Raw genomic sequence first — 115,343 nt, 5'->3', positions numbered from 1 at the left:
GATTTTTGCCGCGCAAACAAAAAAGAAATTGTGGCTGTAAAAGCAATAAAATTCTTTAATCATAATGAAATTGTATTGCATCGTACGGATGAAAACAATAAAAATATAACTGTAATTTTAAGTGAAACCTATCGTTCTGATTTTTTGAAAAAAGTAAAACTATAGCCATTTGTAACAAATTATTTTCTAATAGGCTGAGCGTAGTCGAAGCCCGATGAAGACTGTTAAGCCTTCGACTTCGCTCAGGATGACAATCATTTTTATAACTTATTACAAAGTTTTTCCCACTTGTTACATACATTGAAAATTAGCTGTAATTTTCCTTTTTCGCTTAAAACTCAGTTCTGATATTTGCTGCAATAAATCAAAAGAACGAGTTATGAATAATATTAAAAACTCTTTATTTTACGTTACAATTATCGGAGGTTTTACAGCGCTGATATATTGGGTAATTTCAAAAGGCGCAGCGCTGGAAGTGGGGCGTAATATCGTTAAGAAAAAGATCGAAAGTAATCATTGGAATGATTTCTTGCATTCAATGGTCGAAAACCTGCAGCATCCATTAGCTATATTATTAGCACAGATCGTTACTATTATTTTAGCAGCACGTTTGTTTGGATGGGTTTTTAGAAAAATAGGACAGCCATCTGTAATTGGCGAAATGATTGCGGGTATTGTTTTAGGGCCGTCATTGGTAGGAATGTATTTTCCAGAGTTTTCGGCAGCTTTATTTCCAAAAGAATCTTTAGGTAATTTACAATTTTTAAGTCAGATTGGTTTAATCCTTTTCATGTTTGTTATTGGTATGGAACTTGATTTGAAGGTTCTAAAAAACAAAGCTCATGACGCCGTTGTTATCAGCCACGCAAGTATTGTAATTCCGTTTGCCTTAGGACTAAGTTTAGCGTATTACATTTACCATACGTTTGCACCAGTTGGTGTTGAGTTCGCTTCTTTTGGACTTTTTATGGGAATTGCCATGAGTATTACTGCGTTTCCGGTTCTAGCTAGAATTGTGCAAGAACGCGGAATGCAGAAAACAAAACTAGGAACCATTGCCATAACTTGTGCTGCGGCAGATGATATTACGGCTTGGTGTATTTTGGCAGTTGTAATTGCGATTGTAAAAGCAGGTTCTTTTACTAGTGCTTTATATGTTATTGGACTGGCTATTTTGTATGTAGTTATAATGTTGAAAATTGTTCGCCCGTTCCTAAAACGTGTTGGAGATTTAAATTCAACAAGAGAAAGTTTAAATAAACCCGTAGTTGCTATTTTCTTTATTACCCTTCTTATTTCTGCGTATGCATCGGAGTTAATTGGTATTCATGCTTTATTTGGTGCTTTTTTAGCAGGAGCTATTATGCCGGAAAATAATAAGTTCAGAAATATATTTATTGAGAAAGTTGAAGACGTTTCTATAATTGTATTATTGCCGCTATTTTTTGTGTTTACAGGCTTGCGTACTCAAATTGGGTTGTTGAACGATCCTGCTTTATGGAAAATTACAGGGTTGATTATTGCGGTTGCAGTTGTTGGAAAATTCTTTGGAAGTGCATTGGCTGCAAAGTTCGTAGGTCAAAACTGGAAAGATAGTTTGGCTATTGGAGCTTTAATGAATACTCGTGGCTTAATGGAATTGGTCGTGTTAAACATTGGTTACGATCTTGGCGTTTTATCTACAGAGATTTTTACCATGATGGTAATTATGGCTCTAGTAACAACTTTTATGACTGGTCCGGCTTTAGATTTTATCGGATTTATATTTAAAGATAAAGAAACAATCGTACCGCAGGAAATTGGAAATAAAAGCAAATACAAGATTTTATTGTCGTTCGCAACTCCTGAAAGAGGGAAAAAACTGTTGAAGATCGCAAATAGTTTGGTTAAAAAACAAGGCGACAATTCGATTGTAACAGCAATGCATTTATCGTTGAGTACAGAAATACATTCGTTTGATATAAAAGATCATGAACGTAAAATGTTAGTGCCGGTAGTTGAAGAATCTCAGCGTTTGAATCAGAATATGGTAAGTGTATTTAAAGTTACCAATGATATTGATGCCGAGATTATTGATTCGGCAAACCAAGGTGAATATGATTTGTTGTTAGTTGGTTTAGGACAGTCTATTTTTGAAGGTACATTGCTGGGGAAAATACTTGGTTTTACCACTCGAATAGTAAATCCAGACCGCTTAATAGATAAATTTACAGGAAAAGAAGGATTGTTTGAAAATTCTCCTTTTGATGAAAGAACGCGTCATATTATTGCCAAAACTAAAATGCCGGTTGGTATACTTATCGATAAAGATTTAGAAGAGGTAAACCAGATTTTTATGCCTGTTTTTAGTAAAGAAGATGCTTTTTTAATTGAATATGCTAAGAAATTAATCAATAATAATGGTTCACAGATTACAGTTTTGGATGCCAGCGGTGATGTAAAAAATACTCGCGAGATTCAAGAAACAATTCGATCTATTGAACAAATTGCCCCAAATCATATTATGATTATGCATGACAGAACAATTAAAAAAGAGTTTATTGAAAGCCAGAATTTAATGATTATTAGTTTAGACAGCTGGAAAAAACTAATAGAATCTCAAAGTACTTGGCTTAATAACACGCCTTCAGTTTTGATTTTGAAGCCATAATTTTTTTAGAAATTACAATTTAGAAATCCCAAACTCCAATTTTACGATTGGAGTTTGGGATTTTTTTCTGTTTTGTCATTTCGACTGAAAGGAGAAATCACACTCGTAACTCAATAAAGATTGGCGATTTTCTTTGCGGAATTTCTAGTGTGATTTCTCCCTTCGGTCGAAATGATAAATAATAGGTGAAATTGAAATCTTATAATCCCAAATCAATCACATAAGAAATCTTAACGGCAATATTATCTTCAAACTTCATAAGTTGATTTGGACCGTAACGATAGAATCCGCCTAAACCAAAACCTTTGAAAATTTTATTTAACTCAATTCCCGATTCAAAAAAGCCTTTGTCTAATGTTTTGTAAGTTGGTCCTACGTGCTGTTCAGGATTTTCCATATTTCCCCAAGCCATTCGCGTCACTAAAACCAAAGAAGGGCGTACTTTTTTCATAATCTTGATTCGATCAAAACCATGCTTAACTTGAAAAAACACATATTGACTAGAGAAAAACTCATTAAAAAACATGGTTTCAAAACTGTTTCGACCTGCAAAAGTAATACGCTGAATTACGGTTTCTTTAGTTAAGTTATTCGGCATCGTGTTGTATAAATGCGTAATCGGAACATCGCCAATTGCATAACCTCCCTGCAGTAAAACGCTGGTTTTTTGACCGTTTAAATATTGTTTTTCGTACTCCGTTTTAAAATCTATTTTTCCAAAAGTAAAATCATTATCTAAAACATTTGGCAAGGATTGCGTGAATTGAAAAGTAAATCTTGGAAACTTTTTATTAGATTCATTTCTTCCCGTCGGTGTTTGCATAAAATTGCTGAATGGAGCCCAAACAATCGAGAGCATTGCTGTTGTCATTACATAACTCGAGTACAGCTGACCGTTGTAATTAAAGAGATAATCAAATTTGGGTTCAACAAAACTTCTTGATAATTCAAATACAGCTTCTGTTTTAGGAATAATTTTAGTTTGGACGTTTGCTTTCCAGCTGTCGTATTTATAAAATGTACTAATGTTGATTGGTCTTGGATCGTAGATTTTAAATACTCGTTTATCAACGGCAAAAAAGGTACTCGCAATTTCCCTGACATCATCTGTATAAGATCCGTTTAGCCACGTATTGGTGCTTTTATCCAATAAAACGCCAACTCCTAAATTGTATTTAAGAGCACCGTCTTTCGTACCGTAAGCCGTGTATCCTTCAATTCTGAAGTTTTTAGAAAAACGATCGTTTGTTATACCGCCAAGTCCAAGTCGGAAACCCTCGTAGTTATTGTAACTGATTATTTTTTTTAAATCAAGATCAATTGGCCCGATTGGCAGATAACCATTTATGATTTTTCGTCCAAGTCCCAAACGTTTTTCAATTCTCTTGCTTACAGATAAACTATCGAGTAATTGATATGTTTTTTGACCTTTTAGATCTAAACTGTCTTTTCTGTATTCATTCCAGAAACTTTCAGGTTTTTTATTAGCATCATCTTTAATTTCAATATAAAGCGAAGGATTTTTTATAGAGGAATTTGTGTTGTAATGAATGTCAAAATTATTGCTCTCAGAAAGCAAATACGTAAAATCTGAAGCTGTTTTTTTTCGCGGTTCGTAATTGTCTGCAACATCTCCGTCAAACTGAATCGTTCCGCCCAGAATCTTGATGTCATCATCATTTTTCCCTTTTACAATTTTAAAAGTGGTGTTGCTCTGAAACCATATTTTCTCGTTTGGAACATATTCAAATTCATGAATTCCACTAATGTCCAGAACGCCTTTTATACGCATAACAGCTTTGGCAATACCAAAGTTTTCTGCGTCAATGTATAATACACCTTCTAATCCAGAAGCTCTTCGTTTTTGCTTGTTTTTAAAATAAATCATAAAAGTTTCTCTGCCTTTTATATTTACTGTGTCAAGCAGTTTGTAATTGTAATTTGAAGGTGCCGATCTCGAAATAGGATTTTCATATTTGGTTTCAAACAGCTCGTATTTATTGTCGTAAATAGATATAGACTGCAGGTTGAAAGCAAGAACTTCGTAAATGGGGTTTTTAAAACCTGCAATTTTAGTTCCCAGAACAGTTTCTTTCAGCTTGTTTTCTCCAAATTGATATTGTGATACCTTTTCAGTTTGAAACAAATGCTGTTTGCTTATGATTTCTTTAAACTTATAATCAGATGAATCGATGTTGATCTTCTTTTTATTAAAGTCTTTATAAACGGCAGAAGAATCGATTCTTCCGTCGATAGAATCAGGATTTGCGGTAACGAGCAGTTTGTTGTAGGTTTTGTATTCAAAACTGCTGAGCTTTTTCTGTGGATCGTTTTTGTCTTTATTGGCGATTACTTTTCTAATGATCGTTAAAGCAGGATTTTCATTTGAAACAATTACTTCTTGTAAAGCATCCGTTTTTTGAGATAACGAAATGGGATAGAATTTTTTATTTTCTGTAATACTTATGATTTTAGTTTGAAAACCAATGTATGAAACAGCAAAACTTCCCGTTTTTGAGTCAATGTTAAAAATAAATTTTCCATCTACATCCGTAATTGTATTACTGCTGTTTGAAGTAGTTATCGTAGCAAACGGAAGTGCTTTGTTGTTTGAGTCAGTTACAATACCGCTTATTTGAACTTGCGCCTGTATGCTAAGCGTAAAAAGTAAAGTCAATAAGCAAAATAGCCTCATAGAGAATAATATAGATTCAAAAACGAAAAATATGTCATTTAAGTATGCAAAAATAAGAATAAAAAAATCCGTTTGGTAAAATTTAACCAAACGGATTTTATTTTGTTATGAAATACAATTACACTTTCATGATTTCAGCTTCTTTTTCAGCCAATAATTCATCAATTTTTTTAATGTATGTATTTGTTAGATTTTGAACTTCTTCTTCAGCAGATTTACAAATGTCTTCTGATGTTCCGTCTTTTTCTAATTTTTTAATTTCGTTATTAGCGTCTTTACGTACGTTACGAACACCAATTTTAGCATCTTCAGCTTCTGATTTTGCTTGTTTTGCTAAATCACGACGACGCTCTTCAGTCAAAGGCGGTACGCTTATGATAATTACATCTCCGTTATTCATTGGGTTAAAACCAATATTAGCAACCATGATCGCTTTTTCAATAACTTGCAGCATGTTTTTTTCAAACGGCTGTAAAGTAATTGTTCTTGCATCAGGAACACTGATTTTTGAAACTTGAGAAAGTGGAGTTGCTGAACCATAATAATCTACAAAAACACTTCCCAACATTGCTGGAGAAGCTTTTCCTGCACGAATGTTTAGAAATTCTTTTTCTAAGTGTGCAATAGAACCGTTCATTGATTCTTCAGTACTTTCTAATATAAAATCGATTTCTTCAGTCATTTTTTTATTTTTTTAGATTTTTAAACGATAGGAGTTTAGATTAAAAACAGATCATTTAATTTACTAACTAATATAATTTTATTTTTTTGTTTTTGAAGATTATTAGAATTTCAATCTAACAATCTAAAGCAGCTTAAACGTTTACTACAGTTCCAATGTTTTCGCCTTCACAGATTTTCAATAGGTTTCCTATTTTGTTCATATCAAAAACAACAATTGGTAATTTATTTTCCTGGCTTAATGTAAAAGCTGTTGTATCCATTACATTTAAACCTTTTTTAAGGACATCATCAAACGAAATCATATCAAATTTTACAGCTGATGCATTTTTTTCTGGATCAGAATCGTATACACCATCAACACGAGTTCCTTTTAGGATAACATCTGCATTAATTTCAATTCCTCTTAAAACAGCTGCTGTATCAGTTGTAAAATATGGATTTCCAGTTCCGGCACCAAAAATTACAATTCTTCCTTTTTCAAGATGACGGTCAGCTCTTCTTTTAATATAAGGTTCTGCAATAGATTCCATTTTCAAAGCCGTTTGTAAACGCGTCTTCATTCCTTTGTCTTCAAGTGCACCTTGCAAAGCCATTCCGTTAATTACAGTAGCAAGCATTCCCATATAATCGCCCTGCACTCTGTCCATTCCTGCACTTGCACCAGCAACGCCTCTAAAAATATTTCCTCCTCCAATAACGATAGCAATTTCTACTCCTTTTGCGTGAATCTGCTTAATTTCGTCTGCATATTCGCCTAATCTTTTAGGGTCAATTCCGTATTGTAAATCACCCATTAAGGCCTCGCCGCTAAGTTTTAGAAGAATTCTTTTATATTTCATGTTTGTGTTGCGTTAATTTGTGCAAATATAGACATATTCTGATTTTTAAAAATAATGTTTGCAAAAAATTAATTGCTCTTTTGTTTTAATTTATGCGGGTTTTGATTTTTTTCTATGGAATGTGATAAAAGTCATTTCTGTATCTTCTTAAAATCCGTATTTTTATAGTAATCAAATAATTATTTATGAAAAACTTTATAGCAAAAGCATTATTCAATAGCCATTCCTATGCCGAATATCGAAAAATAGTCACTGATTTGTTGTATGAAGGAAAGTCAACGGGCAACGAACAGTCTGAAAGTTTGACCAACTATTCAAAGTTAAACGAGGCTAGAATGAATCGACTGGATAAAACAGTCAAGATTTCTGAAGAAGTGATTTCGAAGCTTCAAAATTTAGATAATCATTATTTTTGGCTGGTTATTTCTGAAGGCTGGTGTGGTGATGCGGCTCAGATTCTTCCAATTTTAAATAAAATGGCGCATGATTCGAATAAAAAAATAGATCTTCGAATTGTCTTTCGTGATGAGAATACCGAATTGATGGATCATTATTTAACAAATGGAGGAAGAGCGATACCAAAAGTAATTATTGTTTGTAAAGAAGCTGGAATTGTTCGCGCAGACTGGGGACCAAGACCAAAAGGAGCATCTGAATTGATGGAAAACTATAAAAAAGAGTTTGGTGTAATCGACGAAAAAATTAAAACAGATCTTCAGTTGTGGTATTTGGCTGATAAAGGAATTTCTGTTCAAGAAGAATTGGTTCAGATTATGGAGAATATCAAATATGACAGACTTTAATTTTTAATGTTTTTAAAACGAAATCTTAAACTAATTGTTTGTAACTTATTGATAGCAAATGTTATAATGCTCTTAAAAACGTGGTTGTATTCTTTTTTTTAGCATTATTTTTGTATCTTAGTAAAGCAATCCCACTTCTATTATTTACTTTTTGATTTACTCTTTTTATTGGTGTTTATTTAATGTCTAACAATTAAAAAATGCACTATTATGAAAAAGTTATTCGAAAGGTTTTACGATTTTTTTTCGACCTTTTTATTTGGAGGAAAGAATGTTCATCATTATTAACTCCAAAAGGAATCGCGTATGAAATAACACTACTTTAATTAAAGAGGTGGCACATTACGGTTTGATTTGTAATGTGCTTTTTTATTCAGCTGTTTGAAATTCGATTAAATACGGTTTTAATCTAACTCCGTTTTGCTTTCTGAAATTACTTGTAATTAAGATTTGATATTTTTTGTTTGGCAGCAAATCGGCTTTGAAAGTCCATGTTTTTTTGTCGGAAGACCAATTTCTTTCAGGACTTAACTTTGGAGTAAATTCTTTGCCAAGAGGACCAAAATCAATACCTGTATTACGGCCGTTTAACGGTTCTGAAAAAGTAATTGTAATATCTCTTAATCCTGATTTTACTTTTTTACTTCCGTTTTTAAAACCAGATATTGTTAGTACAGTTGGTCGTTGTTTTTCATAATCTTGATTTAATTTCTTTACACTTTTTGGAAATAATTTTGAGGCATCAACGATTTGCTCCATTTCTTTTTCGTTATGATAATCGAGTTCAATAAGCGTTTTTATGGCTTTTGCTTTGTCTTTCGATGAATTGTAATAACGTTCAGAAATTTCATAACCAATATAATAGCCAAGATCTCTAATTTTTAAATCATTTCTGTTTTCACCCCACAACCAATTATAATTATTGCTCATGATATACAAATCGGCAATAAACTGATTGATTACTTTTTCTTGATTGTTTTTTCCAAATTCTATTGCAGGACTGCTAGATTTTTTGCCAGTTACTTTGCAGGAAATAAATTCTGCAACACCTTCATACAAACACATAGAAAGCAAGTTTTCTACTAACTCTTTTTGCTGCGTATGCACATACTCGTGCGTGCATAATAAAGCAATATTTTTTCTTGGCTCGTATTCTTTATAAAAAGGCTGTCTCCATTCAGGAAGTTCATCGATAACAGTAGTTTCATCTGCTAATGATAGTTCGCTTCCAATTAAAATTCGATCATTTTGTATCGTTCCGTTTGTTCTAAAAGCACCAATTGAAAAGTAAATAGTTGATGGTTTTAATTCTGGATAGGCTTCTTTTAGTTTACGAATGTCAGTTTCAATTTCAGGATAAAGATTACTGACATTTGTGGTATTTGCTTTTAATGAATTCCAGAATTTTGGATATTTTGTAATTGAGTTAAGAAACTCTTTTGGAGTGTAATTACGAACTTCAATAAGGCTTTTTAAACCAAGCGAGGCTTTGTCAAGATAAAACTCATTTAAATATTGGTATTGTTTTAAACTATCAGAAGTAGAAGTAACCTTTTCGTATGCTTTCCAAAAATTCTCAATATCAGTCGATACAAATTTTTGGCCGGCAGTTTGACTAAAAGAAACTTTTGCAGAGATTAAAAATAACGCTAAGAAGAAATTTTTCATTTTGTAAATTTTAAAGCAAACGACTAAATTACAAAAATCAAAAAAATAAAATGTTATAGATTTTCCTCAAAAAGTGTAATGTCAATTGCATTTTTTACATCGTAATCGCCAATCTTAGTTCGGCGTAAAACAGTTAAATGCGATCCTGAATTCATGGCTTTTCCAAAATCGTAAGCAAGAGAGCGAATGTAAGTTCCTTTACTGCAAACTACTCTAAAATCAATTTCAGGCAAAGCTATTCGGGTAATTTCAAATTCGTGAATTGTAGTTTTTCTGCTTGCAATTTCGACAGTTTCACCAGCACGTGCATGCTCGTATAAACGAACTCCGTCTTTTTTAATAGCAGAAAATATTGGCGGTTTTTGATCGATTTCGCCTAAAAACTGTTTAACCGTTTCATGAATAAGTGCTTCATCGATATGTTCCGTTGGAAAAGTCTGATCAATTTCAGTCTCTAAATCGTAAGATGGAGTAGTAGCTCCAATGTAAAATGTTCCAGTGTATTCTTTGGCTTGACCTTGAAGCTCAGAAATTCTCTTAGTAAATTTTCCAGTACAAATTAATAAAAGTCCAGTAGCCAAAGGATCTAAGGTTCCAGCATGACCAATTTTAAACTTTTTGGGCAGGCCGACTTTATTAATTAAAAGATATTTTAATTTATTGACAGCTTGAAACGAACTCCATTTTAAAGGTTTGTCTATCAGTAAAACTTGTCCGTCTAAATATTCTTCAGGTGTCATTATATAATGGTAAGCGGGTGAATGAAAAAGTGAATCAATAATAAAATGATTCCGGCAATAATTCGGTAATAACCAAAAACTTTGAATCCATTTTTAGTTAAAAATCCAATAAAGGTTTTAATAGCAAGAAGCGCCACAATAAAAGCGACAATGTTTCCTATTATCAATAAGTTGATTTGATCGTGTGATAATTCGAATCCTGCTTTATAGTAATCGTAACATTTTTTTACCGTTGCGCCCAACATTGTCGGTACAGCAAGAAAAAATGAAAATTCAGCGGCAGTAGTTCTTGATAATTTTTGAGACATTCCGCCCACGATACTTGCACCGCTGCGAGAAACGCCGGGAATCATGGCAAGACATTGAAATAAACCAATTTTGAAAGCTTGTAAATAGCTGATTTCTTGTGAAGTTTCGGTACTGTTTGGTGTATTAAACCATTCGTCGACTTTTAATAAAATTAAACCTCCGATTAAAAGAGAAATTGCTACCGTAACGGGATTTTCTAATAAACCATCAATAAAATCGCTTAATAATAAACCTAAAACAACGGCTGGAATAAAAGCAACTAAAAGTTTAAAGTAAAAATCAAGTGTTTGAAAGAAACGTTTGAAATATAGAATTACAACCGAAAGAATTGCTCCAAGTTGAATAACAATAGTAAAAAGTTTAGTGAAATCGTCGTGTGCAATTCCAAAAAAAGAAGAGGCAATAATCATGTGTCCAGTTGAAGAAACAGGTAAAAATTCTGTGATTCCTTCAATAATGGCAAGAACGATAGCTTGTAATGTATTCATTTATTAGATTGTTAGATTATTAGAATGTTAGAGTTCTTAAATTTTTTTAGAAAAGAATATTCTAAAGATCTAAGTTGTCTAAGATGTCTAAGTTGTCTATTTTGATTTTTTGAAAATAGAATAAATCGTAATTCCAAAACCAATTAAAACGGTAGTTGGAGCTAAACGAATACGTCTGAAATTAAAAATATCTTCATTAAAAACATTTGGATCATGACTTCCTCCGCCTGACATTAAAATAAAACCTAAAGCGATAACAGCAATTCCTATCAATAAGATTTTGTAATTAATGCTGTCAAAAAGGAATTCGTGTTTTGGAGTTTCTTCTGTATTATTGTTTTTCATTTTTATTTTTTTTGAACCTTTAAGTAATTAGAGGCTTGTTTATTTTGTTATTCTGAACTAAGTTTATGAAAGTCTTTTTTTCTGAAAATTAGTAAAGATCATCAGTTCTTAAATTCAAGAAACGTTGCGTTGCAAAATGTGTACTTACCCACGTAATTAAAACTCCTAATCCAAAAACGGCTAATAAAACCAATCCAATTAAAGCTTTATCTTCTAAAATTCCTAAACCAGGAAAATTAGTTTCAACGTAGAATAAAAGTCCAATTAAGGCAATAATTGCTAATCCAGCACCCAGCATTCCTAGTTTTACACTGCGCATTACAAAAGGTTTACGAATAAACGATTTGGTTGCACCAACCATTTGCATGGTTTTAATAATAAAACGGTTTGAGTGAATAGAAAGACGCAATGAACTGTTGATTAATAAAACCGCAATTACCGCTAGGAAACCGCTGATAATCAAAATCCACATACTTACTTTTTTGATATTATCATTTACCAGATTTACCAATTGTTTGTCATAAACAATATCTTCGATCATGGTATTTTTACGTAAACTGCTTTCGATTTGCAGAATGCTGTCTCTTTCAACATAATCTGCTTTTAAGTGAATGTCGTATGAATTCAATAAAGGATTTTCTCCTAAAAATGTCAGGAAATCTTCTCCAATAATATCAGTATGTTCTTTTGCTGCTTTTTCTTTAGAAACGTAAGCATAAGATCTTGCAAAAGGCGCTCTTTTTAATTCTGTATTGAATGCTTTGATAACGCTGTCATTTGCTTCATTTTTAAAGAAAACTGTCATAGCAATTTTTTCTTTAAAATCGTTTGCCAGTTTTTTAGAATTAATAATAAACAATCCTAATACTCCCAAAAGGAATAATACTAGAAATACACTTAATACTACCGAAAAATAAGAGGAAATTAACCTGCGTTTTTGAAATTTATCAAAGTTAGAACTCATAGTTTGCTTAAATTATGTGGTAAAAATAATAAAGAATTTCTTTATTTAAAGTTATTAACGAACTTTTATACCATAAATGTACAATTCCATATTGAATAAAAGTTTATTTAACAGCAAAGTGCATAAAATTTTTGTTGATTTAAGTAAAAGTGCATTATGGTTTACTTTAATGATAACAAAAAATTCGCAAAGCTTTTTTAGATCAGCTTTGCGACTAAATACTAGAAAAAAACTTTCAGCCTCAGAATCTTAGTAACTTAGTATCTCAGAACCTTATTTAACTCTATAAACCTCAATACTTTTAAGCCAGTAAACATGACGAGGCCCAGTTTTAATATCATTTTTGCAAATAGCAATCATTTCGCCGCTTTTCAGTGGTTTTCCATTTTCCTCAAAAAGAACGAAAGCATTTTCTCCGGTTGGATTGTTGAAAATTTCTGCCCATGAAAAAGTGGCCTTGTAATCATCAGAAGCTCGAGCCACAATATAAAAATTGCGATCCTTATGCCCATCTTGTTTGATTTTTGCCTTCTCTAAAATATCTTTCAAAAGCACGCCTTTGCAGACTTTGTTGTCTTTTTTAACTTCGCCGCTTTGGCAGACAACTTTAAAATTATCAATAGTTACCACCTTCATCTTTTTTAAAGAATCGACACTTAATTGAAGCGGGAATTCGACATCGCCTTTTACTTCAATAGTGTGATTTACCATTTTTAAACTGTCAGCCGGCGTAAGAACAGCATGTTTATCATTGTCTGTTTTAGACACTTTTTCTGCAGTAATCGAATCTTCTTTTTCCTTTTTAGACGAATTGCACATTGCGCATGAAAATGCAATAAGAAGTACGAGAATATAATTTTGAGTTTTCATATAAAATTATTTTTTAGGTTTAGTTATTGAAAAAACGAAGTGTTACAAAAAAGTTGCGGCCTTCTTCAGGGTAACCTTCAACAAGACAATAGTTTTTATCGAAGATATTATTAATTCCTGCATCGATGCTGAAATTTTTGGCTATTTTACCCGAAGCGTAAAAATTCAAAAGTGTGTAATCTGGAACTCTTGCTCCATAGCTTGTACTGAAACGAGATGAATTAAATTCAGAATTAGCAATTAAACGCAATATTTTAATCGGTTTATATTCTAAAGTTCCCATAACTTTTGTGTTTGGAACATCGGTAAAATGAATATTCGGATTTGTAATATTGTTTCGTTCAATATAAGTGTAGTTCACATTAAGCGACAAATTAGACAAGATTTCATAGTTTATTTGAGCCTCAACACCAAGATATTCTGCTTCGCCAAAATTTTGCATTTGAGATTTTCCAGGTTGAACATTGCTTACATTTAAGATCGCATCAGAAAGTTTGCTGTAGAAAAGCGCCGTCTGAAAAGTAACTTTATTAAAAAGTCCCGCCGTATAATTCAATTCGTAATTTACAGCTTTTTCAGGTTTTAAGTCTGGATTTGGTATTGCAGTTCCCATTCTATACGAATAACGATCTTTGATTGTTGCAAATCTTGTTTTCTGCGAAACTGTTGCGCCCAATTTCTGGACTTCATTCAACTGATAAAAAAATCCAATTTGAGCATTAAAAGCATCACTCGCACCAGCAGATGGATAATCGGAAATCACTTTTGTAGTACTGTTGTAATCTTCTGCTTCAGTATTTTTTCGAAGGTTGTAGCTCACGCCCGGAATTACAGTAAATTTTGGAGTAACTTTATAAATATCTTCAATTCCTACCAAAACTGTATTGTCTATAAAATGACGAACTGGTTCACCAAGATTGTTTTCGCGGTGTACATCTTCTTTAAAATGAAAAGCAATTTTTAAATCATTTTTTGGAATAAATTTCGTGTTGTATTCTAGATTTCCACCGTAAGTGTAATCATTGTAAATACTTTGAAAAGCATACGGTTTAGTTTGTTTCGTATAAGTTGCATCATCATAACTGTCAAGAGTATTTTTGAAACGGTCAAAATATAACCTTGTTTTTAAGCTGTTTTTGTCATCAAAATTTGAATTTGAGATGAAATAAAAACTCTCTTTATCCCAGTTTGGCCATTGCCAGTAGCGAGGTTTTAGTAAAAGAGAGTTTAAAGGATCGCTTCCTGTATAAACTGGATTTCCTTTTTCGCCCTGTTGATTGATGTAACCAATCGCATATTCGCTTTTTTCAGTTGGAGTCCATCCAATTTTAAAGCTGATTTTTTGATCCGTGCGATATGAATTGTCTCTTTGTCCTCCGTTTTCATTTGCTGTTGGAACAAAATTAGATGACATTCTAGTTGAATTTCTATCTAAATAAGAAAATCCGCCCTGAAAATAAAACTTTCCAATGTTAGAACCAATGTTGAGGTTTCCTTTATAGCCATTTTCGTTAATCATTCCAAGCGAGCCGTCATATTCTAATTTTTGAGAAGGTTTTCTGGAAACTAAATTTATAGCACCGCCAAGTGAGTTTGGTCCGTAAAGTACAGACGAAAATCCTTTTGAAACATCTATCGCGGCCAAATCGAAAGTGGTAAATCTTGCAAGGTCAACATAACCATCATACGGAACATAAACAGGAATACCGTCCATATAAACTGGAACCTGTCTTAAATCGAAACCGCGTACAGAAACCATAGATTCGTTTCGCGGTCCAGAAGCCGTTAATGTAATTCCAGGCAGCATATTTAAAGCTCTTGAAACATCCATTTTGTTTTGAGAAACCATTGTTTTTGAAGTTACTCTGTTTAAAGTGTCTTTGTTTTGATGATTGGTAACAATTACTTCGCCCAGCATAAAAATATTTGATGGTTTTATGGAATCAGTTGGAGTTGAATTGTTTTGCTGTGAAAATCCGATTAGCGGAAAGAGTAAAAAGGCAATAATTTTTAGTTTCATAAGGATACGATTTTTCAGTATGTTTTAAAATGAATACTGATGATTAAAAAAATTGTTTTGGTTTGTATGTTTTTTAAAATAAAAATTCAGTGTGTTTTTTCAGGAATACTGATTTGCATGACAAAAAAAGCAATTTCTACACATTTAAATTATGACCAAAATCATATTTGTAAATTTCAATGAAAACGATCTATGAAATTGAAGCTGTTTAAAACTTCAAATTTTGAGTTTCCTTTTCAGCAAAATCTTTGATGCGTTTTTCTACTTCATAAAAAACTGCAATTGCCTTTTCTCCGGCATCAGTCAATTTTGCACCGCCGCCGCCTTTTCCGCCTAATAATTTTTCGACTAACGGACTTTGAGCACGCTGATTCATTTCTTCAACCAGCTGCCAAGCCTGTCTGTATGCCATTTTCATCTCCTTAGCCGCATTTGTTATAGAGCCAGTTTTGCGAATATTTTCTAAAAGCCAGATTTTTCCAATACCTAAAAATGGGCCTTCAGCCTCTTCAATCCAAAGTCTTACTTCAATAGAATATTTTTTATCGTTACTCATCTCATTCTTAATATATCCTTGTAAAAATAATTGTTTTTACTGTAATAGTATTCTTCTATTATTAAAAAATAAACAATTAAAAACGCCTTAACTAAGTACTTGAATTACAAACATAAGTATTTTTACTTAATTTGAAATAAGTATTTTGTTATTTTATTTGTTTGTCAGTGAAATAGCTTTGGTACAAACAACAATAAATGTAAATTTGCGCCTAATAATTAATTTAGTGAAAAGCCTTAGAACCTTAGTAACTTAGAATCTTAGTCACTTAGAAATGAAGTACAATCCAAACGAAATTGACGCCAAATGGCAAAAATATTGGGCAGAAAATCAAACTTTTGCAGCAAAAAACAACTCTGAAAAACCTAAGCATTATGTACTCGATATGTTTCCTTATCCATCAGGAGCAGGACTGCACGTTGGGCATCCGCTTGGTTATATAGCTTCAGATGTATATTCTCGTTTCAAAAGACACCAAGGTTTCAATGTTTTGCATCCAATGGGTTATGATAGTTTCGGATTGCCGGCTGAACAATACGCGATTCAGACAGGACAGCGTCCAGAAGATACAACGCGTGTAAATATTGATGGCGGTGTAGACAAAGATGGAAAACAAATTGCAGGATATAGAAAACAATTAGATAAAATTGGTTTCTCATTTGATTGGGCGCGTGAAGTGCGAACTTCAAATCCTGATTATTACAAACATACGCAATGGATTTTTATCCAATTGTTCAATTCTTGGTATTGCAAAAAACAAGGGAAAGCTTTTGAAATTTCAGAGCTTGTAAAAGTTTTTGAAGAAAGCGGAAATGCATTGGTTGAAGCAGTTTGTGATGACAACGTAGCGATTTTCACTGCTGACGAATGGAACTCTTATTCTGAAGATCAAAAAGAAAAAATCTTGTTGCAATACAGAATGACCTATTTGGCTGAAACCGAAGTAAACTGGTGTCCTGGTTTAGGAACTGTTTTGGCAAATGACGAAATTGTAAACGGTGTTTCGGAACGTGGAGGCTTTCCTGTTATAAGAAAAAAAATGACACAATGGAGTATGCGAATTTCTGCTTATGCCGAACGCTTACTTCAAGGTCTAAATGATATCGATTGGAGCGAGTCTATTAAAGAGTCTCAAAGAAACTGGATCGGAAAATCGGTTGGGGCTTTGGTGACTTTTAATGTGAAGAATCACGATGAAGTTATCGAAGTATTTACTACTCGTCCTGATACTATTTTTGGAGTAACATTTATGACTTTGGCGCCAGAACATGATTTGGTTGCCAAAATTACAACTCCAGAACAAAAAGCAGCAATTGAAGCTTATATCGAAAAAACATCAAAACGTTCTGAGCGTGAGCGTATGGCTGATGTAAAAACAATTTCAGGAGTATTTACAGGAGCTTATGCAGAACATCCATTTACAAAAGAAGCCATTCCGGTTTGGATTGGTGATTATGTTTTGGCAGGTTACGGAACTGGTGCTGTAATGGCGGTTCCTTGCGGAGACGAAAGAGATTATGCTTTTGCGAACTTCTTTAAAGGTCAAAACGGAATGCAGGAAATTAAAAACATTTTTGCAAATGTTGATATTTCTGAAACGGCTTACGGATCAAAAGATAACGTTGAAATCGCTAATTCTGATTTCTTAAACGGATTAAATTATAAAGAGGCAACTCAAAAAGCAATCGCTGAATTAGAAAAATTAGGACAAGGAAAAGGAAAAACAAATTACCGTTTGCGTGATGCTGTTTTCTCTCGTCAGCGTTATTGGGGAGAACCATTTCCAGTTTATTATGTAAATGGATTGCCTAAAATGATCGATGCGCAGCATTTGCCAATTATTTTGCCAGAAGTAGAAAAATATTTACCAACAGAAGATGGTCTGCCTCCATTAGGAAATGCAGCAGTTTGGGCTTGGGATACAAAACAAAATAAAGTTGTTAATACTGATTTAGTTGACAATGTTTCGATTTTTCCTCTAGAATTAAATACAATGCCAGGTTGGGCAGGAAGTTCATGGTACTGGATGCGTTATATGGATGCACACAATGAAAGTGAATTTGCAAGCAAAGAAGCATTAGCGTATTGGGAAAGCGTAGATTTATATATTGGAGGAAGCGAGCACGCAACTGGTCACTTATTGTATTCTCGTTTCTGGAACAAATTCTTAAAAGATAAAGGTTTTGCTCCAACCGAAGAGCCATTCAAAAAACTGATTAATCAGGGAATGATTTTAGGAACGACGGCTTATGTTTACAGATTAGAAGGAACAAATACTTTTGTGTCTAAAAATAAAATTGAAGGTCAGAATGTACAGCCAATTCGTGTTGATGTTAATTTCGTTAATTCTTCTGATGAATTGAATATCGAAAAATTCAAAGCTTGGAGAGAAGATTTCAATACAGCTGAATTTATTTTTGACGAAAACGGAAAATACATTGTTGGTCGTGAAGTCGAAAAAATGTCGAAATCATACTATAATGTTGTAACTCCAGATGATATTTGTAATGAATATGGAGCAGATACATTACGTTTATACGAAATGTTCTTAGGGCCATTAGAGCAGGCAAAACCTTGGAATACTGCTGGAATTTCGGGAGTTTTTGGTTTCTTGAAAAAATTATGGAGATTGTATTTTGATGACAACGGTTTAATCGTAAACAACGACGAGCCGACAAAAGACAACTTAAAATCATTGCATAAAACGATCAAAAAAGTGGCAGAAGATATCGAGAGTTTCTCTTTCAATACTTCGGTTTCTCAATTTATGATTTGTGTAAATGAATTGTCTACTCAAAACTGTCATTCGAGAGCGATTTTAGAACCGTTAGCGATATTGGTTTCGCCTTATGCACCGCATATTGCCGAAGAATTATGGTCGCAGTTAGGACATACAGCTTCAATTTCTGAAGCATCGTTCCCAATTTTTGAAGGAAGTCATTTAGTTGAAACAAATAAAGAATATCCAGTTTCGTTCAACGGAAAAATGCGTTTTACCATCGAATTGCCTTTGGATTTAACCAAAGAACAAATTGAAGAAATCGTTATGAAAGACGAAAGAACACAAAAACAATTAGATGGCAGAACACCAAATAAAGTGATTATCGTTCCAGGGAAAATTATCAATTTGGTAGGATAACCAAATAAATTCCAATATAAAAATCCCAAATTCCAATTTTACGATTGGGGTTTGGGATTTTTTTTGTGCTTATTTTTCTGCCACGAATTTTACAAATTTTACAAATTTTCACAAATTTAACTCGAAATGACAAACTATGTGTTTTTCGAAATAAAAATTAGTGAAAATTCGTGTAATTCGTGGCGGAAAACCTAGCGTTCTTTGTGCAAATCTTTGCGCTCTTTGCGGTTAAAAACCCACACCAACATTGGGGTTTAGAATTATCTCATTAAAAAATTAAAAACTTTTGTAACATTTTAATAGTTCTCGTATCCAAAAGGCGGATCCGATTAAATTAACAACTTAAAACTATTAAAAATGAAAAAGTATATCATCTTATTTATCGCATTCTTATTCTCAGCATTATGTCTAAATGTTTTTGCACAAACAAAATTATATCCTTTAGAAGTTATTAAAACCGGAAAAGGAAAACAATCTATAATTTTCATTCCCGGATTTGCTTCTTCTGGAGATGTTTGGAATGAAACCAAAACTGCTTTCGAAAAAGAGTATACTTGTTATACGCTTACAATGGCAGGATTTGCTGGAGTAAAACCACAACAGAATCCATCATTCGAAAATTGGAAAGCGGAAATTGCAAATTATATTAAAGACAATAAAATTGAAAAGCCAATTTTAATTGGTCACAGTATGGGCGGTGGACTTGCGCTTGCAATCGCTGCAGATTATCCAGAATTAATTGGGAAAATTATAGTTGTAGATGCGCTTCCGTGTTTGGCAGCATTAATGGATCCTTCTTTTAAATCAAAAGAAAATAATGATTGTTCAGCAATGGTAAGCCAAATGACTGGTATGACAGATGCTCAGTTTCTTGAAATGCAGAAAAAAACAATGCCGAGACTTTTGGCTGATGCTTCAAAAATGGATACAGTTGTAGATTGGAGTGTAAAATCAGACCGAAAAACATTTGCTCAAATGTATTGTGATTTTTCAAATACCGATTTGAGAAATAAAATTGCTGCTATAAAATGTCCATCATTAATTTTATTAGAATCTTATTTTATAAATTTAAAACCAGCAATCGAGGAACAATATAAAAATTTAAAAACAGCTGATTTTAAGTATGCGAGCAAAGGTCTGCATTTTATTATGTATGACGATACGGCGTGGTATTTAGCGCAATTAAACACTTTTGTAAAATCGTAAGAATGGAATTTGAAGAAATCTATAAGACTTATTGGGATAGAATATTCAGGCTTTGCATGGGTTTCGTAAATGATTATGATGCTGCGCAGGATTTGGCTCAGGAAACCTTTATAATTGTCTGGCAAAAATTAGAAACTTTTCGAAACGAATCGGCTATTGGAACTTGGATTTTCAGAATTGCATCTAACAATTGTTTAAGGCAGATTGAAAAAGAAAAGCGTTTCCCGAAATCTGATTTGCCAATTCATCTTTCTGAAGAGAAACAAACTTCGATAGAGCCGCAAATTCAGTTTTTGTATAAATGCATAGCCGAATTACCTGAAACGGAACGTATCATTATTTCGTTGGAATTAGAAGAAGTTAAGCAGTCAGAAATTGCAAAAATCGTTGGACTTTCTGATGCCAATGTTAGAGTGAAAATTCACAGAATAAAAGAAAAACTGACCGAAAAATTTAAAGAAAATGGACAACGATAACAATATAGATTTTAAAGATTTATGGAAAAAACAAACCGTAAATCAGCCAGATATGAAAGATTTGCTGTCGAGAGTGAGTAAATTTAAAAAAGCAGGTTTAAGAAGTTTATGGATAACAAATGTTTTGCTTTTTTTGACAACCGCATTTATTGTTTTTATATGGATATATTATCAACCGGAGTTTATTTCGACTAAAATCGGGATTGTTTTAACGATTTTGGCGATGGTTATTTATGTATTTGCTTTTAATAAATTGTTGACTCCTTTTAGAAATATCGATGCGACACAAACGAATCAGGAATATTTACACAAACTGATTTTGATTAAAAAGAAACAACAGTTTATGCAGACAAAAATGATGAGTTTGTACTTTCTGCTGCTTACAACTGGAATTTGCTTATACATGTATGAATATGCCAGTAGAATGAGCGCTTTGGGTGCGAGTTTGTGTTATGGAATAACATTACTTTGGATGGCGTTTAATTGGTTTTATATTCGTCCAAAACAAATTAAAAAACAGCAGCTAAGAATAAATGCCCTGATTGAGAAGTTTGAAGAAGTAAATAATCAGCTGCTTTAAGGGATAATTTTACGGCCATATTGTATAGACGCACCGAAGTGCGTCTTTTTTTTGTTAAATTTTTTAATATTTCTACTGCCGTAATTACTGTTTTGGATGTCAAAATGTCATTTTTAGAGTTTGGTTCAGAAATTGTGATTTGTTTTGTAACTTTAAAAATCAATCAAAAAAAGATAAAAATATGGGAAGTGGATATTTAATTATTGCCGGAGCTATAATGTTATTCAGCTGGCTGGTAAGTTCAAGACTAAAAAGTAAATTCGAATTATATTCTAAACTGCAATTACGAAACGGAATGAGCGGTGCGGAAATTGCTGAAAAAATGCTTGCTGATAATGGTATTACGGATGTTCGTGTTATTTCGACTCCAGGGCAGTTAACAGATCATTATAATCCTGCAGATAAAACAGTTAATTTAAGTGAAGCGGTTTACAATCATCGTAATGCGGCGGCGGCTGCTGTTGCGGCACACGAATGCGGGCACGCGGTTCAGCATGCTATTGGTTATGAATGGTTAACAATGCGTTCTAAATTAGTGCCTATTGTAAGTGTGGCTTCAAATTATGTACAGTGGATTTTGCTTGCGGGAATCTTAATGATTAGAACTTTTCCTCAATTATTGCTAATTGGGATTGTTATTTTTGCAGCAACTACATTGTTTACGATTATAACGCTGCCGGTAGAATATGATGCAAGTAATAGAGCATTAGCTTGGTTAGAAAATAAACATATGCTGACTCAACAAGAACAGGCAGGTGCAAAAGATGCCTTAAAATGGGCGGCAAGAACTTATGTCGTAGCGGCTATAGGTTCAATCGCAACGCTGTTGTACTATATCTCGATTTACTCAGGAAGCAGAAGGAACTAATTTCGTAATTGAGATAATTAGTCAATTAGATAATTTATAGTAAAAACGGACAGATTTTTAAAATTTGTCCGTTTTTTTTTATTTTATCACATTTAGAAAATTATCTAATTATCAAATTTTTTCATTGACACATTTATAATTGAATCTGTCTGTCAATCTGCTGATCTAATGAAATAAAGGTTTCGGTTCTTGAAACACCTTCAATTGCTTGAATTTTGGTATTTAAAAGCTGCATTAAATGTTCGTTATCTCGACAGATAATTTTAATTAGTACCGACCAGTTCCCTGTGGTATAATGACATTCCAGTACTTCGGGAATTTTTCTAAGGTCTTTTACGGCTTCGGAGTTTCTGGAGGCTTTGTCTAGATAAACACCTACAAAGGCCATAGTGTTATAGCCTAGAACTTTTGGGTTTACTGTAAATTTAGATCCTGAAATAACGCCGGATTGTTCCAGTTTTTTTAAACGCTGATGAATTGCAGCTCCAGAGATGCCTATTTTATTAGCGATTTGCAGAATAGGTTTTCGGGCATCGTCCATTAAATATCGAAGAATTTCTTTGTCGATACCGTCAATCTCAATTAATAAGGAGTTGATTTTCATAACTTGTAATTTGAAACTAATTCTTTTAATTTGGTTTAGAATAGAAATCAAATATAGTTAAAAGGAAGGAAAAATAAAATTCCAATTTTTTAAATCCCAAATTCCAAAAATAGAATCCGTGGTTTCAACCATAGGAAACGAAAGGGTGTAAAACAAAAATTCCAAATCCCAAGTGATTAAGTTGGAATTTGGAATTTTAAATATTTTATATTCTTAAGGTTTATTTTCCTTTGTTTGCTTCGGCGATGTATTTTTCAAGAGCCATTGTCATAGAAGGGGTTTCAGGTGTTGGAGCAAGAATGTCGATTCTTAAACCGTGATCTAAAGCTTCTTTTTGAGTTGTACTTCCAAATACAGCGATTCTGGTATTGTTTTGTTTAAAGTCTGGGAAGTTTTTAAACAATGATTTAATTCCTGTTGGGCTGAAAAATGCTAAAACATCATAATAAACATCGGCAAGATCAGATAAGTCGCTCATTACAGTTCTGTAAAAAACGGCTTGTGCCCAATCTACTTTTAGACTATTTAATGTTATTGGAGCGTCTGCATTTAATTGGTCAGATGCTGGAAGTAAAAACTTCTCGTCTTTGTATTTTTTAATTAGAGGCGATAAATCAGCAAAATCTTTAGCTCCAACGTAAATTTTACGTTTTCTGTATACTACATACTTTTGCAGATAAAATGCAACTGCTTCAGATTGACAAAAATATTTCAATCCTTCAGGAACTTTGTAGCGCATTTCATCAGCCACTCTAAAAAAATGATCTACAGCATTTCGACTTGTTAAAATGATAGCAGTATAGTGATTAAGGTCGATTTTTTGTAATCGAATCTCTTTTGCACTAACCCCTTCCACATGAATAAATGGTCTGAAATCAATTTTTATTTTGTGTTTTTGTTGGAGCTCAAAGTAAGGAGAATTCTCCACTTTAGGTTCAGGCTGTGACACCAAAATTGTTTTCACTTTCATATTATAAACATTTACTAAGCACTCCCTTTTGTCATCCAATAATAGAGAAAATAATAAGGGGCTATTTCAAGAGCGCAAAGATATAAAATAAAATAAAACAACTTGTCGATAATTACGTTTTGATACGTTTTAATTGAAATAAAATATGAGTATAAGCTGATACACAGCGAAATACCTATGATCGCAAACGGAACAATTATTGGAATATTGTTGTAATAGAATAAAATAGCATTAATAGGAAGTATTAAAACGCCAATGTAAGTCCTGTAGGTTACTTTTTGTAAGTTAAAAAGTTCCATAAAATCATCAATATTGAACGAAGCTGCTACAATTTTTTCGATCAAATATTTTGCAAGAATAAAATAAAGAAGAAAAGTTGCAATTCGGATGAACAATAAATAATCTGTTTTTGATGCCGTTCCATAAATGCTCATCGTAAGTTGAATAAAAAAAGCAAATGAAATAATCTGCACAAAAAACAAGCCAACAGTAAAGCTGCTGTTTATATGATTATTGTCGCGATAAATTTTAGCATATTTGTCTGAGAAAATCAGCCTGCTGAACTCAGAAAAGCGAGTTTCATATGCTGATTTTGTTATAGCAACAATCGCAAAGGTCAGGATGAATAAAACAGTTGCCCAATCTTTGTTTTCAATAATTCGAGGATGAAGTTGTTCAATCATAGCGCACAAAATTAGTAATTTTTTGCATCAATACTTTTATTATGTATTTATTATGAACCAAATGCTATAAAAAGTTTACTTTTGCGGTGAAATTACCAAGAAAAATGAGTGATAGTATTGTCATAATTCCAACTTATAACGAAATTGAAAATATTGAAAGTATTGTGAGAGCGGTACTTTCACAGCATAAACCTTTTCATCTTTTAATAATTGATGATAATTCTCCTGATCATACTGCTGATAAAGTGATTGCTTTGCAAGAAGAGTTTTCTGGAAGATTGTTTCTTGAAAAAAGAGCTAAAAAAGCGGGTTTAGGAACAGCTTATGTTCATGGTTTTAAGTGGGCTTTGGAGCGTAAATACGATTTCATTTTTGAAATGGACGCTGACTTTTCGCATAACCCAAATGATTTAGAGAAATTATATGATGCTTGTCATTTTGGTGGAGCTGATTTGGCTATTGGTTCCCGTTACGTAAAAGGTGTAAATGTGGTAAATTGGCCTTTAAGCCGTGTTTTGATGTCATACTTCGCTTCAGTATACGTGAAGTTTATTACCGGTATGAAAATTCACGATGCAACGGCTGGTTTCGTTTGTTATAAAAGAGAAGTTTTAGAGAAAATTAATCTTAACAAAATAAAGTTTGTGGGATACGCGTTTCAAATCGAAATGAAGTACAGAACTTATTGTGCTCAATTTGAAATTAAAGAAGTGCCAATTATTTTTACAGATAGAACAAAAGGAGTTTCGAAAATGAGTAACGCCATTATCAAAGAAGCAATTCTTGGAGTGATTTCGTTAAGATTAAAAAAATTAGTCAATACATTATAAAGATAGAACATGAATAGGATTTTAATTAAAAATGCAAAAATTGTAAACGAAGGGTCTATTTTTGATGGAGATGTTTTTATAGAAAACGACTTGATTGTTGAAGTCGCTGATAGTATCAGTTTAAAATCATCTGATTGTATTGTTGTCGATGCCGAAGGAAGTTATTTAATCCCAGGCGCAATCGATGATCAAGTTCATTTTAGAGAACCTGGTTTAACGCATAAAGGTGATATTGAATCAGAATCAAGAGCTGCGGTTGCGGGAGGAATTACTTCTTTTATCGAACAGCCAAATACGGTTCCAAATGCTGTTACACAAGAAATATTAGAAGATAAATATCAAATCGCTGCCCAAAAATCATTTGCGAACTATTCGTTTATGATGGGGGCTACTAATGATAACTTAGAAGAAGTTCTAAAAACGAATCCTAAAAATGTTGCTGGAATTAAGATATTTCTAGGTTCTTCAACTGGAAATATGCTTGTTGACAAAGAAGAGACTTTAGAAAAAATTTTCTCAAGCACACCAATGTTAATCGCTGTACATTGCGAAGATGAGACTACTATTCAAAATAATTTAGCAGAGTTCAAAGAAAAATACGGTGAAGATGTTCCGGTAACAGCGCATAATTTAATTAGAAGTGCTGAGGCTTGTTATATTTCGTCTTCAAAAGCAGTGGCTTTGGCAAAAAGAACAGGAGCGCGTTTGCATATTTTTCACTTATCGACTGCAAAAGAAATGGAATTGTTTACAAACAAAATTCCATTAGAAGATAAAAAAATTACCGCTGAGGTTTGTGTGCATCATCTTTGGTTTACCGATGAAGATTATAAAACAAAAGGAAATTTTATTAAATGGAATCCTGCTGTAAAAACGGAAAGTGATAGAAAAGCACTTTGGGAAGCTTTGAATGACGGTAGAATTGATGTTATTGCAACAGATCATGCGCCGCATACAAAAGAAGAAAAATTACAATCTTACTTAAAAGCACCTTCAGGAGGTCCGCTTGTACAGCATGCCGTTGTTGCAATGTTCGAAGCGCATCATCAAGGTAAAATAAGTGTAGAGAAAATTGTAGAGAAAATGTGTCATAATCCGGCTAAAATCTTTAAAATTGAAAAAAGAGGTTTTATTAAGGAAGGTTATTATGCTGACTTGGTAATTGTAAATCCAAGTTTGCCTTGGAGTGTAAATCAAGATAACATTTTATACAAATGCGGTTGGTCTCCGTTTGAAGGGACAGCTTTTAAATCGAGAATTACGCACACTTTTGTAAATGGTGAAATGGTTTACAATAACTTTAAAGTAAAAGATATCCGTGCTGGAAAACGTTTATTGTTTGATAGATAAAAAAGCGAAATGAAAAATTGTTTTGTAATAGTATTAGTTATATTTCTTTCTGTAAGTTGTAAAAGAGAGGTTGTGAAACAGCCCGCTAAACTTATTGAGAAAGATAAAATGATTGATATTATGTATGATTTGTCTCTTCTAGAAGCAATGAAATATCAAAATCCAATTTCGTTAGATTCTACAGAAACAAATCCAACGAAGTTTATTTTAAAGAAATACAAAGTAGATAGTCTTCAATTTGCTCAAAATAATATGTATTATGCTGCAGATTATGAGAACTACAAAGAGATGTTTGATGAGGTTGGAAAACGATTAGCAAAAAATCAAAGAGACACAGATTCGATCGTTAAAATTGAAGAGAAAAAGGCGATGAAAGCGGTGAATCTTAAGGATAAAGAAAAGCCGAAAGATTCGATTAAAAAGACAAAGAGTCAAATAAATCTTGATTCTATAAGACGACAAATGAAACCGCAGCCAAAAAAATAATTCTATAATTTAGAAATATCTTTAACATATTGATGTACATCTGTAAAAACCGTTCCTAGAGCGGTTTTTATTTTTTCATTTGAATACAGATTTTTAGAATAAGAAGCTTTTGCAGTTGCTTTTGTAAGGCGTCTTTTTTGAAAAAATAAAGTTGAAAATATTCCGTCAGCCATCCATAGGAAATTCATAAATAAAGGTTTTGCATGACGGCTTGGTTTTTTTACTTTTAAAACCTCGGCAATTGTATCAAGAATATCTTTAAAAACAATATTGTCGGCAATTAAAGTAAAACGCTCATTTTTAATTTCACTATGCATTAATTGGCTAGAAATTTTTACAACATCATCAACGGTAATAAAACCAGTACTTCCAAGAGTGTAAAACGAAAGACCGTTGGCAACTTTTAAATACAATTCAGCGCTTCCCTGCTGTTTGTTTTTTGTTTTCGGAATTGGTCCTAAAATTACGCCGGGATTTACAATTATAACATCTAAACCTTCTTGATGAGCGCGCCATACTTCCATTTCAGAACCGTATTTAGAAATAGCATAATCGCTGTGTGGTTTTTCGGGATTCCAGTCTGTTTCTTCAGTAATGTAAGTTTCGTGCGATGCCAAATCGCCAAGTGCGGCAATAGAACTTACAAAGCAAAATTTCTTTACACCTAATGCAATCGAAAAATTAACCATATTAGCAGTTCCTTCGATGTTTATTTTTCGAAGTGCTTCTTCATCTTTTGGGTCGAATGAAATTAAAGCGGCGCAGTGGTAAACGTAATCAACATTAATAAAGGCAGTTTCTAAAGAAGGAACGTCTAAGATATCGGCTTCAAGCCATTCTATTTTTTCAAATAAAGCTTCTTTCTTGTAAAGTTCAAAAACTGATTTTGCTTTTTGAATGTTATTTTTGGTTCTGTAAATTGCCCGAACGTTTTCTCCATTTTCGATTAAATGAAGCAATAAATGTGAGCCTACTAAACCTGTTCCGCCAGTTACTAATACCATTTTGTAAATATAAGTTTTTGTTGGAAAGGTGCAAAGAAGCAGAGAGACAAAGTTGCAAAGGTTTTTTGCAAAGGTTCAAAGTTGCAGAGGAACAAAGTTGCAAAGGTTTTTTGGTTTTTGTCACAAAGGCGCTAATGCGCAAAGTTTTGATTTTTTTAAAATAATATTTGTGCCTTAACGCCTTAGTGGCATAAGTTTTTGCCATTGCCATTACCATTGATTATATTTGCGCAAAATATTTTAAAAATGAAGAATCTAGTTGAAGAATTAAAGTGGCGCGGTTTGTACCATGATAGCATGCCAGGAACGGAAGAACAATTGCTAAAAGAGGTAACTTCGGCATATATTGGTTTTGATCCAACAGCAGATTCGCTGCATATTGGCAGTATGGTTCAGATTATTTTATTGGTTCATTTAAAGAATTTTGGTCATCAGCCAATCGCTCTTGTGGGCGGCGCGACTGGAATGATTGGTGATCCTTCTGGAAAATCTGACGAAAGAAATTTGTTGAACGAAGAAGCTTTGGCTAAAAACGTTGCCGGAATTAAAAGTGTTCTGTCTCGTTTCCTAGACTTTAATTCAAAAGAAGCAAATGCTCCAGTAATGGTAAATAACTATGACTGGATGAAAGAATTCTCGTTTATTGATTTTGCTCGTGAAGTTGGAAAACGTATCACAGTAAATTATATGATGGCGAAGGATTCTGTTAAAAAAAGATTTAGCGGAGAAGGTGAAGGAATGTCTTTTACGGAATTTACATATCAATTAATTCAAGGGTACGACTTTTATCATTTGTATAAAAACAATAATTGTATTTTGCAAATGGGAGGTTCTGACCAATGGGGAAATATTACTACAGGTACAGAATTAGTGCGTAGAATGGGTGGAGAAGGAGCAAAGGCTTTTGCTTTGACAACGCCTTTGATTACAAAAGCAGACGGGTCTAAATTTGGAAAATCTGAAGGTGGAAATGTTTGGCTGGATGCTGATAAAACTTCTGTGTACAAGTTTTACCAATTTTGGGTAAATTCAACAGATGTTGATGCAGAGAAATACATTAAAATCTTTACATTCTTGGACAAAGAAACTATTGAGTCTTTAATTGCTGAGCATCAAACAGCACCGCATTTAAGAATCTTACAAAAGAAATTGGCTGAAGAAATTACGATTTTTGTTCATAGTAAAGAAGAATTAGAAAAAGCGATTCAGGCTTCGAATATCTTGTTTGGAAATTCTACTGCTGATGATTTGAAAAAATTAGATGAAGTGACTTTCTTAGAAGTTTTTGATGGAGTTCCGCAAGCTGAAATTGCAAAGGCTGATTTAGAAAACGGATTAGATATTGTAACGGTTTTAAACGAGAAAACGGGTTTCTTTAAATCAAACGGAGAAGCTAGACGCGCGTTGACTGCTAACTCTATTTCTGTAAACAGAGAAAAAATAAAAGAAGATTTTGTATTAACTGCAAATGATTTGATTAACAATCAATTTGTGTTATTACAAAGCGGAAAGAAAAACTATTTTGTGATTCGTGTTGTTTAACTGTTTAATCGGGTAATTGTTTAATCGAGCGTTGAGCCGATTAAACGATTTGACAAATCAACGATTAAACTATAACACCATCAAATTACACCCACGAATGTCAGAATTATCAAAACGTCCCAATACCTCGAAAGAGTTGTTGGGATTTTTTTTGCCTAAATCCTGGGTGGCAATAAATGAACAGGAATTTATATTGGCTAAATCAATAACGTTGATTCCGCCGGTTTTTCCATCTTTTATATAGGTTAAAGCATCTTCTGGATCACGAACTAAAATATGCATCCAAGAAGGACATTCAAATACACCTTCGCCTAAAGAATAAGCTTGCGCTAAAAGTTCTGTCATTCCGTATTCTGAATGAATTGCATTTACACCAAATCCTTTGCAAAGTTGTTCGTGGAGTTCTTCACGTATCATTTCTTTGCGTTTTCCTTTCATTCCTCCAGTTTCCATAATAATGGTATTTTGAAGGTTGAATTGGTGTTTTTCGATTAAATCTAACAAAGCATACGTAACGCCAATTAAAATTACGTTTTGACCCGATTCGTCAAGTTCAGTCAGTTTTTTAATTAAGTCGTCGTGATTGTGTAAATAAAACCCACTTTCAGGCTGATTAGATAGTTTTATTAAGTCTTCGACCATGTAAATAAGTGAAGATCCCTCACGCTCTAAATAGGACGGTAAAAGGGCTAAAACAACATAGTCTTCGATATTGCCGTAGAATTGAGAAAATCCTTTTCGGTAACTTTCTTCGTAAAGAGAAACATTGGTTACCAAATGCCTGCTTGTAATCATTCCGGTCGTGCCGCTGCTGGTAAAAGTAACTTGGGCAGGATTGGTGTTTGATACTACGTCATGGCTTTTAAAAAACTGAATAGGTAAAAATGGAATTTGTGCCAATGTTTTTACCTGCTGCACATTTGTTTTAAGGAAATCGCAAAAATCACGATATACTAGATTGTTCTCATATTGAAAGCGAAACACTTTTAGTGCTGTTTTTTCAAATTGCTTATGGCTGGAAATCGTAAATATATCGCTGGCTGTAATCAAAACTTTTTTTGTGCAAAGATATTTATTTTTTAGCGTTCAGTGTTGCCTTTTTTAGTTTCAGTATTCTTAAGTATCAAATTTCGTAAGCTATAATGAGATTGAATACTAAAAAGCAACACTGTAAACTAAAAAAAGCTCCTGATGGAGCTTTTTTTGTGTTTTATCGAATAATGAGCTTTCGGGTTGCCGTAGCATTTTGCTCGCTTATTTTTATAATGTAAACGCCGGGAACAAGATCTGAAACGTTTAGTTCTTTTGAGCTTAGATGCACTTGTAATACTCTTTTTCCTAAGATGTCAAAAATGATGATTTCTTTTTCTAAATCATTTTTTGAGGTAATATATACTTTTCCATTGACCACTGGGTTAGGGTACAAGCTGAGACCCTCAATTCCTACGGACTCTTGAGTTTTTGGTAATTGCTTACTGTCTTGTGCTGAAACACTTACAGTAAAGAAAAAAGCCAATAAAAAAATAATATAAAAGTAGTTTTTTGCCATCGCATTTATTTGGATGAGTAAATATACAAAAAAAATTACAAAAACTAAGCCAAAAAAAAACATCCTAAATTATTAGGATGTTTTTAACATTTTATGTTTTAATTGATTAGAAACCTACTGACCATCCAGCAGCCCATGTTGGTTTAGCAATACCGTTTCCAGCTCCAGTTGCAGTTGCTGATTCAGTAATTACACCAGTAACGCTAGCAGAAGTTCCATCTGTTTTCTTTCCTTTAGTTTTTGTTGGTACATCAGCAAGGAATAATATGTTTGATACTTTTAAATCTGTACCAACGAAAGCGATAGTTTCATCATTTTCAACATCAACACCAGTTGCCCAAGCACTAACTACTACGTTAGAGATTTTAGCTTTAGTTCCTCTTCTTAATTTGATAGCTTGGTTTTCTTGAAAGTTTGCTGTAGATGCAGTACTTCCAGGTCCAACAAGAGTTAAGTTTGTGATTGATGGGTTAGAGATTGGAGCAAATGCATATCCAAATTCGAAGTTATCTGCTTCAATTCCTCTGTTTCCTTTTCCGAAATCTAATTTACCATACCAGTTTTCGTTTGTTCCACTCCAACCTTCAGTCCAGTCAAATTGGTCATCCTCGTTACCGATAGAGATTAAGTTTTTTGTATTTACAGTTCCTCCGAAGAATTCAAATCCGTCGTCAGCTCCGTAATAAGCTTGTACATTTTCAACAATCGTACCTGAACCAACTCCGAAGAATGAAAGTCCGTTGAATTCTTTTTCAGTATTGAAAGCAGCACCAGCGTACTCAATTCTTAGATATTTAATAGAACCTGAATTATCATTAGCAACAGTTCCACCATAAGTTAAATCAGCAACCTCAGATGTTGCAGTAGGAGTTTTACCATTGTCACGGTTGATAGGTGCTTTTCCACAAATTACTAAACCACCCCATTTACCAGCAGCTTTAACTGAAGCAGTCATTACAACTGGTTTATCAGCAGTACCGTTTACGTTAATTTTTGCACCTTGTGCAACAGAGATATAAGATGAAGTTCCGCCTGTTCCTTCAATTACTGTTCCTGCAGGAATTGTCAAAGTAGCACCATTTTCTACTTTAATAGCTCCAGTTAATTTGTACGTTTTAGTAGCATCAAGAATTACTTCGCCATCAGTGATTTTTCCTTGAAAGTTAGCAGGATCCGCCGTAAACGAAGAAGTTGGTTTTTTTTCATCATCATTAGAAGAACAGCTTGTAAGCAAAACTCCTGATAAAGCAAAAACTGTAACGAAATTTAAAATTGATTTTTTCATAATCGTTTTAATAATTTTTTTTGTGTGTTTAATTTCTGTTGCAAAGATGGGTTAGAAATCCTTCGTAGATGTTAAGCTACTGTAATTGTTAGTTTAATAAAAAGGCTCTTCTATATTAAGTCAATGTTAACTTGTTAAGGGAATATTTTGGGTTAAAAGGGCATAAAAAAAGACAGCTGTTTGAGCTGTCTTTTTTTACTAATTCAAATATCTTTTAAGGCTTAGAACTCGTAGCTAAATTGTAAGCTTAAGTTTAATCCTTTTTTGTAGCTCAAAACACTTACATCACCTGATTTGTTTTCCTGAACTCTGTTTACAGTTGGATCAAGTATGTTTTTTACTAAGAAACCAAGGCTGTAGTTTTTGTTTAGTTTTGATTTTGCAATGAAGTCTAATGAACCAACAGCTTTGTCAACCAAATCTCCTTTTTCTAAAGTACCAATTGCATTAACGCGGTCAGAGAAATATGTATAAGCTAAAGTTGTAGTTAAGTTGCTTTTTTTGTCATTCCATTCATTGAAGAAAGATAAGTCAGCATTTAGTAACAAAGGAGAAGCTCCTGTAAATTTACCAGTAGTGTTGGTAAAAGTGGTTGGACGAGTTCCTTGTGTTTCTTCTTGAACTTTTTCGTTGTTTAATTCTTGTTTGCTATACAAATATGATACGTTGATTCCTCCGGTTAATTTTTTAGTGTTTTCACTGTCAAAATTAAAAAGTGTTTTCTTGTATTCTAATTCAGCACCTGCTACATAACCATAATCTCCAGAGTTTACGTAAGAGATATCATTTGTAGAAGAGTTGATAACCACTTCGTTGATTGGGTTTAAGATGTATTTTCCAAAACCTGTTACAGAAAGAACTTCGTCGCTGTTTGGGAAAATTTCCCATTTTAAGTCAAAGTTGTAATCATCTGAAGCGTATAAAAATGGGTTACCAATTTTTGCTTGTAAAAACTCCTCATAGATAAAAGGAGATCTTTCCTTGAATTGTGGAAGCGTATAAGTTTTACTGAATCCAAAACGTAAATTTTGTTTTTCGTTAAGTTCGTATTTTAATACCAAACTTGGTAAGAAAGCTGTTTTTTCTAATTTATCGCTTCCTCCGGCAGGATCCAACTGTGTACTCCAGTCAACATTTTGTGTAATAACTTCAGCTCTTAATCCTAAAACTGCAGTTAATTTGTTGAATTTGTATTCAGTATTTAAATAACCGCCATTGATAGTCAAATCTCCACTGTATGTTTGTGGGTCAAGTGCATTTGGAACTTCTGGTCCTCCACGGAAAGTTGAAATCGTAAAGAAGTTGTTGTCTAGATTTTGTTGGTTATAGAATAAATCCAGGTTGTTAGGATCTACGATGTCACCTGTGTGTGAAACAGGGAATGTTGTAGTTTTAAAGTTGAATTGAGTTGCTTCGAAATCTCTATTTTTGAATCTTCCGTTGTAACCTGCCGTAAATTTTCCTCTATAATCTCCATCATCATTTTTGCTGAATTTGTAGTTTACAGATAAATTTGCTGCCAATTCATTTTCTTTTAAAGTTTGGAAATAACGGTGGTTATTTGGAGCAGATTGAGAGTTAATTACATAACCGCCTTCAACAAGGTTCATTGTATTGTATGTTCTGTCTGGGATGTCTTGTTTTACAGTATTAAAAGAACCGCCCCAGTTAAGAGTACTTCTTTCGCTCAATTTATGTTCTCCCAACAATTGGTTTACCCATAAAGCTGATTTCTCATATTCATTTCTTCGGATGTAACCGTTTCCTTCGTTTGCTAAGTCAACAATATATCCTCTAGATTCTTCTTTTTTTTGTGAAGAGGTATTGATATATAAACTATTGAAGTTGATTTTGTTTCTGTTGTTGATTTTGTAACCAACATTAAACATTCCAGTAGTATTGGTGTTGTATGAAAGATAGTTGTAATCTAGGTCTTTTCCGGCAACACCTGCCGCATTAACGCTTCCTCTTGCAATACCTTGTGTTCTTGAAGCATATTCATTTGTGAAAGATGCAGTTCCAAAAATGTTGATTTTTCCAGCTTCACCAACATTGTAAGAATCACCACCCGAAATTCCGAAAGAACCTCCAATTGGTGTTTTTTTGTCGAATTGCAAAGTACCGTAATTGTATTGCGTTAAAGGATTGTTTGGAATTTCAGCTTTACTGAATCCAAAAGCGTTTGGTCCTTTTTGCAAATTAAAATTGTTTTCTCCAAGAGCATTTGTATTAACTTTAGACTCAAAATCAATTTTGAAAAATCCGTTTCCTTTGTAATCTTTTGAAACGATATCAACATTTCCTCCAGCGAAATCTCCAAAGAATTTTCCGTTGTATACTTTGTCGATAGAAACGTACTCGATAATGTCTGTTGAGAAAATATCTAAGTTGATGTTTTTCTTTTCTGGATCGTTTGAAGGAATTGGAAGTCCATTCATTGTTGTAGAGTTGTAACGGTCTCCCAAACCTCTCACAAAAATGTTATTCGTTCCTTCTTGTTTTGTAATACCAGTGGTTTTTACAACTGCATTTGCAACATCACTTACTCCTTTTTTAGAAAGTTCTTGTGCACCAATTGCTTGTTTAATGTCGACCGCATTTTTTTGTTCCAGCAAAAGAGCAGTTTCTTTTTGTCTGTTTACTGCAGCCGATTTTACCACTACATCTTTAAGAGTGAAACTTCCCGAAGAAAGTGCTTGATTTACCACTACAGTTTCGTTTGCTTTTACTGCAACTGGAGCTTCTTTAGATTCATATCCTAAAAAACTATAAATAACGATATAATTTCCTGGATTTACGCTTAACGAATATTTTCCGTCAACGTCAGTATTTACGCTAATGTTTGTACCTTTAATTAAAACATTTGCAAAAGGCAAGGCTTCGTTGTTCATTTCTTTGTCGGTTAAAACGCCAGAAATCGTACCTTTGTTTTGTGCGATTGAAATCGTACAGATAAATAATGCAATAAATAGAAATTTTAAATTGAATTTCATTTCAGTGTTGTGTTTGATTTATTTTTGTGCAAAGAAATAACTGAGCTGTGAAGTCGATGTTACGAACTTGTTATGTTTTTGTGTACTAAAGATTATCAAATTGTTACCAGATTAAATTACCGTTAACAGCAATTTTTAACGATTCATTTATTACTATATTTACCCTGTGAAATAAAAAACATCGGATATATATTAAAGAGAATTTGATGTAAAAATCTCAATTTTTGCTATTTATGAAAAAAACACAAACCAAGATTTTATTAGTTGACGACGAACCAGATATCTTAGAAATCGTTGGCTATAACCTTGCTCAAGAAGGCTATCAGATTGTTACAGCTTCTAACGGAAAAGATGCTATAGCAAAAGCTCAGAAAGAATTGCCAGAATTAATTATTATGGACGTGATGATGGCTGAAATGGACGGAATGGAAGCTTGTGAGCACATCAGAAAAATCCCTGAATTAAATAATGTTATCATAACATTTCTTACTGCAAGAAGTGAAGATTATTCGCAAGTAGCTGGTTTTGATGCTGGTGCTGATGATTATATTACTAAGCCAATAAAACCAAAATTATTGGTCTCAAAAGTAAAGGCTCTGTTAAGAAGGTTAAAAGAACAAGAAGTAGTTAGTGATACTATAAATGTTGGAGGAATCGAGATTAACCGCGAAGAGTATAAAATTATTAAAGGCAATGTAGAAATTGCGCTTCCAAGAAAAGAATTTGAATTGTTTTATTTATTAGCTTCAAAACCAGGTAAAGTTTTTAAAAGAGATGAAATTCTTGATAAAGTCTGGGGGAACGAAGTGGTAGTAGGAGGAAGAACAATTGATGTTCATATTAGAAAACTACGCGAAAAAATAGGCGAAGACCTTTTTAAAACTATAAAAGGAGTAGGCTACAAATTTGAAGTTTAAGGATTTAATATTAAGGAAACCCATATTGATGATATAAGTTCATTTAATTTGTGGTTTACCTACATTCACAATAATTATCTTTGTCAAAGTTCTGAACTTTGACAAAGATTTGCTTTTTTTGGTTCTTATGTAAATGCACACCATTAAGTTTTACTTTTAAATAAACTTATATCACTTACATGGTGAAAAAATAATCTGTTAATGGTTTAATATTTTCAATGAAAATTAATTTTAAAAAAACATACAAGTTTGCTGTAAAATCGGCATTATATATAAGTCTATTTGCAACAGGATTTGTACTCATATTGATGTCTTTATTTTATAAAGGTCAATTGAAACACCAAATTGCATTTGGCATAATTTTTTTAATCTCAATTTACATCTTCTCATTTCTGGTTTTGCAATATCGTGTAGAACGTTTTATATATAGAAGAGTAAAAAAAATATACGATGAGGTTTCGCTGTTAGAATCAACAACACTTATCAATCAGCCAATAACAACTGATATGGAAACGCTGTCGCGAGAAGTAAAAAAGTTTGCTACAGATAAAAAGCTGGAAATCGAAATGCTCGAAATTCGAGAGCAATACCGCAGAGAATTTCTAGGAAATGTTTCGCACGAATTAAAAACACCATTATTTACCGTTCAAGGTTACGTTTCGACTTTGCTTGATGGAGCAATGGATGATAAAAATATCCGAAAAAAATATTTAAAACGTGCCGAAAAAGGAGTTGAACGATTAATTTACATTGTTGAAGATTTAGATATGATTACCAAATTGGAATCTGGTGATTTAAATTTGATGATTACAGATTTTGATATTGTAGAGCTCATTCATAATGTTTTCGATTTGTTAGAAATGAAAGCAGACAAAAAGAAAATTAAATTGGCTTTTGAAAGTAAAAATGTACAATCCGTAATTATTCGAGGTGATAAAGACAGGATTCAACAAGTTTTAGAAAATCTAATTGTAAACTCGATCAAATACGGAAAAGAAGGCGGTTTAACAGAAGTTGGTGTTGTCAATTTAACCAAGAGAAAAGTTTTAATACGTATCAGTGATAACGGAGAAGGAGTTGAGAAACAAAATATTCCGCGACTTTTTGAACGTTTCTATAGAGTTGATAAAAGCGGTACTCGATCAGAAGGAGGTTCTGGTTTAGGTTTGGCGATCGTAAAGCATATTATTGAGGCGCATAAAGAGAAAGTTTATGTAGAAAGTGAGTTCGGAATTGGTTCAGAATTCTCTTTTACGCTCGAAAAAGCGCTTAAAAATCAAAAAGCTGACGTTAAAAAATTGTAATTGAGTTTTTGTCAAACGTCCTAAAACAAAGGTGTTTAACAATAAATCAACATTCGGATTTAGTCCATAACAATAAATTTTTATTATAGTAACATCTGGTTAATGATTTCTTAACATAGGTGATACATCTTTGCATTCTGAAATTAAGGGATTTAAGAAAGAATGATAAAAAGAAAAATAATTGCAGTTTTATTACTGTTGACTTGGGCATCAAATGCACAAGATTTGAACAAGCAAGAAGTAAAAAACGAAGTAATTCGTATTTTAGACTCTATCAATAAAGCGAAACTGCCAGATACTAAATCGGGAGTCAGCGGTGAGGAACATTGGTACGACAGAATTTCTTTAAGAGGTTATGCGCAAATTAGATACAATGGATTGTTCTCTACAAACGATAAAGTTTCCTGCGAACAATGTGATAAATCTTGGGGAACAACTTCTACAGCTCCAGACGCAAAATCAAACAACGGACTTTTTATTCGTCGTGCACGTTTAGTGTTTTCAGGACAGGTCCATCCTAATGTATTCTTTTATTTTCAACCCGATTTTGCGAGTTCTCCAAGTACTGGAATTCAGAATTTTGTGCAAATTCGTGACTTGTATTTTGATCTTTCCTTTGATAAGAAAAAAGAATATCGCGTTCGTGTTGGACAGAGTAAAATTCCATACGGTTTCGAAAATATGCAGTCAAGTTCGCAGCGTTTAGCCTTAGATCGTAACGATGCGATGAATAGTGCCATTTTGAATGAGCGTGATTTAGGTTTGTTTTTTTATTGGGCACCTGCCGAAATTAGAAAACGTTTTGAAATGCTTGTAAAAGACGGATTTAAAGGATCAGGTGATTATGGAGTTTTTGCTTTTGGAGTTTACAATGGGCAAATAGCAAATAAACTAGACGGCAACAGAGATTTAAATGTCGTGGCCAGGGTTACTTATCCTTTTGTGATTGGAAGTCAAATTATAGAGCCAGGAATCCAAGCATACACAGGTAAATGGGCTTTTACAGGTGAAATTTCACAGGGAGTAAAAGTTAATGATCCACAATATGTGAAAGATCAAAGAGTAGGAGCAACTTTTGTTTTATATCCAAGACCTTTCGGGATTCAGGCAGAATATAATGTAGGAACAGGACCTCGTTACAATACCTTAACCAATACTGTTGATGAAACTGACTTAAATGGAGGTTATGTTTTATTGAGTTATAAACTCGATTTTAAAAAACAGCATCTTTATCCTTTTGCAAAATTTCAATATTATGACGGAGGTAAAAAATATGAAAAAGACGCCAGAAGTTATGTCGTAAGAGATTACGAAATAGGTATCGAATGGCAGCCAATCAAAGCATTAGAATTAACTGCCGAGTATGTAATTGCCGATAGAACTTTTGAGGACAGTGCGCTTCCAATAAACAGACAACAAGGAAATTTACTGCGATTGCAAGCTCAGTTCAATTTCTAAAAAAATTAGTCTTCAAAAACTGTAAATAGCGCGTCCCAGTCTATTTCATCATTAAATTGAGACAAACCTTTAAACGACTTTACCTTTGATAAATCATCAATCGTAAAGTCGTCTTGCATTGCATAAGGTACAAGATTTTCTTCCTGAAGTTTTACCGCCAGATATTCCTGTTCATATTGTCCCGGAGTTGGAATAAAAAAAGCTTTTTTACCCAGTTTAGCCAAATCCATAACAGTTGTATAACCAGAACGACATAAAACAAAATCACTTTCATTAAAAGTCTGTTCTAATTGTTTAGAATTCATAAAGTTGTAATAAGTAACATTTCCAGCCTGCCATTTGGTTTGTGTTTTTTCCACAATTCCCTGAACAAAAACCACTTTTCCTTTGTAACCCGCTATTTCTTTTTGAAGTTTTTCATCCAAAAAAGTACGCTGCGGTTCTGGTCCTGATAAAATAATCATCAAATCGTATATCTTAGGCGTTTCCTTTTTACGCATTCTGCTCAAAGGGCCAATGTATTTAAGATTTAAAGCATTGCTTTTAAGATGACCTAAATCGCCGGTAAGATTTGTTTTTTCATTTGAATCCGGAACCCAGCACTGCGAATATTTTTTTATAAAATGCTGATGACATTTACTCGTAAACCAAGTAGTGTTTCCTGTCATCACATTCAACTGATGCGTCATAAAAACAGAAGGCACTTTTTTACTAAAAACCCCCAATCTATTATCAGAAATTATTCCGTCAATACCATGTTTTTTAATCCAGCCGTTCACCATTTTTTTCTCATCTAAAATAGCAGCAATCATTTTTGGAAGGTTTTTAATTAACTTCCATTTAAAATTTTTACCATTTTTAGCATATTCAATGTGGTAAGAAGGCAGTTCCAGTGTTTGTATATAGGGAAATTCTTTTCGCAGCAAAGCCAGTGCAACACCATCTGACGCAATAATAGGAATAAAATTGTTTTCCTGAAGCGCCTTAATAATTGGGATGCATCTTGTGGCGTGGCCAAGTCCCCAGTTTAATGGAGCAACTAAAATTGTTTTGTTAGCAGAATAGTCAATGCTCATAGTTTAACGCTTTTTGCAAACGAAGATAAAGAAATATGTTTTTTATGTTATTTCGCACATATTACTAAATTATTAACTCAATATTTTATTTAAGGTTCTAAGAGGCTGAGGTACTAAGGTTCTAAGAATTTATTGCTTAAAAATAAAAAAGCCGAACATAAGTTCGGCTTCAAAGTCTCATATCTTAGTATCTTAGTCCCTCAGAACCTCAGTACCTTTTTCTTAATCCTGAATATAGGTTTTATTACCATTTTTGTTGATATAGTATTTACCACCTCTTGGCCCAGTATATACTTTTTTACCATTGTATTCACCAGTAACCTTATCAGCTACTTTTGGTGCTTTTTCATTCGTTTCTTTTAAAGTTTTTGTCGCAGTCTTTTTAGCTGCAGTTGCATCTTTTGTCGCTGTTTTAGCTGCGGCATCAGCTTTTGCAGTCGTTTTCTTTACATCAGCTTTTGTACTTTCAGCTTTAGCGGTTGTTTTTTTAGCAGCGCTTGCTGTTTCCTTTTTTGCTTTAGCAGTTTCTTTGTCTGCTGTTTTTTTTGCAGCTGCAGTAGTTTCTTTTTTCGCTTTAGCGGTTTCTTTTTCTGCAGTGGTTTTAGTTTTCGCAGCCTTATCAGCTGTTTTCTTAGCATCAGCAGTAGTTTTATCAGCTTTCGCTTTAGTCTTTTTAGCAGCCGTTTCGGTTTTGCTTTTAGCCGCTTTAGTTACTGTTTCCTGAGCGTAAAAATTAGTAGATAAAACTACTATGAAACAGAGCAATAATAATTTTTTCATAAGATTTTAGTTTAAATAGTATTATAAAATTAAGCAATTAATTCTTATGTTTTTTGTTAACCGCTAAAAATATGCTCTAAGCTGCACGTTGCCTGTATGCACAGTAGATCCAGCCTCACTTTTACGTCCTTGATAGTTTAAATTTACATCTAAAAACTGTGTAATATTCTTTTGCAGAAGCAGTTTCCAAACTAAATTTTGTCCCGCCTGCAAGCCTTCAAGCATTTGAAATCCTACCGATGAAAACTCATTCCCGGTAAATTTATTTTCATAAAAAGAAAACTCACCATTTAAAGTTACTTTTTTCTCTCCAGCAAAAGAAAATGAAGTTCCCAGACGGTTTTGCATTAATGTTTCAAAATTGCCAATCTGATTTTCCTTGTTTTGAAATTCATAGAAAAAATCTAAACTAGTATTTCTTGAAAATAAATAACTGATTTTTGGCGCAAGCTGATATCCTTTTAAATCATAGTTTTTTTCGACAAAATCTGCAGAGATCAAATTAGTGCTTATTGTTTTTGTAAAGAAATTAAACAACCAGCTTTTTTGATACAAATGCGTGTATTGCAATTGATGCGAATTGTTTTTGACATTCTGTGAGCCAATTGAAAGTAAACTTTTTCCGTTATTGATAAGATACGAATACGTAACAGAATGTTTTTGTTTGCCTCGATTGTAGAATAAACTGTTTCTAAAACTCGAATTCAAACCCAGAATATTTTCATCTGAAGAATAAAAAGGATTTAACTCCAGATCACCTTCACTTTTCACTTTTCGATCCATGATAAAAGAAGTTTGATTGTAGAAATAGGATATGATTTTCTTAAATCCTTTTTCATTTTGCCATTGCAGCGGATTCAGTACAACAGATTGTGAAAATTTATTTTGATTGGTTTTGATGTAAACACGATTCGGTAAAAAGATTCGAATAAACTTTGCCTGATCTGGAAAAGCCGCAATTTCAAATTCTTCCAATTCCTGAATCCCATTACCATTATAATCATTCCAAGTATAAACGCCTTGCCCGGCAGGAACTTCAATATAAGTGAATTCTTGTTGAGCGATGGTTCCAGAACTGGTTTCATAAGCACTGCTTATTTGCATAAATTGGTTAAAGAATCGATCGTTATAAAGAATCCTAGAGTTTAAAGATGGCTCATTTTTTCGGTTAGAATCTGTAAAATCAAGATTTCGATAACTAGCATAAACCGCCAAATCAGTTTTTTTATTTTGAATTAGCTTCGATTTTAAATAGTAAGTCTGCGAGTTATTTACATGCTGTAAAACCCCGTTTTGCAAACTGTCATTTCTTCGTTGTAAATATCCTAGTTCAACAAAAACCTTTGTACTATCTCCGCGTCCGACAAAAGCACCATATTCAGAAAATCGCTGGCTTATCGCCGAGAACTGATTAGTAATTTTATCTTTTTCCTGATTATCTTCAAGCTGCATACTTGCTCCAATCCAGTTTTTGCCAAAATGATATTTAGTTCTAGTTTGATTTCTAATAAACTTTGAAGTCGATGCCGTTGCATCACTATTTAAAAAACTGCCTTGATTCTCGATTGTCCAATTTTTAAATTTGAATAAAGCGGTCGTGGTATGGCGAGCTCCCGAATAACTTTCGGTAAAATCCAATTTCTCAAATTGATAAGTAAATAATCCAATATTAGAAGTCTCTTTTTTGGCAAACAAATCAAAGTTTAAGCCCGTAACCAGTAAACTTTGATTTCCTAAAAGTGCTGTGTTTAAGTTCCAATCCCTATTAAATTCGATGTTGTACAAGCGTTCTACAGATCTAAAATCTTTTTGAACAAATTGATAATCAGCAAAACCATCTAAAGTCCAATTTCTTGTAAAAAGACGTTTTTTAATATTCGTTTTAAAAGCAATGCCTTCGTTATCAGAATCGTCAATTGAAGAAAATAAATTTTTGTCGTTATTGCTCATGGCAATTTCAAAATCAACCAATGTTTTTTCGTTAGGATTGTATTTTCCTAAAAAAGTCGCCACCTGAATTTTTATTGGAGCGACCAATTGTACAATAGGTTCATAGTTTCCTTGCGGAGTGCCATTTATAGGCGGAACATATTCATAAATTCGTTCAACAGAAGTATTATTTTGAATGATATAATTTCCTAGATTATTACCCACAAGACTAAATTTTACATTGTATAAAACATCCGCTGGATTTTTTGAGTACTCATAATATTCTACAGAATTGACACTGTTTTTTTTGTATAATATTTTATTGTCAGCATAAGCATCTTCATATGCCGATGGAGCTTTCATTAAGTTTTGATTATCGCCCGCCTGCGCCAAAACCTGTACTTGTTCTGTAGAAAGATTTTGCTGTAACGGCTGGTTTTTCATGTCATTTTCAGAATACAAATAACCGCCAAAACTCCAGCTTTTGTTTTCATGCGTTGCGCCTGCATAAGTCACTAATCGGTTGTAATTGCGCTCAGAATATTGATATTCAACATTGATACGCATTTCTGAAGTTATCGTAAAAAGAGAAGTAAAAACAATTTCACCTGCATTATAGTCAATTACATAATCGTTGTTTTCACCTCTTTTAAGCAAAACACCATTTACATAAACGCGCTCTGAACCTGAAATTACCAAAACATACAATTCGCCATTCTGACCCTTAAGTTTATACGGTCCTTGATTTCCTTCCTGACCTGTAAAAGTACTTTTAGCATATTGGCCTTTTACAAACGAAACCGACGCAAAAACATTAGTCTTACTTTTTTCAGTATCAAAATCGAAACTGGCAGAAAGTCCTTGAACTTTTTTGTTGAAACTCAAGAATTGTGTTTTCCGATTTTCTAGAAAAACATCACCCGCCCGAATGTTCCAGTCATCCGTAAAAAGTTCCATAAAAATATTGTCAAACTGATCTAGTTTTTGAGAATAACCGCCATCTTGAAGTGGAATATTATTGTCTTGCAGCGAGGCACGCAAACTAACTTTGTCGGATATTTTTCCGGTAATTTGTAAATCTAAATTAGAGTTTAAAACCGTATTTTGATTATTCCCAATTGTTACACCTCGAGTAATACTCCCAGAAGTATTTAAACCGTCAAATGGAGTGGTTTTTTTAATATTGGAATTGTCAATTTTGTATAATTTTTCAGAATCAATATCATTGCTTACCACTTGACTGTCTTTGTAGAAACCATATTCTTTTGTTAGGAAATCAGGATAATTGAGATAATTGACAATTAAAGTATCTGAAGCAGAAGTGAATTTTTCATTTAAAAGTAATGTCCCTTTTTGAAAATCTATTTTATAAAAAACAGTATCTATAGGTTGGTTTTTGGAGTTTAAAAGCTCAAAAAAACTGGAGTTTATGCTGAAAGGTTCGAGATGAATAGTGTCTTTTGCAGCAACGACTTTTTTTGTTTTGTACAGTGATTCAGTTTCCTGAGCCTGAAGCCCAGAATACCAAAACAATATCACAAAAAACACTAGTTTTTTCAGCATAAACACTTTGACTCTCAAAAATCAAAAGTAGTATTTATAATCGGGAATTATTACTTCGAATATTACAGTTTGAAGTGAATTAATTAAGGTAGCGACCTAAGGTAATAAGAACAGCCATTATCGCTAATAATACAAAAACAGAATTAGGATTTGCAAAATTGGTGGTCCAGCCAAACTCTTTAATTTTCTTTGGAGGAAAGATTCTTTTGTCTTCTGGGTTATAATAAAAAATACCCCAAATCCAATTATTAGGATCTTTGATCCATCTTTCTTTTGTTTCTTCTGAAGGTTCGTTGTTGTTTTCCATGATTTTGGAATATTTGATCTTGTTTGATGTTTTTCTGTTAGAGTTATAAAATTAGTTAAATATTTTCAGCTATAAGAATAATCGCATTTCCTATTATAATTAAAAAAGAAAGAAACCGAAATCATTTTTTTTTAGCTTTGTCAGAATAAACAAATTTGAATAATGGATACTGGTAAAGAACTTTTATTTTTTTTTAGTGCATTGGGAGCTTTCAATGGAATTATTTTGAGTATTTATTTTTTCTTTTTCACGAAGAAAAAATATTTGACAAATTACTTCTTAGGAATGCTTTTGTTTGCATTAAGCGTAAGAATAGCAAAGTCGGTATTTGTTTATTTCCATCCAGAACTGCCAAAATTGTATTTACAGTTAGGACTTACGGCTTGTTTTTTTATTGGACCCTGTTTGTATTATTTTCTAAAATCTGCCGTTGATGAAGTTACGATTTTACCCAAATCTTGGAAATTGACACTTTTGTTTTGGGGAATTTTAATTGCAGTCGTTGGAATAGTATATCCATACAAAACGTATCCAGAACTTTGGGGTACTTATTTTATCAGAACTATTTATTTTCAATGGTTTGTTTATATCCTTTTTTCTGCTTTTACCATTAGAAATATTTTAAAGAAAATCATCAATATAAAAGAAAAAACAACTCCGGCGGAAATATGGTTTGGAATGCTTTTTCTGGCGAATTTTTTACTGTTCCTTTTTTATTTTTTAGCAATTATGGGAGCCAGAGCAGCAGTTTATATTGGCGGAGCAGTTGTGTTTTCGTTTATTTTGTATTTGATAATTTCGATTCTTCTCTATCGAAAAAGAACAGATGATTTATTCTTATTGTACGGACAAAAAGCTTCGGGAAAGAAAATGGAAGAATCTGAAGCCGCCCTTTTACTTGAGAAACTCCAGAACAAAATGATTGAGAAAAGTTTGTATAAAAATGCAAATTTGAGCTTACAGGATTTATCAAAAGAATTAAATGTGACGCCGCATCAATTGTCTCAGTTTTTGAATAATAATCTGGGAAAGAATTTTACAAGTTATGTAAATGAATTGAGAATAAATGAAGCTTGTATAATAATAAGGTCAAATGATAAATTGACTTTAGAATCTGTTGGTTATGATGTGGGTTTTAATTCGAAATCGACATTCTTTGCCGTCTTTAAAAAACATACAGGAACTACACCTTTAAACTATCAGCTTCAAACTTTACAGGCTTAACAGAAGTATTAATTTATAAATTCGTACTCCTGATTTCGCTTTCGCTTACCTCTTTTCGTGGTTTAGAGCTGACTTTTGTCTCTGCAAAAAGTCAAATCTTAATCATTAAATTTTATGAGGTTTTTAATTCTGGTTCTCGTTTACCTATATTGTTTTCTTTTTAATAGTGCATTTTTAAAGGCACAATCTATTCGAAAAATTTCTGGAAAAGTGGTCAATCGTAATAACGAATTGATGATGGGAACAGCTGTTGTTTTGTCTGTTCGTGATTCCTTGATTATAAAACAGCAGGATTTTTTAGACGGAGTTTTTCAATTATCTGATATTAATCAAAAAGAAGTAATTTTAAAATTGACTTCAGCAGAATTTACAGATAAGCATATGAACATAAATTATTCAAATGCCGAAAATATCGATTTGAGCTCGATTATAGTTTTAGAAAGCAACAATCAGTTAAACGAAGTAGTCGTAAAAAGTCAGCCGTCATTGCTTAAATACGGTGCAAACGGAACAATCGATGTTAATGTAGCAGGAACTGTTCTGGCAGCGAGCAGTTCTGTAAATGAATTGTTAGGGCGAGTTCCAAATGTTGTAGTTGCCGAAGGACAAATAAGCGTTTTGGGCAAAGGTGAAGCAATTATTTATCTCAACGGAATCTTGATAAATTATGAACGTTTTGCAGCGATTCCAGTTTCGCAGATTGCAAAAATTGAAGTAATTTCAAATCCATCAGCAAAGTACGATGCCGAAGGAAAAGCAGTTGTCAATATTATTACAAAACAAAACATCGAAAATGGTATAATGGGAACGGCAAGCCAGCATGTTACCGTTTCTAAATTTGCAGGAACAAGCACCAATACCCTTTTAGATTTTAATTATACGAAAGGTAAATTTTCTTTTATAACCAATTACGGATTGCAATTGGGCAAAGGTCGAGAATTGTTGTATACCACCAGAACGCGTCCAAATCCAGATGTTTTTATGAAGTCTGCTCTAACTACAGATTGGCAAAGGCAATTTAATAATTACTCAAATTTTGGAGCTGGAATTCAATATACTTTTTCGAGGAATAGTTATATTTCGCTTGCTTATAGTGGTAATATTGAAGATTTAGGCGGAGCAGTAAAAAGCAGAAATTCAATAACGAATAATTCTGGGAATAGTTTTTATGCTACAGATATTGCCAAAAATGATGTGCTGCTGAATCAGTTTATTAATTTGAATTATAATCTGATAACAGACCCCAAAGGATCGTCATTGTTTATAGGAACACAATATTCGAATTACAACGGAACGGTAAGAGATTTTATTGAAGAAAATAGTGTTGTTGAGGAAAAAGATGGAAAAAGATTTCTAAAAAATGATGTTGGAAGCACCATTAACATTGTAATGTCACAAGCCGATTATTCGAAAAAAATTAGTGATAAAACCAAACTTGAACTTGGAGCCAAATTTAGTTATGCTGCTATAAAGTCTGGAACTGATTTTTTTATTGCTAATACCGATGATTTTGAATTAGACGACACTCTTTCGAGTGATTTTACATACAAGGAAAAGATTAGCGCGGCTTATTTTAATTTTGGAAGTATGCTGGGTGAAAAAGTAAATTTTTCTATTGGAGCAAGGGTAGAAAGCACAAGTTATGATTTGTATACAAATGCAAATGGGGTTCAGAAATTTGGTAAAGATTATGAGAATTTTTTTCCAAACCTACTTTTGAATTTTAATTTATCAGAAGACTGGAAAGCACATTTTTCGTATGTTTCCAGAATTACAAGACCTCGTTACCAAGCTTTAAATCCTTATGTTATTTATCAAGATCCATTTACGACAATAGAAGGAAACCCGAATTTGCTTCCTGAAAAAACGCATGCTTTTGAAATTGGTACGATGTATAAAAAGTTTGATTTTAAAATTGGGTACACATACAAAATTGATCCAATTTCGGGCGCTGCATTACGGGGCGACACGCCGAATAGTTATATTTTAAGGTCTTTAAATATCGAAAAAGAACATACTTTTTTTACGTCGATTTCGAGGTCTTTCAATGTGAAATGGTGGAATTCTACAAATACGGTAAGTATGAATTTAAGCAAATCAGTCGATAATTTTTATGAATATGCCATGGGTCCCGTTAAACCTCAAATTTATTTGTATTCAAATAATACTTTTACGATTCCTGATCTTTTCAAAATTCAATTATTAGCTTGGTATCTTGGCGATAAAAGTTATGGATTGCGAAGTGAAAATCCGCGTTCAACCGTTACGCTGGGTATCGAAAGAAACTTTTTTAAAGAGGCGCTAAGACTAAATTTTACGGCGAATGATATCTTTCATAAGTTTATGGTTTCTGGTGATTACGAAGTGGGGCAGACTCAAATTTATTACCACAGAACCTATACTACAAATTATTTTAAACTAATAGCGACTTATAGTTTCGGGAATTCAAAAAAGACAACTTACAAGAAATCTGAAATTGAGCAGACAGAGAATAATAGGGCGAGATAGAGTTTATTTAATATGGTTTATTAGAAAAGGTTAAGCTTTTACTTATCCAAATCATATTCACTACTATTATAACCATGTAGTATTCACTATTTTTTATTATTCTGCTTTTTGTTATATCTAAGAAAAAGAAGAAAAGCTACCGCCATTATTGCTGCGACATATAGTTTTGGTTCATATCGGGCATCAATTATTTTTTGAATCGAAAATGGTTCTCCTTTAAAGAAAAATATCCAAAACATTCCTAATAGAACTGTAGGACTATAAAGATACTTATTGAAAAAAATAACTGCTTTTTGAATTTTAAATTTCATTTTAAAAAATAAATTAAAAACCGTTGCTTTAGTTTGATATTGCATTTAGTTTTTTTTCAGTTTTATATATGACGATTCCAAAACTTACCACTAAACAGGAAACTATAGATAAATCTATTGTTGTAGTACTTCCATAAATAAAATATAACAAGACTTGGAATAAAAGTAACAGAGTCAATAAAATTATTAAAAGATGTGCGCTGTATTTTTGCGCGAAATTCCAATTTGATTTGTTTTTTATAGAACTCATTGTTCTGTATCCATAAAAAGAGTTTATTTTTTTTGGAGGAAACAATTTAAATAAAATTATTATAATTAATGAAATGAGAACTACAGGGTTTTTAATTATCAGAGTTATAATTTCCATATTTTTATTTAATGTTTTTTGAGAGCTTCATTTTCAAATGTATAAAAAACAGAGAAAACTGACAAACTTTAAATCTCTATAGAAAACGTATCAAATATTTAAATAGAGCCAGGAACTTAAAAAGGCTTCACTTTATTGGTGAAGCCTTTCTAAAAATATATTTGAATTGAAATAATTACCTTTTACAAAGTATTAATTTAGTTCTTTAGTTACAATTTGCATGGTTTCGCGGCTGACTTGTTTTAGTAAAACTTCTTTGTTTGTTTCAACAGTCTGTGCAGCATCTTCTGTAAAGTGACGGATCGTATATAAAGTTACATTTTCGCTGTAATCTACTTTGAATTTTTTCGAAAGAATAGCGTTCAAATCACCGAAATTTCCAAATTTATCTTCCACACAAACAGAGAAACTAATCGCAGAATTCTGAATCAAGTTTACTTTGATTTTGAATTCATGGAATAACCCAAAAATCTCACTGATGTTTTCTTCCATAATAAATGAAAAATCAATCGAAGAAAGAGAAATTAAAAGTTGCTCTCTTTTTACGATAAAACAAGGATATTGCGGTTCAAGATCAACACCTTTAGAAACACAAGTTCCTTTTAATAATGGGTTGATAAATGATTTTACGTATAAAGGAATTTCTTTTTTCTGTAATGGTTGCAACGTTTTTGGGTGAATAACCGTCGCGCCGTAAAAAGCCAATTCGATTGCCTCGCGATACGAAATTTGGTTCAACAAACTTGCATTTTCAAAATAACGCGGGTCAGCATTCATAACTCCTGGTACATCTTTCCAGATCGTTACACTTTCGGCGTTTAAGCAATAAGCAAAAATTCCTGCCGTATAATCAGAACCCTCACGACCTAGAGTCGTAGTGAAATTATTTTCATCAGCACCTAAAAATCCTTGCGTGATGTTTAAGATTTTTCGAGGTACATTTTTGCTGATAAGCTGCTGTGTTGCTTCCCAATCTACTTCAGCATCTCTGTAGTTTGCATTTGTTTTAATGAAATTACGAACGTCCAGCCATTGCGTTTGAATGCCCATGAAATTCATAAAATGACTTAAAATAGTAGTCGAGATTAATTCTCCAAAACTTACAATTTGATCGTAAACAAAATTATAATTTGGAGATTTATTATGCGCTAAGAAATATTCTAATTCTGAGAATTGCGCATTCACAGCCGTAAAAACCTCGTGTTTTTCATCTTCAAACAAATCCAATAAGATTTGGTTGTGGTATTTTTTTATTTCTTGTACAGATGAATTCAGCTCTGCCGATTTATCAAAATAATTCTTGATAACAACCTCAAGAGCATTTGTTGTTTTTCCCATTGCCGAAACAACCAAAATCACATCTTCATAACCTACTTTTTGTAAAACGTCGTATACGTTTTTTATTCCTTCGGCATCTTTTACAGATGCACCACCAAATTTAAATACTCTCATTTTTAATTTTAGATTTTTAATTTTTTTTTCGCCACGAATTCACGAATTATTTTTTTCTAATTTTTGCGAATAAAAATTCGTGAATTCGTGGCGATCTGTCACAGATTTTAAAATCCTTATAATCTGTGGCTAAGTATTTTTTATAATTTTTCTAAGAACGTATTAATTCCTAACTCATCCATTTGAACAACCTGCCAGCCGTCGAGAATTTTTGCACCTGAATTCTCGTAAAATTTTACAGCAGGAGTATTCCAATCGAGAACATTCCATTCAACCCTTCTCACATTGTCCCTTTTGCCTTGTCTCATTATTTCGGCATACAATGCAGAACCAAGACCAGTACCCCGCATTTTCTCTTTTACAACTAAATCTTCTAAGTGGATTGTTTTTCCCTTCCAAGTCGAATAGCGATAATAGTACAATGCAATTCCAACTATTTCCTTTTCATTTAAATCATTTGTAATCTCAGCTACAAACACATGAAAAAGCGGTTTTTCTCCAAATCCATCACGTATTAAATCCTCTTCAGTTATAATAACCGCATCAGGTTCATTTTCGAATATTGCCAGTTCCTGTATTAATCCCAAAACATATTTCATGTCTTCAGGATTCCCTTTTCTAATATTCATAACTATCCTAATTTTATTCTTTTACCGCTCCTATATAATATTGTGTCTTTGTCAAGATCAATTTCATATATTCTTATTATTAACTGTTTATTAGCTAAAAAAGCATTTTTTTATAGGCTGCTTTCTGCTATTAATTAGCAAATATACAATAGTAGTAAACTAACAAAATAATTTTTAAATCATTCTCACAAAATAAGCGATATTTGTGACTTAAAATTAAAAACTATAACGATATAGCAATGGAAGAACGCAATAAAACACTGGGAGAGTTTATTATTGAGAACCAAAAAGCATTTCAGTATTCGTCGGGGGAGCTTTCCCGAATTATCAACTCTATACGTTTGGCGGCGAAAGTCGTAAACTATAAAGTAAACAAAGCAGGTTTAGTAGATATTATTGGCGCAGCAGGCGAGCAAAATATCCAAGGCGAAGACCAGCAAAAATTAGATGTCTATGCAAACGAAGTATTTATCCAGACGTTAATAAACCGTGAGATTGTCTGTGGTATTGCTTCAGAAGAAAACGACGATTTTATAACTGTTCAGGGGAGCGACAACAGTCATAATAATAAGTACGTTATCTTGATGGATCCGCTTGACGGATCATCGAATATTGATGTAAATGTTTCTTTAGGAACTATCTTTTCTGTTTTTAGAAGAGTTACTCCAATAGGAACTCCGGTAACAAGCGAGGATTTTTTACAACCGGGAATCAATCAAGTTGCAGCAGGATATGTAATTTATGGAACTTCGACTATGTTAGTGTATACAACTGGACATGGTGTAAACGGATTTACACTAAACCCGGCAATTGGTACATTTTACCTTTCACATCCCAATATGAAATTTCCAGAAAACGGAAATATCTATTCCGTAAACGAAGGGAATTATGTTCATTTTCCGCAAGGTGTAAAAAACTACATCAAATATTGTCAGCGTGAAGAAGAAGACAGACCTTATACGTCAAGATATATTGGAAGTTTAGTTTCAGATTTTCATCGAAATATGATTAAAGGCGGAATTTATATTTATCCAACAAGTTCAAAAGCACCAAAAGGGAAATTGCGTTTATTGTACGAATGCAACCCAATGGCGTTTATTGCAGAACAAGCCGGAGGAAAAGCAACAGACGGTTTTGGAAGAATTATGGAAATCCAGCCAACAGAACTGCATCAAAGAGTTCCATTTTTCTGCGGAAGCTATAAAATGGTAGAAAAGGCTGAGGAGTTTATGAAAGAAGCACAATAGTAAACTGTTTTTTTGGGGCGACGCAACCTTTTTGCATTTTCAACATCTTTTAAATAAAAGACTTATGAAAAAACTATCCATTTTGTTAATCTTGACCGTAGCTTTATTTGGCTGTTCTAATGATAATGATTCCTCTGGAGTAAAAATTAGATTGTCGAATGCGAGTAAATTTAATTTTAAAAATATTACAGTAAATACTTCAACCGGAAATGTGAATTTCGAGGATGTAAGTTCAGGACAGAAAACAAGTTACAAAGTATTTGAGTACGCGTATAGCTATGCATTTGTTGAGTTACAAATTGATGGTAAAACATATACATTGCAGCCTATTGATTATGTTGGAGAAACAACTCTTGAAAAAGGGAATTATACATATGAGATTACTGCAAATGAAAGTCAAGAACGACAAGAAAAATTGGGGTTGAAATTAATTAAGGATTAATGCGCCATTCTGTTTTATGAAATAGAATTGTTTAAACAATAATTGATATTTTATAATTCACAAATCTGAATATAGTACAAACAAAATAAACCCGACTAGATTTTAAATCTTGTCGGGTTTATTTTTGAGTTTTATTTAGGTTTCAATTTTTAGGTCAGCATATAAACTGAAGGCTAAAATCAGAACACTAAATACTAAATATTATTTATTCATATTTTCCATTTCAAAAACAAAAGTATCTAAATCTACTTTTTTGTCTACTAAAGACAATGCTTTTGAAATAATGTAATTTACGTTTCCTGGAGTAAATCCTAAAGCTAATCCCATACGAGTCAACATAACTTCTTGTTGGTCTCCTAAATGATGATCAACATGAACCATTCTCGCCAAATCAAACAAACGCTCTAAACGTTGTGCATATAAATACGGCGGGTTTATTGGATGTTTCCAAGGATCAACTAAGATTTCACTGTATTCTTCTTCCGAGATTTCTAATCTTGAAGCTAATTTGTCCAAAAAGTCTTTCTCCTCAGGACTTACTTTACCGTCAGCAAATGCTACACGCACAATTGCAGAGAAATGACCTCTGTTTCTTTGTTTGAATTCGTTATCAAATAATTCTGAAAATGGCATAATTAAAAAGTGTTTTATTTCGCAAAGATAAATCTTATTTTAATTTAACAATTTTAAATTCCTCATAAATTTAACTTATTTTTATTCATTGTTTTAAGAACTGTATTTACTGAATCTTCAAAATAAATCGTATGTTTACAACCCCTAATCATTAAAATATTATTAGTTCTTATGTCAGAATTTTGGATTTACTTTCAAATAGGTTTAAAGCATGTTTTAGATATCAACGCTTACGATCATGTTCTTTTTTTAATCGCATTAACAGTTCCATATACTTTTAAAGACTGGAAACGTATTTTGCTTTTAGTTTCTTTGTTTACAATTGGTCATACCGTAGCGTTAGTACTCTCTGTTTTTGGAATAATTGCAGTAAAAGTAAATCTTGTAGAGTTTTTAATTCCAATAACAATTTTAATTACAGCTTTATATCATCTTTTTACAGCAGGAAAAGCAACTAAAAATGACGGCATAAATTTAATATTTTTTGTAACGCTGTTTTTTGGAATTATACACGGACTAGGATTTTCGAATTATTTTAAAACTATTTTAGGAGGTTCGCCAAGTTCAAAATTGTTACCTTTAGGAGAATTTGCTTTAGGTATCGAAGCAGCGCAGTTAGTAGTGGTTTTTGTGGTTTTGGTAATCTCATATATTGTACAGACGGTATTTCGTTTTTCAAAACGCGACTGGGCACTTGTGATGTCGGCTTTTATTATTGGAGTAGTAATTCCGATGATTATCGAAAGCCCAATTTGGAACAGATAAAATAAATGGAAGTAAAAAAGCTTAATAAATACGATAAAGCCTATTTGAGAATCGCTAAAGAATGGAGTTTACTCTCTTATTGCAAGCGTAAACAAGTGGGTGCTATCATCGTAAAAGACAGAATGATTATTTCTGACGGCTATAATGGAACGCCTTCAGGATTTGAAAATTGCTGTGAAGACGAAGATGGTTTAACACGCTGGGATGTTTTACATGCCGAAGCAAATGCGATCTTAAAAGTAGCGCGATCAACACAGTCTTGTGAAGGTGCAACTTTGTATATCACGCTTTCGCCATGTAAAGAATGCAGTAAATTAATACATCAATCAGGCATAAAAAGAGTAGTTTATCATAACGGATATCGTGATGACTCTGGAATTCAATTTTTAATAAAAGCGGGTGTCGAAGTAGAACATATTCCTGTTTTAGAAGAATAATGAAATTTAATCCCAAATATCTGCCCATTGTTATTGGAGCCACTTTTGCTCTAGGAACAGTACTCGGAAGTTTAATGCACACTTCTGCAGATGATCAGTTTTTGGCTAAAAATTACTCCAAAACTAAACTCAATAAACTTATCGATTTTATCAATAATGAATATGTTGACAGCATCAACACCGATTCAATTGTTAATCTTACCGTTGATAATATACTCTCAAAATTAGATCCACATTCCGTTTATATTCCGCCAAGCGAACAGGCTGAAGTAGCCGAAAGTATGAAAGGTGATTTTGTTGGAATCGGCATCAATTTTTATATGTATAAAGATTCTGTTGCCATTATAAAACCTGTTGAAAACGGGCCTTCTGCAAAAGCAGGATTAAAATCTGGCGACCGAATTTTATTCGCAGGAAAAACTAAATTATACGGACGAAAACTGCCATCAGACAGTTTGTTTTCTAAACTAAAAGGAGCTAAAGGTTCAGAAATTGAATTGACTGTTTTTAGAAAATCTGAACAAAAGAAACTAAAGTTTAAAATCAAAAGAGACATTATTCCAATTAAAAGTGTCGATGCTTCTTTGTTGATTGGGAATAACGTAGGTTACATCAAAATAAATCGTTTTGCCGAAACTACTTTTAACGAGTTTAAAACAGGTTTGACACGATTAAAAGAAAAAGGAATTCAGTCGCTCGTAATTGATCTTCGTGATAATGGAGGCGGTTATATGGAAGAAGCGATTGCAATTGCAGATGAATTCTTAAAAGACAAACAGTTGATTGTTTTTACCAAAAATAAAAACGGAACAACAGAAAAAACGTATGCTACAAAAGCAGGAAGTTTTGAAGCTGGGAAAGTATATGTGTTAATCAATGAAAACAGTGCTTCGGCAAGCGAAATTCTGGCGGGAGCAATTCAGGATAATGATCGTGGGACTATCGTTGGGCGTCGTTCTTTTGGAAAAGGTTTGGTACAGCGTGAAATGGATTTCAACGATGGGTCGGCAGTTCGTCTTACCGTGGCAAGATATTATACGCCAACTGGAAGGTCAATTCAAAAACCGTATAAAAAAGGAAATGAAGCGTATTTTAAAGAATCAGAGTCACGTGTTACAACAGGCGAATTGTATGCAAAAGACAGCATAAAAGTAGCAGATTCTTTAAAGTTTAAAACGCCAAAAGGTAAAATCGTGTACGGCGGCGGCGGAATTGTCCCGGATGTTTTTGTGCCGATGGAAGCGGAACACGGAAATGAAAATGTTGCTTATTTGCTTCAAACTGGAATAGTAGGGCATTTTGTTTTTGAAGAATTGGATAAAAACCGAAGCGCTTTTAAAGATGCTCATTTTAATGAGTTTCTGGCGCAGATGAAAAATTCTGACGACTACTTTAAGAAGTTTAAAAAATACATTTCATTAACCGGTTTAGATCTAAAGTTGGATAAAACCAAAGCATTGGTAAATAGATATATTACTGCAGAATTTGCCAGACAATTGTATGGAGAAATGTATTATTATGATGTTATTTTGAAAGATGACGCCATGGTAAAAACAATTTTAAATCCGAAAAAGTAACCATAAACCTTTTTAATATGGAAGTAGTAACTGTTGTAAATGCCGAAATCGAACTGTTGACTGCGATTAAAAATGCCGATGTTTTAGCATTAGAAAAAATGCTTCATGACGATTTGTTGTTCAATTTGCCAGATGGCAATACAATCACAAAGCAATTTGATCTTGATTCCTATCGTTCGGGTAAAATGAAAATTGATATGATTGAAGCTTCTGATCAAATTATTAATTTAATTGGCGATTCGGCTGTCGTTGTTGTTACAGTTTCATTAAAAGGAAAATTTGATAATAACCCGATTGATGGTGTTTTGAGATACATTCGTGTTTGGAAACAGTTTGGCGAAGATCTAAAAGTGATCGCTGGAAGCTGCACACAGTTAGCGTAAATTTTCAAAACAAAACTTTGCTTACTTTTCTTAATTATTAGCTCTCAAGATTGCGGATAAATCACAAAATATGAAAAATCTAAAAAAGATAAGTTTCCTTTTACCTCTAATAGCTTTTGCAATTTCTTGTGCAAGTATGAAGGATAAAAATACAATTTCGGGAAAAGTTCAATCCATTGAATTTGGAAAGGATGGTTATACAGCTAAAATTAATACTGCTAAAAACGAAGTTTATTTTGCTACAATCAGCATTGTAAATGTTGGCGGTCCAGAAAACTACAAGAAATTAAAAGAAGGCGATGAGGTTTCTGTAAAAGGTGAGATCTGGAAAACGGATACTGAGAAACATATCAAAGTAAAAGAAATCGTTTCGGTAAAATAACAGAAACGGTTTAAAATTTTATCGAATACTATCATGTGCGTGAGTTTGTACGCCGTTATTCCATAAAGTAAGAATATCTGTAGCAACTGCCGCGCCGCTTCCTGCTGCAATGGCCAATTGGCTTCTCCAGCCTGCCAAAGTTCCAATTACATAAATGCCTTCGGCTACTTTATGATCGTCGTTTTTAAGCTGAATACGTTGTTTTTCGGGAAGCGCTTTTTTATGAGGTTCAATATACTGCATCAAACCTTCAATATCAAAAGTATTTGCGGAACCAATTCCAATAACAATGTTTTTTGTTTGGTAGGAATTTTTATTGGTAATTACAGTAAATTCAGGATAAGTTCCTTCTACTTTAATTACTTTTTCATTTGCGATTTGAGTAATATGCGGATAAGAAGCTGCTAAATCTTGTGTGCTTTCTGTTAGTAATTCAGAGCCTAATTTTCCAGGCGAAATACCATAAGCATTGTAAAAAATAGCTTCTTGTAAAGAAGAATTCTTTTGATGTGTAAAGATTCCAATTTTTTTATCGGTAACAAAAGCTTTGTTTTTGGCAGAACCTAAAACAAGGGCACAAGAAATCCCTGAGACTCCTCCACCGACAATTAAAACGTCAAACATATATTATCGACCGTTTGTTTTTTCTTCAATTCTTTTTGAAATTCTAAAAATCAAAAGAATCAATACCGCGCAGAAAGAAGCTGCGATTCCAATAAAAGCTACCATACTATCACCTTGAAAAGGATTTTTAAAGTCTAATAACGTAATATTAAAAACAATTAGAGCTAATGCTAGAAGCACTAAGATTGAAGTAAAGATTTTCATATGCTTATTTATTTGTCTAAAATAGTAAAAAGGAACTTTAAGTTAAAAAAAGTCTTAAAGTTCTGTTTTAGAAATTTTATGAGGTAAAAGTATAAAAATAAATCTTAGACAAACAAACCTTTAACATTAGCAGCAAATAATTTAACAGCAATTGCTAAAAGTATGACTCCAAATGTCTTGCGAACCACGCCAAGTCCGTTTTCTCCTAATAAATTTTCGATTTTTTTAGACGATTTCAAAACAATATAAACTAAGACGATGTTTAGTATGATTGCAATGATAATATTAACCGTATGAAATTGAGATCGAAGCGAGAGTAAAGTAGTCATTGTACCTGCTCCGGCTATCAATGGAAAGGCAAGCGGGACAATTGAAGCTGATCCTGGTTCTTCGTCACGGTAAATTCTAATTCCTAAGATCATTTCTAAAGCAAGAAAAAATAGTACAAACGAACCTGCAACGGCAAATGAATGTACATCAATACCAATCAGACCTAAAAAACCTTCGCCGACAAATAGAAAAACGATCATGATGGCACCGGCTACTATAGAAGCTTTTTCAGATTCGATGTGGCCTACTTTAGCTCTTAAATTTACTATAATAGGAATAGAGCCTACAATATCGATTACGGCAAAAAGGACCATTCCAACAGTAATAATTTCTTTAAAGTCGATTTCTAGCATATGGTTCTGATTTTAAGCGATTAATAATTTGCTGCAAAAGTAGGTAATAAAGTTAGTTGATTTTTTGTTACACTGTATTTTTGTTATAAAAACACACATTCAATATGTAAAATGTGATATTTATAACATTGTGATATTTTGATTGTTGATTTGTAGAAAAAGAGACAGTTTATTTTTGAACTTAATTTTTTTCAGCTTGTTTTTAAAAAAGCGAATAAAATCAAACGTTAAAAATTATAACTTACTGAAAATCAATTAGTAAATTTGTTTGTAATTTTAAGTTTATTGATCATGGAAAGAATGCGGTTGGTTGTAGTACTCTTGGTTCTGTTGTTTTCATTCAATAGTTCGCAAGCTCAAATTTGGCAGCAAATTAAAAAAGCTGCAGAAGATAAGGCTGGTAAAAAAGGCCAAAGCGACAGTGGTAAAGCTGTTGATCAAAATGTAAATATGAATGATGCGATCTTGAATTATGGAAAAAATAAAGTAGATCCGTCAGTTGTGCCAAATTCCTATAATTTTAGCTGGAAATATGTTATGGAAATTAAAACCGGCGAAGGAAAGGCAATGAATGCTGATTATTTTTTAGAACCTAATGCAGCTTATTTTGCAATGAATATCGATCAAGGGAAAGGGCAAAGTATGTTGATGATTATGGATTCTAAGAATAATATAACGGTGACAGGTTTTGGTAACGGTAAAGAAAAAATGGCTTCGGCTTCAAAAATGCCGGATTATTCAGAAATGGCAAAAAAAGAAAGTGAGAAGACTAAATTTACCATAAAGACATTGCCTAACAAAACTTTTTTAGGATACAATTGCAAAGGAATTCAAATGACAAATGATGAGCATGATATTATTTGCTATTACACAAGCGAAGCTAAAGTGAGTTTTGGTGACATGTTTAAAAATCAAAAAGGCTGGAAAATGCCCGAGGCTTTTACAAATTATTTTAAACCAGAAGATAAAACTTTATTGATGGATATGACGATGAAGGATTTGAAGAATAAAGGAAAAGTGACTACAATGAAATGTGTAAGTTTAGAAAAAAGCGCTTACGTATTTAATAAGGCTGACTACAAATTTATGTAGATAAAATAGTAACATTCTAAATTAGTTTGGTTTAAGAACATAAGTGTGGGAGTGATTTTTATTTCCTGAATCTTTAGTTACCTTTGCAAAATGTTTCAACTAGGAAAAACCATCGTATCAGAGGATATACTCGAAAAAGAATTTGTTTGTAATTTATCAGCATGCAAAGGGGCTTGCTGCGTCGACGGCGATGCAGGTGCACCTTTAAGTGAAGCTGAAACTAAGATTTTAGAAGAAATTTATCCTAAAGTAAAACCTTTTTTAAGAAAAGAGGGAATCGACGCAATCGAAGCGCAAGGTACTTGGGTAAAAGGAACTGACGGAGATCTGGAGACGACTTTGATTGATAATAAGGATTGTGCTTATGTTATTTTTGACGGGAAAACGGCACTTTGCGGAATTGAGCAAGCTTATAATCAAGGAATCGTAGATTGGAAAAAACCAGTTTCTTGCCATTTATACCCAATTCGTGTAAAAGACTTCACAGAGTTTGCTGCTGTCAATTATGATAAGTGGGATATTTGTGATGATGCGTGTTCTTTGGGTAAAGAATTAGAAGTTCCCGTGTATAAATTTGTCAAAGAAGCATTGATTCGCCGCTTTGGAGAAGATTGGTATTTGGAGCTTGAAAAAGTAGCAGAAGAACTTAAAAATTCGTAAAAATTCGGCAAGGCTTATCGTTGTTGAAAAGTGATTCGTTTTCACTCAGAAAAAGGAAAGCCGAGCCTCAAAAAAAAACTTTAAAAACATTTTAGAATTCCTTGCTTTTTATTTCAAAAATTCTATATTTTACAGGGCTTCAAGATGTGTATTCAGTATTTAAATCATTCATTTACAGAGAATTGATTGTTGTATGAAAAACATTTCAATTTTTCATCGTTGTTAAAAACTACGCCCGATTGTGAATAAGTTTGGCTTTTATTTTTGGCAGCAATTAACAATCTTTGTAGTGTATTGAATTAGAAAAAATTCAGTAAAAATTATTAAAAAAATTGTCATGTCACAAGTCGAACCAATACTACAAGAAAATAAAAATCGTTTCGTTATTTTTCCTATCAAACATCATGATATTTGGGAATGGTATAAGAAAATGGAGGCTAGTTTCTGGACTGCAGAAGAAATCGATTTGCACCAAGACTTGACAGATTGGAATAACAAGTTAAGTGATGATGAAAGATATTTCATCAAACATATTTTGGCATTCTTTGCAGCTTCTGACGGAATCGTAAATGAGAATCTTGCTGAGAATTTTGTAAACGAAGTTCAATATGCTGAGGCTAAGTTTTTCTATGGTTTTCAAATCATGATGGAAAATATTCATAGTGAAACGTATTCTTTATTAATTGATACTTATGTAAAAGACGAAGCAGAAAAAGCAGAATTGTTTAATGCTTTGGAAGTTTTTCCTGCAATTGGTAAAAAAGCAGAATGGGCTTTAAAATGGATCGAATCTGATTCATTTGCTGAAAGACTTATTGCTTTTGCTGCTGTTGAAGGTATTTTCTTCTCTGGTGCTTTCTGTTCTATTTATTGGTTGAAAAAACGTGGTTTAATGCCAGGTTTAACTTTCTCTAATGAATTGATTTCTCGTGACGAAGGCGTACATTGTGATTTTGCAGTTCACCTGCACAATCATCACTTAGTAAATAAAGTTCCAAAAGACAGAATTAAAGAAATCATTGTTGATGCTTTAAATATTGAAAGAGAATTTGTAACAGAATCTCTTCCGGTAAGTTTAATTGGAATGAACGCTACTTTAATGACGCAATATCTAGAATTTGTTGCTGACAGATTATTAGTAGAATTAGGCTGTGAGCGTGTTTATGGATCGGCGAATCCGTTTGACTTCATGGACATGATCTCTCTTCAAGGAAAAACCAATTTCTTTGAAAAACGTGTTGCAGAGTATCAAAAATCGGGTGTGATGAACACAGACAGTGATGCTCAGAAAATTTCATTTGATGCAGATTTTTAGACAACAAAAATAATTTCAGTGTTATTTAAACCCTGAAAAGAATAGAACTTTTACAAGTATTTTTTTAGATTGAATCTCTTTCCCCAATCGAAGATTCAATGACATTTTTTAATGCCTTTTCGGTTTGTTTTTCAGACTGGAAACAGATAACTATTGAGAATCCTACAATTCTCAAAAAAAAGATAATTTTTAAAACACACAATGTTTAAGTGCTGAGATTTATTTTTCAGTGTCTTTCATTTTTTCAATAACTAAAATAGTAAGCTTATGTATGTAGTAAAAAGAGATGGTCACAGAGAGCCGGTAATGTTTGATAAGATTACAGAAAGAATCAAAAAATTGTGCTACGGCTTAAATGAGCTTGTAGATCCCGTTAAGGTAGCGATGAGAGTTATCGAAGGATTGTATGATGGAGTTTCGACTTCAGAATTGGATAATCTTGCGGCAGAAACTGCTGCGTCTATGACTATTGCACACCCAGATTATGCACAATTAGCAGCTCGTGTGGCAATTTCAAACCTGCATTCAAATACAAAAAAATCGTTCTCTGAAACGATGAAAGATATGTACAATTACGTAAATCCAAGAAATGGTCAAGATGCACCGTTACTTTCGGATGAAGTATTTAAAGTAATTCAGGAAAACTCTGCTTTCCTTGATTCGCATATCATTTACACTAGAGATTTTAATTACGATTACTTTGGTTTCAAAACTTTAGAGCGTTCTTATCTTCTTAAAATAAACGGAAAAATCGTTGAGCGTCCGCAGCACATGTTAATGCGTGTTTCTGTTGGTATTCACTTAGACGATTTAAAATCGGTAATTGAAACTTACGACTTAATGTCTAAAAAGTTCTTTACGCACGCAACACCAACGTTGTTTAATGCAGGAACTCCAAAACCGCAAATGTCTTCTTGTTTCCTTTTGGCAATGCAGGATGATAGTATTGATGGTATTTACGATACATTAAAACAAACAGCAAAAATCTCGCAATCAGCTGGAGGAATTGGACTTTCTATTCATAACGTTCGTGCGACAGGATCTTACATTCGCGGGACAAACGGAACTTCAAACGGAATTGTTCCAATGTTGAGAGTTTTCAATGATACAGCTCGTTACGTAGATCAAGGAGGTGGAAAACGTAAAGGAAGTTTTGCGATTTACATCGAAACTTGGCATGCTGATATCTTTGAATTCTTAGATTTAAAGAAAAATACTGGAAAAGAAGAAATGCGTGCAAGAGATTTGTTCTTCGCAATGTGGACTTCAGATTTGTTCATGAAACGTGTTCAGGAAGATACAACTTGGACTTTAATGTGTCCTAACGAATGTCCAGGATTATACGATGTTTACGGAGAAGAATTCGAAGCAATGTATACGGATTATGAATTTAGAGGAAAAGGAAGAAAAACAATCCGTGCTCGTGAATTATGGGAGAAAATCCTAGAATCGCAAATCGAGACTGGAACACCATATATGTTGTACAAAGATGCAGCAAACCGTAAATCGAACCATAAGAATTTAGGAACAATTCGTTCTTCAAACTTGTGTACAGAGATTATGGAGTACACTTCTAAAGATGAAATTGCAGTTTGTAATTTAGCTTCAATCTCATTGCCGATGTTTATTGAGAACGGAAAATTCGATCACGAAGCGCTTTACAATGTTACAAAACGTGTAACTCGTAACTTGAACAAAGTAATTGACAGAAATTACTATCCTGTAAAAGAAGCAGAAAACTCAAACATGCGTCACCGTCCAGTAGGATTAGGAGTGCAAGGTTTAGCAGATGCTTTTATTATGCTTCGTTTGCCGTTTACAAGTGATGAAGCAAAAGTTCTAAATCAAGAAATTTTCGAAACATTATACTTCGCAGCTGTAACCGCTTCTATGGAAATGGCAAAAGAAGAAGGACCATATTCAACTTTTGAAGGTTCGCCAATGTCACAAGGAGAATTCCAACACAATATGTGGGGAATGAAAGATGAGGAATTATCTGGTCGTTGGGACTGGGCTTCATTAAGAAAAGAAGTAGTGGAACACGGAGTTCGTAACTCATTATTGGTTGCGCCAATGCCAACAGCTTCAACTTCTCAAATTCTAGGAAACAACGAAGCTTTCGAACCATATACATCAAACATTTACACACGTCGTGTATTGTCTGGAGAATTTATCGTAGTAAACAAACATTTACTAGAAGATTTAGTAAAACTAGGTTTATGGAACGAAGACTTGAAACAAGAAATTATGCGTCATAACGGATCAGTTCAAAATATTGATGTTATCCCGCAAGACTTAAAAGATCTTTACAAAACAGTTTGGGAAATGTCGATGAAAGATATTATCGATATGTCACGTCAAAGAGGATATTTTATTGACCAATCTCAATCGTTGAACTTGTTTATGCAAGATGCCAACTATTCTAAACTTACGTCAATGCATTTCTATGCGTGGCAGTCAGGTTTAAAAACAGGAATGTATTACCTAAGAACAAAATCGGCAGTAGATGCGATTAAGTTTACTCTAAACAACGATAAGAAAGAAGAAACTCCAACGGCAGCAGCTGTAGAAACTGAATCTATCAGCGTTGAAGATTACAAAGCAATGTTGCTAAAAGCACAAGCTGGAGATCCTGAAGATTGTGAAATGTGTGGGTCTTAATTCTTTTTAGAGGAAAGAGAATAGAATAAAGATTTATATCTTTAATTTATAGAAAGCAGTTATTGTAATGATAACTGCTTTTTTTTTCAATTTAACGGACTTTTAAAATACTAAAATATAAATGATGAAGAAGATAATTTTATTGAATGTGTTTATTTTTGGCATCTTGAGTTGTAATAATAAATCTGTAGATTCTTTAGATAATCAAAAATATATTGAGGCTAAAAGTAGCTTTAACAGAAAGCTTGTTGATCACTTTCCTAAAAAGGTGACATCGTATCCATTTCAAACTGTTAATAGCAAGAACATATCAAAGAGTGATGTTCGTTTTATGTTATATGAACATGAGAAAGATCTAAAAAATGTAGATTCAGTTGTTAGAAGTTTGGAAAAGAAATCATTGGCTAAGTATAGTTCGAATGATTCGTGTTTGTTAATTGTCAATCGTTTTGAAACACTTAAAACTTACGAAAATGTTGAAGATGTTGCTATTACTGATAGTGCTAAAATAAATCAAGATTGTTTTAGGAATTTGTATCCAATACCTAATTTTATAGAGAATGAATTTTCTAAGGGAAAGAATGGAATTTATTTAGAGAATAATTTTGATATTTATGTTTTAGAGGCTAAAAAAGGGAATTGGTTTAAAGAATTTAAAATGATACCAAATCCCCAAATGCCAGCAAATTGGAAGAATGGATACTCAAAAGGAATAGCTGTTAACAGAGGGAAAAAAACGTTGATTTATTGGGGTGTTATCTGGTAGTATTTTGAAAGTATTATTGTTATTCGGCTTTTTTAGAAGCTATTTTCTCTTTAATCAGGGCTGTTTAATTTCTTGAACTTATAAATAACTTTCCGCAGTGATAAATCATATTATAGGGGTGGATTTTAATACATTCTTCGCAATAATCATCGGTTTTATTATTGACAATATCGTGATAAATTCCCCGTTTTAATTATTACCAAAAACTTTTTCAAAACTTAGCACCTTAGCATCTAAGAATCTCAGAACCTTTCTCTAAATTAAACCTTTAGGAGAAAGTCGAGTCTTATTTCTAAACAAATTCCTGTGTTATGAAAAAAAGCAATCTTTGGTCGTTACGGTTGGGTTTTTCTGGAAAAGAATCCGCTGCAATAGAAAAATTAGGATTAGAAAAATTTCTAAAACATTCCTATGATTCAAAATTCGATATACAACTTCCCGCTTTTTTAAACGATGATCCTAAAACACTACTAGAGCTCAAAGAACTTCGAGAATCTATAAAAACCGCTGATTCAGAAGAGAAAAAGAAAGCTCTTAAAAAAGAAATCTACTCTGCAGTTGAATTAAAAAAATGGTGGATTGGTAAAATGCGTAATGACGAATTTCCATTACGCGAAAACATGGTTTGTTTTTGGCACAATCATTTTGTTTCCACTTCTCAAAAAGTAAAGGTCAATTACTGGATTTACCAACACAATATGATTTTACGCGAACATGCGTTCGGGAATTTCAAAGAGCTGACCAAGCAAATCATAAAATCGAATGCAATGGTAAAATACCTTGATAATGTCGATAATAAAAAAGGAAAATATAATGAAAATCTAAGTCGTGAATTACTTGAATTGTTCACGATCGGAATTGGAAATTATACCGAAAGCGACATTAAAAATGGAGCAAGAGCTTTAGCAGGATTAAATTACGGAGACGATGGTGCAGTTTACAGGCGTTTTGCTGAAGATAATAGTGATAAAACTTACTTTGGGAAAACTGGAAACTGGAAAGCAGATGATTTGGTTGATATCATTTTTGAGCAGAAAAACATACCATATCTCATCACTCGAAAAATACTAGAATGGTTTATTTATGATAATCCGTCAGAGGATTTGGTGATTTATTATGGCGATTACTTTAGAAAAGTAAAGTTTGAAATTCAACCTTTATTAACTAAAATTTTTACTGAAGAATACAAAAAGGAAAATTCAGGAACAAAGATCAAAGATCCTCTGGTTTATATTTTGCAGCTTTTGGATGAGTTACATATCGATGATCTGGACGATGCTATGATTCTGTTTTTTATTAAGCAGCAAGGAATGGATTTGTACAATCAAGTAAATGTAAAAGGATGGGACGGTGGGAATTCCTGGCTGACTTCGCAAATTTATTTACAACGCAACAATACATCCGATTTGCTTTGCAGCGGAAGAAGTATTACTAGAAAAGTATTAAATACGATGAATTCTGATACAGAAAAACCAAAATTAGAATTTGAAAAGCTCAACATAAAGATAGATTTTGATTCTAATGGAAATAACAAAACGATTATTGCTGAATTGTCGAAAAGATTGTTATTTAATGTAAACGATGCCACGCAAAAAGATATGGAGAGTTTGCTGAAATATGATTTTGATCCAAAAGAAACGCACGCCAATTTCGCTGTAATAAGACTCTTTGATTACATTACAAAACTACCCGAATATCAATTAATTTAGAAAACTGCAGCTATGAACAGAAGAAATTTTCTAACGCTTACAGGAACTTTTACAGGCGGAATGCTGGTGCTTCCTGATTTTTTACACGCTTTTGGCTCGCAGAATAATTTGGTAATCGGTGAGCAATGTATAGTGTTTGTGCAATTGAATGGCGGGAACGACGGATTGAATACCTTTATTCCTTACGATAATCCGTTGTATTATGATCTGAGAACAAAAATAGCTTTAAGTAAAGATGCAGTTATTGGTAAAAATAAAGGAATGGCGTTTCATCCATCCCTAAAAGATTTTGCTCAAATGCAGCAAAACGGAGATTTAACCGTAATTCAGAATGTTGGATACCCTGAGCCTATTCGTTCTCATTTTCGCAGTCAGGAAATTTGGCAAACCGCAGCAGACTCAGATAAATATATTAACGAAGGCTGGTTAGGACGTTATCTAGACTTGCAGTGTAACGGACATCAAGCAACTGCGGGAATAAATTTGGATTCGATCGATAATCTGGCTTTAAAAGGATTAGAACCTAATTCGATCACGGTAAAAGATCCAAACCGATTTAAAGTAAAATCAGATAAAGAAGAAAATGTAACCTTGTCAGACAATCCGCAATTGGATTTTGTTCGGAAAATCGCCAATTCCGTTACCGAAGGTTCAGATGAAATTCAGAAAGCATTAGCAAAATCAAAATCTGAAATTAGTTATCCAAAAACAGAATTATCCAAAAATCTAGAATGGATTGGACGATTAATAAAAGGGAATCTAAATTCAAAAGTATATTACACTTCGCTTGGCGGATTTGATACACACGATAATCAACTCGCCATTCATGAGAAAAAATTAACCGATTTAAATGATTCGTTATATAGTTTTTATCAAGATTTGAAACAAGCACAGTTATTGCAAAATGTTACAATAGTTGTTTTTTCAGAATTTGGACGACGAGTAAAAGACAATGGAAACGGAACAGATCACGGAACTGCTGCGCCAATGTTTATAATTGGAGGTAATAATAAAGGAACAGTTTTAGGGAATAATCCTGATTTATCTAATTTGGAAAATGGTGATTTAAAATATGAGATTGACTTTAGAAGTGTGTACGCTTCATTATTACAACAAAAAATGAATTTTGATTATTCTAAAATTGGGATTTTGAATAAACCAGTTTCTGGATTGTTTTGAGAATAGTTTGCCATGAATTACACAAATTTTCACGAATTTTTATTTTGTTTTTTCTGTATAATAAATTTATAAGTTAGATTTTAAAAGGTATGATTTGTGGAAATTTGTGTAATTCGTAGCAAAAAAACTTAGCGTCTCAGCATCTCAGAACCTTAGAACCTCAATTTAATATTCTCATTTTAAACGGATATTTTTATATTATCATACAAATCATCCTAAATTTGTTAAGAAATCCCTTTTTGTTTCATAAAATGCAATCTTTTTTTTGGTGCAGTAAAAATAATTTATACATTCGCAGAGAATTTATTTAAAAACACAAACAAAATGGCAAGTAACCGTTTTTATTTTAGCAACTCTTTTTATTTCTTCTTTAGTAGAAGTGAGGATTGTGCTATGGTTATTTGAGAAAATTTTAAGACAAATAAAACTAATATACAATCCTGATGCAAATCAGGATTTTTTTTTGAATATATGACAACGAAAATTGCAATACAAGGTATCAAAGGTTCTTTTCATCATCAGGTTGTAAAGGAGTATTTCTCTGAAAATGTGGAAATTGATGAGTGTTTGTCTTTTGAAGAATTGATTGACAGCCTGCTTTCTGGAAAATCTGATCAGGCTGTAATGGCGATCGAAAATTCAATTGCAGGGCCAATTATTCCGAATTATGCTTTGATCGACAAGAATAATTTACACATAATTGGAGAGCATTATTTAAATATTCAGCAGAATTTAATGGCTTTAAGAGGCCAGAAAATGGATGATATAAAAGAAGTTCATTCGCACCCGATGGCACTTTTGCAGTGTATGGATTTCCTGAAACAATATCCAAATATTAAATTGGTTGAGGATAAAGATACAGCCGAAACAGCAAGAAGAATTCAGGAAAAGCAATTAACTGGAATTGCAGCAATTGCAAGTGTAACCGCTTCTGAAATGTATGATTTGGATATTATCGCCTCATCGATTCAAACGATCAAAAATAATATGACACGTTTTGTAATCATTAAAAAGCAAAATTCATTTTTGCCAGAAAGCGAAATCAACAGAGCTTCTGTAAAATTTGAATTGGATCATAAAAGAGGAAGTTTAGCAGCAGTTTTAAATGTAATGAGCGATTGCAAACTGAATTTGACAAAAATTCAGTCGCTTCCAAAAATCGAAACACCTTGGAAATATTCATTTTTCGTAGATGTAACATTCGAGAAATACGAAGATTTTGCAAAAGCCAAAGCGTTATTAAATATAATGGCAGAATATTTTAAAGTATTAGGAGAATATAAGAATACAAGACCGTAAGGAAGTTAAGAGTTAAAAGTTAGAAGTTAAAAAAGAAAGCCTAAAGCTTACAGCTTAAAGCCTAAAGCAGAAAAAAATGATTACAACAGCAAAACGATTAGACACAGTTGAAGAATACTACTTCTCATCAAAATTAAGAGAAGTTCGTCAGTTGATGTCTGAAGGAAAATCGATCATCAATATGGGAATTGGAAGCCCTGATTTGAGTCCGTCAAAAGCAGTAATTGAAGCAGTAGCTGCAGCAATTCAAGACGAAAACGGGCATGGTTATCAAAGCTATCAGGGATTACCAGAAATGAGGCAGGCGATGGCAGATTTTTATCGTGATCAGTTTGGTGTTGAAGTGAATCCGAATAATGAGATTTTACCTCTTATGGGTTCAAAAGAAGGAATTATGCACATTTCGTTAGCCTTTTTAAATGAAGGCGATCATGTTTTAATTCCGAATCCAGGTTATCCAACTTATACTTCGGTAACTAATTTGGTTGGAGCGATTCCGGTTTATTATGATTTGAAAGAAGAAAACGGCTGGGAACCTGATTTCGAAGCTTTGGAAAAATTGGATCTTTCGAAAGTAAAAATTATGTGGCTTGGTTATCCTCACATGCCGACAGGAGCGAGAGGAAGTTTAGCGTTATTTGAAAAATTGGTTGCTTTTGCTAAAAAACACAATATATTATTGATCAACGACAATCCGTATAGTTTTGTTTTGAATGATAATCCGATGAGTTTATTGCAGGTTGAAGGCGCGAAAGAGGTGGTTTTAGAGTTGAATTCATTGAGTAAAACTTTCAACATGGCCGGCTGGAGAGTCGGGATGGTTTTAGGAAATCCTGAAATTATCGATGCGGTTCTAAAAGTAAAAAGCAATATGGACAGCGGGATGTTTTACGGAATCCAGAAAGGTGCAATCGCAGCGTTAAAATGTGATAAATCTTGGTTCGAAGACCAAAACAAAATTTACAGACGCCGTAGAGAATTAACGGAAAAACTAGCAGAGAAATTAGGCTGTAAAGTGTATAAAGAAGGAGTTGGGCTTTTTGTTTGGGCAAAACTTCCGGAAGGAATCGAATCAGCAGAGAAGTTCATTGACGAAATATTATATGAGAAACATATTTTCATTACACCGGGAACCATTTTTGGAAGCAACGGTGAAGGTTATATCAGATTCTCATTGTGTGTGAAAGAAGAAAAAGTACAAGAAGCGATTGATCGATTTTAGTATTAAGATTTTAGAATCAAGAACCAAGACTTTTTAACTATTGTCAGGCTGAGCGAAGTCGAAGCCCACGTTCCAATTGGAGCGCCCTTCGACTTCGCTCAGGGTGACAGAAAAATAAAAGGTCTTGAAAAAAACGAGAAGTCCTAGCCCTGATAGAAGTGGAAATCCTTTTACGCCGGGGTTCGGCGGAAAAGATTGAAACGGATAGCAGGAAATAGCTTCTAATAAAAAGAAATATGAAAGTATACGTAATAGGAATAGGATTAATAGGCGGTTCGATGGTGCTGGACATCAAAGACCAACATCCTGATTCGACGATTTTTGGAATCGACAGCAACGAAAAACATTTGCAGGAAGCCATTGATTTAGGAGTTATCGACGAAGCAGGAAGTTTTGAAGATTTGGCTGAAGCCGATTTTGTAATCGTTTCGGTTCCGGTGGATGTGGCGCTGACTGTTTTGCCAAAAGTGCTGGATTCGGTTGGAGATAAAACGATTGTTTTTGAGGTTGGCTCAACTAAAAAACCAATTTGTGATGCCGTTGCCAATCATCCGAAAAGAAGAAATTTTATTGCCACGCATCCGATAGCAGGAACGGAATTTTCAGGACCTTCGGCGGCGATAAAAGGTTTGTTTAAAGGAAAGACAAACATTATTTGCGAAGTGGAAAAAACCACTTTTAAATTGCAGGAAAAGGCGTTAAAGCTTTTTAGCGAAATAGGAATGAGGATTCGATATATGGATCCGACTTCACACGACAAACACATTGCTTACGTTTCGCATTTGTCGCACATCAGTTCGTTTATGCTCGGTAAAACGGTAATGAATAAGGAAAAAGACGAACAGGATATTTTTGATATGGCGGGAAGCGGATTTGAAAGCACGGTTCGTTTAGCAAAAAGTTCGCCGGCAATGTGGACGCCAATTTTTAAGCAGAATAAAGAACACGTTCTGGAAACATTAGAAGAATATATTTCAAATCTCAGTCGGTTTAGAGATTTGTTGAAAGACGAAAATTACAACGCCATTTTTGAAGAAATGGAAAGCACAAATAAAATAAAAGAAATACTAAACGGATTAACAACAACTAAAAAGTAAATTAGAATTAAGATGGAAAATAAGAAAGAAATGAGAAAGTGGTTAGAAGATTTCAATTTGAATCACCCACTTGTGATAGCTGGACCATGTAGTGCAGAAACTGAAGATCAAGTATTGAAAATTGCTCATGAATTGAAAGATTCAAAAGTAAGTGTTTTCAGAGCAGGAATCTGGAAACCAAGAACTCGTCCAGGAGGATTTGAAGGTGTTGGAGAAATTGGATTAAAATGGTTGCAAAAAGCTAAAGCTGAAACTGGTTTATTAATGGGAACTGAAGTTGCGACTGCAGCGCACTGTAAACTAGCTTTAGAACATGATATTGACGTTTTATGGGTTGGTGCGCGTACAACTGCAAACCCTTTCGCTGTTCAGGAAATTGCTGATACTTTAAAAGGAACTGATAAAATCGTTTTGGTTAAAAACCCTGTAAACCCGGATTTAGCTTTGTGGTTAGGTGGTGTTGAGCGTTTACACATGGCTGGAATCGAGAAATTAGGAGTTATCCACAGAGGTTTCTCTACTTACGAAAAAACAAAATACAGAAACATTCCAGAATGGCAGATTGCTATCGAATTGCAAAATAAATTCCCTGATTTACCATTAATCATCGATCCATCTCACATTACTGGAGATCGTAAAATGATTTTCGAAGTAACTCAAGAGGCTTTAGATTTGAATTACGACGGTATGATTATCGAAACACACATCGATCCAGACAACGCTTGGTCTGATGCTGCACAGCAAGTTACTCCAGATGTTTTGAAACAAATCATTAAAGATTTGACGATCAGAAAAACGGATGATACTACAGATGAGTACAGCCAAAAAATGACTAAACTAAGAGCTAACATCGACGTTCTTGATGCTAACTTATTAGAATTGTTAGGAAAACGTATGAAAGTGGCTGACGAAATTGGTCAAGTGAAAAAAGATGCAAACGTAGCGATTCTTCAAAACAATCGTTGGAATGAAATCTTAGGAAAAATGATTTTGGAAGGTGAGAAAAAAGGTCTTACTGAAGAATTCGTTTTAAGAATGTTCAAAGCGATTCACCAGGAAAGTATTGGTCACCAAGAGAAAATTTTCAACGCATAATTTTCTTTAAAATACATAAGTGATATAAGTTAATTTAAGTTTTCTTATATCACAATTTTAAAAATAGATTGTTTTTTTATATTAAATCCCCATTGCTTTCGAGCTTTGGGGATTTTTTTGTGCTTCTTTAAATGGAAAATAAATCTGCGAGAAAATCGGATCATTAAGATGATACGATTTAAGAGTTCTCATATTGTACTGATTAATTCAAATCGAATGCGGTATGTTTGATGTACTTTCTATCATAAGTATATAAAACATGTACTTTTTTATCAGTAGTCTGGATGATTGCCGGGTAACTGAATTCGCCTTTTTCCTGTTTTTCGAGATCAAATAATTTTTTCCAATTCAGACCATCTTTTGAATATTCTACGTCCAAAATATTTCTTCCGTTAAACCAGTCTTTTCCTTGTGGTAATGGATTATTTACCAATAAAAAAAGGTTTTTATTTATGGTTAAAGCATCTATTCCTGAATTGGAATTGATTACATTGATTGTATTGGTTCTTATCCAGCTTTTCCCGTTATCTCCAGACCAGCTTGAAACTATTTTATTGTGTCTGCTTCGGGATAACATCTGAATATCAGTCGCACTATGAATTAAAAATGTCGGCTGGATGACATTAAAGTTCTGTCGGTTTTCTACCGCTATTTTCTTCCAAGAATCAGTCGCTTCTGTATATTCTTCAACATGGATTCTCCATTCGTCGGTATTAACACTTTCTGTACTGCTCCCACATAAAATTATTCCTGGAATAGTTTCAATAGGTTTGTTACGAATTGGTCCGTAAATTCCGTCTGGAAGGTATTTTGGTTCTCCCCAAGTTGTTCCGTTATCTTTGGAAATAATCATAGCGCCAAACCATTCTCTTGGATTTTTTCCTACTTTGTAAAACAAATACAAATTCTGGCTTTTAGCTTTAAAAAGAACCGGATTCCAGCAAGGCAGTGTATCTGCACCTTTTATTAAGGGCTGAATCAATTCTTTTGGTGCCGACCATTTTTTATCTTTATAAGCTGAAATATAAATTCCGACATCTTTTGATCCTTCATATTTTCCTCCAAACCAAGCAGCTAAAATCTCATTTGGCTTGTATTCTACCAAAGTTGATGCATGGCTGTTTGTCGTCACGGGTGGATCTGCAATATAACTGCTTTCTATATTAATTGCTTTTGTCTGTGCTTTCAATCCGTTAGAAACAAGAAAGGTTACCAATAAAGCTGTTATAGCACATTTTGTTTTCAATATCATTTTATTCTTTTTTTGAGATGTAATAGAAAAATGAAGCAGATTTTTAAATCCATCATTTAACATTTTACTATTATTTACTCGTTTACTCGCTGAATATAATTAAATAAATTGATATGATTTACAATGTCACTAAAGATAAACTTATTGCTATATTGAATTCGTGTTAAACAGATAAAAATAAAATAATTATCTTCCCAACTTTTTGTTGTTTTTTGTTCTCTATAACAATATGAACCTTAATTTTTCTATCATGAAATTAAAATTGTTTTTGTCTGCGTCGGGCATTTTTCAAATGAATTTGAATGTATTTCTTTTCTTTCTTGTTTTTGTTGGAACAAAAACTTTTGCACAAAGTCCTGAACTTACTGTTAAAGGTGAAGAAGCCGAAAAAGTGAGAATGAATAAGCTTTTCGTCAATGTAAAAGTGGTGGGCAATATTGCTTACACGACTGCCGAAATGCATTTTTTTAATTCAGGAACTCGTCAAATGGAAGCAGAACTTATTTTTCCGCTGCCAGAAAATGTTTCGGTTTCCAGATATGCGATTGACATAAACGGGAAATTGCGCGAAGCTGTTCCGGTGAATAAAAATAAAGGAAAACAAGTTTTTGAGGCAATCGAACATCGTCGTGTTGATCCAGGATTATTAGAAAAAGTCGATGGAAATAATTTTAAAACAAGAATTTATCCATTGCTGCCAAATGGCGAACGAATTGTTGTTATTGGTTATGAAGAAGAACTTTCGGCTTTTGATAAAGATAATTTAGCGTATCAATTGGTAAGCCGATTTCCAAAGAAATTAGATCAGTTCGAAATTAATGTTTCGGTTTTGGGAGCTGAAATGGCACCAATTGTTACTGAGAATTCAGGAAACGAAATTACTTTTTCAAAATGGAATCAGGCTTTTCAGGCTTCACTAAAAAAAGAAAATTATCAGCCACAAGAAAAAATAGTTCTTAAAATTCCAATTCAGCAAAATATCCCAAGTGTTGTGATGCAGGATGCTGGCGGTCAATATTATTTTTATGGAAATACTTTTATAGAGGGAAACAAAATCGCTAAAAAAACTCCTGCTTCAATTGGTTTGATTTGGGATAATTCATTGAGCTGTAAAAACCGAGATTTAAAGAAAGAATTGGATTTGCTGGATGCTTATTTCCAAAAGATAAAAAACACAAAAGTGACTTTGTACTTTTTAAATTACACTTTTGAAAAGCAAAAAGAATTTGTGATTTCTAATGGAAATTGGAGTGAATTAAAGACCATTTTAGAAAATACAAAATACGATGGAGGAACGCGTTATTCTCAGATTAGTTTTGAAAATCAAGATGAATTTTTATTCTTCTCCGATGGATTATCTTCTTTGAGCGAAAATTTTATGCCAAAAACTAAAAAACCTGTTTACGCGATTACCTCTTCAGTTTCTGCAGATTTTGCTTTTCTGAATTTTTCTTCAGCAAAAACCGGCGGGAATTTCATCAATTTAAACCAGATAAATTCAGAAACGGCTTTGGATAAAATGACAAATTCAAGTTTGAAGTTTCTTGGCATAAAAGAGAATTTGACTGTGACTGATTTATTTCCGATGGAAGGAACTTCAGTTTCGGGAAATTTTAGTTTTTCAGGAATTTCTTTAAATCCAAAAAACGAAATCACTTTATTATTCGGCTATAATAATGAAGCTGTTTTAGAAAAGAAAATTATGCTTGATGCATCTGTTCAAAGTGCTATTGATGTAAATATTGAAAAACTTTGGGCGCAGAAAAAAATTGCCAACCTTGAACTGCAATACGCTAAAAACGCAGATGAAATAGAATTTCTTGGAAAGAAATTTGGCATTGTAACCAAAAATACTTCATTGATTGTTCTGGAAAATGTGAGAGATTATATTATGTACGATATTATTCCCCCAGCAGAATTACGTGCTGAATTTGACAGAATTAAAAAACAAGAACATGATACTACTCTGGCTCAGCAAAAAAGTAATTGGGACAATATAGAAAGTTATTTTAAGGGATTAGATGTTTGGTGGAAAAAGAATCTTAAGTATAATGGGCAAAAAATAGCATCTAAGTACAAACACAAAAGACAAGTTCCGCCACCGCCGCCGTCAAGTGCTGAAAGCAGAAATGGGGATTTAAGAATTGGAACTGACACTATAATTGGAACTGAGACTATAAAAGGAGATCCTGATGCTGCTGTAACAATAGACGAACCTGTTGGAGCAGGATCAGTTTCAACTGTTATTGTTGAAGATAATGCTGTGTATAATACCCCTCCTCCGTCATCTCCGCCAAAAATTGATCAGGTAAAATTTGTTGCACCTGTAGTTGCAAAAGCACAAGAAGTTACTGAAGATATACCATTAATTGTGGAATTAAAGGATAAGAAAGTTGGAAGTGAAGTAATTAGGGAAGATTCAAATTCTACTAAATTACAAGAAACAGTTGTAGTGGGATACGGTACTCAAAAAAAATCAGATTTAGTGGGTTATCTTCCGGAAAATGCTTCAAAAAACAAAGACCTTTCACAAGATTTAAATTTCAGTAGAGGTTATTTAGCTGGAGATTCAAAAAAGCCTTTAATTATAGTTGATGGTCAGTTTTATGAGGGTGAATTGACTGATTTAAAGTCAGATGATATTGATACAGTTGATGTTTTGAAAGATGCGTCGAGAATTTCGGCTTATGGCAGCAAAGGGGCAAATGGAGTTATTATTATAACAACGAAAAAGCAATCTTCAAATAGTGGAGTTGTGCAAACAAAAAGTTGGAATCCAGACAGATTGTATTTAAAAGCGTTGGCCTCGGCTCCAAAAGAAAAACAATACGATTTGTATTTGGATTTAAGAAAAGCACAAGAAAGAAATCCGAGTTTTTATTTTGATGTAGCTCATTTTTTCTACAATCAAGGCGATGTTAAAAAAGCACTGCTGATCCTTAGTAATATTGCTGATTTAGGTTTAGAAAATCATCAGCTTTATAAAACTTTGACTTATACGTTGCGTCAGTGGAAAGATTATAATGATGCCGTTTTTACCGCAAAACAAGTCGTAAAATGGAGAGAACATGAACCACAGAGTTTTAGAGATTATGCTTTAACACTAGAAGATGCAGGAAAATATCAAGAAGCTTTTGATGAATTAATTAAAGCCCTTGAAGTAAATTATTATGGAGAAATGAGCGGTCAGTATGAAGGTGTAGAAGATATTATTTTAATGGATATTAATCGAATGATAACAGCACATTCTGCTATAAAAACGGCTAAGCTTGATAAAAAGTACCTTGCAAAAATGCCTGTTGATATCAGAATCATTATGAACTGGAACCAAATGGATGTTGATTTGGATTTGCATGTAATTGAACCAACAAATGAAGAATGTTATTACAGCCACACTTCTACACAAATTGGAGGAAGGTTTTCTAAAGATTTTACAGAGGGTTATGGCCCAGAACAATATATAATCAGAAATGCTGTAAAAGGAAAATATCAAATTAAAACTAATTTCTTTGGAGAAACGACATTGACGGAAAATGGTCCGGCAACATTAATGGTCGAAATTTATATTACCAAAGCAGGAAAAACTTCTAGGACTTTAAAAACAATTCAGTTAGGGAAAATAAAAGAGAATCAAGCTTTAGCCGAAATTATTTGGTAAAGTCTTCTAATTAAACGGATGTCTTTTAAATTTAAAAGGCGAAATTGCGTTGTTCCATTCTAAAAACGTAATTTTGCCTTTTATTTTTTTAGGTTTATAAAGCAATCTAAAATAAGCAATCTAAAATTAAAGAATGACAGGAACCGTTTATAAGTCTACAGGAAGTTGGTATACCGTAAAATCTGAAAAAGGCGATTTTATCGAATGCCGTATGAAAGGGAAGTTTAGGATGAAAGGAATTAAAAGTACCAATCCTATTGCTGTAGGCGATATTGTCGATTATGAATTAGAGGAAACTTCGGATGCTTTAACGGGAACAATTCATAATATTCACGAAAGAAAAAACTACATCGTTCGTAAATCGGTTAATTTATCCAAGCAGATTCATATTATAGCTTCGAATATCGATCAGGTATTTTTGTTGGTTACAATTGATAATCCACCAACAACAACAAGTTTTATCGACCGCTTTTTGGTTACTGCCGAAGCATATGGAATTGAAGCTGTTCTAATTTTTAATAAAATTGATACGCTGAATGAACAGACTTTAGACGATCAGCTTTATTTACAACATATTTATACCGAAATAGGATATAAATGCCTAAGAATTTCTTCAACAGAAAATAAAGGAGTTGATAAATTGAAAGAAATGATGGTTGGAAAAGTAAGTATGTTCTCAGGACATTCTGGAGTTGGAAAATCAACTTTGGTGAATGCGATGGAACCAAGCCTTCATTTAAAAACTACCGTAATTTCAGAACAAAGTAAACAGGGACAGCATACAACAACTTTTGCTGAAATGTATGATCTGTCTTTTGATGCCCGAATTATTGACACACCAGGAATTAAAGGTTTCGGAATTGTTGATATGGAACCAACAGAAATCAGTGGTTATTTTCCAGAATTTTTTAAGCTTAAAGATCAATGTAAGTTCAATAACTGTTTGCATAAAGAAGAACCGCATTGCGCCATAAAAGCTGCTTTAGAAAAAGATGAAATCGCCTGGTCGCGCTACAACAGTTATCTTAAGATATTAGAAGGCGATGAGGAACATTACCGAACTGATATTTATGGTGATGATCGTGCAGCAAGTGATGAAACGAGAAAGTAATTAAAATTCCAAATTCCAAAACAGAATACAAAAGTGATTTTATTGTAGAGATGTACCGAAGTGTATCTAACATATTGATTTTGAAATCTTTTTAATCCTTTTAATCTGTGGCTAAAAATAAAAGCAAAGAATGAGAGTAGTTGTCCAAAGAGTTTCCGAAGCATCTGTAACAGTCGATGGTCAAAAAACAGCCGACATAAAAAAAGGGTTATTGATTTTAATTGGAATTGAAGATGCCGATACTCAGGAAGATATTGACTGGCTTGCTGGAAAAATAGTAAAAATGAGAATTTTTGGAGACGAAAATGACGTTATGAACTGCTCGGTTCAAGACATCGACGGCGATATAATTGTCGTTAGTCAATTTACACTTCACGCTTCTACAAAAAAAGGAAACCGACCATCTTACATAAAAGCCGCAAAACCTGAATTTGCGATTCCCATGTATGAGAACTTTGTAAAATCTTTAGAAAAAGAGTTCGATAAAAAAGTACAAACTGGAATTTTTGGCGCTGATATGAAGGTAAGTCTGATAAATGATGGACCTGTTACTATTTTAATAGACAGTAAAAACAGAGATTAAAAAATCATTAGACAAATGTTAAGGATTTCTAAAAATAATATATATTTGGCGAAATTACTTACTAATGAAAACTGCTTTTATTACGTTATTTTTTCTCGCATTTTTCTCCACTTCTTTTGCCCAAAAGAACGAATATTCTGTTTTAACGATCGCAGATAGCTTAAAAGAGAATGCAAATGCCGTTGTTCGTTTAGATCAAACTGATATTATTATTGCTTCGCAGCGAAGCATGAATATTAAAAAACAAAGAGTCGTATCTGTTTTAAATGATAAAGGATTAAATGATATTGATGCTTTTGAACATTATAATAAAACAACTTCAATAAAAAGTATCGAAGCAATTGTTTATGATGCATTTGGAAACGAAATAAAAAAAATAAAACGAAAAGATTTTATTGACCAAAGTGCAGTTAGCGGTGGAACGCTTTTTTCTGAAAATAGAGTGCTGTATCTAAACTATATTCCAGTGTCTTATCCGTTTACAGTTGTATATAATAGTGAAATTGAAACTAGTACAACTGCTTTTATTCCTAGTTGGTATCCCCTTGAAAGTTATTTTCTTAGTGTCGAAAAAAGTGTATTGAATGTTACTTTTCCTAATGCGCTTGGATTCAGGAAAAAAGAGTTTCAATTCTCGGTTTTTAAGATCAAAAAAGAAAAAGAGACTGATACTCAGATTTCCTATACAGCAGCCAATATTTTTGCTCAAAGACCAGAAGATTACAGTCCTGCTTTTAGAGATTTATATCCACGAGTAACGATGGGGTTAGAGTATTTTAATTTAGAAGGAGTTGATGGAAATGCTAAAACCTGGTCTGAGTATGGAAAATGGTTTTCGGATAAAATTTTAAATGGAACTACAATTTTACCAGAAGAAACTAAAACAAAAATTAAAACACTTGTCGGCAATGAAACGGATCCTATAAAAAAAGCAAAAATCATTTATCAATATGTACAGGAGAAATCCAGATATGTGAGTATTCAATTAGGTATTGGAGGTTTTAAACCTATGCTGGCAACAGATGTTGATCGTTTAGGATACGGAGACTGTAAAGCATTATCTAATTATACAAGAGCGCTTTTAGATGTTGTAGGAGTTCCGTCATATTATACTGAATTATATGGTGATCGTGATCTAAAAGATATTGATGAGGATTTCTTTTCGATAGAAGGAAATCATGCAATTTTATGTATACCAAATAATGATAAATATGTTTTTTTAGAATGTACAAGTCAAAGTGATCCTTTTGGATATCAAGCAAATTTTACGGATAATCGAAAAGTTATCGTAATTAAACCAGAAGGAGGCGAAATAATAAGAACAAAAATTTATGAATCAAAAGATAATACTCAATTCAGTAAAGGAAGCTATTCTTTAGACGAAAATGGTATTTTTTCAGGTAAAGTAAATATTATTTCAGCAGGTTCTCAATATGGAATTAAGCAACAAATTGAAAAACTTCAGCCTACAGAAAAAGAAGCACATTATAAAAAATACTGGGATAATATTAATAACATCAAACTTGGTAAAATAACATTTGAAAACGATAAAGAAAATATTCGTTTCGCTGAAGATATACAATTAACAGCAGCTAGTTATGGCGCTATCACAGGAAATAAAATGATTTTTACTGTTGATGCTTTCAATCAAAACTCAAATAATGTTAAACGAATAAGAAACCGTAAAAATCCATTTCAAATTCAACGCGGTTATTTAGATACAGATGAAATTGAAATAAATCTTCCTACAGGTTTTAGTATCGAATTTCTTCCTCAAAATTACGAGCTTAAAGGAAAATTCGGAGAATATAAAACAGAGATAATTAAAAAAGAAAATAATAAGCTAACCTATAAAAGGTCTATGTATTTAAATCACGGAAAGTATTCTAGTAAAGAATATGATGAGTATAGACTTTTTATGGAGCAAGTTTCGCGAAACGATAACGCAAAAATTATATTAACCAAAAACTAACCCAAATAAACCATAACCAAAATGAAATTTAGTAAACCATTATGTTTATCAATTCTGTTGTTGTTTGTTTCAAAAATAAACGCGCAGGAATTTAAATTAGGAAAAGTGTCAATTGCAGAACTGGAACAAAAAGTTCATCCTAAAGACTCATCGGCCGTCGCAGCGATCTTATACAAAAAAGGAAAAACAAGAATTGAATATGACGCAAACGACGGGTTTATTACTTTGACAGACGTTGAAACCAGAATTAAAATTTACAAAAAAGAAGGATACGAGTGGGCAAACCAAAAAGTTTGGTATTATAATAACGGTAGTTTTAAAGAAAAAGTTAGTTTTTCTGATGCAGTGACTTATAATCTGGTAGACGGTAAAATTGAAAAAACAAAGCTAAAAAGCGATGGAGCTTTTGATGAAGTTGTAAACAAATTTAGAGGACAAAAGAAGATTACGATGCCTAATGTAAAAGAAGGGTCAGTTATCGAATTTAGTTATTCGGTAAGAAGTCCTAGTGCTCAGTCAATTAGGGAGTGGGATTTTCAGAGCAGCATTCCAGTGAATTATTCAGAGTTTAAAACGTACGTTCCTGAGTATTATGTTTTTAATACAAAACAAAGAGGATACGTTTATCCAAAAATTACAACTGAGAAGAACTCAAAAGATATTATCTTCACTAGTAAAGAGCGATCTGATGGTGTTTCTCGAACTAGTTTTTCGCAAGATAAAGTAGCTTATCAAGAAACGCAAACTACTTACGTTGCTACGGATTTTCCAGCAATGAAAGAGGAAGCGTATGTTAATAATATTGATAATTACACATCAAGCATCGCACACGAATTATCGATGACCAGATTTCCAAATTCACCACTAAAGACTTTTTCAACAGATTGGAATTCTGTAACAAAAACAATTTATGATTATGATGATTTTGGTCCGGAATTAAATAAAACTGGCTATTTCGAGGAAGATTTGAAGAAAATATTAGCTGATAAAAATACTATGGAAGAAAAAATTTCAGCAATTTTTAATCATGTTAAAGAAAATATAAAATGGAATGATTACTACGGATATGGCTGTGATAATGGAGTAAAAAAAGCGTATAAAGAAAAAACAGGAAACATTGCCGATATCAACTTGATGTTAACGGCTATGCTGCGCAATGCAGGATTAACCGCAAATCCAGTTTTAGTAAGTACACGTTCTAATGGAATTTCAGTTTTTCCAAATAGAACCGCTTTCAATTATGTAATTGCTGCTGTTGAAACACCAAATGGAAATATTTTATTAGACGCTTCGGATAAATTTGCAACTCCAAATGTTTTACCATTTAGAGCGTTAAACTGGTTAGGAAGATTAATTAGAAAAGACGGCAGTTCTGAAGAGGTGGATTTAATGCCTAAAAAGGCTTCAAATGATATTGTTTTTATAAATTACAGTATTGATCCAGAAGGTAAAGTTACAGGAAAAACAAGAAGGCAGTGTACAGATTATAATGCGATGATTACCAGAAAGAATATTTTTAGTTTAAAAGAAGAAGAATATTTAGAAAAACTAGAGAATGAGAATAATAAAATAGAAATTTCTGATTACTCAAAAACAAACGAAAAAGATCTCTTAATGCCAATTACAGAATCATATTCGTTTGCAGGGAATAATTTATGCGAAGTTATAGGAGGTAAAATATACGTTAGCCCAATGTTGTTTTTTACAAACGAAAAAAATCCATTTAAACAAGAAGTAAGAGAATATCCAGTAGATTTTGGGTATCCGTTTTTAGATAAATATAATATTATTATTAGGATTCCAGAAGGTTTTGCAGTTGAGACTCTTCCAAAACCTGCCATTATTAATATGGAGGATAATTTAGGAAGCTTTAAATTTAATATTGCTTCAGATGGCAGTACATTGCAATTAAATATTCAGCATCAGATAAATGAAGCAATTGTTTCAACGGATCAATACGATATGCTGAAAGAATATTATAAAGGAATGATTGCTAAAGAAACAGAGAAAATAGTTTTAAAAAGAATTTAATATGAACTTTAAAACCTTAGTATTAATTGCTTTTTTAATCTTTGGAATTGTGAAAACCAACGCTCAAAATTATGAGCTTGGAAAAGTTACTGTTGATGAATTGCAGGAAAAAATACATCCTGCAGATTCTTCAGCTGCAGCCGCAGTTTTATTTAAAAAAGGGAAAACGGTCTTTACTTATAATGATAAAACCGGTTTTTCAGCAATTCATACTTATGAATTTAAAATCAAAATATACAAAAAAGATGGTCTCAAATGGGCCAATCAGAAGGTACAATATTATGTTGGATATCAGAATTTAAATGACGACTTGTTGACATTTTCAAATGCGGTAACCTACAATCTTGAAAATGGTAAAATTGAAAAAACAAAGCTTGAAAATCAAGCACAATTCAAGAAGAAAATTAATGAATACTGGAATGAAAAATCAATTACATTTCCAAATGTAAAAGTTGGGTCTATAATAGAATATAAATATATTTTAAAGACTGAAAACATTGTTCAATTTCCCGATTTTGATTTTCAATATAGTATTCCTTTAAATTATTTTGAATATAAAACAGAGTTTCCAGAATATTATGTCTATAAAACTCTTTTAGTAGGTAATCATGTCTTAGAAAATAATTCTAAAATAGTTACTGGAAGTCAGGGTTTTACAGATAAATACGGTCAAAGTCTTACGATGACTTACAAGCAGATTAATGCATTTTATTCGGGGAAAAATATCTCTGCGCTAAAAGAAGAACCTTATGTCAATAATATAGAGAATTACCGAGGCTCTATTAAACATGAATTAGAACGTGTTCGAATGCCGGATCAGCCTGTGAAGGATTATACAATAACATGGGAAGGTGTAGCTTCTACTATTTTTAAAGATGATCATTTTGGGAAAGAGCTCAATAATAATAGTTTTTTGTTGGAAGACGTAAAAAAGATAGTTGCAAATGTTCCGTCTCAAAAAGATAGAATGAATGTTATTTTTCAGTTCGTTCAGAATAAAATGAACTGGAATGAAATTAATAGTTTATACACAGATAAAGGAATTGAAAAAGCATATAAAGATCAAACTGGAAATATTGTAGAAATCAATTTCATACTGTTAATTATGTTGAAATGGGCAGGAATAGAAGCAAATCCCGTTTTGGTGAGTACAATTGAAAATGGAATTCCAATTTATCCTACAAGAACCGGGTTTAATTATGTAATTGCAGCAGTTGAAATTGATGGAAAGCAAATTTTATTAGATGCATCTAGAAAACTTACATCACCAGATATACTTCCTTTAAATGTTTTAAATTGGAAAGGAAGATTAATTAAGAGTGACGGAACTTCTAAAGAAATTGATTTAGTTCCGCTACAACCTTCAAGAGAAAATGTTAATATAAGCTTTAGAATTAATGAAGAGGGAAAAATCGATGGAAAAATTAGAATTCAAAGAACAGATTATAAAGCTTATAGATTTAGAGTCGAAAACGGAAAACAAAACCAAGAGAATTATCTCGAAAAATTGGAGCAGCAGCTTGGCGATCTAAAGATTTCTGATTATTTAGTAACTAATAAAATTTCCAATATTTCCGATCCGCTTGTAGAAACTTTTACTTTTGAAACTGATAATTTTGTGGAAAGGATAGGAGGGAAATTGTATGTAAGTCCTATGTTGTTTTATACGCAGTCAAAAAATCCTTTTGTACAGGAAGATAGACAAATGGGAGTTTATTTTGGATATCCTACACAAGAGAAAGTTTTTGCAATTTTGGAAATTCCACAAGGTTATATTGTAGAAATGCTTCCAAAATCAACCAGACTTTCGCTCGAAGATAAGTCTATAAGTTTATCATTAAATATTTTAAGCGAAGGAAACAAAATTCAATTTAGCTTTTCAAAAGACATTAACAATAGTATTTTTGCAGCTGAAGACTACAATGCATTGAAAACTTTGTTTCAAAAAATGATTGCTAGTCAAAATGAAAAAATTGTTCTAAAAAAAGCTTAAAGATGGATTTGAAAAATGCACAGTTAGATGTTGATACTTGGATAAAAGAACACGGCGTTCGTTATTTTAACGAATTAACAAATATGGCTCAGCTTACAGAAGAAGTAGGCGAAGTGGCTAGAATTATTGCTCGTCGTTATGGTGAACAATCTGAAAAAGAAAGTGATAAAAATAAAGATTTAGGCGAAGAATTAGCCGATGTTGTTTTCGTTGTTTTATGTTTGGCGAATCAAACAGGAATCGATTTACAAGCCGCTTTTGATAAAAAAATGGACTTAAAATCAGTTAGAGATAAAGATCGTCACAAAAACAACGATAAATTGAAATAATTGTGAAATTTTAACTCAGATTTTGATTTACGGGCGAGGAGTGGTAAATTGCGCACTCGAATTATGTCACTCACAATTCGCAACACATAACTAAAATCATGAATTTAAAATTAAGCACGAATTCACAATTTACGATTGATAATTCGCAACTAAATATCACGGGTTCTAAAAGCGAAACAAATCGCTTATTATTACTAAAAGCTTTATTTCCAAATATTACATTAGCCAATACTTCTAACTCTGATGACAGCGAAGTAATGCAGAAAGCTCTAGCTGGAAATGACGAAATTGTTGACATTCATCATGCAGGAACAGCAATGCGTTTCTTAACAGCATATTTTGCAGTTAATGAAGGCAGAGAAGTGGTAATGACAGGTTCGAGCAGAATGCAAGAGCGTCCGATTAAAATTTTAGTTGAAGCTTTGGCACAATTAGGAGTTGAAATTTCATATGAAAAAGAAGTTGGTTATCCGCCAATTCGAATCAAAGGAAAAAAAGTAACTGCTTCAAAAGTTACTTTAGCAGCGAATGTTAGCAGCCAATATATTTCGGCGTTATTGTTAGTAGCGGCAAAATTAGAGAATGGTTTAGAGTTGACTTTAGAAGGAGAAATTACTTCGATTCCGTATATCAAAATGACTTTGGCTCTGTTAAAAGATTTGGATATTCAAACTAGTTTTGAGGGAAATGTAATAAAAGTTTATCCTAAAGAATCTGTTGAATCGAAAGAAATGGTTGTAGAATCTGATTGGAGTTCTGCGTCGTATTTCTTCAGCCTCGTGGCTTTGGCCGATGCTGCAAAAATAACTTTAAGCAGCTATAAAGAAAACAGCTTGCAAGGAGATTCAGAATTAGTTTCTCTTTATGAAAAAATGGGTGTAAAAACTACCTTCCAAAATAATCAAATGACTTTGGAAAAACAGGCAGGTTTTGCATATGAAGATGTAAATTTTGAATTGAATAATACACCAGATATTGCACAAACAATCGTAGTAACTTGTTTAGGTTTAGGAATAGGATGCTATTTAACAGGTCTTCATACTTTAAAAATTAAAGAAACGGATAGACTTGAAGCTTTAAGAATCGAGCTTACAAAATTAGGAGCCAATATTTCTGTAACTAATGATAGCTTGACTTTATTGCGATCAGGAGAAATTAATCACGATGTTCATATTGCAACTTACAACGATCACCGTATGGCAATGGCATTTGCACCGCTTGCAATCAAAGTGCCAATTATTATTGATGATGCCGAAGTGGTTTCTAAATCATACCCAGATTTCTGGAACGATTTAAAAGCGTTAAACTTTCAAGTTTCAGAATTGTAAATTTTTTTGAACCATATAAGAAATATAAGNNCTTATATTTCTTATATGGTTAAAAGAAGTATTTTTAGTGGTTGGCAAACCTCACTAAATCAAGGGCTTTTGAAAATAAACGTCAAAACACTTGACAACGCCTATCTCACAATCGTATATTTGCAAGCGATTTAAAATTTTAGATAAAAAAGTCTAAGATTGATATTTTAAAATCTAACTTCAAATATGAAATTATCACACTTCAATTTCAATTTACCGAAAGAACTTTTGGCTGAATTTCCAGCAGAAAATAGAGATGAATCTCGTTTAATGGTAATTGACCGTCAAAAACAAACAATAGAGCACAAAATGTTTAAAGATGTTATCAATTATTTTGATGACGGAGACGTTTTAATTCTTAACAATACAAAAGTTTTCCCTGCGCGTTTGTACGGAAACAAAGAAAAAACAGGTGCAAGAATTGAGGTTTTCTTATTAAGAGAATTAAATTCTGAGCAGCGTTTATGGGATGTTTTAGTTGATCCAGCTAGAAAAATCCGTATTGGAAATAAACTTTATTTTGGCGATGACGATTCATTAGTTGCCGAAGTAATTGATAATACAACTTCTCGTGGTAGAACATTACGTTTTTTATATGACGGTTCTTACGAAGAATTTAGAAACAAATTGACAGAACTTGGAGAAACTCCAATTCCTAAATATATCAGCAGAGAGGTTACTGCCGAAGATGCTGAAAGATACCAAACCATTTATGCAAAAGAAGAAGGAGCTGTAGCGGCACCAACTGCTGGTTTACACTTCTCAAAACACCTTTTGAAAAAATTAGAAATCAAAGGGGTAAACTTTGCTGAGGTTACACTTCACGTAGGTTTAGGGACTTTTAATCCAGTTGAGGTTGAAGATTTATCTAAACACAAAATGGATTCAGAAGAATTAATTATCAGACAAGAAGCTTGTGACATTGTAAATGAAGCAAAAGCAAAGAAAAAACGTATTTGTGCTGTAGGAACAACTTCTATGCGTGCAATCGAAAGTTCTGTTTCTTCTGCGAATACTTTAAATCCTTATGAAGGATGGACAAATAAATTTATTTTCCCTCCTCACGATTTTAGTATTGCAAACTGTATGATTACTAATTTCCACACACCAAAATCAACATTATTAATGATGATTTCTGCTTTCTGTGGTCATGACTTAATGAAAAAAGCATACGACGAAGCAATCAAAGAAGGATACAAATTCTATTCTTACGGAGATGCAATGTTAATTCTTTAATTAGAATTTATCTTATAAAGAGACCCGACAAGTTTTTAGAACCTGTCGGGTTTTCTGTTTTTAATGGTTTCAAGTTTCAAGTTTGACGTTCGTTATGCGATTTAAGCGCAAAGTTCGCAAAGCTTTGTGTTCTTATGCATTTGGCAAACACAAACGGAACAAAAAATCTTGCGAACTTTGCGGTTAAAGACTAGGAAGCATATCAACTTGAAACAAAATAAACAATTTTTGTTATTTTAGCATTCAAAACAAAAACACAATGACTTTTCAAAATACACGCGAATTCGCGAAACAATTAGATGCTCAAGATTCATTGAATCACTATCAAGACCAATTTATTTTTCCAAAAGTAAATGATAAACGAGTAATTTATTTTACTGGAAACTCTTTAGGATTGCAGCCAAAACGCACAAAAGCTTATATAGATGAGGTAATGAATGACTGGGCAGAATTAGCTGTCGAAGGTCATTTTTATGCAGATAAACCTTGGTGGGATTATCAGGAAAGATTTGCTGAACCATTGAGTAAAATTGTGGGAGCGCTTCCTTCAGAAGTTACCGTTATGAATACTTTAACCGTAAATCTTCATTTATTGATGGTTTCTTTTTATCAGCCAAAAGGAAAGCGTTATAAAATTATCTGCGAAGAAAAAGCATTTCCATCAGATCAATATATGTTTCAAAGTCAAGTGAATTTTCATGGCTATAAACCAGAAGATGCCATTGTAGAAATCAAACGCCGCGAAGGAGAGCATAATATTCGTCTTGAAGATGTCTTAGCGAAAATTGAAGAAGTTGGCGACGAATTGGCTTTAGTTTTAATTGGAGGCGTAAATTATTATACCGGACAGGTTTTCGATATAAAAACTATTACCGCAGCCGGACAAAAAGCAGGAGCAAAAGTAGGCTGGGATTTAGCACACGCTGCTGGAAATATCAAATTAGAACTTCACGATTGGAATGTAGATTTTGCTGCTTGGTGCAGTTATAAATATATGAATTCGGGACCAGGAAATGCTTCTGGAGTTTTTGTTCACGAAAGACATCACAATGATCCAGATTTACCACGTTTCGCTGGCTGGTGGGGACACAATAAAGAACGTCGTTTTAAAATGGAACCAAACTTTGATCCTGTTCAAGGTGCAGGAGGATGGCAGATTAGTAATCTTCCAGTTCTGTCTTTAGCACCCTATTTAGCTTCTGTAGAAATGTTTGCTGAGGTTGGAATGGATGCTTTAATCGCAAAACGTGATCATATAACATCTTATTTAGAATTTATTTTGCACGAAATTGATAAGGAGGTTGAAAGTACTTTTGAAATTATTACACCTGTAAATCCAGAAGAAAGAGCCTCGCAATTGTCTGTTTTTCTACATGGAGAAGGAAGAAGCTTGTTCGATTATTTAATGAAAAATGGAGTTATTACAGATTGGCGTGAACCAAACGTAATTCGTCTGGCGCCAGTTCCATTATATTGCTCTTACGAGGATATGTATGACTTTGGACAAATTTTGAAAAAAGGAATTTTAGGGAAGTAGAAAGAAGAATCTCGCAAAGTTGCAGAGGCGCAAAGTTTCTATGCAGTTTGTCATTTCGAGGAACGAGAAATCGCACTAGTTGCTCCACAAAGTATGTCACCAACTTTGTCGAATTTCTAGTGCGATTTCTCGTTCCTCGAAATGACATAAAATTGCCAATAAAGTCTATAATCTTCAAATCATATAAACTTTCCAAAAAATTCTGTAATAAAGATTATAGCAGATATTCTTTATTTTGTAGTGTATAATTATTAAAAACTACAATCATGAAAGGCTTATATATTTTATTAGCGGTAATATTTTTAACTTCTTGTCAGAATCAAAATAAAGAGGATATAAATAAAGCCAAACAAGCCAGTATTGATTCAATGAAAGTTGAGATTAACAAGCAGCGAGTTATCGATTCAATGAAGACTGAAATGGCTAAGATTAAAGAAGAACAAAAAATTGAATCTGAAAAAGAAAAAGTTGTTGTTGTACATCAGCAAGCAAATGGAACTGCTGCAGCGACAACAGCAGCAGCACCAGCTAAAAAGAAAGGTTGGAGTTCTGCAGCTAAAGGCGCGGTAATTGGTGCAGGAGTTGGTGCAGCAACTGGAGCAATTGTCAGTAAGAAAAAAGGACAAGGTGCAATTATAGGCGGATTAGCGGGAGCAGGAGTTGGAGCCGGAACAGGTGCTATTATTGATAGTAAAAAGAAAAAAGAATAACTGCTTTTTCTGTTTAAATAAATAACCCCGATTAAGAAATCTTGATCGGGGTTTTGTTTTAAGCTAATTGCAAAGTTGGTAATGAAATTGCGTTTAATTCGGATTTATAAAAATCGAATTGTTTTTTGATTTTTTCTTCTTCAGCTTTAAAGTAAAAAGTAGATGAAAATAGATTTTGATAATATTCAATTCCGTCTAAAATATTTGTTTTAAAAGAATTCCATTTTTTAAGCTGATTTGCGCTTACTTCACCAGAAATTGTTTCAATTTCATTTCTAAAATAATCAACATACATTTTCAATTCTTTCACAAATAAATTAGGGCGGTCATTTGTTCTTAAAATTGTTTTTCCTTGATAAATATGCTGTAACATTTGTTTTAATGAAACTTCATGGTCAAAATAAGCCATATTTGGTCCTGGACAAATTACAACGCCTTGCGCTTGACCTTTTATTTTAATGTCATTTTCAAGATAAGAAGCATTTGCTAAACCAACACATAAACATGATTTTTCTGTGATTTTGATTTTGCTTTTTTCAAATGCATCAGCAGATAAAGTATCTTTTACGCTTTCTAATTCTGCCAATTTTATATCCTGATATTTTTTTGAAGCCGTACAAATTCCGTGAGGATCATATTCCTTACTTAACGCTAAAAATTTCTTCGGGCATGAACTTCCCGCTTTGTTTTCATGAATACGTTTTTGCTTTAAGATTTCGTTTGAAGTGCCGCGCAGAGTATTAAATGGAACTCCCAAAGGTGAAATATGACTTAAATACAAATCATCTTCTTTGGCTTTCATTAATAAATTTCGTGTTTCCTGATCTACAGAAGTAGCTTCTGGAACTAATAAAAATGGAGTTCCCCAGCCCACAGAATCAACTTTGTATTGGTTTAATAAAAATTCATGCTCCTCAGCAGTTCCAACACCGCCTTGAACCGTAATTTTTAACTCTAAAGGATTTTCTGGAAAAGCTTGATTTTTTAGCTGTAGCGCCTTAATCATTAAATCGTGAGCAGATTGTACCAATTGCTCTTTTTTCTGTCTGAATTCCTCTAAAATAGTCCCTAATAATAGTCCGTCAGTTGCAAAAGCGTGACCGCCGCAGTTTAATCCAGATTCAATTCGGTATTCAGAAACCCAAAGTCCCTTTTTAGCAAGGAAATTACCCTGAATCATAGCCGATCTAAAATCACTCACTTTTAGAATGATTTTCTTTTTCAGTTCGTTTTTTTCATTTGGAAAAAAATCTTTGAAGTTTTCAAAGTAGCTGTACAATCTCGGATTCATTCCTGCAGAAAGTACAACAGACGATTCTAGATTACTATTTGCAAAACCTCTTAAAGCTGCGTGAGCGTCATTAAATTCAATTGGAAGCTGTTCATTTTTAATAAAATTATCTTTGTCCAATTTTGTCATAATGTTAACGTCAATTTCTCCTGGAAAAAGATGTGATTCAATATAGCTTTGAATGTTTTCTTTAAAAGAAATACCATCATCCAATAAATTCTGGAAACCTTTTTTGATATCAGAAGTATTAGGCAGCATCGACATGAAATTTTCAAGAGCTGTTTTGCTTTCTGCTAATTCAGTTTTAAAAGTTTCAAATTTTTCTTTTACAATTTTGTCAACTAAATTTAAGTAGGAAGTAATTCTTTCAGCGCGATAATCGTGAAATTTCTGACTTATTTCTTCGTATGGAATGTTGAATTTAGTGCTGTAGAAATTACGCATCTTTTCAATTAGATCGTCATCAGCGATTGAAACCACAGACGAAATCCCGTATTGAGCCACTCTTATTGGGCTGTCTATCGTATAGGCAAGTCCCATTACCGGAATATGGAAAGTATGCAAAGGTGTTTTTGTCATTTGTTTTCAGGTTAAAATAAAAGCAAATGAAAAAAAAAATATTTTTTAAAAACCTGATAATTATCAGGTTTGTAGATTGTTTGCCACAAGTTATGCGAATTCGCGCCATTTTTTTTTCAATCAAGTTCTATGATTAACTCATGAACATTTGTGTAATTCGCGGCGGAAAAAGTTTGAGAAACTAAATCAAAATCTTCTTCAAAGACTCTGCAATACTTCGCCATAAAAAATTGTAAAATGATTTTTCCTGAATCCGTTCAATTTCGATATCAGCGGTTTTTGCTTTGTCTTTTGAATCGTTTTTGACCAATAAATTGGCAATGGCAGATTTGAGTTTAGCTTCTTTTTCGGGTTTTTCCTTTTTGTATAATTTCACTTTTAAATCATCATAATCTAGAGATGCATTTCCTTTTGAGATATTGTCATTTCCATAGAAATTAAAACGATATTTATTAAAGTTTCCTGTAAAGGAAGCGTTCATATGAGGTTTACTGAATTGTCCCATGGCGGCAACATCAAAGTTTGAAATAACGCCTTGAATATGAAAACTATCTTTTTTATCTAAAACATTAAAACTCCAATCAACATCCAGCGGGGAGTTTTTCATGAAAATACATTTCACTTTAATTTTGACATCATCGGTTTTTTTTAATCCAAAACCACTTTGCAGGTTGGTTGCCTGCAAATTAAATTTGTCGAAATTTAAAACTCCAGGACCTTTGGCAAAATCAATTTCTTCTTCATAAACCAATTTTGATTTCAGAACCTGTAAAGTATCAATTTGAAGTGGGAATTTAATATTTCGCAATAAATGATTGTAAAGATATTTCTTGCTCAGATCATCTTTTGGCATTTTTCCGCGATAGATATTGGCATCAAAATGATTGATTACAATTGAATTTGCTTTGAAGAAAAAGCGATCGTTTTTAAAACCCCAATTCATTTTTTGCACTTGTGCCGAATCGAATTTTAAGGTATAAATATCTTTTTCTTTATCTAATCGTTTAATAAACTCTCGTCGATTAAATTGCGGAAGGTGAGAGAAGTTGTTGATTTTTAAAAAGTTCTTCTCGGTACTTATTTTACCAATATTGATATGATAAAAAGCGCTTGATCTATAAAACAAGCTGTCAATAACTAATGTATACGTTTTATATTGCAGTGGAATTTTTTGTCTTAAAGTAGCATCTGTAAGCAGTATTCCTTCTAATTTTAGAATAATTTTTTTGATGCTGAAAATTGGTTTTTCAGTATCTAAAGAGACAACATCCACCGTTCCATTGTTTAGATAAATATTTGAAACAGCGATTATTTTTCGAAAAGGTTCAATGATTTCGGTTTTGATACTTTTGTTGTTATTCAATAGTTTCTCGCCTTTTTTGTATAAAATAATTCGGGGTTTATTGATGATGATACTTTCAGCCTGGATGATATCTCTAAATGCCAAATCCCAAATATTAAAATGTTTAATGGTGATGGATTCAATTTTAGAAAAAAGCCCATTTTTACTGTCTTTTGGTTCGTTTTTCGGGCTTACTAATAATGTTTGGGCATAGATATTTCGAGAAAAAAGAGAAACTTCAATTTTTTCGTAATTGATGTTGTAAGCTGTTTTGTTCTTCTCGTGAATAATTATTGGAAGCTGTTTTTTGATCCAGTAATTCAGACCAATGTTGATCAGAATTACAAGAATAAAAAGAGAAATTACTCCAATAGCTATTTTTTTATAGACAGACATTTATAGTATTGATTTTAAATACATAAATTTAGACTTTAAAAGAGAATGTATTTTACATTATTCTGTTTTTTGGTTACATCATTTTACAAACCCTATTTATTTATACTTTTTGCAAAATATGAGAAGATTTAAAAAATTTCTGCTGGTTTTATTAGTACTTGTTGTTGTAATTGGAATAGGTTTATGTGCCTATATTTTTCATTTAAAACCCAAATATGAAGGAGAATTGCAATTGAAAAACCTTCAAAAAGAAACGACTGTTTATTTTGACGAATACGGCGTTCCTCATATTTATGCCGATTCTGAAAAAGATGCTATGACTGCTCTTGGATATGTTCATGCTCAGGAAAGATTGTGGCAGATGGAATTGCTTCGCAGAATTGCTCCGGGCAGGTTGTCAGAAATTTTCGGATCTGTTGCGCTTAAAAATGATAAGTTTTTCTCCGGAATTGGAATTGAAGAAGCTTCGGCGAAAGCCATTTCAAAATTAGACAAGAATAGTGTGAGTTATAAACTAACGGAGGCTTATTTAGACGGAATTAATCAATATTTAGATGAGGGAACTACGCCAATTGAATTTACTCTTGTTGGTGTTAAAAAGCAAAAATTCACTATAAATGATGTCTATAATATTTTTGGATATATGTCTTTTAGTTTTGCAATGGCTCAAAAAACAGATCCATTACTAACAGATATTCGAAATAGATACGGCGCCGCTTATTTGAAAGATTTAGGAATTGAAGGCGAATTTAATACTACGCAGATTAAAAGCTCAAAAGAGAGTATTGAAGAGTATACAGCGATTTCAAAATCGATAACAGCTTTATTAGACAAATCGCCAATTCCGCCATTTATAGGAAGTAACAGCTGGGTTGCTGGTCCAAACAAAACGAAGAGCGGAAAAGTGATTTTTGCGAATGATCCGCATATTGGGTTTTCACAGCCTGCAACTTGGTACGAAGCGCATATTGTAACGCCTGAACATGAATTGTATGGTTGTTATTTGGCAGGAACTCCGTTTCCGTTATTGGCACACAATCGAGAATATGCATATGGTTTAACCATGTTTGAAAATGATGATATCGATTTTTATCAAGAAAAGAACAAAACGGGAGATTTAAATCAATATCAAACTCCAACTGGTTTTGCAACTTATGAAGTTAGAAAAAAGACTATTAAGGTAAAAGATACTTCGGATGTTGTTCTAACGATTAAATCAAGCCGACACGGACCAATTATGAATGATTTACTGGATCATTTAGATAAGAAAAATCCAATTGCAATGTTGTGGACGTATACGCAGCAGCCTATTCAGATTCTGGATGCTGTTTATGGGCTTTCGCACGCAAAAAATAAAGAGGAGTTTAGAAAAGCGACTCAGTTAGTTGCTGCGCCGGGATTAAATGTGATGTACGGCGATGCTAAAGGAAATGTGGCTTGGTGGGCAACTGGAAAATTGTATAAACATAATAAAGGTGTGAATACGCATTTAATTTTAGACGGCTCAACAGGAAAGGAGGATATTGTAGAATATTTAGATTTTTCAAAGAATCCATCTGCCGAAAATCCAAAATGGGGATATGTTTATTCTGCCAATAATCAGCCCGAAGCAATCGATGGTTATTTGTATCCAGGATATTATCTGCCAGAAGACCGCGCCAAAAGAATTTCGGGGTTAATGGATGCAAAATCAGATTGGGATAAAGAAGCAATCAGCAAAATGATTTACGACAACACTTCTGATGTTGCGATCGAAACGGTGAAAAATCTAATTTCAAATATAGATCTAAATACTATTTCAGCAGAAGAAAAGGAAGCTGTAAATGTTTTAAAGTCATGGAAGGGAACAACAAATCTTGAAGATGTTGCACCAACGATTTATAATAAATGGGTGTATTTGTATTTAAAGAATACTTTTGAAGATGAGATGGGAGAAGACAATTTTAATTTGTTTTTAGGAATTTCGATAGGAAAACAAGTTATAGCCAATCAAATTAAAAATGAAAATTCAGTTTGGTGGGATAATGTCAAAACTAAAAATGTAAAAGAAACCAGAAAGGATATTGTTGTAAAATCATTTCATGAGACTGTTACAGCGCTTCAAAAACAATTAGGAAATACTGTTGCTGATTGGAAATGGGAGAAAGTGCATACGGTTGAACACGAACATCCGCTTGGAAAAGTTGCTGCGCTTCGAGGCTTATTTAATGTGGGGCCTTTTGGATCTCCGGGATCAAATGAAGTAATTAATAACTTATTTTTTGGTCTAAACAATGAAGGGAAGTATTATGTAAAAGGCGGCCCATCAACCAGACGAATTGTTGATTTTTCGGATATTGAAAACAGCTGGAGTATTTTGCCAACAGGACAATCTGGAAATCCATTTAGTAAACATTACAGCGATCAGGCAGAAATGTACAATGAAGGAAAGTTTAGAAAAATGAAATTAAATAAAGAAGAGATTATAAAAACATCGACAAAACTGATTTTGAAACCGGAATAAAAATAGTTTCAGGGTTCAAGTTGTAAGCTTTAAAAACCTTTGTTCCTTTGCCTCTATGCATCTTTGATCCTAAAAAAAAACTTCCCATAAAAAACAGTTTTTATGGGAAGATCTTTTTATAATTCTATTTTTTTAAAAGATCTGCTAAGATCTTTTTTCCGTTTTCGTTTGTTGGATCAAGCTCTACCGCTTTTTTATAATTAGCAATAGCTGCTTTTTTATCGCCATCGGCTAAATAAGCTTCGCCTAAACTATCATAAGTATTTCCTGATTTTGGAAAAGTTTCTGCGTTGATTTTAAAAACTTCTATCGCTTCTTTCTTTTTTCCAGATTGCAACAATTCATATCCAACTTGGTTCATATCGCCTTCTTTAACAGCATACGAAGGATCATTTTTTAGCTTTTTATAAGTTTCAGTTCCATTCGCAGCTCCCTTTTCATTATAAATATCTAATAAATCAAGCGCCAGTGATTTTTTAGGCTGATTAAAGGACTGATTGTATAGAATAGCACGAATAGCTTTATTCATTTCACCCAAAGCAGTTCCACCCGTATTATTCAATAAAACAACTAAATTTTTATCTGCAGGAATTCGCGAAATAATAGTGTTAAATCCGTTAATTCCGCCGCCATGCTCAATAATGCTTAATTTACTGTTTTCTCCATTTGGCACTTCATAAGTAGACCATCCGTATCCGTAAAAACCATTCCAAGCTTTAATATAAGGTTTAAATAAAGATTCCATGCTTTTTTGGGTAAGCAGTTTATTTGTATAAAGAGCCTGATCCCATAAAAATAAATCTTCTACAGTTGAGTACAGCGACCCGGCAGCGTACGGAAGACTCATATCAATATAAGGTGCATTTCTAATTGCTTTTCCTTGCTTTTCATAACCAGCCGCCCTGTTTTTTAAAATAATATCACTGTGATCGTAACCAGAATTAACCATTTTTAAGGGTGTAAAAATGATTTCTTGTAAATATTGCTCGTATGTTTTTCCTGAAATTTTCTCGATAATATAACCCAATAAAAAATAGCCGGAATTACTGTAATTGAATTTTTCGCCAGGAGTAAAATCAAGCGGAAGACTAGAAAACGTTTTTACAAACTCTTCAGGTGTATAAGGATTTCGGCTTTTATCTTTAAAGAAATTTGGAGCCGATGTATAATTAGGGATTCCAGAAGTGTGCGTAAGCAAATGATGAATCGTTATTTTGTCGCCATTTGCTTTTGGATAATCTGACAAATAGGTTGTAATAGGAACATCTAGTTTTATTTTTCCCTCTTCAGCCAGTTTTACAATTAAAAGCGCCGTAAATTGTTTACTGATAGAACCTAGTCTAAATTTAGTGTCGGTTTGATTTGGAATATTCCATTCCATATTCGCAGAACCAAAACCTTTCTTGAAGATTACTTTCCCGTTTTCAGCTAACCGTTAAATTGCCCGTATTCATTATATTTTGCTAAAAGCTGCTCGATTTGCTGTGCTTTATTCTGAGCAAAAAGGCTTACTGTAAAAAGAAGCAGCAAAGCAAAGACTGCAATTGATTTGATTGATTGTTTCATGATTAATGATAAGGATTAAGATTAATGAATAATTCGTTTTTGATTGATGATTGAAACTTTGTAACGTATTTTATTTTAGTAAGTTGTGTTTTTATTGCAACGTTTTTCCAAAAAAAAAGAGACCGTTAAAAGGTTAGACGATTGATTTAGATTTTGGTTTCAACATCAATCATTTTTTTTCATTTTATTTCAAATCAAGACGAATTTTGAGCATAAACATAAAGATGCTATTAGAGGTTTATGCTCGTAACTAACAATTCGTTTTACCTACCATTAATTATTTTGAACTTATTTAAATTGATATGTTGAGTGTAATTAATTTTAACACATAGAAATATAGATTTTGGTTTCTCATAAAAGGCGTTTCAATTAATTGAAATGAACATAACATGCTTATGTGAAAGAAATGTATTCCTTTTTGTATTCTTTTTCTAGGCAGAAAATCTATGCTTCTATGCGTTTAAAAAAACATTTAGAATCAGACGAGAGTAATTACATCCAAAGGGTTTTAATTATATGATTTTGCTTATCAGCAGTACTATAAGAATAAGTAGTTTGATCATAATATTTTAGAATTAAAGCATTACTTCGTTTCTATATCAATTATTTTTTGACCATTTTCGCCCAAATAATGATTTACTATTTTCTCATAAACTTTGTAACCATCATCAACATTAGTAAAAATGATTAAACCCTGTTTTGTTTTTGGAAGCAAAATAAAAATAGTCTGAACACCTTTGTCAGCGCCGCCATGTGATAAAGCATAATCATTATTTCCTAAATCGTAGATTTCAAAACCAAGTCCGAAGTATTTGTTTTTCTTCGTTTCAACCTGATGTGAAGTCATGTCGTCAAAGACCTTTTTACTCAAACCTTCACTATTCATTACACTGCATAAAAATTTACCATAATCTTCAATAGTCGTTAATAAATCATCGGCAGCGTTTGCTGTTTTGTTTTTGGTTAGTTCGTAAGCATTTCCTTTATTATCATAGCCAATCGCATATCTAGAAAGATCTACTTTATCATTCCAAACCAATTGAGTGTCTATCATTTTTAGAGGCTTAAATAGTAATTCATCCGCTAACTGATCTAGTGTTTTGTGAAACTTTTTTTCGAGAGCTTTTCGTAAATATTCTAATCCTTCACCAGAATATTGGTATTTAGTTCCAGGCTTAAATTTAAAATCCAACTTACCAGATTCGTTCATAAATCTCCAATTCGGAAAACCCGTTTGGTGGCTTAAGATAATTCTTGTAGTTAAAAGTTTTGTGTTCGGATCTTTTGCAATATCAGGATCAGTCCAATATTTATAAAGCGGTTCATCTAAATCCCATTTGCCAGAACTTACTAATTTTAGCGTTACAATTGCAGTTATAGGTTTAGTTAAGGAGGCAACATTCCAAATAGTATTATAAGGTGCCGAAATGTCTTTTTTAAGTTCGCCAAAAACCTTAATCTGCTTCAGTTTTCCATCCGTAATAACTCCAATTCCTAAAGCTGGAATATTATTTTCTTTAAGCCATTTTTCTGTTTCTTGTTCACTATCAAAAAGATTTGTTTTACCTGCTGTAGAGCTCGTCATTTGATGGTTATAACTCAATGATCTTGCTAGTTTCCATTCTTTATTTTTTAACAGCCAAAGATGTGTGAATTTTGCAAAACTACCTGCTTGCTCTGGTTTTCCAGCAGTATATTCATAAAAGCGATGCGTTCCCATTTGTATGGCACCATATAAAATGCCATTTTTATACAACGGATAAACTTCAGTACTTCCATCAATTAATTCTCTTCGATAGTTGTATTTTCTTGTTGGGGAACAGATTCCATTTTTAAAAGTTTTTAAAAAACGAGCCTTATCCGAAATGCTGTCTTTGTCATGATAAAACTCAAAATCTTCAGTATAAAGATTTTCAAACTGTTTTACATCGCAAGTATTAAAACCAACATTAAACAAAAGACTGTCTTTTGACATAATAGTTTTGTACAAGGCTGAGGTTTTATCTTCTTGTGAAAGTCCAATTTGGGTTTGAAAAAGTAAAATTCCAATTAACAGAATTTTTAATTGAAATAAAGTGCGTTTGATTTTCATTTTGTGATTGATTGATGATTAATGATTTGGCAAAAATAATTCAAACTCTAGTTCACAAAATTGTACAAATGCGAAAACTTATCTTTTTTGTGATAAAAAATAAGAATCGGGCTTAAACATTTTTGGAGTTGTTTTAGTTACATCCTTAAATTTTTTTATAAAATGCGACTGATCAAAATACTTATTATAAAGTGCAACTTCTGTTAAACTCAGTTTCTCTACATCGGTATTTATCATTTGATCTACTGATTTCCGGAACTTCAAAATCTGAATGTATTTTTTAATAGTAAGCCCTGTCGCAGTTTTAAACTTAATTTGTAATAAACGCTGCGAAGATTTTAACTCTTCACTAATTTCCGAAACCGAAATATCTTCTTCTTTGCTTTTTACAAATTCGCATATTTTTTCAATTGCATTTTTGTCAGGATTCAAAGCATTTAATTCTTCAAAATAAAGATTTAAAATTTTTAAAAATTCGTCAATATCAAAATTTGCTTTAACGTTAAAAGGCAATTCTTCAGCATTAATCTTGACAATAGAATCGGCAGAATCAGTTAAATCATATTTTGGAAACATCGATAATGCCCAAGTATGAAGCTGAACAATGGTAACTTTTGTTTTGGGCTGAATGTGAACCAAAACTTTGTTGGTCATTTGCGAGCAAAAGTAAATTCCTTCGCTCATTTCGTATTTGTTTTTACTAGTGTGAACCTCAATTACACTTCCAGTTACAAATGCAAGATTAAAACAGCCGTTTGGTAAAACAAGTTTGTTCTCAATCAGGCTTTCGCCGATGCTGTTATCCAAGCACCAAATTTTATTGACAAACCTTTCCGCTTTTTGACTTACGTAATGTTCTGAGTATAATTGCATTTTAGGATTTGTCTATTTGGTATTTATTATCTTAAAAATCGCAGACTAAAATAAGATTTTTTCTATTACCATAATATTTTAAATAAACTCCCCAAAATAATCTCGTTTAGTATTTTTCCATTCCTCCAAAATTATACTGTAATAAACATCGTCTTTGCTGTTTCCTTCAGAATCTATATAATTATTTCTAAATAAACCTTCTTTTAAAGCGCCTAGTTTTTCAATCGCTCTTTGCGACTTTTTGTTTTCTAGATCTGCGCTGAATTGTATTCTTTTAAATTGAATTTTTTCAAAGCCAAAATTTAGTAGTTCATATTTGCAGGCTTTGTTTAAACCAGTTCCCTGAAAAGCTGCTCCGTACCAAGTCCAGCCAATTTCACATTTTTTGCTCGCATAGTTTAAATAACCATAACGTGTACTTCCGGCAACTCGATTTGTTGCTTTATCTATAATTAGGAATGGATAACAAATTCCGTCAGCTTTTTGTTTTAATGTATTTTGAATGTAACTCTCGAAATCTTGATCATTTCGAACATACATTCCCATGTATTTCCATATTTCATCATTAAAAATAATCTCTTTCAGTTCGGTGTTTCTCTTATTCTCAAACGGAATTAATAATACTCTTTCGTTTTCTAGAATAATTTCTGATTGTAAAATTTCGCTGTTCATGATTTTAATTTAAAGATTGATGTTAAAAAGCAATAGCTAAAGTAATTGTTTAATTTTTTTTAATAAATCAAGTAAAATAACATTTTGTTATATTTTTAAAAACCATCAGAGATGAGGTTTTTATAATGATATAATTAAATGGATAGATTCGCTTTTAAAAATAAAAGATTATAAAAGCTCTGTGAAGTAGTGCAAGAGCAAATAATTCATTTATTTTAAAGCTTATGTACAATTATTACTTATTTTTACGGCCTTATATATTAGATTTTCCCTGATGCAAACTTCACTAAAAATTGCTGTTGTAGGTTCTGGACTTGTAGGATCGCTGTTGGCAATTTATCTTAAAAAAGCCGGTCACACCGTTCATGTCTATGATCGAAGCCCTGACATTCGCAAAATAAATTTCTCTGGCCGTTCTATTAATCTGGCAATGTCTAACCGCGGTTGGAAAGCGCTGGATGCAGTTGGAGTTGGTGATGCAGTTCGAGAAATTGCAATTCCGATGGACAAACGTGCAATTCATTTGGTTGATAAACTTAATTTTCAGAATTACGGTCAAGAAGGTGAATCAATTTATTCGATCTCAAGAGGGAAACTAAATCGCGAAATGATTGATTTGGCCGAAAATGCTGGAGCTGAATTTCATTTTGAGCAAAAAATATGGGATGTTACGCTGAGTGATGCAACTTTGCATATTGGTGAAAGCGAAAGAGGCGAGTGGGAAGAGCGAAAATATGATATGGTTTTTGGTGCCGATGGTGCTTTTTCGAGAATCCGCCACAGAATGCAGCGTCAGAGCATGTTTAATTATTCGCAGGAATTTTTAAATATGGGTTATAAAGAATTGAATATTCCAGCAAATGCTGATGGAACACATAAGTTAGATAAAAATTCTTTTCATATTTGGCCGCGAGGCGAGTATATGTTAATCGCGCTTCCTAATCTTGACGGAAGTTTTACCTGTACATTATTTATGCCTTTTGAAGGCGAAAACTCATTTGCATCATTAACAGATCGCAAAATGGTAGAAGATTTTTTTGAGAAAAACTTTCCAGATTCAATCGAAGTAATTCCAGAACTGGCAAATGATTTCTTTAAAAATCCAACCAGTACTTTGGTGACGATGAAATGTTTTCCGTGGACATACGAAGATAAAATCGCTTTGATTGGAGATGCCTGTCACGCGATCGTTCCGTTTTACGGACAAGGAATGAATGCCGGTTTTGAAGATATTACGGTTTTGAATGAAATGATGGAAAAATTTGGAGACGACTGGAAAAAGATTTTCTCAGAATATCAAATTTCAAGAAAACCAAATGCAGATGCCATTGCCGAACTTTCATACCGAAATTTCATGGAGATGAGTACCAAAACGGCAGATGAAAAATTCTTGTTGCAAAAGAAGATTGAAAAAGTCTTTTCAGATAAACATCCAGAAAAATGGATTCCGCTTTACAGCCGAGTTACTTTTAGTGATCGTCCTTATGCTGAAGCTTTGGCAATAGGAGATTTCCAAAACGGAATTATGGAAGAAGTTTTAAAACTTGATAATATCGAAAATATCTGGAACACTCCTGAGGTTGAGAATAAAATTCTGGAGCTGTTGCAAAACGAATAATTCTTTAAACCTTATAAGTTATATAAGTCTATATAAAATGCTTTTCGCATAAATTTAAATGAACTTATATAACTTATATGGTTTTGTTTTTTTCTACTTTTTAAAGATTTTACTCAAAACTCCAAAAACACCTCTTATAAAGGTAGCGCTTGTTACAACTTTCAAAACTGATTTTGTAACTACTTCTGTAGTGCTTGGTCCTACTTTTGAAGATTTTGTTGGTGTTTGCTCTTCTTGCTCGGCAGAAGCTTGAGTTGCGTCTTCAATTTTTTTGGTTAGAATTTCATAAGCACTTTCGCGGTCAATTTCTTCACTATATTTTTTAACGAGTTTAGATTTGCCGTTTATTTCTTCGATTTCCTCTGCAGATAATATATCCATTCGGCTCATTGGTGCACGCATCATAGTTGCAACAAGCGGCGTCGGAATACCTTTTTCGTTCAAAGCGGTAACTAAAGCCTCCCCAATTCCTAAACTTGTCAATAATTCATCTGTTTTATAATAATCCGAAGTTGGATAATTGTCAGCAGTCTTTTTTATTGCTTGACGATCATTTGCTGTAAAAGCTCTAAGGGCATGCTGAATTTTTAAACCTAATTGTGCCAAAACACCGCTTGGAACATCCATTGGGTTTTGCGTAACAAAGTAAACACCAACACCTTTAGAACGAATTAACTTTACAATAGTTTCAATTTGTTCTAGAAGCGCTTTGCTTGCTTCATTGAAAATTAAATGTGCTTCATCAATAAAAATGACTAATTCAGGTTGTCCTGAATCTCCTTTTTCTGGCATTTTTTGATAAATTTCGGCTAAAAGACTTAACATGAAAGTCGAGAATAATTTTGGTTTATCCTGAATATCTGTTAAACGTATAATGTTTACGTAGCCTTTACCATTTTCGTCAATTCGCATTAAATCGTCAGTCTCAAATGACAATTCTCCAAAAAACAAATCACCGCCTTGTTGTTCCAGTTCAATTATCTTGCGTAGAATTGTTCCAGTTGTTGCCGTTGAAATCTTGCCATAGTTTGCTGCGATTTCATCTTTACCCTCTTCCGTAATATAATTGATTACTTTTTTGATGTCCTTTAAATCCAATAAAGGCATTTGGTTATCATCGCAATACTTAAAGATTACTGCAACAACTCCAGCCTGAGTATCATTTAAATCTAAAATCCTTGAGAATAAAACAGGTCCAAATTCAGAAACCGTAGCACGTAAACGAACTCCGTCTTGTTTAGATAATGACATTAATTCAACAGGAAATGCCGCTACATTATAAGGTACATTTATTTTGGCATGGCGCTCGGTAATAAAACCTTCTTCTTTTCCTTCTTTAGCAATACCGCTGAAATCACCTTTAATATCCATCATTAAAACAGGTATTCCAGCATTTGATAACTGTTCGGAGAAAACCTGGATTGTTTTAGTTTTTCCTGTTCCGGTTGCACCTGCGATAAGTCCGTGGCGATTTAAAGTCTTTAAGGGAATTTTGACATGAGCTTCCGCTATGGCTTCTCCGTCTAAAATGGCGCCGCCTAGTGTGATTGTATCGCCTTTTGCTGAATAACCGGTATTTATTTCTTGAATGAAATTATCTTTTTTATTCATGTTTTTATTTGTAATTTAGATGATTATAAAGGTTTTGTTTGTGTTTTAACAGTTTAAACGCTGTTTTTTTAGTAGGAAAAAGCGGTTTTTGATTGAAAAGTACATAAAAAATAATTTCGCAGTTTTTTAAGAAGATTTTAAAGGAATGTTTGAATATTTACTAAAACGTTGTAATTTTTTTATAATTCGCCCTTTTTTTTGTTTTATCATAAAAACAACGCCTGCAAATTAATGCGATATTTTTTGTTTTGACGTTAAATTTGCTTCAATAAAATTAAAAAAAGTTTTTTTATTTAAACTAAAAATATAAATTTGCTCCTCTACAAGTTAAATATAACTAAAAAATAAAAATTATTTAAAACTATTAAAATTAAAAAAAATGGCAAACGTTAAAGTTAAAAAAGAAAGCACTTCAAACGGAGGAGGAATGATTACTGGAATCATTATTGTAGCGTGTATTTTAGTTGGGGTGTTTATTTGGAAAGTAATCATGGGTAGCCCAGCTAACTTCGAGGGAGGTAACCCAGAGACAGGTCACCCAATCAATACTCTAGGTATGGTATACAAAGGAGGTTTCATTGTACCAGTATTATTAGGTATGCTTTTAATGGTTGTTGTTTTTTCTATTGAAAGATTCATTGTTATCGGTAAAGCAGCTGGAAAAGCTAACTTAGATAAATTTATGAAAAGCGTTCAAGGAAGTATTAAAGAAGGAAACATCGAGGCTGCTATCGCTTCATGTGACAAACAACAAGGTTCAGTTGCAAATGCAATTAAATCTGCTTTGATTAAATATCAAGATGTTAAAAAAGAAGGATTTAACAGTGAAGAAGCTTCAGAAGTAATCCACAAAGAAATCGAAGAGGCAACTTCATTAGAAATGCCAATGTTAGAGAAAAACATGACTATCATCTCTACTTTAGTATCATTAGGAACTTTAGGAGGATTATTAGGAACAGTATCAGGTATGATTAAAGCGTTTGGTGCGTTAGCTTCTGCTGGAACTCCAGATCAAGCTGCTCTTGCAACAGGTATCTCTGAGGCACTTATCAACACTGCAACAGGTATCTCGACTTCTATCTTTGCAATTGTTTCTTACAACTTCTTTACAGCTAAAATTGACGATTTAACTTACTCTATCGATGAGGCAGGTACTACAATCGTAAACACTTACAGAAAATTCAGAGGAAGCTTGAAGCAATAATTAGTTTTTAATTATTACTATAATTACAATTAATTATTTCACAATAAAATAAAAGAGAATGGCTAAAATAAAAATGAAAAAAAAGTCATCATCGACAGATATGACTGCCATGTGTGATGTTGCGTTCCTTTTGCTTACGTTCTTTATTTTGACCGCTACTGCTAAGGTGCCTGAAGCATTGCCTGTTGATATGCCTTCTTCTACTGTACAAAGTAAATTACCAGATTCTGATTTGGCAATTATTACCATTGGTAAAGGAGCAGACGGAAAGAGCAAAGTGTTCTTTGATATCAAAGGAAGAGAGCTTCGTAAAAGAAGTCTTGAAGGTATGGGTGCAAAATTAGGCGTGACTTTTTCAGAAGATGATAAAGAGAAATTTGCTTTAATGGATGACTTTGGTGTTCCTTTAGCAAGTTTAAAGCAAATCATCGACATGAAAGCTGCTGATAGAACTAAAGCAAATCAACCTGGAATTCCAATCGATTCTTTGGATAATCAATTAAAAGAGTGGCTTCTTGTTTCAAGAAGAGCTGCAATCGACCTTGATGATAAAGAATTGCAGATTGCAATTAAAGGAGATGCAAAAGAAGAGTATCCTAAAATCAAAAAGATTATGGATATTTTACAAGATCAAAAAATCAATTCCTTTAACTTAGTTACAGGTATGAGAGGAAAAGACTTTTAATTAAAAAAGATACACTAAAATGGCTGAATTAAATACCGGCGACGGTGGTGGCGGAAAAGGTGGTAAAGTAAGAAGTAAAAAGCAGAATTCAAAAGTCGATTTAACGGCAATGGTGGATTTGGCATTCTTATTGATCACATTCTTTATGTTAACCACATCGTTGTCAAAACCTCAATCGATGGATTTGTCTCTGCCAGATAAAGATCCGGATGATAAAACACCTCCTGTTAAAGTAGATGAAAATCGTACGATGACTGTAATGTTAGGTGAGAACAATAAAATGGTTTATTATATGGGTTTATTGGCAACTCCTAAAGTTGGTCCAAAAGATATCGCATATGGTAAAGACGGTATTCGTAGAGAATTATTAAAGCAAAAGAAAGAAGTTTTGGCTTATTCTGCAGCTTTAGGAAAACCTAAGAATGGAATTATAGTAATCATCAAACCAACTAAAAAATCAAATTATCGTAATTTGGTTGATATGTTAGATGAGATGGCTATTACAGGAGTTGATACTTATGCTATTGTTCCAGAGTTTACGCCAGAGGAAACAAAATTGATAGATAAACAATAATTGTTGTCTTGTTTGAACATCCTAATAATCAAGAAAAATGAAATTAGATATTATAAAAAATCAGTGGCTTGATATCGTATTCGAAGGACGTAATAAGATATATGGTGCATATGAGCTAAGAAAAGCAAACGGTAAAACTACGGTAAAAGCACTTATCATAGGTTCTGTTATTTTCAGTTTAGCTGTTGCTGCTCCTCTTATTGCTAGCTTTTTGCCAGATTCTAGTACAGAAGATGCGAATACAGATATTAAAATTGCAACAGTAAAATTACCTCCTAAGAAAAAAGAAGAGGTAAAACCAAATGAACCGCCACCACCACCACCACCACCAAAAGTGGATCAGGTTAAGTTTGTGAAGCCGGTTGTTGCTAAAGCGAATGAAGTAACTGAAGATCCTCCAAAAATTGAGGAACTTAAGGACAAAAAAGTTGGTGCAGAAACTATCAAAGGAGATCCAGATGCAGTTTTAACTGTTGATGAGCCGGTAGGTAAAGGACCAGTTTCTCAGGTAGTAGAAGAAGATAACAGTGTATATAATACAGCTGGTATCGAAGTAAAACCTGATTTCCCTGGAGGGATGGAGAAATTCTACAAGTTCGTAGGAAACAATTATAAAACTCCAGAAGAAGAAGGTTTAAAAGGTAAAGTTTACGTTACTTTTGTAGTTGAAAAAGACGGTTCATTAACCGACATTAAAGTTTTAAGGGATATCGGTTACGGTACAGGAGCAGAAGCAATTCGTGTTCTTAAAAAATGTCCAAAATGGACTCCTGGCGAGCAAAATGGTAAAAAAGTTAGGGTTCTTTACTCTCTGCCTATTACTATTCAATCTGCAGAATAATGTTAAAAGATATGCTTAATAATATTCAGAAGAAATCGCTCAAAGAGCGATTTCTTCTTGTTTTAGGAATACTGTTTTTTTTAATATATCTTGTGCTTGGTTTAATGATCATGTTTTGGGAAAAACTTCCGTTAGACATGGAACCAAAATACAGATATGCTTTTGGCGGATTGCTTATTGTTTATTCGGCAATACGTTTTTTAAGATTAATTAATTCAAACGCAGAATAATTATGCTGAAATATAGTAAGTTTTTAGGTCTGGTGGTTTTTGTTTTTTTGTTTGCCATGTGTAACCAAAAAAGTAAGAATGAGTCTGGTAAAGAAACAATTTTGAAAGGGTCGTTAGATATTGCGGTTGACGAAACGGTGAAGCCGATCGTTGATGATCAGGTGGCTGTTTTTGAAGGTACTTATTATGGCGCTAAAATTAATGTTAAGCCAGAATCTGAAGCAGAGGTAATAAATGATTTGTTAAATCAGAAAACTAAAGTGGCAGTAACGGCAAGAAATTTGTCTCAAGAAGAACTTGCAAGGTTTGAAAAAAGTAAAATAAAGCCGCGTGTAACTCCTTTTGCAACTGATGCAATTGCTTTTATTAAGAGCAAAAACAATAATGATACATTAATTGCGTTGAAAACGGTAATTGATTTTATGCAGGGTAATTCTAATACGGGGATTAAAGGTCTTGTATTTGACAACCCAAATTCTAGTACAGTTCGATTTATGAAAGAATTGGCTAAAGTTAAAAATGTTCCTTCACAAAACGTTTTTTCATTCAAAACAAATGAAGAAGTAATTAAGTTTGTTTCTGAAAATGACGGAATGATTGGTGTAGTGGGAGTTAATTGGTTGTCACAGCCGTCTCCAAGTATGGTTGACATTGTGAAAAAAATTAATGTTTTAAGTGTAAAAGGATTAAACAGTAATGAGTATTACAGTCCAACACAAAATGATCTTGCTGAAGTAAAGTATCCTTTGGCACGTGAATTGTTTATTATAAACTGTCAAGGATATAATGGTTTAGGAATGGGCTTTGGTTCGTTTATTGCCGGAGATATTGGACAACGAATAGTTTTAAAATCAGGGTTATTACCGATAAAAACACCTGCTAGAAAACTTCAAATAAGAAATGAACTTTTAAAAGATAACGAATAAATTAATTACACTAAAGATGAATAAATTTAAAATTTTCAGTCTTGCATTTGTTGCATCAGCTTCTGTTGTAAAAGCGCAAGATGTTAAAGAAGCTAAGAAGGCAGTTGATGCTGAGCAATTTCAAAAAGCAAAATCATTGCTTAAATCAATTATCAAAGATAAACCGTCTGATGGTGAAGCAGATTTCATTTTAGGAAACTTATACTTAAATCAAGGAGTTGCTGATTCAGCTAAAATTTATTATTCAAAAGGAATTGAAGCATCAGATAAGAAAAACTTAAATTATATTGGTTTAGGACAATTAGAACTAGATAATAAAAATACTGCTGGAGCTCAAGCTAATTTTACTTTGGCTACTAAAGATATGAAACGTAAGGATGTAGATGAATTTATCTACATTGGTAAAGCATATACTAATTCAGTTAATCCTGATTATACAAATGCTGTTGCTAGTTTGAAAAAAGCATTGTTGATCGATCCTCAAAATGCAAGTGCACTTTTGGCTATTGGTGATGCTTATTATGGAGCAAATAATCAAAATGAAGCTTACAAAGCTTACCGTGATGCTTTTACAGCAGATCCTACACTTTTGAGAGCTAAAATGCAATTAGGAGTTTTATTAAAAGGTGCAAAATCATACGATGAAGCGATTAAATCTTTTAATGAAGTTATCGCTTTGAATCCAAATTATGGTCCTGTTTATAGAGAGTTAGCAGAGACTTACTACAAATGGGGAAGAAATAAACCTTCTACAGCAAAAGTTAACTTACAGCATGCAATCACAAACTACGAGAAATACTTAAGCTTAACAGATTATTCTTTAGATTCTAAAATGCGTCACGCAGATTTCTTAATCTTGGTAAAAGATTATAAAAGCTTAGAAACTGTCGCTAATAAAATGATCGCAGAAGACAAAGTTAATCCTAGAATTTTTAGATATTTAGGTTATGCAGCTTACGAGAACGGTAATGTTGAAGTAGCAATTAAATCTCTAGAAGACTACGTTAAAGTTCCTACTAATAAAGTTATTGGAAGTGATTATATGTATTTAGGTTTGTCTAAAATTAAAAAAGGGACAAATGCTGAAGGTGCTGTAGATCAAGCTTCATTTGATGCTGGTATTGCTGATATTAAAAAAGCAGTTGAATTAGAGCCATTAGTAGTTGAAGAACTTAATGAGTTAGGAAAAGGATTGTTTGGTAAAAAACAATTTGCACAAGCAGCAGCTATTTTTGAATTTGGTGCTCTTAATAAAGAATCTAAAAATTATTTAGATGATAATGTGTACTATGGTATTTCAGTTTACTATGCAAACGCAAATAAAACTAATGGGGCAGCTGATGCAGCTCAATTAGCTAAAGCGGAAGAAGCTTTTGATAGAATTTTAGTGGCTTCTCCAACTTATGATGAAGCTTATCTATATAAAGGTAGAATCAACAACTTGTTAGAGAAAGATGATTTAATTATCAAAAACTACGAAGAATATATCACAAGAACTACTGCAAAAGGAGCTGAAGAATTGGCTAAACCTGCTACAGTGAAAAAAATGATTGAAGCTTACAACAGTATTGGTGCAAGTTATGCTAATACTGATAAAGTAAAAGCAGTTGAATATTTCAATAAAACTTTAGTTTTAGATCCAGCAAACGCTTACGCTTCGCAATCAGTGAAAGCTTTAAAATAATATAGCTTTAAAGTAATTTATAAAACCCGATAGTTCAAAGTGAACTATCGGGTTTTTTTGTTCCGTATTTAATTGACTATCTTTGCACTTTAAATTAGAATAATGTTATCAAAAGAAATACAATTAGAAGTAAATAAAGGAGCAATGCTGCCTTTGATGGAAGAATTTTATACCATTCAAGGAGAAGGATTTCATACTGGTACTGCTGCTTACTTCATTAGAATTGGAGGTTGCGATGTTGGGTGTCATTGGTGTGATGTAAAAGAAAGTTGGAATGCAGAATTACATCCTCCAACAGGTATTGATGTAATTGTTAATAATGCTGCGACATATGCGAACACTGTTGTTGTGACAGGTGGAGAGCCTTTGACTTGGGATATGACATTGTTGACGAATAAACTAAAAGAGAAAAATCTTAGAGTTCATATTGAAACTTCTGGAGCTTATCCGTTATCAGGAACTTGGGATTGGATTTGTCTTTCGCCTAAAAAGAATAAGCTGCCAACTCAAGATGTTTATGAAAATGCCCATGAGTTAAAGGTGATTATTTATAACAAGCATGATTTTATTTTTGCAGAAGAACAAGCTGAGTTGGTAAATGATAATGCAATCCTGTTTTTACAGCCAGAGTGGAGTAAGAAAGAAGAAATGACGCCTCTTATTGTAGATTATGTTATGAATAATCCAAAATGGAGAGTTTCATTACAGACGCATAAATATCTAAATATACCATAAATAAAAAAATCTCTTCGTTCGAAGAGATTTTTTTGCTTTAGAGTGATTATTATATCCGCTATTGAGAAAGTAAATGATTACTTAATTCCAGTTTTTGTGTTTTTTCAATGCTATGATATGGTTTAAATGATGGTTTCCGTGCCAGGCATACATTCCAATAATTTGCTTGATTCTATATTCAGAATTGTTTTCAGGATGAATGAAGGATTTTTCAAGATCAAGTACCGATAAGTTTTTCATGATATAGGTCAATCTATAGTGTAATGCCTGCAGTAGATTTAATGATGGTTTGATAGGCATCGTTTTGCTGTCGGGCAGATCAGACCACAGCGTTTCGTCATAAGCTTTTATAACAGGATTATTTTCTGTTAAAGCCCATTTGATTCTAATATAGCAATTCATGTGGCTTTCCGCGCAATGATGAATTACTTGACGAACAGTCCATCCGTCAGGTCGATATGGTGTGTCCAGCTGTTCGTCGTTTAGATGAATCGTTTCTTGTTTTAATCTTTCGGGAAAAGTTGCAATTTCCTCAATTTTATGAGTGATATATTCAGGGGTATAAGTGTCGGGAATTGTAAATTTACCTATAGGATATTTTAATTTTTCTAGATCTAAATTTTCCATTGGTCAAAATCTTTTAAGTTATAGAGTAAGTTTAGCTAAATAGTCATAATGATCTCCTTCCAAAACCAATTCGCATTTTAGTCCATTCGCATTGGCGGCATTTTGAAGTGTGTTGTAATCTAAGTACAGCCAATCAAAAGTATCTTCTTTTTCTCCTTTGTAGGATATATTAAAAGTCAGTTCTCCATAATAATCATTATTTGAAGGGATCCATTTTCCTCCGTCCTCATCTTCGTCAAACATATATATAATGTCTGAACTATCAAGTAAAATCTGTCCAAATGGATTTAAGAGAGATTTTAACTTTTTTAAATACTTGTTACAGTTTTCTAATTTTCCAAAAATACCGGTTCCATTCATCAATAAAATAATCGTGTCAAATTTTTCTCCATCAAAATCTAATATATTTTGAATGTGAGCATTTTTTAATCCGCGTAATTTGCAAGTCTCAATTGCTTTTTCCGAAATATCAATGGATGTAACATTTAAATTGCGATCATTTTGTAAGGACAAACTATGACTTCCAGCGCCGCATCCTACGTCTAATGTTTTTCCATAAGCTAATTGCAATGCTTTCTGTTCTAATTTTGGCATTTCGTTATAAGAACGGAATAAATATTCAATGCTCATTTCGTCTTCTTCAGAAATTGAAGTTTCAGTTATAATATCTTCTGGAGAATTATTGGTTTGGAAATCGTAGATCGCTTTCCCAAAAAGATCTTTCATTGTATTTTAGTTCAAAGTTTGAGGTTTCAAGTTTAAAGTTGTTTAATTTTGCCGATCAACTTTAAATTTTAAACTTGAAACAAATTTTAAATAACTTAAATAAGTTAGCCAAAGATAAGCATATCGAAAACAAAAAGTATTTCGATAAGCTTAAAAAGAAGCAGCCAAAGAATTTAGATTATGTAATGCAGGATTTGCATGATGCAGAGTTTAAAAAAACGGACTGTTTACAGTGTGCTAATTGTTGCAAAACAACGGGGCCATTGTTTACTTTGGCTGATATTGAAAGAATCTCAAAATCATTTAGACAAAAACCGCAGCAATTCATAGATCAATATCTTCGAATTGATGAAGATAAAGACTATGTTTTGAAAAGTGTTCCCTGTACTTTTTTGGATAATGAAAATTATTGTATGATATATGATGTTCGACCAAAAGCATGCAGAGAATTTCCGCATACAGATCGTAAAAAGTTTCATCAAATCTCAGATCTTACATTAAAAAATGTTGCGATTTGTCCTGCTGCCTATAATATTGTAGAGGAAATGAAGAAAAAACTTCCGCTGTAAAGAGTAGGAAGTTGTTTTAGTGTTTTTGAATTATTCATTTTCGTTTTTTTAAACGTATTTTTGAATAATTAGAATAAGAAAAAAAATTAAACGTTTAAATACGAACTGATAAATTGAATTTAGAATATTTTATAGCCAAAAGACTTATAACTGCTAAAGATTATAAAAGCAGTATATCGGCACCTATTATTAAGATTGCTATTTCTGCTATTGCAATTGGAATGATCATGATGATTATTTCTGTCGCAACAGGAATTGGTTTGCAGCAAAAGATACGTGAAAAAGTTTCAATGTTTAATGGGCAGATAATAATTTCTAATTTAGATAATAATAACTCTGAAGCAACTTTAACTCCAATTTTAAAGACTCAGAGTTTTTATCCAAGTTTTAAATCGATTCCAGAGGTTAGTCATATTCAAGCCGTGGCTAGTAAAGCTGGGATTATTAGAACGGAAAATGCTTTTGAAGGAATTATTTTTAAAGGTGTTGGAGCTGATTATAAATGGGAAAATCTAAAAGAATATTTAGTTGAAGGACATTTGCCGGATTTTTCAAAAAAGATAAATGAAGATGTTATTATTTCGAAGTTTTTGGCTAATAGGCTTAATTTAAAATTAGGAGATAGTTTCAATACCTTTTTTATAAAAGAAGAAGAGGGGAAACTGCCAAATAGTCGCCGATTCAAAATTGTGGGGGTATTTACTTCGGGATTTCAGGATTTTGACGCTACTTATATATTAGGAGATATTCGACATATTCAGCGAATTAATAAATGGACGCCTGACCAAATAGGAGCATTTGAAGTTTTTGTAAAAGATTTTAGTAAAATTAAAGAAACCGGTAATCAAATCTATGAACAAATACCGCCAAATTTAGATGCGAAGACAATAACAGATAAATACAGTTACATTTTTGATTGGCTTCAGTTGTTCGATTTTAATATAGTTGTCATTCTTGGTATAATGATTTTGGTCGCGACTATAAACATGGTCGTAGCATTGTTAGTTCTTATTTTGGAGCGTACACAAATGATTGGGATTTTAAAAGCTTTAGGTGCTAATAATTGGGTCGTTCGAAGAGTTTTTCTGTATAACGCATTTTACTTAATAGTGCGAGGATTGTTTTGGGGTAATTTAATTGGAGTTGCTCTGTTGTTAATTCAGCAGCAGTTCGGGGTCGTTCAGCTTAATCCTGAGAACTATTATGTGAATCAGGCACCGGTATATTTAAATTGGGGGTATATTGTGTTGTTGAACTTGTTGACGATTTCAGTTTGTTTTTTAGTCTTAATAGTGCCTTCATATTTGATTACAAAGATTTCTCCTGTAAAAGCTATTCGTTATGACTAGCTTCTAAGTGGCTTTGAAAAACAAACCCGACAAATTCTTAGAATTTGCCGGGTTTGTTTTTATACATATATAAGTATAAAAACATACTATAATATATAAGAGCAAAGGTTTGTTTATATTAGGGGGAGCTGAAATACTTTCAGGATTAATATTTATAAGCAGCTTTTTCCTCTTTCGGTTTCAATCTTTTATTTTGACCCCCGAAATAAAAGGATTTTTTCCTTTTATGGGGGCTGGGGTATGAGTTATTAAAGGAAATAACAGAAAAAAAGAAGAGTTAAGTTCTTTTAAAGGTCAAATACGCTTTAAAAAGGGCTTCTAAATCTTAGATTCTTCATGACAAAAGAGGGAAATCGCTAGAAATTCATCAAAATAGGAGTTAGAAAA

99 protein-coding genes (1 of these 99 running past the window's edge) are annotated in these 115,343 nt (G+C 32.9%); 58 read left to right on the top strand and 41 right to left on the bottom strand.

Going from position 1 to position 115,343, the window contains the following annotated elements:
- Both B0A75_RS11020 and B0A75_RS11015 read left to right on the top strand, forming a co-directional pair.
- Positions 1–165, top strand: the 3' end of a protein-coding gene (locus B0A75_RS11020; protein WP_089054327.1) for a LytR/AlgR family response regulator transcription factor. It extends 555 nt beyond the left edge of the window; the window shows 165 of its 720 coding nt (coding positions 556–720); its start codon lies off the left edge, out of view; the stop codon is at positions 163–165.
- 214 nt (positions 166–379) lie between these two features.
- On the top strand, positions 380–2,650 hold the full coding sequence (locus B0A75_RS11015; RefSeq protein ID WP_089054326.1) for a cation:proton antiporter: 2,271 nt from the start codon (positions 380–382) through the stop codon (positions 2,648–2,650).
- A gap of 199 nt (positions 2,651–2,849) precedes the next feature.
- On the opposite strand, the gene B0A75_RS11010 is transcribed toward B0A75_RS11015, so the two are convergent.
- The 3 genes from B0A75_RS11010 to pyrH form a co-directional block, all read right to left on the bottom strand.
- Entirely contained in the window at positions 2,850–5,345 is a 2,496-nt protein-coding gene (locus tag B0A75_RS11010) for a DUF5686 family protein (protein WP_089054325.1), read from the bottom strand.
- A 118-nt stretch (positions 5,346–5,463) separates the two neighbouring features.
- Positions 5,464–6,027: a ribosome recycling factor gene (gene frr / locus B0A75_RS11005; protein ID WP_089054324.1), complete on the bottom strand. Its 564-nt coding sequence runs from the start codon at positions 6,025–6,027 to the stop codon at positions 5,464–5,466.
- Positions 6,028–6,160: 133 nt separating this feature from the next.
- Positions 6,161–6,868 (bottom strand): UMP kinase, encoded by a 708-nt coding sequence (pyrH, locus tag B0A75_RS11000; protein WP_089054323.1) that lies wholly within the window; start codon positions 6,866–6,868, stop codon positions 6,161–6,163.
- 185 nt (positions 6,869–7,053) lie between these two features.
- Here pyrH and B0A75_RS10995 point away from each other — a divergent pair, with 185 nt between their 5' ends.
- Positions 7,054–7,671 carry a thioredoxin family protein gene (locus tag B0A75_RS10995; RefSeq protein ID WP_089054322.1) on the top strand — a complete coding sequence of 206 codons (618 nt, stop codon included), beginning with the start codon at positions 7,054–7,056 and terminating at the stop codon, positions 7,669–7,671.
- 369 nt (positions 7,672–8,040) lie between these two features.
- On the opposite strand, the gene B0A75_RS10990 is transcribed toward B0A75_RS10995, so the two are convergent.
- The 8 genes from B0A75_RS10990 to B0A75_RS10955 all read right to left on the bottom strand — a co-directional run bounded on the left by B0A75_RS10990 (position 8,041) and on the right by B0A75_RS10955 (position 15,631).
- Positions 8,041–9,339, bottom strand: a complete 1,299-nt coding sequence (locus tag B0A75_RS10990; RefSeq protein WP_089054321.1) for an Ig-like domain-containing protein — start codon at positions 9,337–9,339, stop codon at positions 8,041–8,043.
- 53 nt (positions 9,340–9,392) lie between these two features.
- A complete protein-coding gene (gene truB / locus B0A75_RS10985; RefSeq protein ID WP_089054320.1) occupies positions 9,393–10,079 on the bottom strand; it encodes a tRNA pseudouridine(55) synthase TruB in 687 nt (228 codons plus the stop codon).
- Complete coding sequence (locus B0A75_RS10980; protein ID WP_089054319.1) at positions 10,079–10,876, bottom strand: undecaprenyl-diphosphate phosphatase; 798 nt, start codon at positions 10,874–10,876, stop codon at positions 10,079–10,081. Before B0A75_RS10980 ends, truB begins: the two co-directional genes overlap by 1 nt.
- A 96-nt stretch (positions 10,877–10,972) precedes the next feature.
- Entirely contained in the window at positions 10,973–11,221 is a 249-nt protein-coding gene (locus B0A75_RS10975) for a DUF3098 domain-containing protein (protein WP_089054318.1), read from the bottom strand.
- Positions 11,222–11,309: 88 nt separating this feature from the next.
- Positions 11,310–12,185 carry a cell division protein FtsX gene (locus B0A75_RS10970; RefSeq protein ID WP_089054317.1) on the bottom strand — a complete coding sequence of 292 codons (876 nt, stop codon included), beginning with the start codon at positions 12,183–12,185 and terminating at the stop codon, positions 11,310–11,312.
- A gap of 273 nt (positions 12,186–12,458) precedes the next feature.
- Entirely contained in the window at positions 12,459–13,055 is a 597-nt protein-coding gene (locus B0A75_RS10965) for a molybdopterin-dependent oxidoreductase (protein ID WP_165765116.1), read from the bottom strand.
- Positions 13,056–13,074: 19 nt separating this feature from the next.
- Positions 13,075–15,075, bottom strand: a complete 2,001-nt coding sequence (locus B0A75_RS10960) for a TonB-dependent receptor plug domain-containing protein (RefSeq protein WP_089054316.1) — start codon at positions 15,073–15,075, stop codon at positions 13,075–13,077.
- A 208-nt stretch (positions 15,076–15,283) separates the two neighbouring features.
- The gene (locus B0A75_RS10955; RefSeq protein ID WP_089054315.1) at positions 15,284–15,631 is read right to left on the bottom strand and encodes a winged helix-turn-helix domain-containing protein; all 348 of its coding nucleotides are present in this window, start codon (positions 15,629–15,631) and stop codon (positions 15,284–15,286) included.
- A gap of 274 nt (positions 15,632–15,905) precedes the next feature.
- Between B0A75_RS10955 and leuS the strand changes: the two genes are divergently transcribed.
- The 5 genes from leuS to B0A75_RS10930 all read left to right on the top strand — a co-directional run bounded on the left by leuS (position 15,906) and on the right by B0A75_RS10930 (position 21,900).
- Entirely contained in the window at positions 15,906–18,770 is a 2,865-nt protein-coding gene (gene leuS, locus B0A75_RS10950; protein WP_089054314.1) for a leucine--tRNA ligase, read from the top strand.
- A 357-nt stretch (positions 18,771–19,127) separates the two neighbouring features.
- A complete protein-coding gene (locus tag B0A75_RS10945; RefSeq protein ID WP_089054313.1) occupies positions 19,128–19,976 on the top strand; it encodes an alpha/beta fold hydrolase in 849 nt (282 codons plus the stop codon).
- Between the two features lie 2 nt (positions 19,977–19,978).
- On the top strand, positions 19,979–20,452 hold the full coding sequence (locus B0A75_RS10940; RefSeq protein ID WP_089054312.1) for an RNA polymerase sigma factor: 474 nt from the start codon (positions 19,979–19,981) through the stop codon (positions 20,450–20,452).
- Positions 20,439–21,032 (top strand): hypothetical protein, encoded by a 594-nt coding sequence (locus tag B0A75_RS10935; RefSeq protein WP_089054311.1) that lies wholly within the window; start codon positions 20,439–20,441, stop codon positions 21,030–21,032. The genes B0A75_RS10940 and B0A75_RS10935 overlap by 14 nt, the downstream gene beginning before the upstream one ends.
- Positions 21,033–21,213: 181 nt before the next feature.
- On the top strand, positions 21,214–21,900 hold the full coding sequence (locus B0A75_RS10930; protein ID WP_089054310.1) for a zinc metallopeptidase: 687 nt from the start codon (positions 21,214–21,216) through the stop codon (positions 21,898–21,900).
- 133 nt (positions 21,901–22,033) lie between these two features.
- Here the strand turns inward: B0A75_RS10930 and B0A75_RS10925 are convergent, their stop codons facing one another.
- From B0A75_RS10925 to B0A75_RS10915, 3 genes are all read right to left on the bottom strand, one after another.
- The gene (locus B0A75_RS10925) at positions 22,034–22,504 is read right to left on the bottom strand and encodes an Lrp/AsnC family transcriptional regulator (RefSeq protein ID WP_089054372.1); all 471 of its coding nucleotides are present in this window, start codon (positions 22,502–22,504) and stop codon (positions 22,034–22,036) included.
- Positions 22,505–22,724: 220 nt separating this feature from the next.
- Positions 22,725–23,474 carry a uroporphyrinogen-III synthase gene (locus B0A75_RS10920; protein WP_089054309.1) on the bottom strand — a complete coding sequence of 250 codons (750 nt, stop codon included), beginning with the start codon at positions 23,472–23,474 and terminating at the stop codon, positions 22,725–22,727.
- Positions 23,475–23,488: 14 nt separating this feature from the next.
- Entirely contained in the window at positions 23,489–24,157 is a 669-nt protein-coding gene (locus tag B0A75_RS10915; RefSeq protein ID WP_089054308.1) for a DUF4271 domain-containing protein, read from the bottom strand.
- A 104-nt stretch (positions 24,158–24,261) separates the two neighbouring features.
- On the opposite strand from B0A75_RS10915, the gene B0A75_RS10910 reads away from it, so the two are divergent.
- Genes B0A75_RS10910 through B0A75_RS10900 form a run of 3 tightly spaced genes read left to right on the top strand, consistent with a single transcriptional unit; the run spans position 24,262 to position 26,823 of the window.
- The gene (locus tag B0A75_RS10910) at positions 24,262–24,987 is read left to right on the top strand and encodes a polyprenol monophosphomannose synthase (RefSeq protein ID WP_089054307.1); all 726 of its coding nucleotides are present in this window, start codon (positions 24,262–24,264) and stop codon (positions 24,985–24,987) included.
- Positions 24,988–24,996: 9 nt separating this feature from the next.
- Positions 24,997–26,337 carry a dihydroorotase gene (locus tag B0A75_RS10905; RefSeq protein WP_089054306.1) on the top strand — a complete coding sequence of 447 codons (1,341 nt, stop codon included), beginning with the start codon at positions 24,997–24,999 and terminating at the stop codon, positions 26,335–26,337.
- Positions 26,338–26,346: 9 nt separating this feature from the next.
- Positions 26,347–26,823, top strand: a complete 477-nt coding sequence (locus tag B0A75_RS10900) for a DUF4296 domain-containing protein (protein WP_089054305.1) — start codon at positions 26,347–26,349, stop codon at positions 26,821–26,823.
- Between the two features lie 2 nt (positions 26,824–26,825).
- On the opposite strand, the gene B0A75_RS10895 is transcribed toward B0A75_RS10900, so the two are convergent.
- Positions 26,826–27,827: an NAD-dependent epimerase/dehydratase family protein gene (locus B0A75_RS10895; protein WP_089054304.1), complete on the bottom strand. Its 1,002-nt coding sequence runs from the start codon at positions 27,825–27,827 to the stop codon at positions 26,826–26,828.
- 246 nt (positions 27,828–28,073) lie between these two features.
- Here B0A75_RS10895 and tyrS point away from each other — a divergent pair, with 246 nt between their 5' ends.
- On the top strand, positions 28,074–29,369 hold the full coding sequence (tyrS, locus tag B0A75_RS10890) for a tyrosine--tRNA ligase (RefSeq protein WP_089054303.1): 1,296 nt from the start codon (positions 28,074–28,076) through the stop codon (positions 29,367–29,369).
- A 69-nt stretch (positions 29,370–29,438) separates the two neighbouring features.
- Here the strand turns inward: tyrS and B0A75_RS10885 are convergent, their stop codons facing one another.
- The 4 genes from B0A75_RS10885 to B0A75_RS10870 all read right to left on the bottom strand — a co-directional run bounded on the left by B0A75_RS10885 (position 29,439) and on the right by B0A75_RS10870 (position 35,196).
- On the bottom strand, positions 29,439–30,419 hold the full coding sequence (locus B0A75_RS10885) for a LuxE/PaaK family acyltransferase (RefSeq protein WP_089054302.1): 981 nt from the start codon (positions 30,417–30,419) through the stop codon (positions 29,439–29,441).
- Between the two features lie 160 nt (positions 30,420–30,579).
- The gene (locus tag B0A75_RS10880; protein ID WP_089054301.1) at positions 30,580–30,918 is read right to left on the bottom strand and encodes a T9SS type A sorting domain-containing protein; all 339 of its coding nucleotides are present in this window, start codon (positions 30,916–30,918) and stop codon (positions 30,580–30,582) included.
- 106 nt (positions 30,919–31,024) lie between these two features.
- Positions 31,025–32,203, bottom strand: a complete 1,179-nt coding sequence (locus B0A75_RS10875) for a hypothetical protein (protein WP_089054300.1) — start codon at positions 32,201–32,203, stop codon at positions 31,025–31,027.
- A gap of 221 nt (positions 32,204–32,424) precedes the next feature.
- Positions 32,425–35,196, bottom strand: coding sequence for a TonB-dependent receptor (locus tag B0A75_RS10870; RefSeq protein WP_089054299.1), 2,772 nt, complete (start codon positions 35,194–35,196; stop codon positions 32,425–32,427).
- A gap of 233 nt (positions 35,197–35,429) precedes the next feature.
- On the opposite strand from B0A75_RS10870, the gene B0A75_RS10865 reads away from it, so the two are divergent.
- From B0A75_RS10865 to B0A75_RS10855, 3 genes are all read left to right on the top strand, one after another.
- Complete coding sequence (locus B0A75_RS10865; protein ID WP_089054298.1) at positions 35,430–36,113, top strand: response regulator transcription factor; 684 nt, start codon at positions 35,430–35,432, stop codon at positions 36,111–36,113.
- Between the two features lie 218 nt (positions 36,114–36,331).
- Positions 36,332–37,417, top strand: a complete 1,086-nt coding sequence (locus B0A75_RS10860) for a sensor histidine kinase (protein ID WP_089054297.1) — start codon at positions 36,332–36,334, stop codon at positions 37,415–37,417.
- Positions 37,418–37,579: 162 nt separating this feature from the next.
- Positions 37,580–38,875: a porin gene (locus B0A75_RS10855; RefSeq protein ID WP_089054296.1), complete on the top strand. Its 1,296-nt coding sequence runs from the start codon at positions 37,580–37,582 to the stop codon at positions 38,873–38,875.
- 5 nt (positions 38,876–38,880) lie between these two features.
- On the opposite strand, the gene B0A75_RS10850 is transcribed toward B0A75_RS10855, so the two are convergent.
- From B0A75_RS10850 to B0A75_RS10835, 4 genes are all read right to left on the bottom strand, one after another.
- Entirely contained in the window at positions 38,881–39,951 is a 1,071-nt protein-coding gene (locus B0A75_RS10850; protein ID WP_089054295.1) for a glycosyltransferase, read from the bottom strand.
- A gap of 222 nt (positions 39,952–40,173) precedes the next feature.
- Complete coding sequence (locus B0A75_RS10845) at positions 40,174–40,731, bottom strand: hypothetical protein (RefSeq protein WP_089054294.1); 558 nt, start codon at positions 40,729–40,731, stop codon at positions 40,174–40,176.
- Between the two features lie 63 nt (positions 40,732–40,794).
- Positions 40,795–44,223 (bottom strand): hypothetical protein, encoded by a 3,429-nt coding sequence (locus B0A75_RS10840; protein WP_089054293.1) that lies wholly within the window; start codon positions 44,221–44,223, stop codon positions 40,795–40,797.
- Positions 44,224–44,302: 79 nt separating this feature from the next.
- Positions 44,303–44,530: a DUF5808 domain-containing protein gene (locus B0A75_RS10835; protein ID WP_089054292.1), complete on the bottom strand. Its 228-nt coding sequence runs from the start codon at positions 44,528–44,530 to the stop codon at positions 44,303–44,305.
- 162 nt (positions 44,531–44,692) lie between these two features.
- Between B0A75_RS10835 and B0A75_RS10830 the strand changes: the two genes are divergently transcribed.
- A complete protein-coding gene (locus B0A75_RS10830) occupies positions 44,693–45,754 on the top strand; it encodes a helix-turn-helix domain-containing protein (RefSeq protein ID WP_089054291.1) in 1,062 nt (353 codons plus the stop codon).
- 114 nt (positions 45,755–45,868) lie between these two features.
- Positions 45,869–48,262: a TonB-dependent receptor domain-containing protein gene (locus tag B0A75_RS10825; protein WP_165765115.1), complete on the top strand. Its 2,394-nt coding sequence runs from the start codon at positions 45,869–45,871 to the stop codon at positions 48,260–48,262.
- Positions 48,263–48,601: 339 nt separating this feature from the next.
- Here B0A75_RS10825 and B0A75_RS20850 read toward each other — a convergent pair whose 3' ends face one another.
- The 3 genes from B0A75_RS20850 to B0A75_RS10805 form a co-directional block, all read right to left on the bottom strand.
- Positions 48,602–48,940: an SdpI family protein gene (locus B0A75_RS20850; protein WP_089054289.1), complete on the bottom strand. Its 339-nt coding sequence runs from the start codon at positions 48,938–48,940 to the stop codon at positions 48,602–48,604.
- 192 nt (positions 48,941–49,132) lie between these two features.
- Positions 49,133–50,392 (bottom strand): aspartate kinase, encoded by a 1,260-nt coding sequence (locus B0A75_RS10810; RefSeq protein WP_089054288.1) that lies wholly within the window; start codon positions 50,390–50,392, stop codon positions 49,133–49,135.
- A 140-nt stretch (positions 50,393–50,532) separates the two neighbouring features.
- Complete coding sequence (locus B0A75_RS10805; protein ID WP_089054287.1) at positions 50,533–51,021, bottom strand: GNAT family N-acetyltransferase; 489 nt, start codon at positions 51,019–51,021, stop codon at positions 50,533–50,535.
- A 239-nt stretch (positions 51,022–51,260) separates the two neighbouring features.
- Between B0A75_RS10805 and fbp the strand changes: the two genes are divergently transcribed.
- Together fbp and B0A75_RS10795 are read left to right on the top strand one after the other, a co-directional pair.
- Positions 51,261–52,268: a class 1 fructose-bisphosphatase gene (gene fbp / locus B0A75_RS10800; RefSeq protein WP_089054286.1), complete on the top strand. Its 1,008-nt coding sequence runs from the start codon at positions 51,261–51,263 to the stop codon at positions 52,266–52,268.
- Between the two features lie 64 nt (positions 52,269–52,332).
- Positions 52,333–52,710 (top strand): hypothetical protein, encoded by a 378-nt coding sequence (locus B0A75_RS10795; RefSeq protein WP_089054285.1) that lies wholly within the window; start codon positions 52,333–52,335, stop codon positions 52,708–52,710.
- Positions 52,711–52,911: 201 nt separating this feature from the next.
- Here the strand turns inward: B0A75_RS10795 and B0A75_RS10790 are convergent, their stop codons facing one another.
- On the bottom strand, positions 52,912–53,343 hold the full coding sequence (locus B0A75_RS10790; protein ID WP_089054284.1) for a tellurite resistance TerB family protein: 432 nt from the start codon (positions 53,341–53,343) through the stop codon (positions 52,912–52,914).
- A gap of 171 nt (positions 53,344–53,514) precedes the next feature.
- Here B0A75_RS10790 and B0A75_RS10785 point away from each other — a divergent pair, with 171 nt between their 5' ends.
- The 5 genes from B0A75_RS10785 (at position 53,515) to B0A75_RS10765 (ending at position 56,887) form a co-directional block, all read left to right on the top strand.
- Positions 53,515–54,108, top strand: coding sequence for a HupE/UreJ family protein (locus B0A75_RS10785; protein ID WP_089054283.1), 594 nt, complete (start codon positions 53,515–53,517; stop codon positions 54,106–54,108).
- 5 nt (positions 54,109–54,113) lie between these two features.
- A complete protein-coding gene (locus B0A75_RS10780) occupies positions 54,114–54,545 on the top strand; it encodes a deoxycytidylate deaminase (RefSeq protein ID WP_089054282.1) in 432 nt (143 codons plus the stop codon).
- Positions 54,545–56,122, top strand: a complete 1,578-nt coding sequence (locus B0A75_RS10775; protein WP_089054281.1) for a S41 family peptidase — start codon at positions 54,545–54,547, stop codon at positions 56,120–56,122. The genes B0A75_RS10780 and B0A75_RS10775 overlap by 1 nt, the downstream gene beginning before the upstream one ends.
- Before the next feature lie 17 nt (positions 56,123–56,139).
- Complete coding sequence (locus B0A75_RS10770) at positions 56,140–56,505, top strand: nuclear transport factor 2 family protein (RefSeq protein WP_089054280.1); 366 nt, start codon at positions 56,140–56,142, stop codon at positions 56,503–56,505.
- Between the two features lie 70 nt (positions 56,506–56,575).
- A complete protein-coding gene (locus tag B0A75_RS10765; protein WP_089054279.1) occupies positions 56,576–56,887 on the top strand; it encodes a hypothetical protein in 312 nt (103 codons plus the stop codon).
- An 18-nt stretch (positions 56,888–56,905) separates the two neighbouring features.
- On the opposite strand, the gene B0A75_RS10760 is transcribed toward B0A75_RS10765, so the two are convergent.
- From B0A75_RS10760 to B0A75_RS10750, 3 genes are all read right to left on the bottom strand, one after another.
- Complete coding sequence (locus B0A75_RS10760; RefSeq protein ID WP_089054278.1) at positions 56,906–57,511, bottom strand: FAD-dependent oxidoreductase; 606 nt, start codon at positions 57,509–57,511, stop codon at positions 56,906–56,908.
- A 3-nt stretch (positions 57,512–57,514) separates the two neighbouring features.
- The gene (locus B0A75_RS10755) at positions 57,515–57,715 is read right to left on the bottom strand and encodes a hypothetical protein (RefSeq protein ID WP_026728410.1); all 201 of its coding nucleotides are present in this window, start codon (positions 57,713–57,715) and stop codon (positions 57,515–57,517) included.
- 104 nt (positions 57,716–57,819) lie between these two features.
- Positions 57,820–58,398 carry a MarC family protein gene (locus B0A75_RS10750; RefSeq protein ID WP_089054277.1) on the bottom strand — a complete coding sequence of 193 codons (579 nt, stop codon included), beginning with the start codon at positions 58,396–58,398 and terminating at the stop codon, positions 57,820–57,822.
- Positions 58,399–58,689: 291 nt separating this feature from the next.
- On the opposite strand from B0A75_RS10750, the gene B0A75_RS10745 reads away from it, so the two are divergent.
- The 11 genes from B0A75_RS10745 (at position 58,690) to B0A75_RS10695 (ending at position 72,493) form a co-directional block, all read left to right on the top strand.
- Positions 58,690–59,490 (top strand): DUF4412 domain-containing protein, encoded by an 801-nt coding sequence (locus B0A75_RS10745; RefSeq protein WP_089054276.1) that lies wholly within the window; start codon positions 58,690–58,692, stop codon positions 59,488–59,490.
- 90 nt (positions 59,491–59,580) lie between these two features.
- Positions 59,581–60,150, top strand: a complete 570-nt coding sequence (locus tag B0A75_RS10740; protein ID WP_089054275.1) for a DUF3109 family protein — start codon at positions 59,581–59,583, stop codon at positions 60,148–60,150.
- Positions 60,151–60,487: 337 nt separating this feature from the next.
- Positions 60,488–61,465, top strand: coding sequence for a ribonucleotide-diphosphate reductase subunit beta (locus B0A75_RS10735; protein WP_089054274.1), 978 nt, complete (start codon positions 60,488–60,490; stop codon positions 61,463–61,465).
- A 267-nt stretch (positions 61,466–61,732) separates the two neighbouring features.
- On the top strand, positions 61,733–64,126 hold the full coding sequence (locus B0A75_RS10730; protein WP_089054273.1) for a ribonucleoside-diphosphate reductase subunit alpha: 2,394 nt from the start codon (positions 61,733–61,735) through the stop codon (positions 64,124–64,126).
- A 121-nt stretch (positions 64,127–64,247) separates the two neighbouring features.
- Entirely contained in the window at positions 64,248–64,892 is a 645-nt protein-coding gene (locus tag B0A75_RS10725) for a hypothetical protein (protein WP_089054272.1), read from the top strand.
- 311 nt (positions 64,893–65,203) lie between these two features.
- Positions 65,204–66,601, top strand: coding sequence for a DUF1800 domain-containing protein (locus B0A75_RS10720; protein ID WP_089054271.1), 1,398 nt, complete (start codon positions 65,204–65,206; stop codon positions 66,599–66,601).
- Positions 66,602–66,613: 12 nt separating this feature from the next.
- Positions 66,614–67,780 carry a DUF1501 domain-containing protein gene (locus B0A75_RS10715; protein WP_089054270.1) on the top strand — a complete coding sequence of 389 codons (1,167 nt, stop codon included), beginning with the start codon at positions 66,614–66,616 and terminating at the stop codon, positions 67,778–67,780.
- Positions 67,781–68,251: 471 nt separating this feature from the next.
- The gene (locus B0A75_RS10710) at positions 68,252–69,079 is read left to right on the top strand and encodes a prephenate dehydratase (protein WP_089054269.1); all 828 of its coding nucleotides are present in this window, start codon (positions 68,252–68,254) and stop codon (positions 69,077–69,079) included.
- Between the two features lie 76 nt (positions 69,080–69,155).
- Positions 69,156–70,301: a pyridoxal phosphate-dependent aminotransferase gene (locus tag B0A75_RS10705; RefSeq protein ID WP_089054268.1), complete on the top strand. Its 1,146-nt coding sequence runs from the start codon at positions 69,156–69,158 to the stop codon at positions 70,299–70,301.
- 236 nt (positions 70,302–70,537) lie between these two features.
- On the top strand, positions 70,538–71,398 hold the full coding sequence (locus B0A75_RS10700; protein WP_089054267.1) for a prephenate dehydrogenase: 861 nt from the start codon (positions 70,538–70,540) through the stop codon (positions 71,396–71,398).
- A gap of 12 nt (positions 71,399–71,410) precedes the next feature.
- Positions 71,411–72,493, top strand: coding sequence for a bifunctional 3-deoxy-7-phosphoheptulonate synthase/chorismate mutase type II (locus B0A75_RS10695; RefSeq protein ID WP_089054266.1), 1,083 nt, complete (start codon positions 71,411–71,413; stop codon positions 72,491–72,493).
- Positions 72,494–72,695: 202 nt separating this feature from the next.
- Here B0A75_RS10695 and B0A75_RS10690 read toward each other — a convergent pair whose 3' ends face one another.
- On the bottom strand, positions 72,696–73,745 hold the full coding sequence (locus tag B0A75_RS10690; protein ID WP_089054370.1) for a sialidase family protein: 1,050 nt from the start codon (positions 73,743–73,745) through the stop codon (positions 72,696–72,698).
- Between the two features lie 250 nt (positions 73,746–73,995).
- Here B0A75_RS10690 and B0A75_RS10685 point away from each other — a divergent pair, with 250 nt between their 5' ends.
- The 11 genes from B0A75_RS10685 (at position 73,996) to B0A75_RS10635 (ending at position 90,263) form a co-directional block, all read left to right on the top strand.
- Positions 73,996–77,403, top strand: a complete 3,408-nt coding sequence (locus B0A75_RS10685) for a VIT domain-containing protein (protein WP_089054265.1) — start codon at positions 73,996–73,998, stop codon at positions 77,401–77,403.
- 133 nt (positions 77,404–77,536) lie between these two features.
- Positions 77,537–78,514 carry a ribosome small subunit-dependent GTPase A gene (gene rsgA, locus B0A75_RS10680; protein WP_089054264.1) on the top strand — a complete coding sequence of 326 codons (978 nt, stop codon included), beginning with the start codon at positions 77,537–77,539 and terminating at the stop codon, positions 78,512–78,514.
- A 130-nt stretch (positions 78,515–78,644) separates the two neighbouring features.
- Positions 78,645–79,097, top strand: coding sequence for a D-aminoacyl-tRNA deacylase (dtd, locus tag B0A75_RS10675; RefSeq protein ID WP_089054263.1), 453 nt, complete (start codon positions 78,645–78,647; stop codon positions 79,095–79,097).
- Positions 79,098–79,161: 64 nt separating this feature from the next.
- Positions 79,162–81,069 carry a DUF3857 domain-containing protein gene (locus B0A75_RS10670; protein WP_089054262.1) on the top strand — a complete coding sequence of 636 codons (1,908 nt, stop codon included), beginning with the start codon at positions 79,162–79,164 and terminating at the stop codon, positions 81,067–81,069.
- Positions 81,070–81,090: 21 nt separating this feature from the next.
- Positions 81,091–83,100 carry a DUF3857 domain-containing protein gene (locus tag B0A75_RS10665; RefSeq protein ID WP_089054261.1) on the top strand — a complete coding sequence of 670 codons (2,010 nt, stop codon included), beginning with the start codon at positions 81,091–81,093 and terminating at the stop codon, positions 83,098–83,100.
- Between the two features lies 1 nt (position 83,101).
- Positions 83,102–85,093, top strand: a complete 1,992-nt coding sequence (locus B0A75_RS10660; RefSeq protein ID WP_089054260.1) for a DUF3857 domain-containing protein — start codon at positions 83,102–83,104, stop codon at positions 85,091–85,093.
- A gap of 2 nt (positions 85,094–85,095) precedes the next feature.
- Positions 85,096–85,422, top strand: coding sequence for a nucleotide pyrophosphohydrolase (locus B0A75_RS10655; protein WP_012022600.1), 327 nt, complete (start codon positions 85,096–85,098; stop codon positions 85,420–85,422).
- 98 nt (positions 85,423–85,520) lie between these two features.
- Entirely contained in the window at positions 85,521–86,750 is a 1,230-nt protein-coding gene (locus B0A75_RS10650; RefSeq protein ID WP_089054259.1) for a 3-phosphoshikimate 1-carboxyvinyltransferase, read from the top strand.
- Between the two features lie 216 nt (positions 86,751–86,966).
- Positions 86,967–88,016: a tRNA preQ1(34) S-adenosylmethionine ribosyltransferase-isomerase QueA gene (gene queA, locus B0A75_RS10645; protein ID WP_089054258.1), complete on the top strand. Its 1,050-nt coding sequence runs from the start codon at positions 86,967–86,969 to the stop codon at positions 88,014–88,016.
- Between the two features lie 259 nt (positions 88,017–88,275).
- Positions 88,276–89,553, top strand: coding sequence for a kynureninase (gene kynU / locus B0A75_RS10640; protein ID WP_089054257.1), 1,278 nt, complete (start codon positions 88,276–88,278; stop codon positions 89,551–89,553).
- Positions 89,554–89,819: 266 nt separating this feature from the next.
- Complete coding sequence (locus B0A75_RS10635; protein ID WP_089054256.1) at positions 89,820–90,263, top strand: YMGG-like glycine zipper-containing protein; 444 nt, start codon at positions 89,820–89,822, stop codon at positions 90,261–90,263.
- A 58-nt stretch (positions 90,264–90,321) separates the two neighbouring features.
- On the opposite strand, the gene B0A75_RS10630 is transcribed toward B0A75_RS10635, so the two are convergent.
- Both B0A75_RS10630 and B0A75_RS10625 read right to left on the bottom strand, forming a co-directional pair.
- Positions 90,322–92,133 (bottom strand): hypothetical protein, encoded by a 1,812-nt coding sequence (locus B0A75_RS10630; protein WP_089054255.1) that lies wholly within the window; start codon positions 92,131–92,133, stop codon positions 90,322–90,324.
- 181 nt (positions 92,134–92,314) lie between these two features.
- Positions 92,315–93,871, bottom strand: coding sequence for a hypothetical protein (locus tag B0A75_RS10625; RefSeq protein WP_089054254.1), 1,557 nt, complete (start codon positions 93,869–93,871; stop codon positions 92,315–92,317).
- 118 nt (positions 93,872–93,989) lie between these two features.
- On the opposite strand from B0A75_RS10625, the gene B0A75_RS10620 reads away from it, so the two are divergent.
- On the top strand, positions 93,990–96,374 hold the full coding sequence (locus B0A75_RS10620; RefSeq protein ID WP_089054253.1) for a penicillin acylase family protein: 2,385 nt from the start codon (positions 93,990–93,992) through the stop codon (positions 96,372–96,374).
- 124 nt (positions 96,375–96,498) lie between these two features.
- On the opposite strand, the gene B0A75_RS10615 is transcribed toward B0A75_RS10620, so the two are convergent.
- From B0A75_RS10615 to B0A75_RS10600, 5 genes are all read right to left on the bottom strand, one after another.
- Complete coding sequence (locus B0A75_RS10615) at positions 96,499–97,755, bottom strand: serine hydrolase domain-containing protein (protein WP_244284384.1); 1,257 nt, start codon at positions 97,753–97,755, stop codon at positions 96,499–96,501.
- Positions 97,756–97,802: 47 nt separating this feature from the next.
- Positions 97,803–97,940: a hypothetical protein gene (locus B0A75_RS20695; protein WP_244284383.1), complete on the bottom strand. Its 138-nt coding sequence runs from the start codon at positions 97,938–97,940 to the stop codon at positions 97,803–97,805.
- A 583-nt stretch (positions 97,941–98,523) separates the two neighbouring features.
- Positions 98,524–100,032 (bottom strand): serine hydrolase, encoded by a 1,509-nt coding sequence (locus B0A75_RS10610; protein WP_089054252.1) that lies wholly within the window; start codon positions 100,030–100,032, stop codon positions 98,524–98,526.
- 78 nt (positions 100,033–100,110) lie between these two features.
- Positions 100,111–100,905: a helix-turn-helix domain-containing protein gene (locus tag B0A75_RS10605; protein WP_089054251.1), complete on the bottom strand. Its 795-nt coding sequence runs from the start codon at positions 100,903–100,905 to the stop codon at positions 100,111–100,113.
- Positions 100,906–100,983: 78 nt separating this feature from the next.
- Complete coding sequence (locus tag B0A75_RS10600; protein ID WP_089054250.1) at positions 100,984–101,577, bottom strand: GNAT family N-acetyltransferase; 594 nt, start codon at positions 101,575–101,577, stop codon at positions 100,984–100,986.
- 274 nt (positions 101,578–101,851) lie between these two features.
- Here B0A75_RS10600 and B0A75_RS10595 point away from each other — a divergent pair, with 274 nt between their 5' ends.
- The gene (locus B0A75_RS10595) at positions 101,852–103,195 is read left to right on the top strand and encodes an FAD-dependent oxidoreductase (protein ID WP_089054249.1); all 1,344 of its coding nucleotides are present in this window, start codon (positions 101,852–101,854) and stop codon (positions 103,193–103,195) included.
- 93 nt (positions 103,196–103,288) lie between these two features.
- Here B0A75_RS10595 and B0A75_RS10590 read toward each other — a convergent pair whose 3' ends face one another.
- Entirely contained in the window at positions 103,289–104,806 is a 1,518-nt protein-coding gene (locus B0A75_RS10590; RefSeq protein WP_089054248.1) for a helicase HerA-like domain-containing protein, read from the bottom strand.
- Between the two features lie 379 nt (positions 104,807–105,185).
- On the opposite strand from B0A75_RS10590, the gene B0A75_RS10585 reads away from it, so the two are divergent.
- The 8 genes from B0A75_RS10585 to B0A75_RS10550 all read left to right on the top strand — a co-directional run bounded on the left by B0A75_RS10585 (position 105,186) and on the right by B0A75_RS10550 (position 111,685).
- Complete coding sequence (locus B0A75_RS10585; RefSeq protein ID WP_089054247.1) at positions 105,186–106,010, top strand: MotA/TolQ/ExbB proton channel family protein; 825 nt, start codon at positions 105,186–105,188, stop codon at positions 106,008–106,010.
- Between the two features lie 58 nt (positions 106,011–106,068).
- Positions 106,069–106,695: an ExbD/TolR family protein gene (locus tag B0A75_RS10580; protein WP_089054246.1), complete on the top strand. Its 627-nt coding sequence runs from the start codon at positions 106,069–106,071 to the stop codon at positions 106,693–106,695.
- Between the two features lie 19 nt (positions 106,696–106,714).
- Positions 106,715–107,269: an ExbD/TolR family protein gene (locus B0A75_RS10575; protein ID WP_089054245.1), complete on the top strand. Its 555-nt coding sequence runs from the start codon at positions 106,715–106,717 to the stop codon at positions 107,267–107,269.
- 37 nt (positions 107,270–107,306) lie between these two features.
- On the top strand, positions 107,307–108,110 hold the full coding sequence (locus B0A75_RS10570; RefSeq protein WP_089054244.1) for an energy transducer TonB: 804 nt from the start codon (positions 107,307–107,309) through the stop codon (positions 108,108–108,110).
- The gene (locus B0A75_RS10565; protein ID WP_089054243.1) at positions 108,110–108,340 is read left to right on the top strand and encodes a hypothetical protein; all 231 of its coding nucleotides are present in this window, start codon (positions 108,110–108,112) and stop codon (positions 108,338–108,340) included. The genes B0A75_RS10570 and B0A75_RS10565 overlap by 1 nt, the downstream gene beginning before the upstream one ends.
- A 2-nt stretch (positions 108,341–108,342) precedes the next feature.
- Positions 108,343–109,266 carry a PstS family phosphate ABC transporter substrate-binding protein gene (locus B0A75_RS10560; RefSeq protein WP_089054242.1) on the top strand — a complete coding sequence of 308 codons (924 nt, stop codon included), beginning with the start codon at positions 108,343–108,345 and terminating at the stop codon, positions 109,264–109,266.
- A 16-nt stretch (positions 109,267–109,282) separates the two neighbouring features.
- The gene (locus B0A75_RS10555; protein WP_089054241.1) at positions 109,283–110,950 is read left to right on the top strand and encodes a tetratricopeptide repeat protein; all 1,668 of its coding nucleotides are present in this window, start codon (positions 109,283–109,285) and stop codon (positions 110,948–110,950) included.
- A gap of 102 nt (positions 110,951–111,052) precedes the next feature.
- Positions 111,053–111,685 (top strand): 7-carboxy-7-deazaguanine synthase QueE, encoded by a 633-nt coding sequence (locus B0A75_RS10550; RefSeq protein WP_089054240.1) that lies wholly within the window; start codon positions 111,053–111,055, stop codon positions 111,683–111,685.
- 81 nt (positions 111,686–111,766) lie between these two features.
- Here B0A75_RS10550 and B0A75_RS10545 read toward each other — a convergent pair whose 3' ends face one another.
- Positions 111,767–112,312 (bottom strand): YfiT family bacillithiol transferase, encoded by a 546-nt coding sequence (locus B0A75_RS10545; protein WP_089054239.1) that lies wholly within the window; start codon positions 112,310–112,312, stop codon positions 111,767–111,769.
- 18 nt (positions 112,313–112,330) lie between these two features.
- The gene (locus B0A75_RS10540) at positions 112,331–113,038 is read right to left on the bottom strand and encodes a class I SAM-dependent methyltransferase (protein WP_089054238.1); all 708 of its coding nucleotides are present in this window, start codon (positions 113,036–113,038) and stop codon (positions 112,331–112,333) included.
- Positions 113,039–113,112: 74 nt separating this feature from the next.
- On the opposite strand from B0A75_RS10540, the gene B0A75_RS10535 reads away from it, so the two are divergent.
- Together B0A75_RS10535 and B0A75_RS10530 are read left to right on the top strand one after the other, a co-directional pair.
- The gene (locus tag B0A75_RS10535) at positions 113,113–113,607 is read left to right on the top strand and encodes a YkgJ family cysteine cluster protein (protein ID WP_089054237.1); all 495 of its coding nucleotides are present in this window, start codon (positions 113,113–113,115) and stop codon (positions 113,605–113,607) included.
- A gap of 113 nt (positions 113,608–113,720) precedes the next feature.
- Positions 113,721–114,956 (top strand): ABC transporter permease, encoded by a 1,236-nt coding sequence (locus B0A75_RS10530; RefSeq protein WP_089054236.1) that lies wholly within the window; start codon positions 113,721–113,723, stop codon positions 114,954–114,956.
- The last annotated feature ends 387 nt before the right edge of the window (positions 114,957–115,343 follow it).

This window comes from Flavobacterium oncorhynchi, from assembly GCF_002217355.1.
Taxonomy (GTDB): domain Bacteria; phylum Bacteroidota; class Bacteroidia; order Flavobacteriales; family Flavobacteriaceae; genus Flavobacterium; species Flavobacterium oncorhynchi.
The sequence above is the reverse complement of the archived record's forward strand: the minus strand, read 5'-3'. Positions and strand labels throughout refer to the sequence as shown.

Coding starts and splice junctions, on each gene's coding strand:
- B0A75_RS11015 (WP_089054326.1), top strand. CDS start 380: ATGAATAATATTAAAAACTCTTTATTTTACGTTACAATTATCGGAGGT.
- B0A75_RS11010 (WP_089054325.1), bottom strand. CDS start 5,345: ATGAGGCTATTTTGCTTATTGACTTTACTTTTTACGCTTAGCATACAG.
- frr (WP_089054324.1), bottom strand. CDS start 6,027: ATGACTGAAGAAATCGATTTTATATTAGAAAGTACTGAAGAATCAATG.
- pyrH (WP_089054323.1), bottom strand. CDS start 6,868: ATGAAATATAAAAGAATTCTTCTAAAACTTAGCGGCGAGGCCTTAATG.
- B0A75_RS10995 (WP_089054322.1), top strand. CDS start 7,054: ATGAAAAACTTTATAGCAAAAGCATTATTCAATAGCCATTCCTATGCC.
- B0A75_RS10990 (WP_089054321.1), bottom strand. CDS start 9,339: ATGAAAAATTTCTTCTTAGCGTTATTTTTAATCTCTGCAAAAGTTTCT.
- truB (WP_089054320.1), bottom strand. CDS start 10,079: ATGACACCTGAAGAATATTTAGACGGACAAGTTTTACTGATAGACAAA.
- B0A75_RS10980 (WP_089054319.1), bottom strand. CDS start 10,876: ATGAATACATTACAAGCTATCGTTCTTGCCATTATTGAAGGAATCACA.
- B0A75_RS10975 (WP_089054318.1), bottom strand. CDS start 11,221: ATGAAAAACAATAATACAGAAGAAACTCCAAAACACGAATTCCTTTTT.
- B0A75_RS10970 (WP_089054317.1), bottom strand. CDS start 12,185: ATGAGTTCTAACTTTGATAAATTTCAAAAACGCAGGTTAATTTCCTCT.
- B0A75_RS10965 (WP_165765116.1), bottom strand. CDS start 13,055: ATGAAAACTCAAAATTATATTCTCGTACTTCTTATTGCATTTTCATGC.
- B0A75_RS10960 (WP_089054316.1), bottom strand. CDS start 15,075: ATGAAACTAAAAATTATTGCCTTTTTACTCTTTCCGCTAATCGGATTT.
- B0A75_RS10955 (WP_089054315.1), bottom strand. CDS start 15,631: ATGAGTAACGATAAAAAATATTCTATTGAAGTAAGACTTTGGATTGAA.
- leuS (WP_089054314.1), top strand. CDS start 15,906: ATGAAGTACAATCCAAACGAAATTGACGCCAAATGGCAAAAATATTGG.
- B0A75_RS10945 (WP_089054313.1), top strand. CDS start 19,128: ATGAAAAAGTATATCATCTTATTTATCGCATTCTTATTCTCAGCATTA.
- B0A75_RS10940 (WP_089054312.1), top strand. CDS start 19,979: ATGGAATTTGAAGAAATCTATAAGACTTATTGGGATAGAATATTCAGG.
- B0A75_RS10935 (WP_089054311.1), top strand. CDS start 20,439: ATGGACAACGATAACAATATAGATTTTAAAGATTTATGGAAAAAACAA.
- B0A75_RS10930 (WP_089054310.1), top strand. CDS start 21,214: ATGGGAAGTGGATATTTAATTATTGCCGGAGCTATAATGTTATTCAGC.
- B0A75_RS10925 (WP_089054372.1), bottom strand. CDS start 22,504: ATGAAAATCAACTCCTTATTAATTGAGATTGACGGTATCGACAAAGAA.
- B0A75_RS10920 (WP_089054309.1), bottom strand. CDS start 23,474: ATGAAAGTGAAAACAATTTTGGTGTCACAGCCTGAACCTAAAGTGGAG.
- B0A75_RS10915 (WP_089054308.1), bottom strand. CDS start 24,157: ATGATTGAACAACTTCATCCTCGAATTATTGAAAACAAAGATTGGGCA.
- B0A75_RS10910 (WP_089054307.1), top strand. CDS start 24,262: ATGAGTGATAGTATTGTCATAATTCCAACTTATAACGAAATTGAAAAT.
- B0A75_RS10905 (WP_089054306.1), top strand. CDS start 24,997: ATGAATAGGATTTTAATTAAAAATGCAAAAATTGTAAACGAAGGGTCT.
- B0A75_RS10900 (WP_089054305.1), top strand. CDS start 26,347: ATGAAAAATTGTTTTGTAATAGTATTAGTTATATTTCTTTCTGTAAGT.
- B0A75_RS10895 (WP_089054304.1), bottom strand. CDS start 27,827: ATGGTATTAGTAACTGGCGGAACAGGTTTAGTAGGCTCACATTTATTG.
- tyrS (WP_089054303.1), top strand. CDS start 28,074: ATGAAGAATCTAGTTGAAGAATTAAAGTGGCGCGGTTTGTACCATGAT.
- B0A75_RS10880 (WP_089054301.1), bottom strand. CDS start 30,918: ATGGCAAAAAACTACTTTTATATTATTTTTTTATTGGCTTTTTTCTTT.
- B0A75_RS10875 (WP_089054300.1), bottom strand. CDS start 32,203: ATGAAAAAATCAATTTTAAATTTCGTTACAGTTTTTGCTTTATCAGGA.
- B0A75_RS10870 (WP_089054299.1), bottom strand. CDS start 35,196: ATGAAATTCAATTTAAAATTTCTATTTATTGCATTATTTATCTGTACG.
- B0A75_RS10865 (WP_089054298.1), top strand. CDS start 35,430: ATGAAAAAAACACAAACCAAGATTTTATTAGTTGACGACGAACCAGAT.
- B0A75_RS10860 (WP_089054297.1), top strand. CDS start 36,332: ATGAAAATTAATTTTAAAAAAACATACAAGTTTGCTGTAAAATCGGCA.
- B0A75_RS10855 (WP_089054296.1), top strand. CDS start 37,580: ATGATAAAAAGAAAAATAATTGCAGTTTTATTACTGTTGACTTGGGCA.
- B0A75_RS10850 (WP_089054295.1), bottom strand. CDS start 39,951: ATGAGCATTGACTATTCTGCTAACAAAACAATTTTAGTTGCTCCATTA.
- B0A75_RS10845 (WP_089054294.1), bottom strand. CDS start 40,731: ATGAAAAAATTATTATTGCTCTGTTTCATAGTAGTTTTATCTACTAAT.
- B0A75_RS10840 (WP_089054293.1), bottom strand. CDS start 44,223: ATGCTGAAAAAACTAGTGTTTTTTGTGATATTGTTTTGGTATTCTGGG.
- B0A75_RS10835 (WP_089054292.1), bottom strand. CDS start 44,530: ATGGAAAACAACAACGAACCTTCAGAAGAAACAAAAGAAAGATGGATC.
- B0A75_RS10830 (WP_089054291.1), top strand. CDS start 44,693: ATGGATACTGGTAAAGAACTTTTATTTTTTTTTAGTGCATTGGGAGCT.
- B0A75_RS10825 (WP_165765115.1), top strand. CDS start 45,869: ATGAGGTTTTTAATTCTGGTTCTCGTTTACCTATATTGTTTTCTTTTT.
- B0A75_RS20850 (WP_089054289.1), bottom strand. CDS start 48,940: ATGGAAATTATAACTCTGATAATTAAAAACCCTGTAGTTCTCATTTCA.
- B0A75_RS10810 (WP_089054288.1), bottom strand. CDS start 50,392: ATGAGAGTATTTAAATTTGGTGGTGCATCTGTAAAAGATGCCGAAGGA.
- B0A75_RS10805 (WP_089054287.1), bottom strand. CDS start 51,021: ATGAATATTAGAAAAGGGAATCCTGAAGACATGAAATATGTTTTGGGA.
- fbp (WP_089054286.1), top strand. CDS start 51,261: ATGGAAGAACGCAATAAAACACTGGGAGAGTTTATTATTGAGAACCAA.
- B0A75_RS10795 (WP_089054285.1), top strand. CDS start 52,333: ATGAAAAAACTATCCATTTTGTTAATCTTGACCGTAGCTTTATTTGGC.
- B0A75_RS10790 (WP_089054284.1), bottom strand. CDS start 53,343: ATGCCATTTTCAGAATTATTTGATAACGAATTCAAACAAAGAAACAGA.
- B0A75_RS10785 (WP_089054283.1), top strand. CDS start 53,515: ATGTCAGAATTTTGGATTTACTTTCAAATAGGTTTAAAGCATGTTTTA.
- B0A75_RS10780 (WP_089054282.1), top strand. CDS start 54,114: ATGGAAGTAAAAAAGCTTAATAAATACGATAAAGCCTATTTGAGAATC.
- B0A75_RS10775 (WP_089054281.1), top strand. CDS start 54,545: ATGAAATTTAATCCCAAATATCTGCCCATTGTTATTGGAGCCACTTTT.
- B0A75_RS10770 (WP_089054280.1), top strand. CDS start 56,140: ATGGAAGTAGTAACTGTTGTAAATGCCGAAATCGAACTGTTGACTGCG.
- B0A75_RS10765 (WP_089054279.1), top strand. CDS start 56,576: ATGAAAAATCTAAAAAAGATAAGTTTCCTTTTACCTCTAATAGCTTTT.
- B0A75_RS10760 (WP_089054278.1), bottom strand. CDS start 57,511: ATGTTTGACGTTTTAATTGTCGGTGGAGGAGTCTCAGGGATTTCTTGT.
- B0A75_RS10755 (WP_026728410.1), bottom strand. CDS start 57,715: ATGAAAATCTTTACTTCAATCTTAGTGCTTCTAGCATTAGCTCTAATT.
- B0A75_RS10750 (WP_089054277.1), bottom strand. CDS start 58,398: ATGCTAGAAATCGACTTTAAAGAAATTATTACTGTTGGAATGGTCCTT.
- B0A75_RS10745 (WP_089054276.1), top strand. CDS start 58,690: ATGGAAAGAATGCGGTTGGTTGTAGTACTCTTGGTTCTGTTGTTTTCA.
- B0A75_RS10740 (WP_089054275.1), top strand. CDS start 59,581: ATGTTTCAACTAGGAAAAACCATCGTATCAGAGGATATACTCGAAAAA.
- B0A75_RS10735 (WP_089054274.1), top strand. CDS start 60,488: ATGTCACAAGTCGAACCAATACTACAAGAAAATAAAAATCGTTTCGTT.
- B0A75_RS10730 (WP_089054273.1), top strand. CDS start 61,733: ATGTATGTAGTAAAAAGAGATGGTCACAGAGAGCCGGTAATGTTTGAT.
- B0A75_RS10725 (WP_089054272.1), top strand. CDS start 64,248: ATGATGAAGAAGATAATTTTATTGAATGTGTTTATTTTTGGCATCTTG.
- B0A75_RS10720 (WP_089054271.1), top strand. CDS start 65,204: ATGAAAAAAAGCAATCTTTGGTCGTTACGGTTGGGTTTTTCTGGAAAA.
- B0A75_RS10715 (WP_089054270.1), top strand. CDS start 66,614: ATGAACAGAAGAAATTTTCTAACGCTTACAGGAACTTTTACAGGCGGA.
- B0A75_RS10710 (WP_089054269.1), top strand. CDS start 68,252: ATGACAACGAAAATTGCAATACAAGGTATCAAAGGTTCTTTTCATCAT.
- B0A75_RS10705 (WP_089054268.1), top strand. CDS start 69,156: ATGATTACAACAGCAAAACGATTAGACACAGTTGAAGAATACTACTTC.
- B0A75_RS10700 (WP_089054267.1), top strand. CDS start 70,538: ATGAAAGTATACGTAATAGGAATAGGATTAATAGGCGGTTCGATGGTG.
- B0A75_RS10695 (WP_089054266.1), top strand. CDS start 71,411: ATGGAAAATAAGAAAGAAATGAGAAAGTGGTTAGAAGATTTCAATTTG.
- B0A75_RS10690 (WP_089054370.1), bottom strand. CDS start 73,745: ATGATATTGAAAACAAAATGTGCTATAACAGCTTTATTGGTAACCTTT.
- B0A75_RS10685 (WP_089054265.1), top strand. CDS start 73,996: ATGAAATTAAAATTGTTTTTGTCTGCGTCGGGCATTTTTCAAATGAAT.
- rsgA (WP_089054264.1), top strand. CDS start 77,537: ATGACAGGAACCGTTTATAAGTCTACAGGAAGTTGGTATACCGTAAAA.
- dtd (WP_089054263.1), top strand. CDS start 78,645: ATGAGAGTAGTTGTCCAAAGAGTTTCCGAAGCATCTGTAACAGTCGAT.
- B0A75_RS10670 (WP_089054262.1), top strand. CDS start 79,162: ATGAAAACTGCTTTTATTACGTTATTTTTTCTCGCATTTTTCTCCACT.
- B0A75_RS10665 (WP_089054261.1), top strand. CDS start 81,091: ATGAAATTTAGTAAACCATTATGTTTATCAATTCTGTTGTTGTTTGTT.
- B0A75_RS10660 (WP_089054260.1), top strand. CDS start 83,102: ATGAACTTTAAAACCTTAGTATTAATTGCTTTTTTAATCTTTGGAATT.
- B0A75_RS10655 (WP_012022600.1), top strand. CDS start 85,096: ATGGATTTGAAAAATGCACAGTTAGATGTTGATACTTGGATAAAAGAA.
- B0A75_RS10650 (WP_089054259.1), top strand. CDS start 85,521: ATGAATTTAAAATTAAGCACGAATTCACAATTTACGATTGATAATTCG.
- queA (WP_089054258.1), top strand. CDS start 86,967: ATGAAATTATCACACTTCAATTTCAATTTACCGAAAGAACTTTTGGCT.
- kynU (WP_089054257.1), top strand. CDS start 88,276: ATGACTTTTCAAAATACACGCGAATTCGCGAAACAATTAGATGCTCAA.
- B0A75_RS10635 (WP_089054256.1), top strand. CDS start 89,820: ATGAAAGGCTTATATATTTTATTAGCGGTAATATTTTTAACTTCTTGT.
- B0A75_RS10630 (WP_089054255.1), bottom strand. CDS start 92,133: ATGACAAAAACACCTTTGCATACTTTCCATATTCCGGTAATGGGACTT.
- B0A75_RS10625 (WP_089054254.1), bottom strand. CDS start 93,871: ATGTCTGTCTATAAAAAAATAGCTATTGGAGTAATTTCTCTTTTTATT.
- B0A75_RS10620 (WP_089054253.1), top strand. CDS start 93,990: ATGAGAAGATTTAAAAAATTTCTGCTGGTTTTATTAGTACTTGTTGTT.
- B0A75_RS10615 (WP_244284384.1), bottom strand. CDS start 97,755: ATGGAATGGAATATTCCAAATCAAACCGACACTAAATTTAGACTAGGT.
- B0A75_RS20695 (WP_244284383.1), bottom strand. CDS start 97,940: ATGAAACAATCAATCAAATCAATTGCAGTCTTTGCTTTGCTGCTTCTT.
- B0A75_RS10610 (WP_089054252.1), bottom strand. CDS start 100,032: ATGAAAATCAAACGCACTTTATTTCAATTAAAAATTCTGTTAATTGGA.
- B0A75_RS10605 (WP_089054251.1), bottom strand. CDS start 100,905: ATGCAATTATACTCAGAACATTACGTAAGTCAAAAAGCGGAAAGGTTT.
- B0A75_RS10600 (WP_089054250.1), bottom strand. CDS start 101,577: ATGAACAGCGAAATTTTACAATCAGAAATTATTCTAGAAAACGAAAGA.
- B0A75_RS10595 (WP_089054249.1), top strand. CDS start 101,852: ATGCAAACTTCACTAAAAATTGCTGTTGTAGGTTCTGGACTTGTAGGA.
- B0A75_RS10590 (WP_089054248.1), bottom strand. CDS start 104,806: ATGAATAAAAAAGATAATTTCATTCAAGAAATAAATACCGGTTATTCA.
- B0A75_RS10585 (WP_089054247.1), top strand. CDS start 105,186: ATGGCAAACGTTAAAGTTAAAAAAGAAAGCACTTCAAACGGAGGAGGA.
- B0A75_RS10580 (WP_089054246.1), top strand. CDS start 106,069: ATGGCTAAAATAAAAATGAAAAAAAAGTCATCATCGACAGATATGACT.
- B0A75_RS10575 (WP_089054245.1), top strand. CDS start 106,715: ATGGCTGAATTAAATACCGGCGACGGTGGTGGCGGAAAAGGTGGTAAA.
- B0A75_RS10570 (WP_089054244.1), top strand. CDS start 107,307: ATGAAATTAGATATTATAAAAAATCAGTGGCTTGATATCGTATTCGAA.
- B0A75_RS10565 (WP_089054243.1), top strand. CDS start 108,110: ATGTTAAAAGATATGCTTAATAATATTCAGAAGAAATCGCTCAAAGAG.
- B0A75_RS10560 (WP_089054242.1), top strand. CDS start 108,343: ATGCTGAAATATAGTAAGTTTTTAGGTCTGGTGGTTTTTGTTTTTTTG.
- B0A75_RS10555 (WP_089054241.1), top strand. CDS start 109,283: ATGAATAAATTTAAAATTTTCAGTCTTGCATTTGTTGCATCAGCTTCT.
- B0A75_RS10550 (WP_089054240.1), top strand. CDS start 111,053: ATGTTATCAAAAGAAATACAATTAGAAGTAAATAAAGGAGCAATGCTG.
- B0A75_RS10545 (WP_089054239.1), bottom strand. CDS start 112,312: ATGGAAAATTTAGATCTAGAAAAATTAAAATATCCTATAGGTAAATTT.
- B0A75_RS10540 (WP_089054238.1), bottom strand. CDS start 113,038: ATGAAAGATCTTTTTGGGAAAGCGATCTACGATTTCCAAACCAATAAT.